This window comes from Rhizobium sp. WCS2018Hpa-16, from assembly GCF_031843705.1.
In the GTDB taxonomy this organism is placed as follows: Bacteria; Pseudomonadota; Alphaproteobacteria; order Rhizobiales; family Rhizobiaceae; genus Agrobacterium; species Agrobacterium tumefaciens_C.
In genome coordinates this window covers 915464-1029859 of record NZ_JAVTIX010000002.1, presented here as the reverse complement: position 1 = coordinate 1029859, position 114396 = coordinate 915464, and the positions used below count along the sequence as shown (strand labels likewise).

Annotated in this window: 110 protein-coding genes; 64 read left to right on the top strand and 46 right to left on the bottom strand. The window is 56.8% G+C overall.

The features are described from left to right. The first annotated feature begins 114 nt into the window (after nucleotides 1–114). A complete protein-coding gene (locus RQI55_RS11070) occupies nucleotides 115–1140 on the top strand; it encodes an adenylate/guanylate cyclase domain-containing protein (protein WP_192063796.1) in 1026 nt (341 codons plus the stop codon). 134 nt (nucleotides 1141–1274) lie between these two features. After that, complete coding sequence (locus RQI55_RS11065) at nucleotides 1275–2636, top strand: esterase-like activity of phytase family protein (RefSeq protein WP_311272550.1); 1362 nt, start codon at nucleotides 1275–1277, stop codon at nucleotides 2634–2636. A 54-nt stretch (nucleotides 2637–2690) separates the two neighbouring features. Here the strand turns inward: RQI55_RS11065 and ppx are convergent, their stop codons facing one another. The 4 genes from ppx to RQI55_RS11045 form a co-directional block, all read right to left on the bottom strand. After that, complete coding sequence (gene ppx, locus RQI55_RS11060; protein ID WP_311272549.1) at nucleotides 2691–4211, bottom strand: exopolyphosphatase; 1521 nt, start codon at nucleotides 4209–4211, stop codon at nucleotides 2691–2693. Continuing rightward, the gene (locus tag RQI55_RS11055) at nucleotides 4208–6409 is read right to left on the bottom strand and encodes an RNA degradosome polyphosphate kinase (RefSeq protein ID WP_192063793.1); all 2202 of its coding nucleotides are present in this window, start codon (nucleotides 6407–6409) and stop codon (nucleotides 4208–4210) included. The genes ppx and RQI55_RS11055 overlap by 4 nt, the downstream gene beginning before the upstream one ends. Before the next feature lie 152 nt (nucleotides 6410–6561). Next, nucleotides 6562–7275, bottom strand: coding sequence for a DnaA regulatory inactivator HdaA (gene hdaA, locus RQI55_RS11050; protein ID WP_243256283.1), 714 nt, complete (start codon nucleotides 7273–7275; stop codon nucleotides 6562–6564). 3 nt (nucleotides 7276–7278) lie between these two features. Beyond that, nucleotides 7279–8433, bottom strand: coding sequence for an AI-2E family transporter (locus RQI55_RS11045; protein WP_042618567.1), 1155 nt, complete (start codon nucleotides 8431–8433; stop codon nucleotides 7279–7281). Between the two features lie 239 nt (nucleotides 8434–8672). Between RQI55_RS11045 and purM the strand changes: the two genes are divergently transcribed. Continuing rightward, the gene (purM, locus tag RQI55_RS11040; protein ID WP_192063790.1) at nucleotides 8673–9746 is read left to right on the top strand and encodes a phosphoribosylformylglycinamidine cyclo-ligase; all 1074 of its coding nucleotides are present in this window, start codon (nucleotides 8673–8675) and stop codon (nucleotides 9744–9746) included. Between the two features lie 11 nt (nucleotides 9747–9757). Beyond that, complete coding sequence (gene purN, locus RQI55_RS11035) at nucleotides 9758–10417, top strand: phosphoribosylglycinamide formyltransferase (RefSeq protein WP_243256975.1); 660 nt, start codon at nucleotides 9758–9760, stop codon at nucleotides 10415–10417. A 38-nt stretch (nucleotides 10418–10455) separates the two neighbouring features. Here purN and RQI55_RS11030 read toward each other — a convergent pair whose 3' ends face one another. From RQI55_RS11030 to RQI55_RS11020, 3 genes are read right to left on the bottom strand one after another with little or no spacing between them, the layout of a single operon-like run. Next, nucleotides 10456–11061: an NUDIX domain-containing protein gene (locus RQI55_RS11030; protein ID WP_243256284.1), complete on the bottom strand. Its 606-nt coding sequence runs from the start codon at nucleotides 11059–11061 to the stop codon at nucleotides 10456–10458. Between the two features lie 17 nt (nucleotides 11062–11078). Continuing rightward, nucleotides 11079–11675, bottom strand: coding sequence for an NUDIX domain-containing protein (locus tag RQI55_RS11025; RefSeq protein ID WP_243256285.1), 597 nt, complete (start codon nucleotides 11673–11675; stop codon nucleotides 11079–11081). Between the two features lie 3 nt (nucleotides 11676–11678). Beyond that, nucleotides 11679–13886, bottom strand: a complete 2208-nt coding sequence (locus tag RQI55_RS11020) for a molybdopterin-dependent oxidoreductase (protein ID WP_243256286.1) — start codon at nucleotides 13884–13886, stop codon at nucleotides 11679–11681. 17 nt (nucleotides 13887–13903) lie between these two features. Between RQI55_RS11020 and RQI55_RS11015 the strand changes: the two genes are divergently transcribed. Further along, entirely contained in the window at nucleotides 13904–14749 is an 846-nt protein-coding gene (locus RQI55_RS11015) for a 23S rRNA (adenine(2030)-N(6))-methyltransferase RlmJ (RefSeq protein ID WP_243256287.1), read from the top strand. Here the strand turns inward: RQI55_RS11015 and RQI55_RS11010 are convergent, their stop codons facing one another. Then, the gene (locus RQI55_RS11010; protein ID WP_243256288.1) at nucleotides 14750–15706 is read right to left on the bottom strand and encodes a lysylphosphatidylglycerol synthase domain-containing protein; all 957 of its coding nucleotides are present in this window, start codon (nucleotides 15704–15706) and stop codon (nucleotides 14750–14752) included. It lies immediately after the preceding gene. A gap of 208 nt (nucleotides 15707–15914) precedes the next feature. On the opposite strand from RQI55_RS11010, the gene RQI55_RS11005 reads away from it, so the two are divergent. Beyond that, on the top strand, nucleotides 15915–16643 hold the full coding sequence (locus RQI55_RS11005) for a ribonuclease T2 family protein (protein ID WP_243256976.1): 729 nt from the start codon (nucleotides 15915–15917) through the stop codon (nucleotides 16641–16643). A 21-nt stretch (nucleotides 16644–16664) separates the two neighbouring features. Next, on the top strand, nucleotides 16665–17261 hold the full coding sequence (locus RQI55_RS11000; protein ID WP_243256289.1) for a glutathione S-transferase: 597 nt from the start codon (nucleotides 16665–16667) through the stop codon (nucleotides 17259–17261). Between the two features lie 60 nt (nucleotides 17262–17321). On the opposite strand, the gene RQI55_RS10995 is transcribed toward RQI55_RS11000, so the two are convergent. Then, nucleotides 17322–17981 (bottom strand): outer membrane protein, encoded by a 660-nt coding sequence (locus tag RQI55_RS10995; RefSeq protein WP_042618574.1) that lies wholly within the window; start codon nucleotides 17979–17981, stop codon nucleotides 17322–17324. 368 nt (nucleotides 17982–18349) lie between these two features. Between RQI55_RS10995 and RQI55_RS10990 the strand changes: the two genes are divergently transcribed. The 5 genes from RQI55_RS10990 (at nucleotide 18350) to RQI55_RS10970 (ending at nucleotide 22567) form a co-directional block, all read left to right on the top strand. After that, nucleotides 18350–19117 carry an SDR family oxidoreductase gene (locus RQI55_RS10990; RefSeq protein ID WP_279290402.1) on the top strand — a complete coding sequence of 256 codons (768 nt, stop codon included), beginning with the start codon at nucleotides 18350–18352 and terminating at the stop codon, nucleotides 19115–19117. Then, complete coding sequence (gene uvrC / locus RQI55_RS10985) at nucleotides 19114–21156, top strand: excinuclease ABC subunit UvrC (protein ID WP_243256290.1); 2043 nt, start codon at nucleotides 19114–19116, stop codon at nucleotides 21154–21156. Before RQI55_RS10990 ends, uvrC begins: the two co-directional genes overlap by 4 nt. Nucleotides 21157–21258: 102 nt before the next feature. Beyond that, nucleotides 21259–21846: a CDP-diacylglycerol--glycerol-3-phosphate 3-phosphatidyltransferase gene (gene pgsA / locus RQI55_RS10980; RefSeq protein WP_042618577.1), complete on the top strand. Its 588-nt coding sequence runs from the start codon at nucleotides 21259–21261 to the stop codon at nucleotides 21844–21846. Further along, on the top strand, nucleotides 21846–22100 hold the full coding sequence (gene moaD / locus RQI55_RS10975) for a molybdopterin converting factor subunit 1 (RefSeq protein WP_243256291.1): 255 nt from the start codon (nucleotides 21846–21848) through the stop codon (nucleotides 22098–22100). The genes pgsA and moaD overlap by 1 nt, the downstream gene beginning before the upstream one ends. Before the next feature lie 2 nt (nucleotides 22101–22102). Continuing rightward, complete coding sequence (locus tag RQI55_RS10970; protein WP_243256292.1) at nucleotides 22103–22567, top strand: molybdenum cofactor biosynthesis protein MoaE; 465 nt, start codon at nucleotides 22103–22105, stop codon at nucleotides 22565–22567. 18 nt (nucleotides 22568–22585) lie between these two features. On the opposite strand, the gene RQI55_RS10965 is transcribed toward RQI55_RS10970, so the two are convergent. The 3 genes from RQI55_RS10965 to RQI55_RS10955 form a co-directional block, all read right to left on the bottom strand. Further along, nucleotides 22586–23179: a class I SAM-dependent methyltransferase gene (locus RQI55_RS10965; protein ID WP_311272572.1), complete on the bottom strand. Its 594-nt coding sequence runs from the start codon at nucleotides 23177–23179 to the stop codon at nucleotides 22586–22588. A gap of 179 nt (nucleotides 23180–23358) precedes the next feature. Next, a complete protein-coding gene (ndk, locus tag RQI55_RS10960) occupies nucleotides 23359–23781 on the bottom strand; it encodes a nucleoside-diphosphate kinase (protein WP_042618581.1) in 423 nt (140 codons plus the stop codon). A 100-nt stretch (nucleotides 23782–23881) separates the two neighbouring features. Beyond that, a complete protein-coding gene (locus RQI55_RS10955; protein ID WP_243256294.1) occupies nucleotides 23882–24574 on the bottom strand; it encodes a glutathione S-transferase family protein in 693 nt (230 codons plus the stop codon). Between the two features lie 217 nt (nucleotides 24575–24791). On the opposite strand from RQI55_RS10955, the gene RQI55_RS10950 reads away from it, so the two are divergent. The 4 genes from RQI55_RS10950 (at nucleotide 24792) to RQI55_RS10935 (ending at nucleotide 29766) form a co-directional block, all read left to right on the top strand. Continuing rightward, nucleotides 24792–25832 carry a GGDEF domain-containing protein gene (locus RQI55_RS10950; RefSeq protein ID WP_243256295.1) on the top strand — a complete coding sequence of 347 codons (1041 nt, stop codon included), beginning with the start codon at nucleotides 24792–24794 and terminating at the stop codon, nucleotides 25830–25832. Between the two features lie 64 nt (nucleotides 25833–25896). Beyond that, nucleotides 25897–27780, top strand: coding sequence for an ABC-F family ATP-binding cassette domain-containing protein (locus RQI55_RS10945; RefSeq protein ID WP_042618584.1), 1884 nt, complete (start codon nucleotides 25897–25899; stop codon nucleotides 27778–27780). Between the two features lie 122 nt (nucleotides 27781–27902). Beyond that, a complete protein-coding gene (locus tag RQI55_RS10940; protein WP_243256296.1) occupies nucleotides 27903–28745 on the top strand; it encodes a polysaccharide deacetylase family protein in 843 nt (280 codons plus the stop codon). Nucleotides 28746–28839: 94 nt separating this feature from the next. Then, nucleotides 28840–29766 (top strand): Gfo/Idh/MocA family protein, encoded by a 927-nt coding sequence (locus RQI55_RS10935; RefSeq protein ID WP_192063775.1) that lies wholly within the window; start codon nucleotides 28840–28842, stop codon nucleotides 29764–29766. A 19-nt stretch (nucleotides 29767–29785) separates the two neighbouring features. Here the strand turns inward: RQI55_RS10935 and RQI55_RS10930 are convergent, their stop codons facing one another. From RQI55_RS10930 to RQI55_RS10920, 3 genes are read right to left on the bottom strand one after another with little or no spacing between them, the layout of a single operon-like run. Then, nucleotides 29786–30814, bottom strand: coding sequence for a diguanylate cyclase (locus tag RQI55_RS10930; RefSeq protein ID WP_243256297.1), 1029 nt, complete (start codon nucleotides 30812–30814; stop codon nucleotides 29786–29788). Between the two features lie 32 nt (nucleotides 30815–30846). After that, nucleotides 30847–31296 (bottom strand): DNA polymerase III subunit chi, encoded by a 450-nt coding sequence (locus tag RQI55_RS10925; RefSeq protein WP_243256298.1) that lies wholly within the window; start codon nucleotides 31294–31296, stop codon nucleotides 30847–30849. A gap of 32 nt (nucleotides 31297–31328) precedes the next feature. Then, nucleotides 31329–32819 carry a leucyl aminopeptidase gene (locus tag RQI55_RS10920; protein ID WP_311272548.1) on the bottom strand — a complete coding sequence of 497 codons (1491 nt, stop codon included), beginning with the start codon at nucleotides 32817–32819 and terminating at the stop codon, nucleotides 31329–31331. A 274-nt stretch (nucleotides 32820–33093) separates the two neighbouring features. Between RQI55_RS10920 and RQI55_RS10915 the strand changes: the two genes are divergently transcribed. From RQI55_RS10915 to rsmA, 6 genes are all read left to right on the top strand, one after another. Then, complete coding sequence (locus tag RQI55_RS10915; protein WP_311272547.1) at nucleotides 33094–34263, top strand: LptF/LptG family permease; 1170 nt, start codon at nucleotides 33094–33096, stop codon at nucleotides 34261–34263. After that, nucleotides 34260–35348, top strand: a complete 1089-nt coding sequence (lptG, locus tag RQI55_RS10910) for an LPS export ABC transporter permease LptG (RefSeq protein WP_192063770.1) — start codon at nucleotides 34260–34262, stop codon at nucleotides 35346–35348. Before RQI55_RS10915 ends, lptG begins: the two co-directional genes overlap by 4 nt. Further along, complete coding sequence (locus tag RQI55_RS10905) at nucleotides 35348–37723, top strand: LPS-assembly protein LptD (RefSeq protein WP_311272546.1); 2376 nt, start codon at nucleotides 35348–35350, stop codon at nucleotides 37721–37723. Before lptG ends, RQI55_RS10905 begins: the two co-directional genes overlap by 1 nt. Before the next feature lie 286 nt (nucleotides 37724–38009). Beyond that, nucleotides 38010–38954 carry a peptidylprolyl isomerase gene (locus tag RQI55_RS10900; RefSeq protein WP_311272545.1) on the top strand — a complete coding sequence of 315 codons (945 nt, stop codon included), beginning with the start codon at nucleotides 38010–38012 and terminating at the stop codon, nucleotides 38952–38954. Nucleotides 38955–38970: 16 nt separating this feature from the next. Beyond that, nucleotides 38971–39990 carry a 4-hydroxythreonine-4-phosphate dehydrogenase PdxA gene (gene pdxA / locus RQI55_RS10895; protein ID WP_311272544.1) on the top strand — a complete coding sequence of 340 codons (1020 nt, stop codon included), beginning with the start codon at nucleotides 38971–38973 and terminating at the stop codon, nucleotides 39988–39990. Further along, nucleotides 39990–40832 (top strand): 16S rRNA (adenine(1518)-N(6)/adenine(1519)-N(6))-dimethyltransferase RsmA, encoded by an 843-nt coding sequence (rsmA, locus tag RQI55_RS10890; protein ID WP_311272543.1) that lies wholly within the window; start codon nucleotides 39990–39992, stop codon nucleotides 40830–40832. Before pdxA ends, rsmA begins: the two co-directional genes overlap by 1 nt. A gap of 60 nt (nucleotides 40833–40892) precedes the next feature. Here the strand turns inward: rsmA and gmk are convergent, their stop codons facing one another. The 7 genes from gmk to fabD form a co-directional block, all read right to left on the bottom strand. Further along, the gene (gmk, locus tag RQI55_RS10885; protein ID WP_192063767.1) at nucleotides 40893–41564 is read right to left on the bottom strand and encodes a guanylate kinase; all 672 of its coding nucleotides are present in this window, start codon (nucleotides 41562–41564) and stop codon (nucleotides 40893–40895) included. A 5-nt stretch (nucleotides 41565–41569) separates the two neighbouring features. Beyond that, entirely contained in the window at nucleotides 41570–42457 is an 888-nt protein-coding gene (locus RQI55_RS10880; RefSeq protein ID WP_311272542.1) for a YicC/YloC family endoribonuclease, read from the bottom strand. Between the two features lie 55 nt (nucleotides 42458–42512). Next, on the bottom strand, nucleotides 42513–43736 hold the full coding sequence (mltG, locus tag RQI55_RS10875; RefSeq protein ID WP_243256304.1) for an endolytic transglycosylase MltG: 1224 nt from the start codon (nucleotides 43734–43736) through the stop codon (nucleotides 42513–42515). A gap of 248 nt (nucleotides 43737–43984) precedes the next feature. Continuing rightward, nucleotides 43985–45253: a beta-ketoacyl-ACP synthase II gene (fabF, locus tag RQI55_RS10870; protein WP_243256305.1), complete on the bottom strand. Its 1269-nt coding sequence runs from the start codon at nucleotides 45251–45253 to the stop codon at nucleotides 43985–43987. Between the two features lie 242 nt (nucleotides 45254–45495). Next, nucleotides 45496–45732 carry an acyl carrier protein gene (locus tag RQI55_RS10865; protein WP_006727438.1) on the bottom strand — a complete coding sequence of 79 codons (237 nt, stop codon included), beginning with the start codon at nucleotides 45730–45732 and terminating at the stop codon, nucleotides 45496–45498. Nucleotides 45733–46017: 285 nt separating this feature from the next. Next, nucleotides 46018–46755, bottom strand: a complete 738-nt coding sequence (gene fabG / locus RQI55_RS10860; protein WP_042618596.1) for a 3-oxoacyl-[acyl-carrier-protein] reductase — start codon at nucleotides 46753–46755, stop codon at nucleotides 46018–46020. A 28-nt stretch (nucleotides 46756–46783) separates the two neighbouring features. Continuing rightward, the gene (gene fabD / locus RQI55_RS10855) at nucleotides 46784–47728 is read right to left on the bottom strand and encodes an ACP S-malonyltransferase (RefSeq protein WP_243256306.1); all 945 of its coding nucleotides are present in this window, start codon (nucleotides 47726–47728) and stop codon (nucleotides 46784–46786) included. A gap of 221 nt (nucleotides 47729–47949) precedes the next feature. Here fabD and RQI55_RS10850 point away from each other — a divergent pair, with 221 nt between their 5' ends. From RQI55_RS10850 to rplI, 5 genes are all read left to right on the top strand, one after another. Beyond that, nucleotides 47950–48993 (top strand): aldo/keto reductase, encoded by a 1044-nt coding sequence (locus tag RQI55_RS10850; protein WP_243256307.1) that lies wholly within the window; start codon nucleotides 47950–47952, stop codon nucleotides 48991–48993. A gap of 336 nt (nucleotides 48994–49329) precedes the next feature. Continuing rightward, on the top strand, nucleotides 49330–49800 hold the full coding sequence (gene rpsF / locus RQI55_RS10845) for a 30S ribosomal protein S6 (RefSeq protein WP_042618599.1): 471 nt from the start codon (nucleotides 49330–49332) through the stop codon (nucleotides 49798–49800). Nucleotides 49801–49812: 12 nt separating this feature from the next. Then, nucleotides 49813–50061, top strand: coding sequence for a 30S ribosomal protein S18 (gene rpsR, locus RQI55_RS10840; RefSeq protein WP_042618600.1), 249 nt, complete (start codon nucleotides 49813–49815; stop codon nucleotides 50059–50061). A 156-nt stretch (nucleotides 50062–50217) separates the two neighbouring features. Further along, nucleotides 50218–51192, top strand: a complete 975-nt coding sequence (locus RQI55_RS10835) for a DUF2232 domain-containing protein (protein ID WP_192063885.1) — start codon at nucleotides 50218–50220, stop codon at nucleotides 51190–51192. Nucleotides 51193–51206: 14 nt separating this feature from the next. Continuing rightward, a complete protein-coding gene (rplI, locus tag RQI55_RS10830) occupies nucleotides 51207–51782 on the top strand; it encodes a 50S ribosomal protein L9 (protein WP_042618601.1) in 576 nt (191 codons plus the stop codon). Nucleotides 51783–51878: 96 nt separating this feature from the next. On the opposite strand, the gene RQI55_RS10825 is transcribed toward rplI, so the two are convergent. Continuing rightward, complete coding sequence (locus tag RQI55_RS10825) at nucleotides 51879–52778, bottom strand: DMT family transporter (protein WP_243256308.1); 900 nt, start codon at nucleotides 52776–52778, stop codon at nucleotides 51879–51881. Between the two features lie 122 nt (nucleotides 52779–52900). Between RQI55_RS10825 and RQI55_RS10820 the strand changes: the two genes are divergently transcribed. Beyond that, on the top strand, nucleotides 52901–53614 hold the full coding sequence (locus RQI55_RS10820; RefSeq protein WP_243256309.1) for a helix-turn-helix transcriptional regulator: 714 nt from the start codon (nucleotides 52901–52903) through the stop codon (nucleotides 53612–53614). A 12-nt stretch (nucleotides 53615–53626) separates the two neighbouring features. Here the strand turns inward: RQI55_RS10820 and RQI55_RS10815 are convergent, their stop codons facing one another. From RQI55_RS10815 to RQI55_RS10805, 3 genes are read right to left on the bottom strand one after another with little or no spacing between them, the layout of a single operon-like run. After that, nucleotides 53627–54694: an HlyD family secretion protein gene (locus RQI55_RS10815; RefSeq protein WP_243256310.1), complete on the bottom strand. Its 1068-nt coding sequence runs from the start codon at nucleotides 54692–54694 to the stop codon at nucleotides 53627–53629. Between the two features lie 17 nt (nucleotides 54695–54711). After that, nucleotides 54712–56382 carry an MFS transporter gene (locus tag RQI55_RS10810; RefSeq protein WP_409233712.1) on the bottom strand — a complete coding sequence of 557 codons (1671 nt, stop codon included), beginning with the start codon at nucleotides 56380–56382 and terminating at the stop codon, nucleotides 54712–54714. After that, a complete protein-coding gene (locus RQI55_RS10805; RefSeq protein ID WP_243256311.1) occupies nucleotides 56379–56834 on the bottom strand; it encodes a MarR family winged helix-turn-helix transcriptional regulator in 456 nt (151 codons plus the stop codon). Before RQI55_RS10805 ends, RQI55_RS10810 begins: the two co-directional genes overlap by 4 nt. 317 nt (nucleotides 56835–57151) lie before the next feature. Here RQI55_RS10805 and RQI55_RS10800 point away from each other — a divergent pair, with 317 nt between their 5' ends. The 11 genes from RQI55_RS10800 (at nucleotide 57152) to rarD (ending at nucleotide 69209) form a co-directional block, all read left to right on the top strand. Further along, nucleotides 57152–58648, top strand: a complete 1497-nt coding sequence (locus RQI55_RS10800) for a replicative DNA helicase (RefSeq protein WP_042618605.1) — start codon at nucleotides 57152–57154, stop codon at nucleotides 58646–58648. 65 nt (nucleotides 58649–58713) lie between these two features. Then, nucleotides 58714–59889: an alanine racemase gene (alr, locus tag RQI55_RS10795; protein ID WP_243256312.1), complete on the top strand. Its 1176-nt coding sequence runs from the start codon at nucleotides 58714–58716 to the stop codon at nucleotides 59887–59889. 107 nt (nucleotides 59890–59996) lie between these two features. Further along, a complete protein-coding gene (gene radA, locus RQI55_RS10790; RefSeq protein WP_042618606.1) occupies nucleotides 59997–61397 on the top strand; it encodes a DNA repair protein RadA in 1401 nt (466 codons plus the stop codon). A gap of 96 nt (nucleotides 61398–61493) precedes the next feature. After that, complete coding sequence (locus RQI55_RS10785; protein ID WP_243256313.1) at nucleotides 61494–62081, top strand: CvpA family protein; 588 nt, start codon at nucleotides 61494–61496, stop codon at nucleotides 62079–62081. A 138-nt stretch (nucleotides 62082–62219) separates the two neighbouring features. After that, nucleotides 62220–63713 carry an amidophosphoribosyltransferase gene (purF, locus tag RQI55_RS10780; protein WP_243256314.1) on the top strand — a complete coding sequence of 498 codons (1494 nt, stop codon included), beginning with the start codon at nucleotides 62220–62222 and terminating at the stop codon, nucleotides 63711–63713. 74 nt (nucleotides 63714–63787) lie between these two features. Continuing rightward, the gene (locus tag RQI55_RS10775; protein ID WP_243256315.1) at nucleotides 63788–64528 is read left to right on the top strand and encodes an SDR family NAD(P)-dependent oxidoreductase; all 741 of its coding nucleotides are present in this window, start codon (nucleotides 63788–63790) and stop codon (nucleotides 64526–64528) included. Between the two features lie 198 nt (nucleotides 64529–64726). Then, nucleotides 64727–66112, top strand: a complete 1386-nt coding sequence (gene cysS, locus RQI55_RS10770) for a cysteine--tRNA ligase (RefSeq protein WP_243256316.1) — start codon at nucleotides 64727–64729, stop codon at nucleotides 66110–66112. A gap of 109 nt (nucleotides 66113–66221) precedes the next feature. Next, nucleotides 66222–66701 carry a GFA family protein gene (locus RQI55_RS10765; protein WP_243256317.1) on the top strand — a complete coding sequence of 160 codons (480 nt, stop codon included), beginning with the start codon at nucleotides 66222–66224 and terminating at the stop codon, nucleotides 66699–66701. Then, nucleotides 66694–67158, top strand: a complete 465-nt coding sequence (locus RQI55_RS10760; RefSeq protein ID WP_192063750.1) for a GFA family protein — start codon at nucleotides 66694–66696, stop codon at nucleotides 67156–67158. Before RQI55_RS10765 ends, RQI55_RS10760 begins: the two co-directional genes overlap by 8 nt. 10 nt (nucleotides 67159–67168) lie before the next feature. Next, entirely contained in the window at nucleotides 67169–68125 is a 957-nt protein-coding gene (gene pip, locus RQI55_RS10755) for a prolyl aminopeptidase (RefSeq protein WP_243256318.1), read from the top strand. 169 nt (nucleotides 68126–68294) lie between these two features. Further along, nucleotides 68295–69209: an EamA family transporter RarD gene (gene rarD, locus RQI55_RS10750; RefSeq protein ID WP_243256319.1), complete on the top strand. Its 915-nt coding sequence runs from the start codon at nucleotides 68295–68297 to the stop codon at nucleotides 69207–69209. Between the two features lie 25 nt (nucleotides 69210–69234). Here the strand turns inward: rarD and RQI55_RS10745 are convergent, their stop codons facing one another. Then, nucleotides 69235–69855 (bottom strand): TIGR00730 family Rossman fold protein, encoded by a 621-nt coding sequence (locus RQI55_RS10745; RefSeq protein ID WP_243256320.1) that lies wholly within the window; start codon nucleotides 69853–69855, stop codon nucleotides 69235–69237. 154 nt (nucleotides 69856–70009) lie between these two features. Between RQI55_RS10745 and RQI55_RS10740 the strand changes: the two genes are divergently transcribed. The 8 genes from RQI55_RS10740 (at nucleotide 70010) to RQI55_RS10705 (ending at nucleotide 77775) form a co-directional block, all read left to right on the top strand. Continuing rightward, nucleotides 70010–72025: a LysM peptidoglycan-binding domain-containing protein gene (locus RQI55_RS10740; protein ID WP_243256321.1), complete on the top strand. Its 2016-nt coding sequence runs from the start codon at nucleotides 70010–70012 to the stop codon at nucleotides 72023–72025. 120 nt (nucleotides 72026–72145) lie between these two features. Continuing rightward, complete coding sequence (locus tag RQI55_RS10735) at nucleotides 72146–74032, top strand: ABC transporter ATP-binding protein/permease (protein ID WP_311272541.1); 1887 nt, start codon at nucleotides 72146–72148, stop codon at nucleotides 74030–74032. A 249-nt stretch (nucleotides 74033–74281) separates the two neighbouring features. Then, nucleotides 74282–74980, top strand: coding sequence for a phosphatidylserine decarboxylase (locus RQI55_RS10730; protein WP_243256323.1), 699 nt, complete (start codon nucleotides 74282–74284; stop codon nucleotides 74978–74980). 21 nt (nucleotides 74981–75001) lie between these two features. After that, nucleotides 75002–75859 carry a CDP-diacylglycerol--serine O-phosphatidyltransferase gene (gene pssA, locus RQI55_RS10725; RefSeq protein ID WP_243256324.1) on the top strand — a complete coding sequence of 286 codons (858 nt, stop codon included), beginning with the start codon at nucleotides 75002–75004 and terminating at the stop codon, nucleotides 75857–75859. Nucleotides 75860–76036: 177 nt separating this feature from the next. After that, the gene (locus tag RQI55_RS10720; RefSeq protein WP_279290405.1) at nucleotides 76037–76171 is read left to right on the top strand and encodes a hypothetical protein; all 135 of its coding nucleotides are present in this window, start codon (nucleotides 76037–76039) and stop codon (nucleotides 76169–76171) included. Nucleotides 76172–76481: 310 nt separating this feature from the next. Continuing rightward, a complete protein-coding gene (locus RQI55_RS10715) occupies nucleotides 76482–77123 on the top strand; it encodes a response regulator (RefSeq protein ID WP_311272540.1) in 642 nt (213 codons plus the stop codon). After that, entirely contained in the window at nucleotides 77012–77590 is a 579-nt protein-coding gene (locus RQI55_RS10710) for a diguanylate cyclase domain-containing protein (protein WP_279290406.1), read from the top strand. The genes RQI55_RS10715 and RQI55_RS10710 overlap by 112 nt, the downstream gene beginning before the upstream one ends. Then, a complete protein-coding gene (locus RQI55_RS10705) occupies nucleotides 77587–77775 on the top strand; it encodes a hypothetical protein (protein ID WP_279290407.1) in 189 nt (62 codons plus the stop codon). The genes RQI55_RS10710 and RQI55_RS10705 overlap by 4 nt, the downstream gene beginning before the upstream one ends. 7 nt (nucleotides 77776–77782) lie before the next feature. Here RQI55_RS10705 and RQI55_RS10700 read toward each other — a convergent pair whose 3' ends face one another. Continuing rightward, nucleotides 77783–78532 carry an SOS response-associated peptidase gene (locus RQI55_RS10700; protein WP_243256326.1) on the bottom strand — a complete coding sequence of 250 codons (750 nt, stop codon included), beginning with the start codon at nucleotides 78530–78532 and terminating at the stop codon, nucleotides 77783–77785. Nucleotides 78533–78764: 232 nt separating this feature from the next. Between RQI55_RS10700 and RQI55_RS10695 the strand changes: the two genes are divergently transcribed. From RQI55_RS10695 to RQI55_RS10660, 8 genes are all read left to right on the top strand, one after another. Continuing rightward, nucleotides 78765–79184 (top strand): NUDIX hydrolase, encoded by a 420-nt coding sequence (locus tag RQI55_RS10695; RefSeq protein ID WP_243256327.1) that lies wholly within the window; start codon nucleotides 78765–78767, stop codon nucleotides 79182–79184. A gap of 62 nt (nucleotides 79185–79246) precedes the next feature. Continuing rightward, nucleotides 79247–79669, top strand: a complete 423-nt coding sequence (locus RQI55_RS10690) for a TIGR02301 family protein (protein WP_243256328.1) — start codon at nucleotides 79247–79249, stop codon at nucleotides 79667–79669. 104 nt (nucleotides 79670–79773) lie between these two features. Next, complete coding sequence (locus RQI55_RS10685; RefSeq protein ID WP_042618408.1) at nucleotides 79774–80031, top strand: hypothetical protein; 258 nt, start codon at nucleotides 79774–79776, stop codon at nucleotides 80029–80031. A gap of 14 nt (nucleotides 80032–80045) precedes the next feature. Next, a complete protein-coding gene (locus RQI55_RS10680) occupies nucleotides 80046–80783 on the top strand; it encodes a hypothetical protein (protein WP_243256329.1) in 738 nt (245 codons plus the stop codon). 70 nt (nucleotides 80784–80853) lie between these two features. Further along, on the top strand, nucleotides 80854–81699 hold the full coding sequence (locus tag RQI55_RS10675) for a folate-binding protein YgfZ (protein WP_243256330.1): 846 nt from the start codon (nucleotides 80854–80856) through the stop codon (nucleotides 81697–81699). A 2-nt stretch (nucleotides 81700–81701) separates the two neighbouring features. Further along, nucleotides 81702–82313: an HD family hydrolase gene (locus tag RQI55_RS10670; RefSeq protein ID WP_243256331.1), complete on the top strand. Its 612-nt coding sequence runs from the start codon at nucleotides 81702–81704 to the stop codon at nucleotides 82311–82313. Next, nucleotides 82310–82828, top strand: coding sequence for a tyrosine phosphatase family protein (locus tag RQI55_RS10665; RefSeq protein WP_243256332.1), 519 nt, complete (start codon nucleotides 82310–82312; stop codon nucleotides 82826–82828). Before RQI55_RS10670 ends, RQI55_RS10665 begins: the two co-directional genes overlap by 4 nt. A 77-nt stretch (nucleotides 82829–82905) precedes the next feature. After that, complete coding sequence (locus RQI55_RS10660; RefSeq protein ID WP_243256333.1) at nucleotides 82906–83730, top strand: mechanosensitive ion channel family protein; 825 nt, start codon at nucleotides 82906–82908, stop codon at nucleotides 83728–83730. Nucleotides 83731–83779: 49 nt separating this feature from the next. Here RQI55_RS10660 and RQI55_RS10655 read toward each other — a convergent pair whose 3' ends face one another. The 3 genes from RQI55_RS10655 to RQI55_RS10645 form a co-directional block, all read right to left on the bottom strand. Further along, nucleotides 83780–84592, bottom strand: coding sequence for an ABC transporter permease (locus tag RQI55_RS10655; RefSeq protein ID WP_409233721.1), 813 nt, complete (start codon nucleotides 84590–84592; stop codon nucleotides 83780–83782). A gap of 2 nt (nucleotides 84593–84594) precedes the next feature. Then, entirely contained in the window at nucleotides 84595–85383 is a 789-nt protein-coding gene (locus RQI55_RS10650) for an ABC transporter ATP-binding protein (RefSeq protein ID WP_243256335.1), read from the bottom strand. A gap of 113 nt (nucleotides 85384–85496) precedes the next feature. Then, the gene (locus tag RQI55_RS10645; protein WP_409233720.1) at nucleotides 85497–86492 is read right to left on the bottom strand and encodes an ABC transporter substrate-binding protein; all 996 of its coding nucleotides are present in this window, start codon (nucleotides 86490–86492) and stop codon (nucleotides 85497–85499) included. Nucleotides 86493–86821: 329 nt separating this feature from the next. On the opposite strand from RQI55_RS10645, the gene RQI55_RS10640 reads away from it, so the two are divergent. The 5 genes from RQI55_RS10640 (at nucleotide 86822) to RQI55_RS10620 (ending at nucleotide 94056) form a co-directional block, all read left to right on the top strand. Then, nucleotides 86822–88396, top strand: coding sequence for a VOC family protein (locus RQI55_RS10640; RefSeq protein WP_243256337.1), 1575 nt, complete (start codon nucleotides 86822–86824; stop codon nucleotides 88394–88396). Nucleotides 88397–88441: 45 nt separating this feature from the next. Further along, nucleotides 88442–91153, top strand: a complete 2712-nt coding sequence (locus RQI55_RS10635) for a DUF2339 domain-containing protein (RefSeq protein ID WP_311272539.1) — start codon at nucleotides 88442–88444, stop codon at nucleotides 91151–91153. Nucleotides 91154–91207: 54 nt separating this feature from the next. Next, nucleotides 91208–91849 carry an HD domain-containing protein gene (locus RQI55_RS10630; protein WP_243256339.1) on the top strand — a complete coding sequence of 214 codons (642 nt, stop codon included), beginning with the start codon at nucleotides 91208–91210 and terminating at the stop codon, nucleotides 91847–91849. Between the two features lie 22 nt (nucleotides 91850–91871). Next, complete coding sequence (locus RQI55_RS10625) at nucleotides 91872–92717, top strand: MOSC domain-containing protein (RefSeq protein WP_243256340.1); 846 nt, start codon at nucleotides 91872–91874, stop codon at nucleotides 92715–92717. A 112-nt stretch (nucleotides 92718–92829) separates the two neighbouring features. Further along, nucleotides 92830–94056, top strand: coding sequence for an MFS transporter (locus RQI55_RS10620; RefSeq protein WP_243256341.1), 1227 nt, complete (start codon nucleotides 92830–92832; stop codon nucleotides 94054–94056). A 7-nt stretch (nucleotides 94057–94063) separates the two neighbouring features. Here RQI55_RS10620 and recO read toward each other — a convergent pair whose 3' ends face one another. From recO to rpoZ, 11 genes are all read right to left on the bottom strand, one after another. After that, complete coding sequence (recO, locus tag RQI55_RS10615; RefSeq protein ID WP_243256342.1) at nucleotides 94064–94801, bottom strand: DNA repair protein RecO; 738 nt, start codon at nucleotides 94799–94801, stop codon at nucleotides 94064–94066. Between the two features lie 70 nt (nucleotides 94802–94871). Continuing rightward, complete coding sequence (locus tag RQI55_RS10610) at nucleotides 94872–95228, bottom strand: response regulator (RefSeq protein ID WP_243256343.1); 357 nt, start codon at nucleotides 95226–95228, stop codon at nucleotides 94872–94874. A gap of 147 nt (nucleotides 95229–95375) precedes the next feature. Next, entirely contained in the window at nucleotides 95376–96128 is a 753-nt protein-coding gene (locus tag RQI55_RS10605) for a Crp/Fnr family transcriptional regulator (protein ID WP_042618395.1), read from the bottom strand. 77 nt (nucleotides 96129–96205) lie between these two features. Then, the gene (gene era, locus RQI55_RS10600) at nucleotides 96206–97162 is read right to left on the bottom strand and encodes a GTPase Era (RefSeq protein ID WP_042618394.1); all 957 of its coding nucleotides are present in this window, start codon (nucleotides 97160–97162) and stop codon (nucleotides 96206–96208) included. Between the two features lie 11 nt (nucleotides 97163–97173). Then, nucleotides 97174–97893, bottom strand: a complete 720-nt coding sequence (gene rnc / locus RQI55_RS10595) for a ribonuclease III (protein ID WP_243256344.1) — start codon at nucleotides 97891–97893, stop codon at nucleotides 97174–97176. Next, nucleotides 97890–98636 carry a signal peptidase I gene (lepB, locus tag RQI55_RS10590; RefSeq protein WP_042618392.1) on the bottom strand — a complete coding sequence of 249 codons (747 nt, stop codon included), beginning with the start codon at nucleotides 98634–98636 and terminating at the stop codon, nucleotides 97890–97892. Before lepB ends, rnc begins: the two co-directional genes overlap by 4 nt. Before the next feature lie 120 nt (nucleotides 98637–98756). Next, nucleotides 98757–99161 (bottom strand): holo-ACP synthase, encoded by a 405-nt coding sequence (acpS, locus tag RQI55_RS10585; protein WP_243256345.1) that lies wholly within the window; start codon nucleotides 99159–99161, stop codon nucleotides 98757–98759. Further along, nucleotides 99158–99727, bottom strand: a complete 570-nt coding sequence (locus RQI55_RS10580; RefSeq protein ID WP_243256346.1) for a DUF2062 domain-containing protein — start codon at nucleotides 99725–99727, stop codon at nucleotides 99158–99160. Before RQI55_RS10580 ends, acpS begins: the two co-directional genes overlap by 4 nt. A gap of 121 nt (nucleotides 99728–99848) precedes the next feature. After that, nucleotides 99849–99995, bottom strand: a complete 147-nt coding sequence (locus RQI55_RS10575) for a hypothetical protein (protein ID WP_042618389.1) — start codon at nucleotides 99993–99995, stop codon at nucleotides 99849–99851. A gap of 188 nt (nucleotides 99996–100183) precedes the next feature. Further along, the gene (locus RQI55_RS10570; protein ID WP_042618473.1) at nucleotides 100184–102418 is read right to left on the bottom strand and encodes a bifunctional (p)ppGpp synthetase/guanosine-3',5'-bis(diphosphate) 3'-pyrophosphohydrolase; all 2235 of its coding nucleotides are present in this window, start codon (nucleotides 102416–102418) and stop codon (nucleotides 100184–100186) included. A gap of 138 nt (nucleotides 102419–102556) precedes the next feature. After that, nucleotides 102557–102946 carry a DNA-directed RNA polymerase subunit omega gene (rpoZ, locus tag RQI55_RS10565; RefSeq protein WP_042618388.1) on the bottom strand — a complete coding sequence of 130 codons (390 nt, stop codon included), beginning with the start codon at nucleotides 102944–102946 and terminating at the stop codon, nucleotides 102557–102559. Between the two features lie 284 nt (nucleotides 102947–103230). Between rpoZ and RQI55_RS10560 the strand changes: the two genes are divergently transcribed. The 3 genes from RQI55_RS10560 (at nucleotide 103231) to RQI55_RS10550 (ending at nucleotide 107745) form a co-directional block, all read left to right on the top strand. After that, nucleotides 103231–103803 (top strand): NYN domain-containing protein, encoded by a 573-nt coding sequence (locus RQI55_RS10560; RefSeq protein ID WP_042618387.1) that lies wholly within the window; start codon nucleotides 103231–103233, stop codon nucleotides 103801–103803. A 175-nt stretch (nucleotides 103804–103978) separates the two neighbouring features. Beyond that, nucleotides 103979–105475 carry a globin-coupled sensor protein gene (locus tag RQI55_RS10555; RefSeq protein ID WP_192063725.1) on the top strand — a complete coding sequence of 499 codons (1497 nt, stop codon included), beginning with the start codon at nucleotides 103979–103981 and terminating at the stop codon, nucleotides 105473–105475. A gap of 233 nt (nucleotides 105476–105708) precedes the next feature. Continuing rightward, nucleotides 105709–107745: an HWE histidine kinase domain-containing protein gene (locus tag RQI55_RS10550; RefSeq protein WP_192063724.1), complete on the top strand. Its 2037-nt coding sequence runs from the start codon at nucleotides 105709–105711 to the stop codon at nucleotides 107743–107745. A gap of 33 nt (nucleotides 107746–107778) precedes the next feature. Here the strand turns inward: RQI55_RS10550 and smpB are convergent, their stop codons facing one another. Together smpB and dapA are read right to left on the bottom strand one after the other, a co-directional pair. After that, nucleotides 107779–108264 carry an SsrA-binding protein SmpB gene (smpB, locus tag RQI55_RS10545; protein WP_042618384.1) on the bottom strand — a complete coding sequence of 162 codons (486 nt, stop codon included), beginning with the start codon at nucleotides 108262–108264 and terminating at the stop codon, nucleotides 107779–107781. Between the two features lie 106 nt (nucleotides 108265–108370). Further along, nucleotides 108371–109255: a 4-hydroxy-tetrahydrodipicolinate synthase gene (gene dapA / locus RQI55_RS10540; RefSeq protein WP_311272538.1), complete on the bottom strand. Its 885-nt coding sequence runs from the start codon at nucleotides 109253–109255 to the stop codon at nucleotides 108371–108373. A 382-nt stretch (nucleotides 109256–109637) separates the two neighbouring features. Between dapA and RQI55_RS10535 the strand changes: the two genes are divergently transcribed. Then, a complete protein-coding gene (locus RQI55_RS10535; RefSeq protein WP_243256348.1) occupies nucleotides 109638–111713 on the top strand; it encodes a lytic transglycosylase domain-containing protein in 2076 nt (691 codons plus the stop codon). Nucleotides 111714–111845: 132 nt separating this feature from the next. Here the strand turns inward: RQI55_RS10535 and RQI55_RS10530 are convergent, their stop codons facing one another. Both RQI55_RS10530 and RQI55_RS10525 read right to left on the bottom strand, forming a co-directional pair. Beyond that, nucleotides 111846–112868, bottom strand: coding sequence for a porin (locus RQI55_RS10530; protein ID WP_243256349.1), 1023 nt, complete (start codon nucleotides 112866–112868; stop codon nucleotides 111846–111848). A 296-nt stretch (nucleotides 112869–113164) separates the two neighbouring features. Beyond that, nucleotides 113165–114223: a porin gene (locus RQI55_RS10525; RefSeq protein WP_243256350.1), complete on the bottom strand. Its 1059-nt coding sequence runs from the start codon at nucleotides 114221–114223 to the stop codon at nucleotides 113165–113167. Nucleotides 114224–114396: the final 173 nt, after the last annotated feature.

Sequence of the window (114396 nt, the reverse complement as noted above, 5' to 3'; positions counted from 1 at the left end):
TCACTTTTGGCCTGATCATTTCCGCAATATGCTTCACGCCTAACGGGAATCATACCGATGCCCCGCTATGGATGGTAGTTCCCACTGCGTCCCCTTGCCGAACAAAGAGGCTGGATGAGAAAATTTCTCGCAATGCTGGATTATGTCATGCTGTTTCTGGCTGTTGCCGGGAGCGGTGTGGCCTATGCATTTCTGGAATATGGCGGCGGCGCCCTTATCGGCGCGACCTATGCGCTGTTTGCCTGCGCGCCCATTCTCGCCTTCGAGCGCGGCTATATCATGCCCGGGCTTTCGCGGCGCATCAGCATGCTGCCGACCCCAGCCTATATCGCATTTGGCCTCGTCATTTATGCCATTCTGGTGTTTTGCGGGTTTGGCCTTGGGGGCACCATTCTTTGGGCCACGGGCATCTTGCCAACGAGTTGGCGCAGCGCCGTTCATGCAGAAATGCAGACGCTTCTGTTTACGCTGGGCGTATGCGCCATCATCGTCTTCATCATGCGCGTGCGGGAATTGCTGGGCCGCGATATCTTCATCGACCTCATCCTCGGTCGTTATCGCCGTCCGGTCAGTGAAGAGCGTGTCTTCCTGTTTGTGGACCTCGTCGGCTCCACCTCCTTTGCGGAAACCCACGGCGATCTTCGGGCGCAGGAATATCTGGGTGAACTGTTCTCTGTTTACGCGGGTCCGGTGCGGCGGCACGGCGGCGTTATCGATGATTATATCGGGGATGCAGCCATCATTACTTGGCCTTACCATATGGCGATCCGCCGCGCGGCTTGCATCAATTGTGTCTTCGATATCCTGAAAGCCATCGAGAACAATCGCGCCGAATGGCTATCGCGTTTTGGCACGGTGCCAAAGCTGCGATTCGCTGTTCATGGTGGCCCGGTCATCACGGCTGAAATCGGCGTCGATCACCACAAGATCACCTATTTCGGAGACACCGTTAACACCACGGCGAGACTGGAATCACTCAGCAAAATGCTGGGCCATCCCATCCTGATCTCGTCCGATCTTGCCCATCAATTGCTGCTGCCAAAAGGCGTAAAAAGCGAGTATCTGGGCGAACACGCCGTGAAAGGCCGCGGTCAGACACTGGGTGTCTGCGCCCTCAGTTCTGCTGAGATTATCGCCTGACGCTCGCATGGGCACAAGCGTCATCAAATCTTCAACCCGGGTTCAACCTGTTGTCATGAAGCGTGCCTAACGGTCCATGCATCGCAAATGCAGACACAAGGTTTGCATTGCAGATGCAAACCAAAGGTAATGTCATGAAAAAGACCCCCCTGGCCTCCGCAGCCATTCTTGTGCTCGCCACCACATCAACCTTCGCGGCGGAAAAGGAATTCCCTGCAAAGCTCGTGTCACAGGCGGTCTTGCCGGCAAACACGATCATCGCGGCCCCTGCCGATGCGCCTGAGCATCTGAAGACATCGGGCAAGTTCACGACAGCGGATCGCAAGCGTGCCGAAGGCTTGGGCACTGTTGCGGGTAAGGATGGCGTGCGCAAGACCGGTTTGTCCATGCCATTTGCAGGCCAGGCCATGCAGGGCTTTTCCGGCATCAAGACGATGAGCGACGGTACATTCTGGAGCCTCTCCGATAATGGCTTCGGCTCCAAGTCGAACTCCAGCGATTCGATGCTGATGCTGCATCACCTGAAAATCGACTGGGCCAATGGCAAGGTCGAACCGCAGGAAACCGTGTTCCTGTCCGACCCGGACAAGAAGGCACCCTTCCCCATCGTCATGGAAGGCTCCGAGAAGCGTTATCTGACCGGTGCTGATTTCGATGTGGAATCCATCCAGCCGACCGGCGACGGTTTCTGGGTTGGCGAAGAGTTCGGCCCCTATGTCCTGAAGTTCACCCGCGACGGCAAGCTGACCGATGTCGTCTCAACCAAGGCTGGCGAGATCGACGTGAAATCCCCTGACCATCCGACGCTCACGCTTCCTGCCAATCCAACCCTGAAGCTGCCCGCCTTTAACCTGAAGCGCTCCGGCGGCTTTGAAGGTCTTGCCATGTCCAAGGATGGCACCAAGGCTTACGGACTGCTCGAAGGTCCGCTCTATAATGCCGAGGGACAAGTCGAAAAGACGGAAGACGGCGCAACCGGTCTTCGTATCATCGAACTGGATGTTGCATCCAAGAGCTGGACCGGCCGCACATGGCTCTATCCACTGGCAGAAGGCGGTGAGGCCATTGGCGATTTCAACATGCTGGATGATACGACGGCGCTGGTGATCGAGCGCGACAATGGCGCTGGCACGGCGGACAAGGCCTGCGCCGATCCGAAGAAGCCTGAGGAGACTTGCTTTGCAGTTCCAGCCAAGCTGAAGCGCATCTATAAGATCGAAATGAGCGATGCGAATGTTGGCAAAGCCGCACGCAAGATCGGCTATATCGATCTCATGAAGATCGCCGATCCCGATGGCAAGGCACGTCAGGGCAGCGCAAACGGCATTTACACAATGCCATTCGTTACCATCGAGAACGTTGATCGCGTCGATGCCACGCACATCATCGTCGGCAATGACAATAACCTGCCCTTCTCGGCTGGCCGCGCCCTGGACAAGGCGGATGACAATGAGTTCGTTCTGCTTGAGGTCAAAGACCTGCTCGACGCGAAGTAATCAGTAAAAGCGCGGAGCCCCCAAGATGCAGTGGGGGCTCCGCTTAAAATTCGACTACTCGAACACGAATGCGAGCTTCTTGCCTGTCAGCTTGGAAAGCTGCTGCAACCGGCCCTCAAGCCGCTCGCCTGCGAAATCGCAATATTCATGCGGCACGACGAATTCAAGTTCGATACCGTCCTGCTCGGACCGGCGGAATTTCAGGTGATCCACCACACCCGGCATGGATGCCGAAAACAGATAGATGACCCGCAGTAGACCACCCAGCAGCTTGGCGAGTTCCTGCATTCTCTCACCCGCAATCGATGTCAGGTGTTCGGTCGTCCCATTATCGTTGAGGCCTTCGAAGCGATAATAATTCGCCAGCGCGATATAGGCGCGGCCCGGATGGGTGATGGCGATGAAAGACGAATGCGCGATGATGTTGAGCGCCTGCAATCCACGATAATCCGGATGGGCGCGCCAGCTGATATCAGCCAGAAGGCAGGCCGCCTGACGATACCGCGCCTCGTCCTCGGTTTCGTCTATGCCGAAGATCGGCACTGTCCGCCCGCTCCAGTCCGCAAGCTCGCGTGCGTGTTCTGGTGATCTGGCGCGAAGGATTGCCAGTTCATCTGCTACCACGAGCAGAGGATCAGACACCTGCTCGCTCTCGGGCAGCAGCGAATAGAGATAGCCCTCACGGACGCCCTGAGCGGAAAACGCGATCTTTGCCGGCTTCATTGCTTCCAGCACTTCGCGCATGGCGACAGCACCAAAGGGTAGCAGCGTGCGGCGGTTTTTTGATACCGCCTGCCAGGCAGGGTCCTTGCTGTCCTTGGAGGCAATGACCTCGTCCAAAAAGCTCAGCATATCCGCGAGCGGCATTTCATAGCCCTGCATCATGTGCAGAGGGTAGCCGGTAATTTCCATGTGCAGCTTGGCAATGTTGCGCCATGTGCCGCCCACCGCATAGAATGTGCGCCCCTCGCCCTTTGCAAGCAGCTTGGCCGTTTTGACCTGCTTCTTCGTGTAAGCCGCAGCCTTCTCGATGGAGCCGCCGGAATGTTCCGACAACCGCAGGCCGCCGAGCGGCAAGGTGATGCCATCGCCGCAGGTTTTGCCCCTGATATCGATCAATTCCAGCGAACCGCCACCCAAATCACCGGCAATGCCATCAGCATCGTGGAAACCGCTGATCACGCCATAGGCGGAATAGAGCGCTTCCTTTTCGCCTGAGAGAACCTCGATCTCGCAGCCAAGAATGGTTTCGGCATCGCGAATGAAGTCTGGACCGTTGGATGCTTCACGGGCGGCGGCTGTGGCCAGCACATAGAGCTGTTTCGCCTGGGCCTGTTCCGAAAGAGCACGGAAACGGCGCAACGCCGCAAGCGCACGCGTCACGCCTTCTTCATCCATGCGCCCGGTCAGTGCGAGGCCTTTACCCAGGCCGCACAGGACTTTTTCATTGAAAAGCACCGCTGGGGCGCGCGAGAGTCCCTCATATACGACGAGACGAACGGAGTTCGAACCAATGTCTATGACGGAAACGGGGGCGAGACCAGTAAGGCGCCCCTGTGCTTCTGATCGTGTCATTCAGCCTGTTTCTTGCGGGCAGAGACCAGCCCGGCAATCAGTTTGGGCGCACTGGATTTCAAGGCTTCACCACGTCCCGACAGGCTTGGATTGGTCATGAAATAGTGCTGCGCGTTGAACGGTTCCTCGCCTTTGCGCACCTCGATGCGCCTAGACGTACCGTCCGGCAGTATCTCGTAGCTCTGCTGGTTGTCAATGAGATTGCCCAGCATGATCTGCGAAAGAACCTGCTCGTGCACAGTAGGATTGACCAAGGGGACCATGGTTTCAACCCGGCGATCCAGGTTGCGCGGCATCATGTCGGCCGATCCGATGTAGACCAGCGCCTTGTCGGAAGGCAGGCCATGGCCGTTGCCGAAGCAGAAGATGCGGCTATGCTCAAGGAATCGTCCGACGATGGATTTCACGCGGATATTGTCGGACAGGCCCGGCACCTGCGGGCGCAGGCAGCAGATGCCGCGAATGACCAGATCGATCTCCACACCGGCTTCACTGGCGCGATAGAGCGAGTCGATGATTTCAGGATCCACAAGCGAGTTCATCTTCATCCAGATTGCCGCTGGAGCACCATTTCTGGCGTGTTCCGCTTCATCATTGATGTGCTTGAGAATGCGCGAGCGCATCGTATAGGGCGAAACCGCCAGCTTCATGCCCTCTTCAGGCTCACCGTAACCGGTGATGAAGTTGAAGATGTTCGCCATATCATGCGCAATCTTCGGATTGCAGGTGAAGAACGACAGGTCCGTATATACCTTGGCAGTGACCGGGTGGTAGTTGCCGGTGCCAAGGTGGCAATAGGTCCGCAGCTTGCCATCTTCACGGCGCACGACCATGGACATCTTGGAGTGGGTCTTGAGTTCGATGAAGCCGAACACGACCTGAACGCCAGCCCGTTCCAGATCTCGCGCCCAACGAATATTCGCCTCTTCGTCGAAACGAGCCTTCAATTCCACCAGCGCGGTCACCGACTTGCCAGCATCGGCAGCATCGATCAATGCACGAACGATCGGGCTATCATTGGAGGTGCGGTAAAGCGTCTGCTTGATGGCGAGAACATCTGGGTCGCGTGCCGCCTGCAAAAGGAACTGCACGACCACATCAAAGCTCTCATAGGGGTGGTGAACCACCATGTCTTTTTCGCGGATGGCGGCAAGGCAATCACCCGCATGCTCACGCACACGCTCTGGGAAGCGGGCATTGTAGGGTTCGAATTTCAGATCGTCGCGCGGTGCCTTGACGATTTCCGAGATTGTGTTCAGCGCCAAGAGGCCCGGCAGAACCGCGACGCGATTGTCCGGCACACCCAGTTCGTGAACAACGAACTGGCGCAGAGATGGAGGCATTTCGCTGTCGGTCTCGATGCGGATAACCGAGCCGCGACGGCGGCGCTTCAGCGCGCTTTCGAAGTAGCGGACGAGATCTTCCGCCTCTTCCTCAAGCTCGATATCGCTGTCTCTGATAATGCGGAACGTGCCGAAGCCACGCACCGTGTAGCCGGGATAGAGCCTGTGGATGAAGAGGCCAACCACGTCTTCCAGCGTGATATAGCGGATCGCGCCCTTTTCGTCCGGCAGACGGATGAAGCGGTCGAGTGCGGGCGGCAGACGCAGGAGAGCCGTCATCGGCTCCCGGCCATTGACGCTATCGAGCTGCAAGCCCATCGAAAATCCTAGATTGGGGATGAATGGGAAAGGATGCGCAGGATCGATCGACAGGGGCGTCAGAACCGGGAAAATCAATGCTTCGAATTCGTTTTCCAGCCAGACCAGATCCTGTTCGGAAAGTGCGGCCGGACGAACGATATAGATGTTTTCCTTGCCCAGATATTGCTGGAGAACCGCAAGCGAAGCCTGCTGTTCCATCTGGAGATTGTCGATCTCTTTCAGAATATTCTCAAGCTGCTCGGCGGGCGTCTTTCCATCCGGCGTCTTGACCGTCACGGACTGGCGAACCTGGCCTTCCAGGCCAGCGACGCGCACCATGAAGAATTCATCAAGGTTGGCAGCAGAAATCGAGAGAAAGCGAAGACGCTCCAGCAGGGGGTGAGCCGTGTTGAGCGTTTCTTCAAGGACGCGGCGGTTGAATTGCAGCCAGGAAAACTCCCGGTTTACAAAGCGCGTCGGGCTGTCCCACAGGTCCGCGACCTCTGCTGCTGCCTGCGTGCCATCGTTCGAACCGTCCTGCACTGCCGAATCCATAAAATATCCCCCGCCCTTTAAAACCGGTTTCCCGAGACAATGGCAGGACTAAGCCTGCGATGCTCAAGGTCTTGTTGAAGCATCGGGGCGATTGAGAACCGCTTTCCGATGCCTACAGCCCGTATAACAGTTTGACGACGGAACTGTGACAGTCAATCATCGTCCACATCGCTACCGAGTTCAGTCAGAACTTCTGCCGCCATTGCCCGGCTGATCCGCGCTCCCCGTGCCAGCCCCAAACGATCAAGCCTCTCGACAATCGTCTGGGCCGTATCCAGAGAACGCTCCATCCGCGCAACGATATAGCTGACAAGTTTGTCATCTATGTAAAGCTGGCGGTCCGCGAAGAGTTTCATCAAAATCTGGCCGAGCAGATCCTCATCCGGCTCACCGATTTCCACCACCGTTGCCGCCTTCAGTCGCGAGCGAAGATCGGGCAAGGTAACGGGCCAAAGCGAAGGCGATTCCCGGCTGGTGATCAGCAATGAGGTTGCGTTTTCCCGCACACTGTTGATGACGTGAAACAGCTGCGTATCGTCAAATCCATTGCGGTCTGCGTCCTCGAACAGGACGGGAGCCTTCTCTGCCACACGCGCGGCTTCTGCCCCTGCAACGGGTTGAATTTCGGCGGCACTACTGATGTTTTTCCAGATGCTGGCGAGATGCGATTTCCCCGAGCCCGGCGGACCGACCAGAACCACAACCGGCGACGGCCAGCGCGGCCAGTTGTCCACGATGCTGACAGCCGCATCCAGAGGAGCGGCCACAAGCAGATCGTCACGACCAGTCGCCGTCTGGTGGGAGAAAGCCAGCGGAAGTTGTTCGGCCTTTGTTTTGATGGCGCCGGGCTTGTTTCTATCGCTCATCGTCTAGCTCTGAGAATCGATCTTTGTTGGAGGGAGCGCTTTTACCTGTTGTCCTGTACCATCCCACGGCAGGTTGGCGGCGCGGCCATGGTACAGATCGCTGTCGAGATAGCGCGAGAGTGCGAAACGCACCAGCACGCCCATCGCGGCTGCGGCAGGAACCGCCACAAGCAGACCGACGAAGCCGAACAGCGCGCCAAACGCGAAGAGAGCAAACATCAGCCAGACGGGGTGCAGACCAACGCTGCTACCGACCAGTTTCGGCTGTAGAATATTGCCTTCGATGAACTGGCCGGAAAAGAAGACCGCTAGGACCAGAATGACATCAACATAGTCAGGCCAGAACTGAACCAGCGCCACGCCGACGGCCAGTACAAGCCCGATCATGGACCCGACATAGGGAATGAAGCTGATGGCACCTGCAAACAGGCCGATCAGAAGGCCGAAATTCAGCCCGACCAGTGACAGACCGACGCCGTAGTAAACGCCGAGAATGATGCAGAGAGAACCCTGGCCACGGATAAAGCCTGCAATCGTCTTATCCATGTCGCGTGCAATCTGGCGAACGGTCGATACGTGGTCACGGGGTATCCAGCCATCGACCTTTTCGATCATCCGGTCCCAGTCCAGCAGCAGGTAAAACGCGACAACCGGTGTCACCACCAGCAACGACATGACATCCACCAGCGACTTGCCGGAATTCCATATCTGCGTGAGCAGCGTGCCGATGAAGCCCGCCCCTTCCGCCAGCAACTTCGAGAAGTTTTCCTTGACCGTATCGATCTGCGTGCTGACCCAGCCCGGCAGAAGATTGCTATCGGCCCCGGCGATCAGTTGCTGAAGCGAGGAGATATATTGCGGAATGCGCGTAATGAATTCCGATGCCTGCGCCGCCACCAATGGAATGATGATGATGAGCGATAGTGCAAACACAAGCACAAAGGACACAAGGATCATGATGCTCGCCATCATGCGGCTCAAGCCCCGGCGCTCCAGCCAGTCTGCAATAGGATCAAGAAAGTAAGCGAGCGCCATTCCAGCCACGAAGGGCAGGAGAATGGAGCTGAATACCATCAGGAACAGCACGAAAACAGCGAGCGCACCGAGCCAGAAAAAAACCTGACGTCTCAGATTCATGCCTCTGATATGTGGTTGCATCGCCTGCTCCTTATTAAGCGCCCGTGGTCATAACGCCTTGATCAGGAGATAGGACGCGTGGGCTGGACTGGTCAAGTGTCGCATGTTCGTCAATTTCGCCAAGGCCGAGCTTTCCCATAACAATACGGCTAAAACAGCCAAAAGGCGTGAAAAACATGCCTTTTGCGATGCTCATACTTGCATCGTCATCCGTCTCATGCGAATGGCGACGCCAAACGGAACGAGTGGAGACAAGAGCCATGAGCGAGCAAGGCAAGAACGGTCTTACCTACAGCGATGCAGGCGTAGACATCGACGCCGGAAATCTGATGGTCGAGAAAATCAAGCCTGCCGTGCGCTCCACCCGTCGCCCCGGCGCCGATGGTGAGATTGGCGGCTTCGGCGGATTGTTCGATCTGAAGGCTGCGGGCTTCAAGGACCCGGTCCTCGTGGCTGCCAATGATGGCGTCGGAACCAAGCTGAAGATCGCTATCGATGCCGATTATCACGACACGGTCGGTATCGATCTCGTCGCGATGTGCGTCAACGATCTGGTCGTGCAGGGTGCCGAGCCACTCTTCTTCCTCGACTACTTTGCCACCGGCAAGCTCGATCCCGATCAGGGTGCCGCTATCGTCAACGGCATTGCCGCTGGCTGCCGGGAATCCGGTTGCGCGCTGATTGGTGGCGAAACCGCCGAAATGCCGGGCATGTATTCGCATGGCGACTATGACCTTGCGGGCTTTGCCGTGGGTGCTGCCGAACGCGGCCAGCTTTTGCCAGCGGGCGACATTGCCGAAGGCGATGTCATTCTGGGTCTCGCCTCGTCAGGCGTCCATTCCAACGGCTTCTCGCTGGTGCGCAAGATCGTCACTCTTTCCGGCCTTGGCTGGGATGCAGCCGCTCCCTTCGCTGAAGGTCAGAAGCTGGGCGAAGCCCTGCTCACACCGACACGCATCTACGTCAAGCCGCTGCTCAAAGCTATCCGCGAGACGGGTGCCCTGAAGGCGCTGGCCCATATTACCGGCGGTGGTTTCCCCGAGAATATTCCGCGTGTTCTGCCAAAGCACCTCGCGGCTGAGATCGATCTGACGGCAATCAAGGTTCCCTCCGTCTTCTCATGGCTCGCCAAGACGGGCGGCGTGGCGCAAAATGAAATGCTGCGCACCTTCAACTGCGGCGTTGGCATGATCGTGGTCGTTTCTGCTGAAAACGCACAGACGGTAACAGACGCGCTGACAGCGGAAGGCGAAACCGTATTTCCGCTGGGCCGCATGGTCGCGCGTGAAGATGCGGCGCATGGCACCATCTACAAGGGCACGCTCGGCCTATGAGCACTGGGCCTATGAGCAATGCCCCTGCCCGCAAGCGCGTCGTCGTTTTCATTTCCGGCAGCGGCTCCAACATGATGGCGCTGGCGCAAGCCTGCCAGGCGCCGGACTTCCCGGCAGAAATCGCATGCGTCATTTCCGACAAGGCGACGGCTGGCGGGCTGCCCAAGGCGCAAGCCCTTGGCATTCCCACGCTCGTCTTCGAGCGCAAGATTTACTCGACCAAGACCGAACATGAACAAGCCATACTGGCCGCGCTCGGTGAAATCGACCCTGATATCATCTGTCTTGCGGGCTACATGCGGCTGATCTCAGGCGACTTCATCGCGCCCTATGCTGGCCGCATCATCAACATCCATCCATCTATCCTGCCGCTTTTCCCCGGCCTTCACACCCATGAACGCGCTATCGAAAGCGGCATGAAGATCACCGGCTGCACGGTTCATTTCGTGACCGAAGGCATGGATGAAGGCCCGGTCATCGGCCAGGCCGCCGTGCCGGTGCTGGTGGATGACAACGCCGAGACGCTTGCCGCCCGCGTTCTGACCATCGAGCATCAGCTTTATCCCCTGAGCCTCAAGCTTCTGGCAGAGGGCAAGGTGCGGATGGAAGGTGGCAAGGCTGTGCGCAGTGCGAATGCCTGCGAGGCCACACAGCAGCTGCTCTCGGCCTGATCGCTCACCCGGCCGTCTGCCGCCGAGCTTTTTTTAGTTCATAATTGCTGCCGGTTCAGCATAGCCCATTGCAGCAGAATGATCGTCTTCGCGTCGGTGATGCCGCCTGCCGTGATCATCGCGAACGCATCGTCCAGAGGGATGGTGAGAACCTCGATGTCCTCCCCTTCCGTATCGAGACCGCCGCCAACCCCTGCTTTCTCATCGAGATCGATGCGCGCGTAAAATAGTGCGACTTTTTCCGTCAGCGTGCCGGGGCTGGCATAGGTCTCGAAGAGATATTGCACCTCTTTAACGGCATAGCCGGTTTCTTCCATCGCCTCACGGCGGATGGCCTCATCGGGTTGGTCGTCGTCGATGAGGCCTGCGGGAACTTCCAGCATAAAGCTGGGGTCACCATTCACGAAGGCCCCCGGGCGAAATTGCCGGACGAGGACGATGGCGTCTTTTTGCGGATCGAAAAGCAGTATAGCGGCGGCACTGCCGTGGTCGTGCACTTCGCGGTCAATGCGGATGACACGGCCATCCGGCATTTTCTGATCGAAGACTACTGTCTGGAGGTGGACGAAGCGCTTCCAGACCGTCTCTTTCGAGACGAGCTTTACCCTATCTTCATCACGCGTTGCAGTCGTTCTTTCGTCCACATCAAACTCCGTGAGATTTATGACGTCAGTGCTGCCCGGTTGAGAGCGGCCCATTGCAGCAGCATGATGGTCTTGCCATCGCAGATATCGCCGTTTTCGATCATCGTCATGGCATCATCCAGCGGAACCACGACGACTTCGATGTCCTCATCCTCATGGTCGGCACCGCCGCCCTCTTCGATGCGGTCGGATGCGTCAACGATCGCCGCGAAGAAATGCAGGATTTCGGTGACTGAGCCGGGCGACATGAAGGATTTGAACAGGAAACGCGTGTCGCGCAGCTTGTAGCCGGTTTCTTCCATCACTTCGCGCGCGATGGCGTCTGCCGGATTATCGCCATCCAGAAGGCCAGCAGGCGTTTCCAGCAGCCAGCCATGGTAGCCGTTGACATAGGTCGGCACCCTGAACTGACGAACCAGGATGACGCTGTCAATCTTCGGATCGTAGAGCAGAATAGTCGCGCCGTTGCCGCGGTCATAGGCCTCGCGCTTGAGCGTTTTCGTGACGCCCTTCGAGTTGGTGTAATTGTAGGTGATGTTGCGAAGGTGGTACCAGTTTTTCGAAAGTGTTTCGTCTTTGAGAATTTCAATCGTCACATTATCAAATTTCTGCATGTCTTATTCCTGCGAAAATGTCTTTAACCAAACCTTGTTGTCGTGGAAGGCCGCGCCACCGTAAGGTGCCGCCGCGTCTGCGCCTGTCAGCACATTGATGCCCTCGCCATCCAGATGCGCCTTGTTGGGCCACAGGCCCTCCGCAATCAGCACACCCGCCTTCGCGCCCTCGACGATCCGCGCATGAATGCGGACCTGTCCACGGCCATTGCCGATCTCTACGACATCACCATCCGCCACGCCGAACCTGATGGCATCGGTGGGACAGATCATCAGCTCGGGGCGACCCTCTTTCTGCACTGATGTTTTCGTCTCGGCAAAAGTCGAGTTCAGGAAGTTGCGGGCGGGTGACGTCGCCAGCCGGAACGGATGCTCGGCATCCACCACTTCAATGATATCCACCTGATCGGGAAACTTCGGTAGCTCAGCGACCGGACCCATGACCGGCACATTGTGTGGTGGCTTGTTAGGCGACGGGCCGCTGTGCCAGTCCGGGCTGAACCGGAATTTGCCATCGGCATATCCGAAGCCTTCCAGATAATGGGCAACCTCGAAGGCAGGCTGGGCATCGATCCATTTTTCGTCGGCAAGGCTATCGAAATCGCCCCAACCGCCCGGCTGCAAAATGCGGTCGATATGTTCGCGCTCGCTCATGCCGAAGCCGGGCATATCGCCGACGCCCAGCCGCTTGGCCAGTTCTTCGATGACGAACAGGTTGGTGCGAACCGTATCAGGCGGCTCCACGAGTTTCGGCCCGAGCAGAATGTGGTTCTGGCCGCCGGCGCGGTAGATATCGTCATGCTCGAGGAACATGGTCGCAGGCAGCACGATATCGGCCACCTCAGCCGTCTCGGTCACGAACTGCTCATGCACCGCTACGAACAGATCGTCCCGCAGGAAGCCCTGACGCACCAGCCGCTGCTCAGGACAGACATTCACAGGATTGGTGTTCTGGATCAGCAATGCCGTCACCGGCCCACCGTAGCGAAGCGCCTCAGCGTTGCCAGTCAGCACGCGGCCGATCTGTGACTGATCGAGTTGGCGCACATTGGGATCGGCATAGGCCGTGCCCATCAGCTCCGACTTATCCAGCCGGAAGATATCGCCATTGTTGTGAAACGCGCCGCCGCCCTCATATTGCCAGGAGCCGAGAACGGTGGAAATCGAGAGCGCCGCATGCATGGCGACCACGCCGTTGCGCTGCCGGGCAAAGCCGTATCCAAGGCGGAAGAAACTCTTCTTATTGGTTCCGACGAGGCTAGCGAAGGTTTCGATTTCTTCGACAGTGAGGCCGGTGATCTCCGCTGCCCATTGTGGCGTCTTCGAAACAAGATGCGCCTCGAGACCGGCAGGATCATCGGCAAACTTCGCCATATAGGCGCGGTCGGCATAGCCATCACGAAAGGCGATGTGCATGACGGCGCAGGCCAGCGCGGCGTCAGTGCCGGGCCGCACGATCAGCTTTAGGTCGGCCTGTTTCATGGTGGGGTTATCGTAGATATCGACGACGACAATCTTTGCGCCGCGTTCCTTGCGGGCCTTGATCGCATGGGTCATGACATTGACCTGCGTCGCCACCGCATTGGTGCCCCAGATAACCACGACATCGGCTTTGCCCATCTCACGCGGGTCCGGCCCGCGCAGCGCACCGGTGCCCATGACATATCCCGTCCAGGCCATGTTGGTGCAGATGGAGCCGAAGAAGCCGGAGTATTTCTTGGCGTGGCGCAGGCGCTCTATGCTGTCGCGCTGCACCTGCCCCATGGTGCCGGCATAGAAATAGGGCCAGATGGCCTCTGCCCCGTGCTTTGCTTCTGCCTTGACGAAAGCATCAGCAATTTCGTCCAACGCCGCATCCCAGCCGATCTCCTGCCAATCGCCCGCGCCTTTTGCACCCTTGCGGCGCTTAGGCGTCAACAACCGGCCCGGATGGTAGATCCGCTCCGAATACCGCGCCACCTTGGCGCAGATGACGCCAGCGGTGTATGTATTGGCATTGGCACCGCGCACGCGGCCAATCCGGCCATCGGCGTTGATATCCACCTCCAGCGCGCAGGCGCTTGGGCAGTCATGGGGACAGACGGTATGGCCGATGCTGACAGCACCAGTCACGGCTTTCGTGGAAATCGGGGTCGCATCATTCATGACTTTTGTATATTGCAAAGGCAATGCGGCCAAAAGGCCCAAGTGACGACCATCAAGATTATTCATAAAAGGCATCGGCGCGCATGAACTATCGGCACATATACCACGCAGGCAATTTCGCCGATGTTCTCAAACATGCGGTCATGGCGCGGCTCGTGCGCTACCTGCAGAACAAGGACAAGGCATTTCGTGTGCTGGATACCCATGCGGGCATCGGCCTTTACGACCTGTCTTCGGTTGAGGCGCAAAAGACCGGGGAATGGCAGACCGGCATCGGCAAATTGCTGGAAGCAGACCTGCCGCCAGCGGTGGCGGAGCTGTTGGAGCCATATCTCACAGCCGTGAGAGAGCTCAACCCTGAAGGCGGGCTTCAGTTCTATCCCGGCTCGCCAAAGCTTGCGCGCATGCTGTTTCGCCCGCAGGACCGCTTGTCTGCCATGGAACTGCATCCTGAAGATTTTCGCGCCTTGTCGCGGCTGTTCGAAGGCGATTACCAATCGCGTGTGACCGAGCTGGATGGCTGGCTGTCGCTGGGCGCGCATCTGCCACCGAAGGAAAAGCGCGGGCTTGTGCTGGTCGATCCTGCATTCGAAAAAGAGAATGAATATGAGCGGTTAGCGGAAGGCTTTCACAAGGCTTATCGCCGGTTTTCAACCGGCACGTATTGCCTGTGGTATCCGCTGAAAAAGAGCGCACCGATCAAGGATTTCCACGAACAGCTTCAGTCCTACGATATCCCGAAGATGCTTTGCGCCGAGCTTTCGGTGCGCAGCGACCGTGTGGAAGGGTTGAGTGGCTCCGGCCTTATCATCGTCAATCCTCCCTTCACTTTGAAGGAAGAGTTGCACACTATGCTGCCAGTGCTGAGGGCAACCATGGCGCAGGATCGTTATGCCTCGCACCGCGCGTTCTGGCTGCGCGGCGAATAGTTATTTAAGCTCTGTCTCTCGCTCTTCCCGCTCTGCCGCTGCCAGTTGTGACCTCTCGAAAAAGAGGATGATGAACAGGCCGATCACGAAGGGAATGATAAGGTAGAACAGGCGAAACACAAGCAGCGCCGCAATCACATCTGCCGGGTTCATATCCGGCAGACCGGTGACGAACACCAGTTCCAGAACGCCAAGACCGCCGGGCGCATGGGAAATCAGGGCTGCGGAAAACGATATCAGGAAAATACCCAGAACTACCATGAAGCCGGGATTTCCAGCCTCCGGCAGGGCGAAATAGATGATGCCTGCGGCGCCAAGAAGTTCGATGGGGCCAATGACGAGTTGCTGTATGACCAGATGCGGAGCCGGATAAAACAGCGTGAATGAGCCGATTTTCAGCGGCCGTAGCTTCAAGAGGCTGCCGAGCAGGTAAAGCCCCGCAATACCCAGCAGAAGGACGCCCGTTGTGGCCGATGCCTCGACCGGGAGAACACCGACAAAACGTTCTGTGATTTCAGGTTCATACACCAGAATAAAGCCCATCAGCATGATGGTGCCGATGGCAAAGGTGAAGGAACAGAGAGCGACGAGGACGCCGATTTCCGAAACGCTCAGCCCTTTTGACGTATAGGCCCGGTAGCGAACGACAGCACCTGAAAACACCGACGCGCCGACATTATGCGAAAGCGCATAGGTGGTGAACGATGTCAGCGTTATGAAAGTCCAGCCGACTTTGCGTTTGAGATGCTGAAGCGCAATCCGGTCATATCCCGCCAGTGCCGAATAGGCCACCAGCGTGCACAGGCCCGACATGAGCCAATGATGGGGATCGATAGCAGCCAGACTGCCCCAGACATCATCAAGCGAGAGATGGCGCAACTCCTTATAGAGAAGCCATACGGAGAATCCGATCGTCGCCACGCCCACCAGGGGCCAGATGTATTTTTTCAATTTCATACGGACATGCCTGGATTCACTCCCCACCCGACAGTTTGGCCTTTTGCCGGATTCGCTGAGCTTATTCTTTATGCAAGCCCCGTTTCAACCATCACTATCATGGATGGTTGATTTTTCGGTCGCCTGTTTGCCACAGGGTTGGGATGGTATAAAAGCCGATAGCGATCAAGTCTTCGTCATCATGGCTCTGGGGCATCAAGTGAACCCGATAAAACAATATGCTGGCATCATTGCCATGGGTGTCCTTGCTCTGGCAGCAGCGGGGTGGTCGATATTCTATCCGCACGGAACGGAAACTGCGCGCGAACCTACAACGACCGCAGCCACCGCAGCATCCCCGCGCCAGACTTTGCAGCCGCCCGTTGGTTCGGGATTTGACTTCTATGTCCTGTCCTTGTCGTGGTCTCCAGCATTCTGCGCCAGTGATGCGGGCAAGAACAGCAGGCAGCAATGCGGAAGCGATCGCAAATATGGCTTCGTGGTGCACGGTCTGTGGCCTCAGAACGAAACCGGCTATCCCGAATTTTGCGGCGAGGACAAGAAAGAGCGCGTGCCGCAAGAGCTAGGGCGCGGCATGTTCGACATCATGCCATCCATGGGCCTCATCGGCCATCAATGGCGCAAGCATGGATCATGCAGCGGTCTTTCGCAGAAAGATTATTTCGACACTATTCGCGCCGCGCACCAGCGCGTGACCGTGCCGCAAGACCTGTCATCGGGCAACAGCAGCAAGACACTCTCCGCAGATGCCGTGGAGACCGCCTTCACTGGGGCCAATCCCGGCATGGTGAAACAGGGTGTCGCCATAAGCTGCGAAGGGCCGATTCTCGAAGAAGTTCGCATCTGCATGAACAAGGATCTCAGCTTTCGCACCTGCCCGGAGGTAGACCGCAGGGGCTGCCGATCAAACACCACCGAAATCATCCCCATCCGCTAAAACCTTAAAGGTAGACCAAACATGGAACTCCTCTATTCGCCGGCATCCCCCTACTCTGCCAAAGTCCGAATGGCGTCACGCTATCTCGACATCGGCATCACCGACATCAAAGTCGACACTAGCGCAGAACCATCCACATTGCTGGACAACAATCCGCTGGGCAAAATACCGGTTCTGCTGCTGGATGATGGCGGATCGATCTATGACAGCGTTGCCATCATGCATTATCTGGACCGAGTGTCTGGCGGAAAACTCTATCCGAAGAAGCATGACAAGCGCACGGAAGCGGAAGTGCTGGAAGCTTTGTGCGACGGCATCATGGATTGCCTGATTGCGATCGTATACGAGCGGCGCTCACGCCCGGAAAACCTTGTACACCAGCCCTGGATCGACAAGCAGTGGTCGAAGGTCGTCAGAGGTCTTGATTACCTGAATGCAAACCTGCCCAAGACAGGAAAGAAGCTGCATGGCGGCCACTTCGCGCTGGCAGCAACGATTGGATATCTGGATCTGCGCTTTGCTGGCGAGTGGGCTGCTGGTCGCAAGACATTGGCCGACTGGCCCGAAAAGTTCGGCAAACGCTTCACTGCCTATGCCGAAATGAAAGCTCCGGCCTGAAGCCCATAAACGAAAAAAGCCGGGGCGAACCCCGGCTTTCAACACTCAATCCGGATGGGATTAGAACTTTACGCCGATACCAGCCTTAACGCTGTGATCGTCGAAGCCGCGAGATACGCTACCGGTATCCAGCGAGAAGTCCTTGTCCTGGTAGTCGCTGTAGCGGTATTCAACGCGAGCAGTGATGTTGTTGGTAACCATGGCTTCAACACCGGCACCGACTGTGTAACCGAGCGCTGTTGCGTTGTCGCTGGATGTGGAATTGCTGACCTTGTTGTCAGAAATTGCCAGACCACCTGTACCGTAGAGCAGGAACGGGTTCATGTCATAACCAACGCGTGCGCGCAGCGATCCGTTTACGCCCTGCTTGCCACGAAGTGCTTCGCCTGCACCGCCGGTGCCAGCAGAACCCTTCTCGTCGCCAAGGTTTACGTCTGCTTCAGCACCGTAAACAATCTGGCCGCTCTGCATGTTGTAACCGCCGTAGAGACCGCCACCGAAGCCGTCGGCATCACGATCACCGCCGTTACCTGTGAAACGACCCCAGTCGTAATTGCCGGTCGCACCGAGGTAAGCGCCGGACCAGTTGCTAATCGGAGCTGGCTGCTCGTAGGCAACAGGTGCCTGCGGCACTTCGTTCACCGCGTCGGCTGCCTTCGCTGCCGAAAACGCCGCAGCTGCCATAGTGGTGGCCAGTAGTGTTGCAACGATAGTACGCATGCTATTCTCCTTCTATACCCGCGGGGTGCTCAAACACATATTCCCAAAACGCGGTGTAAAACAGTTTGTTCCCTTGCCCGACTGATGATCAAAATGATGGGTGAATGAGGAGATCACACAGCCAAAATGTGAATTGATTGGGGCACCGGCGTGACGGAAATGGGACGTTGCTAAAATGACACAAAAATCTATTAAGGATAACGAGTGGTTAACTTAAAAAATCATCATTTTACATGTATTTAAATCAAATTACTTCGGACGTAACGTGAAGGCATAAATCTGTATAATCAGCGCATTCGCTGTTCAAAACTCGATGTTTCGACTTATATTCGCATGTAGAACACACAGCAGCAGGGCGTGAATCAGCTTTGAACGAGACTATACCAAAGACGGTCCTTATTACCGGTGCCGCACGCCGCATGGGGCGCGCAATAGCAGAGTATCTTGCTTCACAGGGGTTCGCGGTGGGCATCCATGCCCGTTCCTCACTGGATGAAGCCGAGGCCTTCGCTAACACAATAAGGCAAAATGGTGGTCGTGCTGCTGTTGTGCAGGCAGACCTTGAAAATTCCGCCTCGACGGAAACATTGATGGACTCAGCTCGATCAGCGCTCGGACCTATCGGAATTCTGGTCAACAACGCCTCGGTTTTTCAGCACGATTCCGCAGATGAATTCGACAGCGCCGCTTTCGATTCCCATTTCGCCGTCCACGTTCGGGCACCATCGATCCTCGGAGCCGCGCTTGTTCGGCAATTGCCTGACGACATGTCGGGCCTGATCGTCAACATCATAGACCAGCGGGTTCTGGCGCTCACACCGCGCTTCTACTCCTACACGCTCTCGAAATCCGCCATGTGGACCGCCACGAAAACCATGGCACAGAGCTTTGCCCCACGCGTGCGGGTCAATGCCATCGGGCCCGGCCCATCGTTTAAAAGTGAAAGACAGGAGCCTGAGGACTTTCAGGCTCAGATCGACGCCCTTATATTAAAGCGTGGGCCGCAGCCGGATGAGTTCGGTCGCACCATTCGCTTTCTATATGACTCCCCGTCGATCACCGGCCAGATGATCGCGCTCGACGGGGGCCAGCACCTAGGCTGGGAAACCCCTGACGTGGCGGAGATACCTGAATGAACGGAAAGAAGCTGCCCGATGGCGGCGTTCTCTTCGATGATAATGACGACGATGAAGATGACGTAGCCTCGGCCACCAGTGAAGTGGTGTCGGAATACGCGCCTGCATCCATGGACTGGAATGCGGGATGGAAAAACGAGTCCGGCCTCAAGGGCATGGATCTCATCGGCGAATTCGTCAAACACCTACCCAACAATCCCGGCGTCTACCGCATGTTCAACGATGCGGGCGATGTTCTCTATGTCGGCAAGGCGCGCTCCTTGAAAAAGCGCGTCAGCAATTACGCGCAGGGCCGCTTCCACTCTAACCGCATCGGCCAGATGGTGCGGCTGACCACGCATATGGAATTCGTGACGACGCGCACGGAAATCGAAGCGCTGTTGCTGGAAGCCAACCTGATCAAGCGATTACGTCCGCGCTACAATGTTCTGCTGCGCGACGACAAGTCCTTTCCCTATATTCTCATCACAGCCGATAACCGCGCACCGGCCATTTTCAAGCATCGTGGTGCCCGCGCCCGCAAGGGCGATTATTTCGGGCCTTTCGCATCGGCGGGCGCGGTCGGCAGAACCATCAATTCCCTGCAACGCGCCTTCCTCATCCGCACCTGTACGGACAGCGTTTTTGAAAGCCGCACACGCCCATGTCTTCTGCACCAGATCAAGCGCTGTTCCGCACCCTGCACGCATGAGATCAGTGACGAGGGCTATGCGGAACTGGTGAAGGAGGCGAAGGACTTCCTTTCCGGCAAGAGCCAGAGCGTGAAGGCAACCATCGCATCCCAGATGAACGAGGCCTCGGACGATCTCGATTTCGAGCGGGCCGCGGTCTACCGCGACCGGCTTGCGGCGCTGTCGCATGTGCAGAGCCATCAGGGCATCAATCCGGCGGGCATCGACGAGGCGGACGTTTTCGGCATTCACCATGAAGGTGGCGTGTCCTGCATTCAGGTGTTCTTTTTCCGCACCGGTCAGAACTGGGGCAACCGTGCCTATTTCCCCAAAGCCGACCCCTCCCTTCCCGGATCCGAAATCCTGAGCGCCTTTCTGGCGCAGTTTTACGATGACAAGCCGGTGCCGAGGCAAATCCTGCTGTCGGAGGCGGTCGAAGAGCAGGAGTTGCTCTCTGCCGCCCTTGCGGAAAAAGCGAACCACAAGGTCACCATCTCCGTGCCACAGCGCGGAGAGAAGAAGGATGTGGTCGATCACGTTTTAGGAAACGCCCGGGAGGCCCATGGGCGCAAGCTTGCCGAGACATCGTCACAGGCCCGATTGCTGAAAGGCTTCGCGGAAACCTTCGCCCTGCCCTATGTGCCTCGACGCATCGAAATTTACGATAACTCGCATATGATGGGCACCAATGCCGTGGGCGGCATGGTGGTTGCGGGGCCGGATGGCTTTACCAAAAGCCACTATCGAAAGTTCAACATCAAATCGACCGACATCACCCCCGGCGACGACTTCGGCATGATGCGCGAAGTGATGACGCGCCGCTTTTCGCGGCTGCTGAAGGAAGAGGGCAGACCGGACCGCACCCAGGTCACAGCGCCGGAAGACGCCGCTGACGCGCCCTTCCCCGCATGGCCGGATGTTATTCTCATCGATGGTGGACAGGGACAGATGACCGCTGTGCGCACCATTCTGGATGAACTCGGCATCCGCGATTGCGTGACCGCTATCGGCGTGGCGAAGGGCGTTGACCGTGATGCGGGCCGCGAACGGTTCTTTACCGATACGCGCAGTGATTTTTCACTGCCGCCGCGTGATCCAGTGCTGTATTTCGTTCAGCGCATGCGGGACGAAGCTCACCGTTTCGCCATCGGCTCGCACCGCGCCCGGCGCAAGAAAGAGCTGGTCAAGAACCCGCTGGATGAGATCGGCGGCATCGGCCCCGGTCGCAAACGCGCCCTTTTGCAGCATTTCGGCACTGCAAAGGCAGTATCGCGGGCGGCACTAAGCGATCTGATGGCGGTTGGGGGAATTTCTGAAACGGTAGCGCGACAGGTTTACAATCACTTCCACGAGAGTGGCCGAGACTAAGTGCATGGTTTTGAGCGGTACCCGCAAAAAAACATAATAGGGTGTTGACGCTTGCTGCTTAGGGCTGCATCAACGCTGTATCTCGAATGACAGGTTCCCCCCATGGCTTCGCGCGCATACAACATCCCCAATCTCCTGACCTATGGCCGCATTCTGGCGGTTCCGGTGATCGTTCTGTGTTTCTTCATAGAGGGGAAGCTTGAAAGTTCGGATTTTGCCCGATGGACGGCGTTGTGGCTTTTCATCATCGCCTCGCTCACCGACTTTCTGGATGGTTATCTGGCGCGCATCTGGAACCAGACATCGAATATCGGACGCATGCTGGACCCAATTGCGGATAAACTGCTGATTGCATCCGTACTGCTCTTGCTGGCGGCGGATGGAACAATTGCTGGCTGGTCGCTCTGGGCTGCTATCACGATATTGTGCCGCGAAATTCTGGTCTCTGGCCTGCGCGAATATCTGGCGGCGTTGAAGGTCTCCGTACCGGTCACGCAGATCGCAAAGTGGAAGACCACGATCCAGATGGTCTCAATCGCATTCCTCCTTGCGGGCCCGGCAGGCGACAAGGTTCTGCCTTACACGACTGAAATCGGCATTACCCTGCTTTGGGTCGCAGCCGCGCTGACCATCTACACCGGCTATGATTATTTCAGGGCTGGTATCAAGCACATCGTGGATGCAGATTAATGGTTCACATTGTCTATTTTGCCTGGGTACGCGAGAGAATCGGCAAATCCGAGGATGATCTCGATCTTCCTGCCAGCGTGAAGACAGCGGGCGACCTGATCCAACATCTGGTGACACTGGGCGAAGAATATGAAGCCGCCTTTGAATTTCCGGATGTAATCCGCATCGCGGTCAATCAGGAACATATCGAGCATGATGAGAGCATAGCAGGCGCGCGCGAAATCGGTATCTTCCCGCCGATGACAGGTGGCTAGCCATGACGGTCGAGCCGACCATTCGTGTGCAGCAACAGGATTTCGATGCGTCCGCTGAAGCTCGGCTGTTATCGCAGGGCGACAGAAACATCGGGGCCGTCGTGACCTTCACGGGACTTTGCCGCGATGATGGCGGCACGCTATCAGCCCTTGAGCTTGAGCATTATCCCGGCATGGCGGAAGCCGAAATGCTGCGCATTGCCAAGCTTGCCATCGAGCGCTTCGAACTTCTGGGCCTCACGGCCATCCATCGTTACGGCCGGATCGAGACCGGCGACAATATCGTTCTCGTCATCGCAGCCTCCCGCCACCGGCAGGCAGCCTTCGATGGCGCGAACTTCGTGATGGACTATTTGAAGACCGCCGCCCCCTTCTGGAAGAAGGAGCATGGCAAAGACGGCACCGCAGGCGACTGGGTATCAGCCAAGGATACCGATGACGCAGCAAAGGATAAATGGCGCCAGTAATCCAGCACCTCTAAGACGCTAATATCTGACAGCGGTAACATGCAGCCAGTCCGTCGGCATCTTATCATACCCGCTACCGGCTTCGGCTTTGATATCGATCTCACGCCACTCAAGGGCGCCATAGACATTGGTCAACCAGTCTTGCGATGGATAATTGTAGTACCGGTCAAGCTGGTCTCGGCCTTCGGATCGCCCAGTCTTGAAGCTGGCATAGAACACTCCGCCCGGTTTCATCGCCCTGTGTATCAAGCTCAATATGCTCGGTAATTCCGCCTTGGGCACATGCAAAAGAGACGCATTGGCCCATACACCATCATAGGCCGCCGTTTCATCCAGATCGCTGAACAACAGAGTATCGACTGGAATGTTCAGGCGCTGTGATGCCGCTTTTGCCATTTCTGGCGTGCCGTCTGTCGGTCGAACGTTAAATCCCTGGGCAATCATAAATTCGCTGTCTTGCCCCGCCCCGCACCCCAGTTCGATAATAGCGGACTTGGGTGGCAAACGTTTAAGGAAAGCCTCAAGATGCGCACTGTGTGGCTGCCCTCTTGAGGTATAGGCCTCGGATTCCTGCGCGTAAAAGCGAAGAGTTGTCTGGTCCAAAGTCAATATCGCTCCCCCTGTCTACTGACCAAAATCCAATTGCTTTCAACCCTACATGGTTTTGAACAAACAAAAAGCTCGCGCATCTCGATCCCTTTAAAGATCATAAATACGCGGGCTTTTTCGTTTCAGTTCAATCGCTTAAGGCAATCGCCTTAGAGACTGATTCCGATACCTGGCAGATTGATTCAGCCGACGATTTCGGTTTCTGCGAACCAGTAAGCGATTTCCTGAGCTGCTGTTTCAGGAGCGTCAGAACCGTGCACGGAGTTTTCACCGATGGACAGAGCGAACTGCTTACGGATCGTGCCTTCGTCAGCGTTTGCTGGGTTGGTCGCGCCCATGATTTCGCGGTTCTTGAGGATTGCGTTTTCGCCTTCCAGAACCTGAACGATGGTTGGGCCGGATGTCATGCCTTCAACCAGTTCACCGAAGAAAGGACGCTCTTTGTGAACAGCGTAGAAGCCTTCTGCTTCCCGCTTGCTCATCCATACGCGCTTGGACGCGATGATGCGCAGACCGTTGTCTTCGAATACCTTGGTGATGGCACCAGTCAGGTTACGCTTGGTTGCGTCCGGCTTGATCATCGAAAAAGTGCGTTCAATCGCCATATCTCTATTCCTTATTCTTGGAGAAAGTGGGCGGTGTTTACCCGCCTGATGGGCCGAAAACAAGGGGTATGGCGGGATTTGCCCACGTCTCCATCACATTTCACGCCGCTGTCACACTTCTTCCGCGCGCGCCGTGCAGATCAAGGCAACGTTCGAACCAGTCGCGGACTGCATCGTTCTTTCCGAACAGGTCCACGCCAGATGTGACACGCACCCATTGGAGCGCACCGAAAACAATATAATCGGCAAACAGCGCGGTATCTCCACCCAGGAATGGTTGTGATGCCAGCATCCGACGAATAGGCGCCAGCTTCTCCGGGAAGACTGCGATTTCGGCGTCGCGATCCGAGATCACCTCTTCCAAGGTTTTCCCCAAAGCTTTGGTGCGGGTTTCACGGAAATATGCGCGGTCCGCCTCATCCAGCATGTCGTGAATATCGAGAACGGCAATCTTGACGATGGCCGGGTGCAATTGCGTTTGCGACCAGCTTTCGACGAAACGTGACAGGGCCTTGCCGCCCTCACCGTTAAACAGCGATGGCGCGTTTGGGTATGCCTCATCCAGATAGACTGCGATCTCGAAACTATCTTTCACCAACTCATCGCCATCGCGAAGAATGGGCACCGTTTTGGAAAAGCCGTTTTCCACGCCCGGTATTGCAGTGAAGGCCAATGGCCTTTCCTCGAAATCCAGCCCCTTATGGGCCAGAGACATGACAGCTTTCCAACAATGTGGAGAAAACGGGCGGGCGTCGTCACTGCCGCAGAGCGAGTACAGGGTTCTGGAAGTCATCGCAGGTCCTTCTCATGAAGTTTCGTCGCCATCAAATCACTGAAGGGGATCATGATCAAATGACTAGATGTCATGGAACCCATCACGCGCGAAAATATGCATTCATCAGCAATGATGCCTGCCATTTATGGTATTTTAAAGCGTCGCGAACAATAGAATGCTTAGAGAGCAACGTGCCGCGCCAATCGGCAGTTCATATTCATGGAGATGCGGGGGCATGGCTTCACAAACCGTCAGCACGATCAGGGACACATCCAAAGGCAGCCTTGTTGTGACGAAGGTGACGCAGTTCATCTCGAAAATGAACCTTGCGCCCCTGCCGCGCAATTACGAACTATTCTTTGAGGTGCTGAGCGGGCACAATGCAGCCATGGGCCAGGATGTGCTGGCGCTGGGCAATGCGCCACAGCAGCATGACATCGACATGATAGGCCAGAAACACAATCTGCCCAGCTTTTCGCGCCTTGCGGCGTCGGAGGCGGCATCGGAAGCGGCGATCATGATCGCCCAGATCGCGGCGAGGCTCACGGCCGCTCTGGAACGCTCCGATGCCCTTTTAACAAATCTAACCGACCGACCGCGGGAGCATGTCACGCCGGAATATCTGGCCGAGCTGCTTCTCGACGTTCATCACGAACAGGCAAGTCTGCACAATTTCGTGCGACAGGGTCTGGAAAAAATCATCGATCAGGAAGAGCGCAGCACGCAGCTTAGGGCAGCGTCACTCAAAGACGCCCTGACAGCATTGCCCAACCGTCCAGCCTTTCTGGGCAAGCTCGCAGACCTTTTCCAGGCAGAAACCAACACATCCGTCTGCCTCGCACTCGTGAATATCGATCATTTCAGGGACATCAACGAGAAATACGGCACTGTTGCTGGCAACAAGGCCTTGCGGCGGCTGGCCGCTCTGTTTCGCAAATCGATCAAGAAAGACGATTTCGCAGCGCGGATCGAAGGCAATGAGTTTGCCTTCCTGTTTTCTGGCGTGTCACAAAACACGGCTCTCAGCATCGCCGAACGCCTGCGCCACACGGTGGAAAATCTTCGTTTCGCTACCAGGGAAGGCGATGGCGAACGCCTCACGGTGTCCATCGGGGTGGCCGCTTCGGAGGGCACGATCAGCGCGGCGGAACTGTACGGAAATGCCGAGCTGGCACTTCTGGCAGCTCGCAGCGGAGCTCGAAACTGCGTTGTTCCCTACAGCCGCGAAGTGGCTCAACGCTCCCGCAACAGTTACCTGCTACAGATCGGCGGATAAAAGCGGTTGATACTGTGGCTTTCGCGCTCTTGCGTTCGGAGTTGAGTTCGGCCAAAACGGCGGCATGATTACCATTTCAGACGTTTCCGCCCGTATTGCCGGGCGCTTGCTCCTCGACCACGCCAGCGTTTCGCTGCCCACTGGCACCAAGGCCGGCCTCGTTGGCCGCAATGGTGCGGGTAAATCCACGCTGTTCCGCGTCATTACCGGCGATCTGGGGGCAGAGACAGGCTCTGTCTTCATTCCCAAGAATGCGCGCCTCGGACAGGTGGCTCAGGAAGCCCCCGCAACGGAAGAAAGCCTGATCGACATCGTGCTGGCTGCCGACAAGGAGCGTGCTGCACTGATGCTGGAAGCGGAAACCGCAACAGATCCGGGCCGCATCGCAGATATCCAGATGCGCCTTGTCGATATCGATGCGCATTCTGCCGAAGCGCGTGCATCCAGCATTCTGGCCGGTCTGGGTTTTGATCAGGAAGCCCAGCTTCGCCCCGCCTCGTCCTTCTCAGGCGGTTGGCGCATGCGCGTGGCGCTGGCCTCGGTTCTGTTCGCCGAGCCTGACCTTCTGCTTCTCGATGAGCCCACCAACTATCTCGACCTTGAAGGCACGCTGTGGCTGGAAGATTACATCCGCCGCTATCCCTACACTGTCATCATCATCAGCCATGACCGCGACCTGTTGAACAATGCCGTCAACGCCATCGTGCATCTGGACCAGAAGAAGCTGACCTTCTATCGCGGCGGCTATGACCAGTTCGAGCGCCAGAAGGCTGAAGCTGACGAGTTGCAGACCAAAGCCAAGGTCAAGAACGATGCCGCCCGCAAGCATTTGCAGAGCTTCATCGATCGCTTCAAAGCCAAAGCCTCCAAGGCAAAACAGGCCCAGAGCCGCGTGAAGGCGCTGGAGCGTATGGGAACCGTCTCATCCGTCATCGAGGATCACGTCCAGCCGATCACCTTCCCCGAGCCGGAAAAGCAGCCCGCCTCACCTATTGTTGCCATCAATGGCGGCGCGGTGGGTTATGAGCCGGGAAAACCAATTCTCAAGGGCTTGAACCTGCGCATCGACAATGATGACCGTATCGCGTTGCTGGGTTCCAACGGTAACGGTAAGTCCACCTTCGCCAAGTTCATCTCTGGCCGTCTCGCGCCTGACAGCGGCGACTTGCGCCTCGCACCAGCCCTGAAGATCGGCTTTTTTGCTCAGCACCAGCTGGACGATCTCGTGCCGGAAGAAAACCCGGTCGAGCATGTGCGCAAGCTGATGCCGCAGGCACCGGAAGCCAAGGTTCGTGCACGCGTGGCGCAGATGGGGCTGGCAACGGAAAAAATGGCGACACCCGCCAAGGATCTGTCGGGTGGCGAAAAGGCACGCCTTCTGATGGGCCTTGCGGCATTTCACGCGCCGAACCTGCTCATTCTCGATGAGCCGACCAACCACCTTGATATCGACAGCCGCCGCGCACTGATCGAGGCGCTCAATGACTATAATGGTGCCGTCATCCTAATCTCGCACGATCGCCACCTGATCGAAGCCACCGTCGACCGCCTCTGGCTCGTCAACAATGGCACGGTCACTACGTTCGAAGGCGATATGGATGAGTATCGGGACCTGATCGTCTCTTCGGGTAAAAAAAAAGACGAAAAAATTGAAGTCGTCTTAGACGGCGCTTCAAAAGCCGAACAGCGCAAGGCGAACGCTGAAAAGCGCGCCTCACTGGCTCCGCTGAAGAAAAAGATCAACGATATCGAATCCTTGACGGCAAAGCTTGAGAAACTGATTCAAGCTCTTGATAAGGAACTTGGCGACCCGAGCCTTTACGAAAAGGCGCCTGCCAAGGCGGCGTTGAAAGTGAAGGAACGGGGCGAAGCTGCCAGCAAACTCGCGGACGCGGAAGAGCAGTGGTTGATGCTCTCAAGCGAATATGAAGAAGCAATGGCTGGATAATCGGCTCTTAGATGCTGTCGTTCATCGGCGTTATTCTAAGACTGCCCGTAAGTAACCAGTCATTAACCATAATCATGGAAACCATGCTGTAACACCTCAGTGATTCCAGCCTCGAGTTTTTCATGTCATTTCAAACCGTACTGGCCAATATTGCACTGGCCACATGCCTTGTTGCCTGCGCGGGAAAGCCGCCGGTTGATGGCTCCATGAAAACGTCCTTTGCGGCATCTGCGCCGGTGGGCTCATCACTCAAGGCAGATGATCCGGTTGCTCTGTCTCCCGTGGCGTGGATGCGTCCGCGAAACCCAGCCGGGCTTGCAGGACGTGATATTTACGTTTCCTCCGCTGACGATATCGCCCTTGCCAACAAGGAGGTTGTGCTGAGCTTCGATGATGGCCCGGTGCCCGGAAAAACCGAGAGCATTTTGGCAACTCTGGAGGAGTTCGGCGTCAAGGCCACCTTCCTCATGGTGGGAGAAATGGCGCAGGCTCACCCTGACATTGCCAAAAAGGTCATTGCTGACGGCCACAGCGTTGGTAGCCACACTTATAGCCACCCCAATTTGCGCGCCCTGTCTTTTGATCGCGCACTAGCGGAAGTCTCCCGTGGTGCCAGCGCGGTTTCAAAGGCGACGGATAACGGCGCGTCATTCTTCCGCTTCCCATATCTGGCGGACAATGGCCGTCTGCGCCATATGGTCTCGGACCGTGGCATGGTCATCATGGATGTGCAGATCGATTCGAAGGATTATTTCAAGGATGCGCCCGCCGTCGTCGCATCGCGCACCATGGCAGCGCTTCGCCATCGCGGCAGCGGCATCATATTGATGCACGATATTCACAGACGCACAGCCGCCATGTTGCCGGCGCTGCTGACCCAGTTAAGGGCAGAGGGCTACAAGGTCGTGCATCTTGTCTACAAGAAAAACAGCCATAAGCCGATGGTTGTCGCCTCTTTGAACTGATGGTCATCTCGGAGCCTTGCCGACTCCGATGTTTCTGATAGAACTGCATAAAGTACTATTTTTCGAGTGAAACATTCAAACGGGTTTTTCTTTCATGTCAGCCACCAAACTTGCCATCGTCGGCGTCGGCAAAATCGTTCGCGATCAACACCTTCCAGCCATTGCCGCCAATCCGGATTTTGATCTGGTCGCCACTGCCAGCCGTCATGGTACGGTTGAAGGTGTGCCGTCCTATGGCACTATCGAGGCTCTGCTGGAAGCAGTTCCAGATGTGCAGGCCGTGTCTCTGTGCATGCCGCCGCAATATCGTTACACCGCTGCCTATGCCGCGCTCAACGCTGGCAAGCATGTGTTTCTGGAAAAGCCACCGGGCGCTACCCTGTCTGAAGTGCAGGATCTTTCACGACTGGCTGATGCCAAGGGCGTTTCGCTGTTTGCAAGCTGGCACTCGCGCTATGCGCCTGCTGTAGAAGCCGCCAAAAGCTTCCTTTCCTCCACGAAAATCAACAGCGTGCACGTCATCTGGAAGGAAGACGTTCGCCACTGGCATCCTAATCAGGAATGGATCTGGCAGGCGGGTGGCCTCGGCGTTTTTGATCCTGGCATCAATGCCTTGTCGATCATCACCCACATTCTGCCGCGTGCACTCTTCATTACCAAAGCGACGCTCGAATTCCCGGAAAACCGTGACGCGCCAATCGCTGCGGACATACGCTTTTCCGACGTGACACAGATGCCGGTTCACGCCGAGTTTGACTGGCGTCAGACGGGCAAGCAGAGCTGGGATATCGTAGCGGAAACCGAAGCGGGCCAGATGGTTCTGTCCGAAGGTGGTGCGAAGCTCTCGATCAACGGCGAGCAGACAATGGCCGCGCCGGAGCGCGAGTATCCTGCCCTCTACGAACGCTTCGCGGAGATCATCAAGTCTGGCACATCGGATGTGGATCTTGCACCGCTCATGCACGTCGCCGATGCGTTCCTGCTCGGCCGCCACAAGTTCGTGGATTCGTTCTTCGACTAAGCGAAGACGTCGATTCACATTATGACTGGGCGCGGCTGATGAATCGGTTGCGCCCTTCTTTTTTGGCCTGATAAAGCGCCTCATCCACGCGCCGCAAGAGCGCTACCCTGTCATTGCCCGCCTGCGGGGCCATCGCACCACCGATGCTCAGATTGGCAACAACGCTTCTGCCGTTGATGACAAAAGGCTCGCGGAATGCATTCAGCAGCCGCTCAGCAATTTTCTCCAGTGTTTCCGGTGCCTGCGGGCGTGGCAGGAAGACGGCGAACTCATCGCCTCCCATGCGCACAACCGTGTCCTGTGAGCGCACGCAGCGCCTGATACGCGCAGCAGATTCCTGCAGCACAGCATCACCCGCATCGTGGCCATGCTCATCATTGATGGATTTGAAACCATCCATATCCAGATATAGCGCGCCAAATGTTCCGTTGTCCCGCAATACCTCGCTCATCTGTTCATCGACAACCAGCTCCAAGGCATTACGGTTAAAGAAGCCTGTCAGCGGATCTGTCATGGCTGCATTCCGCAACTCGCGTTGTGCAAGGCTCATGGTGAAATTAGCCCGCTGCAATCGAAGCAGCGCACCGGCAATCGTCGCAAACCGTTTCAGATTGGCCTGCTCATCCGCGCTGAACTGGCGCGGTTTCGGATCGGTAACGCAAAACGAACCGACCACCAGCCCCGACTCCAGCTCGATGGGCGCTCCGGCGTAGAAACGGATGTGCGGAGTTTCGACAACATAGGGCATGGACTGCCATTCCTGTTCTGCAGAAAGATCGGGAATGACGACCAATTCATTGGTCAAAACGACCACGTTGCAGGTGGTGATATCCCGCGCGCATTCACTGACCTCTTCGCCAGACTGGTGAACAATATGCAGCCAGTTATCATCGAGAATGTGAACCGCTGCACGCGAGGTGCCAAACATTTCCCTCGCCAGCCTTGAAAGCGATTTCAGCTCCTGCGCAGCACCGGACAGAGGCAATATTTCGCGCACGGCCATGAGCCGCGCGGCATCCTGGTCCGAAGGTGGTGTTGTTTTCGCCATGGAAGTATCCTCCTCGCGATGCCTGATCAGCTTCAAGCCTTCTTCTGCCAGCGACCTTCCGGTGATTGCTGCCAATAGGTCAATGTATGCCCTTCGCCTTTAAGTTTTTTCCACTGGGCGCGAGCACCTTCCAGTTGAGCCGCATCATAGCCATCGAACATAAACACGATGCGGTCATAGACATCCAGCGCCGGAGGGTCTGCACCATCGACGATGAAACGGACATTGGCCGCATTGGCATTATCAGACGTTGCCGTCAGCAAGATCGGCTGATCGGCGGCCTTGTCTGACGCGTCGGTGGCATGGGGCGTGAAACTGTCATCCCGAAATGTCCAAAGGTGCACGTCGAGCGCATCACGGCGCTCCACAGCAGCAGTCTGGACCGCGACCTTCCAGCCGCGCTCCAGAGACTTTTCAAGAAGGGGCGGCAGAGCATCTTCCAGCTTCGATTCCGTCAAATGGTAAAACAGTATCTCTGTCATCAAAACGCCCGTAGCCACTTCCTCATCAACATTCAATCCTCATAATGCGCGCGAACAAGCTCATTGAGGAGACGAACGCCGTAACCGGAGCCCCATGACTGGTTGATCTCAGTGAGTGGCGAGCCCATGGCTGTTCCTGCAATATCCAGATGTGCCCAGGGCGTCTCACCCACGAAACGCTTGAGGAACTGCGCGGCGGTAACCGATCCGGCCAGACGGCCAGAGCTGTTCTTCATATCCGCAAACTTCGAATCGATGATCTTGTCGTAATCCTTGCCCAGCGGCATGCGCCATAGCCGCTCCTGCGTGGTATCGCCAGCTTTGGTCAGCCGCTCTGCAAGCTCATCGTCATTTGAGAACAGGCCAGCCTGAAGATTGCCGAGTGCGACAGTGATAGCGCCGGTCAAGGTGGCCAGGTTGATCATGAACTTCGGCTTGAAGCGATCATTGGTGTACCAAAGCGCATCCGCCAGAACGAGGCGACCTTCCGCATCCGTGTTGATGATCTCGATGGTCTGGCCAGACATCGACGTAACGATATCACCCGGACGCTGCGCGTTGCCATCAGGCATGTTTTCCACAAGGCCGATAACGCCGATGACATTGGCCTTTGCCTTGCGAGCAGCCAGCGTGTGCATCAGGCCAGTAACAGCCGCCGCGCCGCCCATGTCGCCCTTCATGTCTTCCATTCCGGCGCCGGGTTTCAGGGAGATACCGCCGGTATCAAACACCACGCCCTTGCCGACAAAGGCAATCGGCTCATCTTTCTTGGAGCCACCTTTCCACTGCATGATGGCCAGGCGTGGCGGCCGCACGGACCCTTGAGCGACACCCAGAAGCGCGCCCATGCCAAGCTTCTTCATTTCCTTTTCGCCAAGGATTTCAACCTCAACGCCGAGTTTCTTCAACTCTTCTGCTTTTTCGGCAAACTCCACGGGTCCCAGAACATTCGGGGGAAGGTTTACGAGATCGCGCGCGAGGATGACGCCCTCAGCCTCCGCCTCAGCCGTTTCGAACGCGGCTTTCGCCTGCGCGTGGGCGGCTGTTACAATCGTCACCTCCACGCTTTTCGGCGTCTTTTCATCGTCGGACTTCTTTTTTGTCTTGTAGGTATCGAAGCTGTAGGCCCGCAGCATCAAACCGAGCGCAAAATCAGCCGCCGCCTTGCCATCGACCTCAACGCCGAACGCATCGAGAAAGATGACCACTTTTTCGGCTTTCTTGAAGTTGGCAGCCGCTGTTCCACCGGCACGCAACCAGTCATGCGCCGTGAGTTTCGCGGCTTTGCCGAGACCGATCACAACGATTCTGTCGGCTTCGGAACCCTGAGGCGCCAACACATCCAGAACGCTCATGGATTTGGCGGCAAAACCGGCAACTTTGACCGCTTTCTCAAGCACACCGGCAGGGTCTACTTGCACCTGGCCGGCTGGCGCGTTGTCACCGGATACCTGCAAAAGAAATGCACTGGCACCTTCGAGAGTGGCGGAATTGGCAAAGGATATATCAAATTTAGCGGACATGTTCTCGCTCATCATCGTATTTCAGGATGCGACCGATCATGGCCTTTTCCCAGCCCGGCGCAACCCTGCCATCGTATCTGTCAGTGTCAATTTTGTGAATCAGTGGAAGGACATGGCGAAAAACCCTCATCAAGAAAAAGACACAGAGGTCATAAAAATGATCTTACAAATGAGATTTGTGAGCCGGGCGGAATAGCCATCCGCAATTGTTGCGGCTAGATAGGAGCCGTTCCCGCGGGGGGAACAGGCATGAAGACACCTCATCAGGGACCGAATGACGCTTCTTGAACGATACATATTGCGACGTGCGACGCAGATGTTTCTGGTCGCGCTGCTGCCTGTTCTGGCGATTATCTGGACGATTCAGGTTCTTCAGCGAATCAATCTCGTCACGGATACCGGCCAGTCCATGGGTTCGTTCGCCACCCTGGCGACCATGCTGCTGCCGACGCTGATCCCCGTTGTTCTGCCATTTGCGCTCGTCATTGCCATCACGCAGACGCTGACCGCGATGAACACGGATTCGGAGCTGGCGATCATCGATGCAGCCGGTGCACCGCGCTCGATCATCGTTCGGCCCATCCTCATCCTAGGTGCGGTTCTGAGCCTTGTCTCATTCGGCATTACCAACTTCGCAGAGCCGCCTGCCCGCACCGCTGCGCGCCAAATGGTGGCCGCAGCCTATGCCGACCTTCTGTCCTCCGTCATCGAGGAAAAGACCTTCCGCACCATTCAGGACGGCCTCTATGTCCAGATCGGCGAACGGCAGGGCCGTATTCTGCGCGGGCTGTTCGTGGCGGACAGGCGCGATCCAAATTACGACCTGATCTATTATGCCAAGGAAGGTATGATCGATGAGGGCGGTACGTCGCTGACAATGCGCGATGGCGAAGTCCAGCAGAAGACGCCAGATGGCAAGGTATCCGTCGTCAAGTTCCTGTCCTACGCATTCGATCTCTCCACTATGTCTGAGAAGGCCGACGCCGAGCCTTCGATCTCATCGAGCGATGCGAGCCTCGCCTTTCTTTTGTCCCCGGATGAGACCGTAGACAGCTACAAGAAGTCGCCCGGTGGCTTCCGCTCAGAACTGCATCGTCGTTTGGCGGATTGGCTGTTTCCCTTTGTTTTCGCCTTGATTTCGCTGGTCGTCGCTGGTGATGCGCGCTCCCACCGCGAAGCACGGCTGCATCCGATGGTGGCTGCGCTCATCACAGCCTTCATGCTGCGCTGGCTTGGTTTCTACGTCACCAATCAGGTGAAGCAGAGCGCCGCGTTCATTCCGCTTGTATACGCTGTTCCTGTCGTCAGCGGCACAATCGCTGCCTTCCTCTTGCTGACCGGCAAGAAGCTCCATTTGCCAAAGGCATTTGGCAACGCGATCCAGAACATTCAGAAGCGGTTCTCGCCGTCCAGGGCAGCAGGCACCGGAGGTAACGGCGCATGATGTTTGGCACCCTCGCCCGCTATTTCCTCAAGCGCTATGCCATGACGACGTTCTGGTTCCTGCTTGGCGTATCCTCGATTATCTTTCTTGCCGATTTCAGCGAGACAGCCCGACGCATGTCCGGTCTGCCGGGATATTCCGTCCCAGCGGCCCTTGGTCTGACTGCGCTACGGCTTCCGCTTATTCTTCAGCAGACGGTGCCGTTCATTGCCCTGTTCGTTGGCATGACGACGCTGATCTCGCTCAACCGTCGATATGAGCTGGTTGTCACACGGGCTGCCGGAATTTCTGCATGGCAGTTCATTCTGCCGTTTGTCGGCGGCGCTGTGCTGCTTGGCATTCTATCAGTGACGGTTCTCAATCCCATCGCTGCATGGGGCGAAAGCAAGTCGCTGGCAGTTGAGTCGGGTTGGCGCAATGAAGGCGATGCAGGCCGTCAGCAGCAGACCCTTCCCTGGCTGCGCCAGAGCAGCGGTGGCCAAGACACGATCATTGGCGCCAAGAGCTTTGAAGATAACGGAACACTTCTGAAGGATGTGGTGCTCGTACACCTCGATCAAGACGGCAATATTCTTTTTCGGCAGGACGCAATGTCTGCGAAGTTGGAAGATGGTTACTGGCTTCTTAACGACGTGGCCGAGATCCGCCCCGGTCATGTGCCGACCCGGCAAGCGACCGCAAGAATCAGTACCAATCTGAGACAGGAATTCGTTCAGGAGCGCCTGACGCAGCCTGAAACTGTTGCTTTTTTTGATCTTTCTCACAAAATCGAGGTAGCGCAGTCTTTCGGGATTTCTTCGAAGGCGCTGGAGACACAGTACCACTTCCTGTTGTCCATGCCTTTTCTTCTCGTGGCGATGACGTTCATTGCCGCGACTGTTTCATTAAAGTTCAGCCGTTTTGCACAGTCTCGCTCAGTGATTCTGGGTGGAATCGTTTCCGGCTTCGTGCTTTATGTAGTAACCGTGCTCGTAAGGGCATTCGGGAGTAGCGGTGTCGTTCCTCCCTTCGTTGCGGTCTGGGTTCCAGTCGTCGTAGCGTTGGCATTGGGGGCGACAATTCTGCTTCATCAGGAGGACGGCTAGTGGCGGCATTTGACCGCGGGAATATCAGACGGCTTACAACAGCCCTTCTGACTGGTGCTGCTGTGTGCGCATACGTGGCGACTTCCTCAAGCTCATTTGCTGAGGACGGAGTCATTGTTGGCGATCCACAAGACCAATCAAAACTCCTGCTAACAGCAAACGAACTGACCTATAATAAAGATGCAGAACGCGTCATCGCGACCGGTGGCGTGCGCCTGCATTACACTGGCTACCGCATGGTGGCCCAGCGCGTCGAATACGATCAGGGAACTGGTCGCGTGCTGGCACGTGGCAATATCGAATTGATCGAGCCGGGCGGCAACCGCATCTATGCGGATGAGCTTGATGTAACCGACGATTTCGGCCAGGGCTTCGTCAACGCGCTGCGTGTGGAAACGACTGACAATACCCGCATCGCCGGTGAAAGCGCTGAGCGTCTTTCGCAAGACGTCATGGTCCTGAATAACGGCGTTTACACCGCATGCCTTCCCTGCTCTGAGCGGCCTGACAAGGCGCCTTTGTGGCAGGTCAAGGCTGAACGCGTCATTCAGGACGGCAAGACGCACACTGTGCGGCTGGAAAAAGCTCGTTTTGAGCTCTTCGGCAAATCCATTGCCTATCTTCCGTTCATCACGGTCCCGGACAACACCGTCAAGCGTAAGTCGGGCTTCCTGTTCCCGCGCATGAGCGTGACGGATAATCTCGGCTTCGGCATCGGCGTTCCTTATTATCAGGTCCTGTCCGATTCAGCTGACGTCACCGTCACCCCGACCTATTACACCTCGCAAGGTTTGTTGCTGGAAGGTGAATTGCGTCAGCGGTTCGAGATGGGAACGCACACGGTGCGTGCCGCTGGTATCAACCAGATGAATCCTCAGGATTTTGACGTCAACACCAGCGACTCGTTGAACGATACGCGTGCGATGATTGCGTCCAAGGGTGAGTTCACGATCAATCCACGCTGGACTTTCGGTTGGGATGCCATGGTGCAGACCGACAATAACTTCTCGCGAACCTACGGTTTGAAGGATTACAAGAACTCCGTTCAGACCAACAAGATCTACCTCTCCGGCCTTGGGGAGCGTAACAGCTTTGACGTGAACGCCTATTATTTCAACGTTCAGGACACCGATGATTCGGAGGCCAAGGAACGCCAGCAGGCTATCGTTCACCCGGCTCTCGACTACCGGTACTTCTTCCCGGATCCGGTCTATGGTGGCGAACTTTCGTTGACGACGAACTTCACCAGCATAACCCGCCAAAGCCAGGATGCGTATAATCTGGGGTCATCATCCCGCTTCAACGGGCTGGAAGGGTCTTACACCCGTTTCACCACCGAAGCTGAATGGAAGCGCACCTATACATTTGATAGCGGCCTTTTGCTGACCCCTCTGGTCGCAGCCCGTGGAGATGCGCTGTGGACCGATATGGCGACGAACAGCTTCGGCGTAGGCGTGCCATCCTATGATGGCACGATCAATGATGACGCATCGTTCCGCGGTATGGCGACATTCGGCCTCGAAGCCCGCTATCCCGTTCTCTTCACTGCTCTGCACAGCAACCACGTAATCGAGCCGATTGCGCAGATCTTCGTGCGGCCTAACGAATCCTACGCCGGTGAACTTCCAAACGAAGACAGCCAGGCCTTTGTATTCGATGCGACCAATCTTTTCGAGCGTGACAAGTTCTCGGGCTTTGACCGTATCGAAGGTGGCACACGCGCCAATCTTGGTGTCCGCTACAACGGCACCTTTGACAATGGCTATGGCATTCGCGGAATTGCTGGCCAGTCGTTCCATCTCGGCGGCACCAACTCGTTCGCATCCAATGACCTCGTGAATGCCGGCGCGGACTCTGGTCTCGAAACGGATCGTTCCGACTATGTCGCCATGGCCGCGATCGATGCTCCCATCGGCTTGTCGCTCTCGTCTAGCTTCCGCTTTGACAAGGACAACTTCGACGTCAATCGCTCCGAGACGGCTGTCGCCTATACGGATAATCGTATTTCGGGCAAAGTCAGCTACACTCAGGTCAAGGCACAGCCTGAATATGGTTATGACCGCAAGCGCGACATCATCCAGACATCTGGCAAGCTGCGTCTTGACGATAACTGGGCCTTGTTCGGCGCTATCAACTACGATTTGAATAACAAGTTCTCCAGCGAACGACGCATCGGTATTCTCTATCAGGATGAATGCACGATCTTCACCGTCAGCTATTCGGACGAAGGCAGTATCAATTCGGTTCGCGAATCCGCCAATGACTGGTCAGTCAATGCGCGTCTGGCCTTCAGAACGCTGGGTGATATCAGTGTTGGCTCTGCAGGCACGGATTGGGATGACGCCGACATCGGCTGGAAGCCAAACAATTTCTGATGACGGTTGCGGCGGAGTGAAAGCTCCGCCGTTGCTTATTTTGGCAGATGTGATTGACGACCGGGCCTCGCGCCACCGTTTTGCCGCAAGATAACTGCAGTGGTGGCAGGTCTGCGCGATTGCTGTTCGGCCCGCTACGGTGATATAGACAGTCGCGTTCACGGTTAAACTTAACAGCCGCCCAAGATATTGGTTGACGAACGGATGTATCCGTTTCATCCGATAAGCAGGATACTTGAAAGAGCCGTGACGCTGGTCAGTGGCTTATCGACAGGGAGAGAACAGGATGAAACTCGGAAAGACGGCGTTGCGCAGTGTAGCATTCGCCTTTGCGATTTTCGCAGTTCCCATGATCGTTACCTTGCCCGCTCAGGATGCTTTCGCAGCCAATACGGTCAAGGTCGTTGTCAACAAGACGCCAATCACCAGTGATGACATTGCCAGACGTGTTGCCTTTCTCAAATTGCAGCGCCAGTCTGGAAATCTCGCTGAAAAAGCGCGTGAGCAGCTGATCGATGAAGCGCTGAAGCGTGAAGAAATTGGACGCGTCAAAATGTCGGTCAGCACGGCTGATGTCGACGCGTCATTTGCCCGCTTCGCCTCCACCAACAAGATGACGACGGATCAGTTGACCAAGGTTCTGGCGCAGGCTGGTGTTGGCGCTGAACACTTCAAATCGTTCATCGCGGTTCAGATGAGCTGGCCTCGTCTGGTCAATGCGCGCTATGGCGGCAGAAACAAAATGTCGACGCAGGATTTCGTGACGCGCCTGAAAGAGCGTGGCGACAAGCCTGTGACCAACGAGTATTTTCTGCAGCAGATCATTTTTGTGATTCCGGAAGCCAAGCGCAATGCCATCACAGGTAAGCGTAAGTCCGAAGCTGAAGCCTCTCGCAAGCGGTATCCCGGCTGCGAACAGGGCAAGACATTTGCGGCAACGATGCTTGATGTCTCCATCAAGGACCTTGGGCGCATGCTCGAGCCGGAATTGCCGCCGGATTGGAAGCCGCTTGTGGAAAAGACACCGGAAGGTGGCACCACCGGAACCCGCGTCACCGAAAAGGGTGTCGAATATCTGGCAATCTGCAAGAAGCAGCAGGTATCTGACGACTACGCAGCCGAGGTCGTTTTCCGTGCGGAAGACCTGACAAAGGCTGAAAAAGGCGAAAACCCGAACGAGAAGAAATATCTCGACGAGCTCCGCAAGAAGGCCCAGATTACCAGCACCTGACGAGAAAGTGTCTTTCTTGACCCTGCAAAACATCACCCTTGCTGTTACCCAAGGCGACCCGGCCGGGATCGGTCCCGATATCACGATTGTGGCTTGGTCAAAGCGCAAAGAGCTTGGGCTGCCGCCATTCATATTGGTTGGCGATCCTGACGTCATAAGCAGCCGCGCCCATCTTCTTGGCATCGATTGCCCTGTCAAAATATGCGAGCCCGAGCAGGCGGCGGCGATTTTCCCCAATGCCTTGCCGGTGTTTGCAATTCCGGTCGGATTTGATGTTCTTGCCGGTCAACCGCATGTTGGTGCGGCACTTGCCACCATCAAGGCGATTGAGACTGCAGTGCAGTTTACCGTCGACAAGCGCGTCTCGGCTGTTGTCACCAATCCCATTGCGAAGTCTGTGCTTTACGAAGCTGGCTTTGGCTATCCCGGCCACACCGAGTTTCTGGCAGAGCTTGCCAAAAAACTGACAGGACAGGCCACCACGCCGGTTATGATGATTGCCGGACCGAAACTGCGTGTTGTCCCTGTGACGATCCACATCCCGATTGCCGAAGTTCCAGGCGCACTCACAGAAGAGTTGATCGTCATGACCTGCCGCATCATTGCTGCTGATCTCAAGGAAAAGTTTGGAATCCAGACCCCTCGCCTCGCCGTTGCTGGGTTGAACCCACATGCGGGCGAAGATGGCGCGATTGGCACTGAGGACGGTGACATCATTCACCCCGCGACAGTGCAGCTGCGCAAGGATGGCATCGACGCCTTTGGTCCGCTGCCAGCCGATACCATGTTCCATGATGCCGCACGCAGACGCTATGACGTTGCCGTGTGCATGTATCACGATCAGGCGCTCATCCCGGCAAAGGCGCTCGGCTTCGATGATTCTGTCAATGTCACGCTCGGCCTGCCCTTCATCCGCACATCACCGGATCACGGCACCGCATTTGGCATTGCTGGACAAGGTATCGCCAACGAATCGAGCCTCGTTGCCGCTTTGAAAATGGCGTCTGAAATTGCAGCCCGGCGGGCGAACGCATAATGGCAAGCATTGATGGCCTGTCTCCACTCCGCGACGTCATCGAGCGGCACGGACTGGATGCGAAGAAATCGCTTGGGCAGAACTTCCTGCTCGACTTGAACCTGACGCAGAAGATCGCCCGGACGGCGGGGCCGCTTGAGGGCGTGACCGTCTTCGAGGTTGGCCCTGGGCCAGGCGGTCTTACCCGCGCGATCCTTTCGCTTGGCGCGAAGAAAGTGATCGCAGTCGAGCGCGACAGTCGCTGCATTCCCGCACTTGCAGAAATCGCGGATCATTACCCCGGGCGTCTGGAGGTCATTGAGGGCGATGCGCTCAAAACGGATTTCGAGACCATGGTTGCGCATGGCGAACCGGTGCGCATCATCGCGAATCTGCCCTATAATGTCGGTACGCAGCTGCTCATCAACTGGCTTACGCCGCGGCAGTGGCCACCTTTCTGGCTGTCACTCACGCTGATGTTCCAGAAAGAGGTTGGGCAGCGGATCGTAGCGGAAGAAGGTGACAACCATTATGGACGTCTCGGCGTTCTCACCGGTTGGCGCACGGTTCCAGAAATGGCATTCGACGTGCCGCCACAGGCCTTCAGCCCGCCCCCGAAAGTAACGTCGACGGTGGTGCATCTTCTTCCCAGAGAAAAGCCTCTACCCTGCGAAGTCAGCAATCTGGAAAAGGTAACAGAAGCTGCCTTCGGCCAGCGCCGCAAGATGCTGCGCCAGAGCGTCAAATCCATCGGTGGTGAAACTCTGCTGGAAAAAGCCGGTATCGATCCGACACGCCGCGCTGAGACGCTGTCTGTCAACGAATTCGTGCGACTGGCGAATATGATGGGCGACGGACGCTAAAAAAATCTCGCGGCACGTAGACCGCGAGATGCGCCAATCTGATCGGACCCTTTGCCGACCTTAGCGGCTCGGCAGCGCCGGCACTTCTTCCAGCAATTCACGCACAAAATCGAACATGCCATGGCGCCGGTCGCGGCGAACGCGCTCGGCTTTAACGATGGCTTCAATAGCTTCGAAAGCGGCCTGCAGATCATCGTTCAGAATGACGTAATCGTAATCGCGCCAATGCTCGATCTCAGAGCGAGAATTGGCCAGGCGCGTCTGTATGACCTCTTCCGTATCCTCTGCCCGGCGATGCAGGCGAGATTGTAGCTCGGTCATGGTGGGGGGCAGAATGAAGATGGAAACGACATCCGCTTTCATCTTGTCCTGCAGCTGCTCAGCGCCCTGCCAATCGATATCGAACAGCATGTCCTTGCCTTCGGCCATGGCTGTTTCAACAGGCTCACGCGGTGTGCCGTAGAAATTGCCGTGCACTTCGGCCCATTCCAGCAGTTCTTCGCCATCCCGCATGCGCTCGAAATCGCGCTTGGAAATGAACTGGTAGTGAATGCCGTCGATTTCACTCTGGCGGCGCGGTCTCGTCGTTACACTGACGGACAGGCTGATATTCTTGTCTTTTTCCAGCAAATTGCGGGCGATGGTGGATTTGCCTGCGCCCGATGGCGAGGAGATGACCAGCATCAAGCCCCTGCGGGCGATATGGACGGGAGGATTGCTGGCGGACGCCATGGGGTCTACTCCAGATTTTGGACCTGTTCGCGGAATTGATCGATCACGACTTTCAATTCTATACCAGCAGCGGTTACAGCACTGGCATTGGATTTGGAACAGATAGTATTGGACTCGCGGTTAAATTCCTGTGCAAGAAAATCGAGCTTGCGTCCCACGGGCACACCGCCGCTCAAAAGGTCTCTTGCTGCCGCAACATGGCCGTTCAAACGGTCGATTTCTTCCCGCAAATCCGCCTTGGTGGCAAGAAGAACTGCCTCTGCATGCAGACGGTCGCTATCCAGCCCACTGGTGCCACCGGCGATCAACGCAATCTGCGCAGCAAGGCGCGCGCGGATCTGCTCCGGCTGACGCGATGGATCGGCCTCGATGGTTGCTGTGAGCTGCTCTATTCGGTCGATATGGCCGGACAATATCGTAAAGAGAGTTGCCCCTTCCCGCTCGCGCATAGTGGTCAAGGCCGAGATTGCGGCCACGAAACCTTCGATGATGTCGCGGTTGCGTGTCTCTTGCGCGTCGGCGCTTTCCTCCGGCTCCTTGAACTCCACAAGACCACGAATGGACAGCAAGGTGTCGAGGCTGAGTGGCGCATCACTGACGACGGTCCCGAGATCCCGTTTCAATGCGAGAACGGCATCCAGCGCATCACGGTTGATGACAGCCTCCTGCCTTGCCTCTGTCGTGGCAATGCTGAGCCCCGCCTGGATATTACCGCGCGAAAGACTTTTCGATGCAATGTCCCGCAAATCGGCTTCGAGCGCTTCCATGCCGGTTGGCAGCCTTAGACGCAGGTCAAGGCCCTTGCCGTTTACGGAGCGGAGTTCCCATGTCCAACGGTACCGGCCGCACGAGCCTTCGCTCCGCGCAAAGCCCGTCATGGATTGCAATGCCATCAAATATACCCCTCGAAAAACCGCCGCAGCCATGGGGCTGCAGCGGTGTATCATATCAATTGTTTGTCGCGGGACGCTCCGCCTGTGATCCGGCTGGTTGACCGTCCACCACGCCTTCTGGCGTGCCCCCGGCCGCTGCCTTCTCGGCCTCAATCTTGCGCCAGCGGCGAACATTGGCATTGTGCTCGTCCAATGTCTTGGCAAAGGCGTGGCCACCCGAGCCATCCGCCACGAAATAGAGATCGTCGGTGCGCCAAGGATTGGCAGTCGCCTCCAGCGCAGCACGACCCGGATTGGCAATCGGGTGCGGTGGCAGACCGCGGATAATGTAGGTGTTGAACGGCGTCTCTTTCTGGAGGTCCGACTGATAGATCGGGCGGTCAGAAGGCTTTCCTTCGCCACCGAACAATCCGTAGATAATCGTCGGGTCAGATTGAAGGCGCATGTTCTTTTTCATGCGGTTGTAGAACACCGATGCAACATGGCCGCGCTCATCATCCTTGCCGGTTTCCTTCTCCACGATTGATGCGAGTGTGACGAATTCCTCGATCGTCTTGAGCGGAAGATCAGGGTCGCGACGTTCCCAGATGGCCTGCACCAGACGCGATTGGGCAACGCGCATCTGATCAACCACTTCTTCGCGCCTCGTGCCGCGGGTGAAGGGGTAGGTATCGGGGCGCAAGGAACCTTCCGCTGGCAATTCGGCAGGCAGGTTGCCCTCCAGCACCGGTTCAGCCGCAAGGCGCGCGAACATCTGCTTGACAGTCAACCCTTCCGGCATTGCTACGGAATAAAGAATGGATTTTCCCGATTCCAGCAGAGCCAGAATATCTTTCATCGAGGTACGGGCTTTGATTTCGTATTCGCCAGGCTTCGGCGTCTGGCCGCCCGCGAGATACTTGTCAGCCATCAGGCGGAAAATGCGGGTGTTGGAAATCGCACCGCTGCGCTCTAGATTGCTGGCAATTTCCGCAAGTCCGGCGCCGTTGCGCACTGTAATCGTCGTATTCGTCTCCAGAGGACCTGCCTCGTGAAACGAATTCAGCATGTAATAAAAGCCAGCGATGGCAATGATGCAGACAGCGACAACCAGCGTCATCAGGAAATTGAGGAAGATAACCAACTGGCTATGAGCCTTGCGGGAACGCTTTGGCGGAGACGGAACCTTTTCCGGTCTTAGAGCTTCAGTCGGTGATTTCGGAATGATCGGGCCACCCTTGCTCTCAGTGAAGCCTTCGCGTCCTTGAGGGGCCTGATTGTTCTCTCTCGTATCGCTCACCGGCGGTCCTTTTCAGTTCAGCATTACAGCGGCTTAATGAGCAGTCAATGCGGCAAAAACAGGTTCGGCAGGCCATTCTGCACAGTTAGATCAACATCCGGAACATAGACGAAGCAACGAAAAATCCAGCCCTCGACCAATCAGGCAAGATCGCTTGTAACAGCGCAAGCTTGATCGATACTGACGTACACAATCGGCTGGACGTGAGACAAAGGTCGCATTCAAGATGCGACCCTCAAAAAGCATTGTCAGCCTTCGTAACGACGCAACACCAGCGAGGCGTTGGTGCCGCCGAAACCGAAGGAGTTTGACAAGGCGACATCGACCTGACGCTTCCGCGCTGTGTGGGGCACGAGATCGATGGCAGTCTCGACATCGGGATTATCGAGATTGAGCGTTGGCGGCACGATGTTATCGCGGATGGCCAGCACGGCGAAGATCGCCTCGATTGCACCAGCAGCACCCAACAGGTGGCCCGTTGCCGACTTGGTGGACGACATCGAAATCTTCGATGCAGCATCACCCACGAGACGCTCTACAGCGCCAAGCTCAATCGTGTCGGCCATGGTCGATGTACCATGGGCGTTGATATAGTCGATATCCGCAGGTGAAAGGCCCGCACGCTTCAGCGCCATGGCCATGCAACGGTACGCGCCCTCACCGTCTTCGGATGGTGCGGTGATATGGAACGCATCGCCGGACAGGCCGTAGCCTACGACTTCCGCATAGATCTTTGCGCCACGCGCCTTGGCGTGTTCCAACTCTTCCAGAACCACGATCCCGGAACCCTCGCCCATGACGAAACCATCGCGGTCCCGGTCATAAGGGCGCGAAGCCTTCTGCGGATCATCATTGTGCTGAGTGGAAAGAGCCTTGCAGGCGGCAAAACCGGCAAGCGAGATGCGGCAAACAGGCGATTCGGCGCCACCGGCCACCATCACGTCCGCGTCGCCCAGCATGATCAGCCGTGCAGCATCACCAATGGCGTGCGCGCCGGTCGAGCAGGCGGTTACGACGGAGTGGTTGGGGCCACGCAACTTGTGGCGAATGGAAACCTGGCCGGAAATGAGATTGATCAGACGGCCGGGAATGAAAAATGGAGAGATACGGCGTGGGCCCTTGTCGCGCAGCGTATAGCCAGCCTCGACAATACCTTCCAGACCGCCGATGCCGGAGCCAATCAGAACGCCTGTCATGATCTGGTCTTCGTCTGTGCCGGTGGATGGGTGCCAGTTGGCATCTTTCAACGCCATTTCAGCGGCAGCCATGCCGTAAACGATGAAGGGATCTACCTTGCGCTGCTCTTTGGGCTCCATCCAGTCGTCAGCGTTGAAGGTGCCTTCGGTGCCGTCACCAACAGGGATACGGCAAGCGATTTTTGCAGGAAGATCCTCGACTTCGAACTCTGTGACGAGACGAGCACCATTATGGCCCGCGAGAAGGCGCTGCCAGCTGATTTCTGTTCCACAGCCAAGAGGAGATACCATGCCGGTACCGGTGATAACGACACGTCTCATCGTCAATGCTCCGCCCCTAACCCTATCATCGCTAGCGCATCGGCCCGAAAACCGGAAGCGATTTTCGCGAGGGCAATGCGTATATTTCAAGTCTATAACACGCTGTAGACCCGACGGTTACGCGCGCGTAAGGCATTTAGGATGCCATTCTGATGACGCAAGTCATCAGAGAATAAAATATTGGCCCGGACTGGCCGGGCCATATCGGGAAGGCGCAGGCCTCCCCTTAGCATTTCAAACGATCAGGCCTGAGCCTTTTCGATGAACTTTACAGCGTCGCCGACTGTAAGGATCGAGTCCGCTGCGTCGTCTGGAATTTCAACGCCGAATTCTTCTTCGAAAGCCATGACCAGTTCAACGGTGTCGAGCGAGTCAGCGCCCAGATCGTCGATAAAGCTTGCGCCTTCGACGACTTTTTCGGCGTCAACGCCAAGATGATCAACTACAATTTTCTTTACGCGTTCTGCGATATCGCTCATGTCGGTTTCCTCGACCTTTACTTTGAAAGGAATGCCCTCTTTAGGCATCCTGCCCTGTTAAAACCCCCAGGCGCCTTTTCAGCAGACGCCTTGGGCAAACCCGTTCAACCCGTCTCAAGCTAAACATCGCGCTAAGAAATCGCAACGGTCGCTTTTGTTTCCGGGACGACTGTTCACAGTCTTCGCCCGCTTAACACGGTTTCCAGCGGGAAAAAAGCCTTAAAATAATGCTAAGCATCTTGCTCTACAGGCATTTTTCCCTCTGCGCCCCGTTTGGGGCAGATATTAAATCATCGCCATGCCGCCATTCACATGCAGGGTCTGACCCGTCATGTAGCTGGCTTCGTTGGATGCGAGATAGAGAACCGCAGACGCAATTTCCGTCGCCGTGCCCATCCGCTTCATGGGAATAGCGCCCATGATAGCATCTTTCTGCTTGTCATTGAGCTTTCCTGTCATGGCGCTTTCAATGAAGCCCGGAGCCACGCAGTTAACGGTGACGTTGCGGGTGGCAATTTCCTGCGCCAGCGACTTGGAAAAGCCGATCATACCGGCCTTGGAGGCGCAGTAGTTGGCCTGACCGGGATTGCCCGTCACGCCGACAATGGAGGTGATGTTGATGATGCGGCCAAAGCGGCGGCGCATCATGGGATGCGTCAGCTCACGCGTCAGGCGGAATGTGGAGGTCAGGTTGACCTCGATGACATTGTCCCAGTCTTCATCGCTCATGCGAACGAACAGCCCGTCCTTGGTGATGCCGGCATTGTTGACGAGAATATCGACGCCACCAAGCTCAGCCTCAGCCTTTTCGCCTAGCGCCTTCACCTCAGCGCGGTCTGAAAGATTTGCCGGGAAGACCATGACGCGATCGCCAAGTTCCGTGGCCAGGGCTTCCAGCTTTTCAACGCGGGTGCCGTGAAGACCCACAATCGCGCCCTGGGCGTGAAGCGTACGGGCGATCTCTTCGCCGATGCCGCCTGTAGCGCCTGTGATAAGAGCCTTGCGGCCCGTCAGATCAAACATCGTGTTCGTCCTTTCTGTGTCTCTTGGATCAGCCGAGAAGGGTCTGAAGTGCAGCGTCGATATCAGCTGGCGTGTTGAGCGAAATGCCGGTCACGGACTTGTCTATACGGCGGGCAAGCCCAGTCAGCACTTTGCCTGATCCGATTTCGTAAAGTGTGGTTACATCATTGGCAGCAAACCATTCCACTGTCTCGCGCCAACGCACCTGGCCGGTGACCTGCTCCACCAGAAGATCTGTGATCTCATTTGCGTCAGAAACCGGGGCTGCCCGAACATTGGCAACGACAGGCACGACTGGGTTATGCTTGCCGACACTGGAAAGCGCCTCGCGCATGGCCTGCGCCGCAGGTGCCATCAGTGCGGAATGGAAAGGCGCAGAAACAGGCAGCATGATGGCGCGCTTGGCACCTTTTTCCGTCGCAAGCGCTGCGGCTTTCTCAACGGGTGCCTTGGCACCGGAAATGACGAGTTGTCCGCCGCCATTATCATTGGCGATCTGGCAGACGCCATCGGCAGCAGCCTGCGCGCAGATTGCCTCGACATCGCTATGCTCGAGACCAATGATGGCAGCCATGGCGCCCTCACCGGCTGGAACAGCCGCCTGCATGGCATTGCCGCGAATGCGCAGCAAGCGAGCAGTATCGGAAAGCGAGAATGTTCCGGCAGCGCACAAGGCCGAATATTCGCCAAGCGAATGACCGGCAACGTAGGAAACCTTATTGGCCAGCGAAAGGCCCTTGGCTTCCAGCACGCGCATGACGGCGACCGAAACGGCCATGAGCGCAGGCTGGGCATTGGCGGTCAGCGTCAGCGTTTCCTCTGGACCGTTCCAGATAATGTCTGACAGCTTCTGCCCGAGGGCCTCATCGACCTCTTCGAAAACCGCACGCGCTTCTGCAAAGTTGTCGGCGAGCTCTTTGCCCATGCCAACAGCCTGACTGCCCTGACCTGGAAATGTGAATGCAATAGCCATGGGATATTGTCCTTCTTATCTGGCCAAAAGTCCGGCCTTGCCTGCAAATCGTGAATTTCCATTCACATTCCAGCTTCGGAAGTCAAGGCTTTCAACTTTTTAAGGGCATTTTGAGCGGATTTCCGCGATCTCATCCACAGGGACCGATCGGAATATTTTTTCTTGCGCCGCCGCATTTCGATACTACGTTCTAGCCACCTTCCAAGTGAGCGAGATGTTTCATGAAACAAAATATGTTGGGTCGCACGGGCATTTCCGTGTCTGAGATTTGCCTGGGCACAATGACCTGGGGTACTCAGAACACAGAAGCGGAAGCGCACGAGCAAATGGATTACGCTCTTGAGAAGGGCGTGAATTTCTTCGACACCGCCGAGCTTTACCCCACAACGCCGGTTTCGGCTGAAACGCAGGGTCGCACAGAAGACTATATCGGAACGTGGTTTGAAAAGACCGGCAGGCGCAAGGACGTTGTTCTGGCCACCAAGGTTGCAGGCTCCGGGCGCGATTATATCAGAGGCGGTCGCGAGATTGATGCGGCCTCTATCCGCGAGGCCGTCGAAACGAGCCTCAAACGCCTCAAGACCGATTACATCGACCTCTACCAGATCCATTGGCCAAACCGCGGCACCTACCATTTCCGTGGCGTTTGGAGCTTTGACGCCTCCACCCAGAACACCGAGAAGACGCTGTCTGAAATCACCGAAAAGCTGGAAACCTTGGGTGAACTGGTCAAGGCCGGCAAAATCCGGGCCATCGGCCTTTCCAATGAGAGCGCCTGGGGCACGCAGAAATATATCGACATTGCAAAGGCCCATGGCCTGCCACGCATTGCCTCCATCCAAAATGAGTACAATCTGCTCTATCGCCCCTTCGATCTGGATCTGGCCGAAGTCGCACATCATGAGAATGTCGGCCTTCTGGCCTACTCGCCGCTGGCTGGTGGCATTCTGACCGGCAAATACCAGAGCGGTGCACGCCCGGAAGGCTCTCGCGCTTCCATCAATCAGGATATTGGTGGCCGCTTGCAGCCTTTGCAGGAAGCGCCTGTGAAAGCCTATCTTGAGCTTGCATACGCACACGACCTCGATCCTGCACAGCTTGCCATCGCCTTCACGCTATCGCGTCCCTTCATGGCGTCATCCATCATTGGCGCGACCACGATGGAGCAATTGAAGACGAATATAGCAGCAGCCGACATCAAGCTGTCGGAAGAGGTATTGAAGGGCATCGCCGAGATCCATCGCCAATATCCAATGCCGATCTGATTCTCTGCCCTTTGCACATCCAAGACCCAACCCGCCATACCGCTTTTCCGGGCAGCATGGCGGGTCATATTTGTGAATAGCCTTGCATTCCGGTCAAAAATCCGTATAAGCGCGCTGTTCACAACACCCGGTCATATGGCTGGTGGCTGAACGGAGGGCTGGTTTCGAATTTCGAAACAGCAGGAACCATAAGGTTTTTCCGGCCTCCCGTGTCTCCGCTCTCGACCGTCTCGAACAACGCTTTTCTTGCACTTGGCTTTTGCCAATCAGGAGCAGTCGTTGAGGCTTAGCGCCGTTGCCGGGTGATGAATGAAACGCAAGAAAGGCAAAGCTTAAATGGCTCTTTACGAACACATCTTCCTTGCCCGGCAGGATATCACTGCCCAGCAGGTTGACGCACTTGTCGAGCAGTACAAGGGCGTTATCGAATCGTACGGCGGTAAGGTCGGACGCGTCGAAAACTGGGGCCTGAAGTCCCTGACATACCGCATCAAGAAGAACCGCAAGGCTCACTACGCTCTGATGGACATCGATGCTCCTGCACCGGCGATCCACGAAATCGAGCGTCAGATGCGCATCAACGAAGACGTTCTTCGTTACATGACCATCGCTGTTGAAGCGCACGAAGAAGGCCCATCTGCAATGATGCAGAAGCGCGATCGTGACGACCGTCCTCGCCGCGATGGCGACCGTCCAGACCGTGGCCCGCGTGAAGGCGGCTTCGATCGTGGTCCTCGTCCGCCTCGCGAAGGTGGCTTCGGTGACCGTGAAGACCGTCCGCGCCGTCCGCGCGAAGACCGTGCATAAGGAGAATTGACTATGGCTGACGCATCATCTTCCCAGGCACGCCGTCCTTTCCACCGCCGTCGCAAGACGTGCCCGTTCTCCGGCGCAAACGCTCCGAAGATCGACTACAAGGACGTACGTCTTCTGCAGCGCTACATTTCTGAGCGTGGCAAGATCGTTCCTTCCCGTATCACAGCTGTTTCCCAGAAGAAGCAACGCGAACTCGCTCAGGCGATCAAGCGCGCTCGTTTCCTCGGCCTGCTGCCTTACGTTCTGTCTTAATAATCTATCCGAGGCTGCGCTCCGGCGCGGCCTCGTTCCTTGAACGACATCCTTCCACGTTGGGCGTGGATCGACCTTGAAATGAAATCCCATGTTGGGGATCGGGTTCATATGAACCATCCTCTAACTGCTACGGAATTCCAGCAGGACAGCGAAGTGCCAAAACTGAACCAGACAGTGCTGATTCCCGGCATCCTAGCCGGCATATGCGCAGCGTTTCTCACGCTCGGCGCAACCGCACAGTCGTCCATGTCTTTCCTGCTCTACGCTGCATCCGCCATGCCCGTGCTTGTCGCTGGTTTCGGATGGGGCAATGCTTCGGCCATCGTTGCCGTGCTGACAGCCGCAGCCCTTGGCGCGCTTGCCGTTTCTCCCATTTTTGCCGTGACGATCTCGATTTTCACGCTCGTTCCAGCCGCATGGCTCTCCCACCTGGCCAATCTGGCGCGTCCCGCGTCGGAACTCGGTGGTCCTGAAGACCTGCTGGCATGGTATCCGCTTTCTGGCATCATTCTGCATCTGTGCGGCCTCATCACGCTTTCCGTCATCATTCTCGGCACGATGATCGGCTACGGCCCTGAACTCGTTTCGCAGCTTGTCGACGTGATGATGAGCTCGGTGCAGGCGCGTGAATCCGGTTTCACGCCTGACGCGACAGCCCTTGGGCAAACCAAGACACTGCTGGTTCTCATGCTGCCCATGATTCAGGGCGGCCTTTGGGTCATCATGCTGTTTGCCGCTTATTATTTCGCAAGCCGCATGGTGCGCTCCTTCGGCAAGGGACTTCGCCCACGCGAAGACATCTCAGCCGCGTTGCGCATGCATCGCAATGCGATCTTCATCTTCCTCGGCGGCATTGTCATGACCTTTGTCGGCGGCACCGTTGCCATGCTTGGCGCCGTTGTTTGCGGCACCTTCGGCGCGGGCTTCCTGATGGCAGGCTATGCTTCGCTGCATCACAGATCCAAGGGCAAGGACTGGCGCTGGCCGGTTCTGGTTCTCAGCTATATCTCAGCGGTTTTCGTCTTTCCGCTGCTCATCATTCTCGTCTTGGGTCTGAGCGACGTGCGCAGCACGATCTCTCTCACTCCACCACGGAAAACCGACAACAACAACGAAACCAAAAACTAGAAAGGATCAAGAAGATGGAAGTCATTCTTCTCGAACGTATCGCCAAGCTTGGCCAGATGGGCGAAACCGTAAAGGTTCGCGATGGCTACGCACGTAACTTCCTGCTGCCACAGGGCAAGGCACTTCGCGCCAACGCCAACAACAAGACCCGTTTCGAGTCTGAGCGCGCTACGCTTGAAGCCCGCAACCTCGAGCGCAAGACTGAAGCACAGACAGTTGCAGACGCGCTGGCTGGCAAGAGCTTCATCGTTGTTCGTTCCGCTGGCGAAACCGGCCAGCTGTACGGCTCTGTTGCTGCCCGTGACGTTGTCGAAATCCTCGGCGCTGAAGGCTTCAACATCGGCCGCAACCAGGTCGAGCTCAACACACCGATCAAGACCATTGGTCTGCACAATGTTACACTTCACCTGCATGCCGAAGTCGAGCTTCAGGTTGAACTGAACGTTGCCCGTTCTGCTGAAGAAGCCGAGCGTCAGTCCAAGGGCGAAAGCCTCACATCTGCTGACGCCATCTACGGCGTTGACGAAGACGCGCTTCGCCCAGAAGACTTCTTTGATCCAGACGCAGACCGCGACGGCGACGACGAGTAATCGTTCTTAGCTCTCGGGCTAAAGCAAAACCCCGGATGGCAACATCCGGGGTTTTGCTTGTCTGGGCCCTTGCTCCCACCCGTGGTGCGCATGTGTTCAGACATTGGAGACGCGGCGTGTTGGAATTGTCATCGCCACAACACCTGCCAGAATGCAGACAAGACCGATCATGGTCGCGACGTGAAGTTGCTCTCCAAGGAACACGACGCCGATGGCGACGCCAATTGGCACCCGCAGATAGGCCTGTGCCGTTGCTCCCAAGGAACCCAGCGTTCGCATCAGCCTGAAGTAGATCGTGAAGGCTGCCGCAGTCGAAAAGACGGACAGGCCGACCAAGGCAAGCAACGAAGCCATGGATGGTTCCAGCGCCCACGGGCGATCTACCATAATGCTGACCGGAGTGAGCATGACCGTGCCGCAGATCAGCGATCCAGCTGCCGGGATCATCGGATCGATATCCTTGAAGCTTTTCCCGAAAATGGCAGCACCCGCATAGAAGATGGTAGCAACAACAACGGCCAACTGCGCCAGCACCACACTTCCCAATCCGTTGAGCGCCTCCATGCCAATCATAACCACCGTCCCCGCCAGCCCCAGCACAACGCCGAACAATTTCCTCTTGCTTGTCGATTCGTGGCGCGTGATCAGGATAGTCAGAAGGAAGGTAAAAACCGGAGTCAACGAATTGAGAACAACAGCCAAGCCCGCGTCGATATGATGTTCCGCCCAGGCTATGAGGGTGAACGGCACGACACTGTTAAGAACGGCCTGGAGGGCAAATCCCTGCCACAATCGATAATCTTTCGGCAGCCGCAGCCCGCGCATGTAGAGTATCGCAACCAAAACAGCGCCTGCAGTCGCGGTGCGGGCAGCGATCAGGGTCACGGGTGGAATGGTCTCTATGCCGATCTTGATCAGCGTATAGGAACTGCCCCAAAGGCAACTCAAAAGCACAAGCAGCCCAAGTTCTCGTAACAGCGCAATTTTACCAGTCATTTCTTCATGATCCTTCAGGGAGATATCCCCGTCCCTATAGGAGCATATGGAGGCGGAATGCATCGGCCACGACCGAACCATCGCAGGCTGACGTTCCAGTGCGTTGGTGATACGGTTTGACCATGACAAGCATCGCTTCACCCAACACCATTGCCGCCATTGCCAGCCTTATCGGCGATACGACCCGCGCCAATATGCTGTGCGCGCTCATGGGCGGTCAGGCGCTGACGGCAGGAGAGCTGTCTCGGCAGGCGGGCGTCACTCAGCAGACCGGCAGCGGCCATCTTGCAAAGATGGTGGACGCGAAATTGCTCACTGCCGTCAAGCAGGGACGGCACCGATATTACCGGCTCGCCTCGCCCCAGGTGGCACACGGTATTGACGCGTTGATGACGATTGCCGCGGATGGTCCACCCCGGCACCATCCGACAGGCCCGAGGGAACGGGACATGCGTATCGCCCGTAGCTGTTACGACCATATTGCCGGTAAGCTTGGCGTCGCCTTGGCCGACAGCATGGCTGCAAGCGGCAGGGTCATCATGTCAGACGAAGGTGCGGTCGTGACCAGCGATGGCGAGGACTTCCTGCGCAGCTTCGGGATTGAACTCCAGAATGACAGCCGCTCGAAACGCCCCCTCTGCCGCACCTGCCTGGACTGGAGCGAGCGGCGTTATCACATTGGCGGGCGTGTGGGACAGGCGCTCATGGAACGGACGCTCGAACTTGGTTGGTTGGCGCGCAAGAATGAAAGCCGCGCCCTTCGAGTGACACCCGCCGGTGAGCAAGGCTTCCGTGAAATCTTCTGCCTACCCACCGGCTGGGATGACGTACGTTAGAAGCTGACAACCTCAGTTGCCAGCTTTCGCCACTCCCGTCGGCGCGCTGCTCTTATCCACCCGCACCACAACAGACATGCCCGGCGAAAGCTCTGAGGCCAGCGGCTGATCGGGGTCGATGGAGATCCGCACGCCCATGCGCTGGGCAATCTTCACGAAATTGCCAGTCGCATTGTCTGGCTTGATGACGGCAAATTCCGAACCGGCGGCGGGCGCGAAGCGCTCGACCTTGCCGGTCAGCTTGCGGCGATGTAGCGCATCCACAGAAATCGAAACGGCCTGCCCTACTTCCATGCCAGCAAGCTGGGTTTCCTTGTAATTGGCGACCACCCATATGTCGTTCGGCACCACCGCCATCAGTTGTGTGCCCGCCGCCACATATTGACCGACGCGAACACCGACCTCGCCCAGCTTGCCATCTCTTGGCGCATGGATTTCGGTATTTTGCAGATCGATCTTCGCAAGTTCGACGGCTGCTTCCGCATTTGCGACTGCTGCCTGCAGCGAGCCCCTGTTGATGATGATGGTCTGGAGATCCTGCCGGGTTACCTCAAGCGCCGCCTTGGACTGGGATAGACCGGCGCGGGCCTTTTCGAGGCTGGCTTGCGCTTCTTCCTGCACGCTTGATGTACCGACCCCGCTTCGAACGAGATTATCCTGACGGTCAGAGGCAAGCTGGGCCTGTTTCAGGGATGCTTCGGCGCTATCGACGGCGGCCTCGCCAGAGGCAATATTGGCCTTGGCAGCAATTTCCAGCTGGCGGGAATTATCAAACGCAGCCTTCTGGCTGTCCAGAGAAGCCTCGGCCTGGGCGAGCTTCTGCCGGAAAATCCGGTCATCCACCTTGGCCAAGAGGTCGCCCTGCTTGACTTGCTGGTAATCCTTGACCGGCACATCGACAACGTACCCGCTAACCTGCGGACTCATGGTCGTCACATAGCCGCGCACATAGGCGTTGTCAGTCATTTCGACCGAGGTGGAAAAAGGTGGCAGGCGCCACGCGTAAAGCACCAGCGCCACACCGGCGACGCCGCCCAGGAGAACAATGAGAGTAAGAGGAGTCAGTATTTTCTTCAGCATTTTATTTTCCCGGACAATCAGGATTGAGACGTGGCAACAGTGACTTGCCCGCTTTTCAGCAAAGGCTTGATCCGTAACCAGGCAAGGTGCAGCAGAAGCATGACAAGAGCAGCAGCCGCACACACAGAAATCAACAGAAACGTGTCGTTATAGGCCAGAATATAGGCCTCGCGTGTGACCTGCTGCCCAAGCAGCGATAGGCCTTCCGCTTTGAGAAGTGCAGGGTCGGTGATGACATGGGCATAGGCGCCGGACAGTTGAGTGATGCGTTGCACCACCTGCGGGTTCTGCAAGAGAATGCTTTCCACCAGAATATTAGAGTGGAATTTTTCCCGAAGCGTGACGAAAGATCCCAATATCCCTGTCGTCAGCATCGATCCCGTGATCTGCGTGAACAGAAAAATGGTGATGAAGTTGACGAGGTAAGGCGGGCCTTTCGCCAATGCGGCGCCAAATCCCTTGGCCATGACGGGCGGAAGGAACATGGCAGCGCCGAACGCAATCATGGCCTGGCTGAGATACATCTGCTCCGGCCTCACAACATTGGTCAGCCCACTGTCCATAAACGCACCCGCAGAAATCAGTGTCAGCGCGATGACGTGAGCGGTATCGACATATTTCGTCAACATCAGCAGCGCGCAGAAGGCTCCGCCCAGCACTGTTGCAAGGATAATCAAGGCATAGAGTTCGGTCGTCTGCTCGTTCAACAGGCCCAGTTGCTGGTACAGACTGACCGCGGTTGACGATTGCTCTGAAGATACGGCGCGATAGATCAGCAGAACCGCAATCAGATGAAGATTGGTGCGTGAGAATATCCATCGCAGATCCAGCATCGGATTTTTGCGCGGCAGCTCGATCATCACCATCAGCGCCAGCAGTCCGATTGAGGTTGCCAGCAACACGCCCAGCCACCAAGTTTCGAACCACCAGTAGAAACGGCCAAGCGTGAGAAACACGGCAAGACAGCCAAGCCCACCGGCAAAGAGCAGATAGCTCAATATATCCACGCGCTCGATGACCTTCACACGCGGTGGCGGAGTGAGTGGCAGCAGGTAGATGATGGGGAGCACGGCAAGAGCAAGCCCCACTTCCATGGTGTAAAGCGCCTGCCAGCCGCCAATATCCAGCAGATCTGGCGAAACGATACGGGCAAGCGGTGACGACAGGAGCGTGCCCGTGAGCGCAATGCTGAGACCCAGCGTCAGCTTACGTTGCGCGGGAAAGGCTTCGAGAATGTAGAGAAAGCCGAGCGAAGACAGCGGAGCCGCCGCCATGCCACTAACGAAGCGCACGACGATTGCCGAGTGGATATCCGTCACGAAGAGGTTGAGACAGGATGCCAGCACAAAACAGATGATGCTGATCTCGGCGAAGGGCCGCAATCCGTATTGCTGGCGGACCTTGAACAGCGCAATCGAGAAGGTCGCATAAGGGGCCATGTAGGCTGCCGAAAGCCAAGCGACCTCGGCAACTGTCGCTGAAAACTCACCCTGCAACTGATAGATATTGGCCATGACGATATTCATGCCCATGCCCTGGGTCACGAAAAAGGACAGGCCAGCGGCCACATAGAGCAGCTTCTGAAAAAAGGATTTTTCCGGCGGCTGAGACGGTGCAGCAGGCACTTCCGGCGCCTGCTTTGCCGCATCAGCGGTCACGTCATTGATGTTTGAAACGGCGTTGCTCACGACTGCCCCTTTTCACCGGAAAGGTTGTGCAGATTGGCAGACAGACGACGAACGACATGCAAAGCAGCGCTTATATCATCCGTCGAAATATCGGCAGCGATGTCAGCCCGCATGGATTTCGCCTGCATATGCACATCCTCGAATGTCGTGATACCCTCAGGCGTCATGTGAATGCGCTTGGCACGGCGGTCATTTTCATCAGAACGCCGCTCTATGAGGTTTTGTTTCTCCATGGCATCCAGCACACGCACAAGCGTCGGCGTTTCGATTTCCAACTCTTCGGCAAGCTCTTTCTGCGTCAGCGGACCACGGCGAGACAGTACAAAAAGCGCACGTGCTCTTGCAAGCGTCAGCCCCTGCTCTGCCACCCTTGCATCGAAGAATGATCTGAGCTTTCGGTTAAAGGCCGCCATCTCATCAAAAAGCTGTTCTTTTTCTGTCGCACGGGACAAGTCAATAGACCTTATAATTAGCATGCTACCCATTGCCATCCTATGTATTTTTGAGATTGAGGATTTGCAAGTCTCTTTGTTGAAATAGCTGCCATGCCGTAAACTCATGGCAGACTGGGAACGATTCGGCGCGGCTGTGGGCCAGCCTGTGGATTAGTGTTGAAAACATCTGGCATGCGGTCGCCTGTTACCAATCCGGCAAGCTCTCACTCACTGTTGCCGCATTGTCCTTGACTGCTGCGGCCGCTGCCTTCAAACCGGCAGGCTTGCAAGAAACGAAGGCTCCGAACCAGCCTCAAGGGAGATCACAGAAAACCATGAACGACCCTGTGAGAAAGATCACCCCCGCCCCGGCTGCCGAACCGCTCTACCGCGAGGCGCCCAACAACATTGAAGCGGAACAGGCGCTGCTGGGTGCCATCCTCGTCAACAACGACGCCTATTACCGCGTATCCGACTTTCTGAAGCCCGTGCATCTGTATGAGCCGCTTCACCGCAAGATTTTCGAAGTGGCGGGCGATATCATCCGCATGGGCAAGACCGCCAACCCGGTCACGATCAAGACGTTTCTGCCCGCTGACGGAAAGATTGGCGACCTCACGGTTGCGCAATATCTCGCGCGCCTGGCATCGGACGCCGTGTCGATCATCAACGCCGAAGACTATGGCCGCGCCATCTACGATCTGGCCCTTCGCCGCGCTTTGATCCAGATCGGTGAGGATGTCGTCAACATCGCCTATGACGCGCCGCTGGACATGCCGCCGCAGACGCAGATCGAAGACACCGAGCGACGTCTGTTCGAGCTTGCGGAAACGGGCCGTTACGACGGCGGCTTCCAGTCTTTCAATGACGCCGTTTCGCTTGCCATCGATATGGCCGGGGCGGCCTTCGAGCGTGACGGCAACCTGTCGGGCATTTCCACCGGTATCCACTCGCTGGATGCCCGCATGGGTGGCTTGCAGCGCTCTGACTTGATCGTGCTCGCCGGACGCCCGGGCATGGGCAAGACCTCGCTTGCTACCAACATCGCCTATAATATTGCCGCATCTTACGAGCAGGAAATTCAGCCGGATGGTACCTACAAGGCCAAGAATGGCGGCGTTGTAGGTTTCTACTCGCTCGAAATGTCGTCCGAGCAGCTGGCAACCCGTATCATCTCCGAGCAGACCGAAGTGTCATCCTCGAAAATCCGCCGTGGTGAAATCACCGAGGCCGACTTCGAAAAGCTTGTTGCCTGCAGCCAGATGATGCAGAAAGTGCCGCTCTATATCGACCAGACCGGTGGTATTTCCATCGCGCAGCTTTCCGCCCGCGCGCGTCGATTGAAGCGCCAGCGCGGCCTTGATTGCTTGGTGGTGGACTATATTCAGCTGATGACTGGTTCCGGCAAATCCGGTGAAAACCGCGTGCAGGAAATCACCCAGATCACCACGGGTTTGAAGGCGCTTGGCAAGGAACTCAATGTTCCAATCATCGCGCTCTCACAGCTCTCCCGTCAGGTGGAAAGCCGCGAAGACAAACGCCCACAACTGTCAGACCTTCGTGAATCGGGCTCCATCGAGCAGGACGCCGACGTGGTGCTGTTCGTGTTCCGTGAAGAATACTACGTCAAGAACATGGAGCCCCGCGATATTTCCGATCCGAAATATGGCGAGTGGGAAGCCCTGTTCGATAAGGTCAAAGGCACGGCAGACGTTATCATCGCCAAGCAGCGCCACGGACCGACCGGCACGGTGAAGCTGCAGTTCCAGTCGGAGTTCACCCGCTTCGCAGACCTTGCAGACCCTTCCTTCACGCAATACGAAGAGACCTAACGCCCCGGATTTCGCCCCGCCCTTACCAAAAGCGCGGGGCGCAGTTTTTTCACGGTATGGAAATCATGATAGACGAGTTCGACGAAAGCTTTTCCGACACTGAGAACGATGCCTTCGACATCGCGCCGTTGCGCGTTACCATCGATCTTTCAGCACTTGCGGATAATTGGCGAGATATGGCCAGACGTTCCGGCAAGGCGCGGGCCAGCGCGGTTGTCAAAGCCGACGCCTATGGAATGGGGATCGAGGATTGCGGGGCGACGCTCTATCACGCGGGCGCGCGTGATTTCTTCGTGGCCTCCGTTGCGGAAGGCGTGACCCTGCGCCCGCATGCGCCAGAGGCACGCATTTTCGTACTGTCCGGCCTGTGGCCAGGGCAGGAAGGCCATGTTTTCAACAATGACCTTGTGCCGGTCATCGCCTCGGAAGAACAGCTATCCTTCTGGATGGGGACACTGGCTGAGCGCGGCGACCATCCGTTTGCGCTGCATGTCGATACGGGTTTCAACCGGCTTGGTCTGCCGCTGGAGGATGCGCTGTTTCTGGCGGAAGATTCGACCCGCCCCGCAAGCTTCGATCCAGTCCTTGTCCTATCCCACCTTGCCTGCGCCGATACGCCATCTTCTCCGATGAATGCGTTACAGCTCGAATCATTCCGGCAGGTTAGCCAAGCTTTCAAAGGTATCGAATCAAGCCTTTCAGCTTCCGCTGGAATCTTCCTCGGCGCCGATTACCATTTCGATCTCACCCGCCCCGGCATCGCTCTTTATGGCGGCGAAGCGGTCAATGACATGACAAATCCCATGCGCCCGGTTGCCAAGGCCGAGGCCCGGATCATCCAGATCCGCGATGCTGGTGAAGGCCAGACGGTAAGCTACGGCGGAACTCACCGCCTGACGCGCGCCAGTCGGCTGGCGATTGCCTCGGTTGGTTATGCCGATGGCTACCATCGCTCGCTTTCCGGCTCAGGCATCCCGCTGCGCGATATGGGCAATGGCGGGGCTCATGGCTTCATCAATGGCCACAAGGTGCCAGTCGCTGGCCGCGTGACCATGGACCTCACGATTTTCGACGTGACGGACGTGCCGCCCAACGCCATACGCGCTGGCGACTACGTCGAGCTTTTCGGCCCGAACGTGGCGGTCGATGACGTGGCGCGCGCCGCAGGCACCATCGGTTACGAAATGCTGACGGGGCTTGGGCTGCGCTATGAGCGGCAATATCTTGTCGAAGACGAGTGAGGCATTGATTGCCTCTTGGAAAGCTTTGGCAAACTGTGCTAACGAGAACAAAAGGTGATCGAAAGCCTCTCCAGTTCAGATTCCTAACGCAAAGAAAATAGACATTCATGGCCAAAGCCAAGACACAATTCATCTGCCAGAACTGCGGCACGGTCCACACCCGTTGGGCAGGCAAATGCGAAGGCTGCGGCGAGTGGAACACGATTGTTGAAGAAGACCCGATGGGTGGCATCGGCTCTGGGCCCGGCAAAACGCCGAAAAAGGGCCGACCCGTCACCCTCACCTCGCTCTCTGGCGAGATCGAGGAAGCACCGCGCATTCCAACCGGCATGGGCGAGTTGGACCGCGCAACCGGTGGCGGCTTTGTGCGCGGCTCGGCAGTCCTGATCGGCGGCGATCCAGGCATCGGCAAATCCACCCTTCTCATGCAGGCAGCCGCCGCCCTTTCCCGTCGCGGCCATCGCATTGTCTACGTCTCGGGTGAAGAAGCGGTGGCGCAGGTCCGGCTACGCGCCCAGCGTCTTGGGGCGGCAGATACGGATGTGCTTCTGGCAGCGGAAACCAATGTCGAGGATATTCTGGCGACGATATCGGAAGGCAAGCGGCCGGATCTCATCATCATCGATTCGATCCAGACCCTGTGGAGCGATACCGCTGATTCCGCACCCGGCACGGTCACGCAGGTCCGCACGGGCGTTCAGGCGATGATCCGCTTTGCCAAGCAGACGGGTGCAACCATGGTGCTTGTCGGCCACGTCACGAAGGACGGGCAGATCGCCGGTCCGCGTGTTGTCGAGCATATGGTCGATGCGGTGCTGTATTTCGAAGGCGATCGCGGCCATCACTATCGCATTCTGCGCACCGTGAAGAACCGCTTTGGTCCGACAGACGAAATCGGCGTCTTTGAAATGTCGGACAAGGGCCTGCGGGAAGTATCCAACCCATCGGAGCTGTTTCTGGGCGAGCGCAACGAGAAGTCACCCGGCGCTGCCGTTTTCGCGGGCATGGAGGGAACGCGCCCCGTTCTTGTTGAGGTACAGGCGCTGGTGGCCCCGACATCGCTTGGAACGCCGCGCAGAGCCGTCGTGGGCTGGGATTCGTCGCGCCTCGCCATGATCCTTGCCGTACTGGAGGCCCATTGCGGCGTAAAGCTGGGCAGCCATGACGTCTACCTCAACATTGCCGGCGGCTATCGTATCTCCGAGCCCGCAGCAGATATGGCGATTGCCTCTGCACTGGTTTCATCCCTTGCCGGTCTTGCCCTGCCCGCCGATTGCGTCTATTTCGGCGAGGTCAGCCTGTCGGGCGCGGTCAGACCTGTTTCGCAAACAGGCCAACGGTTGAAAGAGGCTGAAAAACTTGGTTTCTCCTCCGCATTTCTGCCGTCAGCATCTGCTGAATTGCCAAAGGGCAGCAAGGGGCGCTGGACTGAAATCGAAAGCCTGCCGGATCTCGTCGCACGTATTGCGGGGTCGGGAAGCCGGTTCAGACAGGTTGAGGAAGACTAAGATTGATCCTTTCGCTGGCTAAACGGCTAGTGTATGAGGAACGAAAATTGGCACAGTGGCGCTCCCATTCAGTGTCGCGACCTCCGGAGTTGGTAAATGCCCATTACAATTTTCGACGGCATCGTTATCGCCGTTGTCCTGTTCTCCGCTGTTCTCGCCATGGTGCGGGGCTTTTCGCGTGAAATCCTGTCCATCGCCAGTTGGGGCGGCTCTGTTGCGGCCGCCTATTATCTCTATCCGGTACTGTTGCCCTATGCGCGCAATTATACCGATGACGACAAGATTGCGATTGCCGGTTCGGCTGGCGTCATCTTCCTTGTCGCGCTGATCGTCATTTCCTTCATCACGTCCCGCATCGCCGACTTTATCATCGATAGCCGCATCGGCGCGCTTGATCGCACCCTCGGCTTCCTCTTCGGGGCAGCACGCGGCATTCTTCTGCTGGTCGTTGCCGTCGCTTTCTGGAACTGGCTGGTGGATGTGCGCACGCAGCCAGAATGGGTCACGCAGGCCAAATCCAAGCCATTCCTAGATGGTCTTGTTGCCAAGCTCGAGGCAGCGCTTCCCGATAATATCGAACCGCAAATCCGGGCGCGCATTCTCGGCAAGCCGCCAGAAGGTGCAACCGAGCAGACACCTGTGGACGATGCACCAGCAACGACCACTCCGGCACCAGCGAATTGATGACCATGTGCGCCTTGCAATCCACGCAGGGCGCGCTATTTGTGCTAGATATTCAATATAGGCAGCAGACAGACCAAACTGGCACACCACCCTGCCAGAGCGGTTATTGTTTTTGGCACTTCAGCAAAGGCACGCCAGATGAATGAGCCGCTTTCGCATTCCACACTCAACGACATTCTCGATGGCGATACCCTGCATGAAGAATGCGGCGTCTTCGGCATTCTGGGCCACCCGGATGCGGCGGCACTGACAGCACTCGGCCTGCATGCCCTTCAGCATCGCGGCCAGGAAGCCGCAGGCATGGTGTCTTTCGATGGCAAGCGTTTCTATCAGGAACGCCATATGGGTCTTGTCGGCGACCACTACACAAACCCATCCACGCTGGCGCGTCTGCCCGGCTCGATCTGCATCGGCCACACACGCTACTCGACAACCGGCGAAGTAGCGATGCGCAACGTTCAGCCGCTGTTTGCCGAGCTTGAAGAAGGCGGCATCGCGGTTGCCCATAACGGCAATTTCACCAACGGCCTGACCCTTCGCCGTCAGATCATCGCAACCGGCGCCATCTGTCAGTCGACATCCGATACGGAAGTTGTTCTGCATCTCATCGCCCGTTCGCGCCACTCCTCCACCGCTGATCGCTTCATCGATGCCATCCGCCAGATGGAAGGCGGCTACTCGATGTTGGCGATGACGCGCACCAAGCTGATTGCCGCTCGCGACCCCACGGGCATTCGTCCACTGGTCATGGGTGATCTGGATGGAAAGCCGATTTTCTGCTCGGAAACCTGTGCACTGGATATTATCGGCGCGAAATTCGTGCGCGACGTGGAGAATGGCGAAGTCATCATCTGCGAGATTCAGCCGGATGGTTCCGTGACCATCGATGCGCGCAAGCCGGTGAAGCCGCAGCCGGAACGCCTCTGCCTGTTCGAATATGTCTATTTCGCCCGTCCCGACTCCGTCGTCGGCGGCCGCAACGTCTACACGACCCGCAAAAACATGGGCAGCATCCTTGCCAAGGAAGCGCCTCTTGAGGCCGATGTTGTCGTGCCTGTGCCAGATGGCGGCACGCCTGCCGCGCTTGGTTTTGCGCAGGAAAGCGGCATTCCTTTCGAATACGGCATTATCCGTAATCACTATGTTGGACGGACCTTCATCGAGCCAACCCAGTCCATTCGTGCATTGGGTGTGAAGCTCAAGCATTCCGCCAACCGGGCCATGATCGAAGGCAAGCGCGTGGTTCTGGTGGATGATTCCATCGTGCGCGGCACAACATCGGTCAAGATCGTCCAGATGATCCGCGAAGCTGGCGCCAAGGAAGTCCACATCCGCGTGGCGAGCCCGATGATTTTCCACCCGGATTTCTACGGTATCGACACGCCGGATGCCGATAAGCTGCTGGCCAACCAGTATGCAGATGTTCAGGACATGGCGAAATTCATCGGCGTGGACTCCCTGGCATTCCTTTCCATCAACGGGCTCTATCAGGCCGTTGGCGGAGTGGACCGCAACCCTGCCCGCCCGCAGTTCACCGATCATTATTTCACCGGTGAATACCCGACCCGCCTTCTGGACAAGAATGGCGAAGCGATGGGCAACAAGATTTCCATGCTGGCCAGCAACGGCTGATTTCAACATGCCCGCGCTCATCGCGCGGGCTTTCGGCTGTTTGCCGCATGAACCTATCGATCTCGGGGGAGACAATGACGACAGACCTTAAAGGGCGCATTGCGCTCGTGACCGGCGCCTCCCGTGGTATCGGATATTTCACCGCGCTCGAACTCGCCAAGGCTGGCGCGCACGTCATCGCTTGCGCCCGCACAGTCGGCGGCCTTGAAGATCTTGACGATGCGATCAAGGCGGCGGGCGGCACGGCAACACTTGTGCCATTCGATCTTGCAGACATGAATGCCATTGATGCGCTTGGCGCATCCATCCATGAACGTTGGGGCAAGCTGGATATTCTGGTCGCCAATGCCGGTGTTCTCGGCGTCATTTCTCCTGTCGGGCATATCGAAGCGAAAGTCTTCGAAAAGGTGATGACCATCAACGTCACGGCCACATGGCGGCTGATCCGGTCGGTTGAGCCTCTGCTGTTCAGATCGGATGCCGGTCGCGCACTCATTCTGTCGTCCGGTGCACCGCATTCCTGCCGTCCGTTCTGGGGTGCCTATTCAACATCCAAGGCGGCTGTCGAGGCTCTGGCCCGGACATGGGCTGCTGAAACAGAGACCACGGCGCTTCGCGTCAACAGCGTCAATCCAGGTGCAACGCGCACCGCAATGCGGGCCCAGGCCATGCCGGGCGAAGACCCCGACACGCTGCCGCACCCGTCCGAAATTGCCGCTGCTCTGCTGCCGCTTACATCTCCTGATCTGGTCGAGACAGGCAAGATCTACGTCGTGCGTGACCGCAAATTCGTGAGCTACCGCGCGCCTGAGTGATGTACTTTCGGTTGTGGGACAGGCCTTGACCAAATCCGCTTGCCGTTTCATAAGGCGAGATATGGAAACGATGATCTGCACCTGTTGCTGAGATATTTTTTGCTGGTCTAACGCCGGCCAGATCGTTTTCGTCTATCCCGTTTCAAAAGACAAACGCTCCGGCTGGGAACAACTGCTTGCTCCCAAGGGAAAACCCTCATGTCCTTGCGTTTGAAATTTCACAATACACTGACCCGCGAGAAGGCTGACTTCCAGCCAATCGATGCCAACACTGTGCGGATGTATGTTTGCGGACCGACGGTCTATGATTTTGCGCATATCGGCAATGCCCGCCCCGTGATCGTTTTCGACGTGCTTTTCCGCTTGCTGCGCCATGTCTATGGCGAGGCCCATGTGACCTATGCACGCAACATCACTGACGTGGATGACAAGATCAACGCACGGGCGCTGCGCGACTATCCGCACCTGCCCCTGAATGACGCCATCCATGCCGTCACCGAAAAGACGGCAAAGCAGTTTCATGATGACGTCGCGCTGCTGGGTTGCCTTGAGCCGACCATCGAGCCTCGCGCCACCGACAATATTGCGCAGATGATCGACATCATCGAAAAGCTGATTGCGCGTGGCCATGCCTACGTGGAAAGCGGCGAAGTTCTGTTCGACACAAAATCCATGGGCGATTACGGCCAGCTTTCCAAGCGCCCGCTGGATGAGCAGCAGGCGGGAGCGCGTGTTGCCGTGGAGGTGCACAAGAAGAACCCAGGTGACTTCGTGCTGTGGAAGCTTTCGAGTCACAACGAACCCGGCTGGGAAAGCCCTTGGGGACGCGGTCGTCCGGGTTGGCACATAGAATGCTCTGCCATGGCGGGCCGCTATCTGGGTGAAACATTCGACATTCACGGCGGCGGGCTGGACCTCATCTTCCCGCACCACGAAAACGAGATTGCCCAATCTCGCTGCGCCCATGGCACTGAGGTCATGGCCAATGTGTGGATGCATAACGGTTTCGTACAGGTTGAAGGCCGCAAGATGTCGAAATCCGACGGCAACTTCATCACCATCCACGAACTTCTGCACACAGAGACCTTCGGTGGCCGCAAATGGCCGGGCGAAGTGTTGCGCCTTGCCATGCTGATGACCCATTACCGGGAACCCATCGACTTCTCGGTGAAGCGGCTTGAGGAAGCCGAACGGCTGCTGGCAAAGTGGCCCGCAGGCGACGTGAGCGACGTGGCACCTGACCAGACCGTGCTGGATGCGCTGGCAGATGACCTCAACACCGTGGCGGCCGTGCAGGCCCTTCACGCGCTTGCACAAGCGGCCAATGCCGACCCGGAAAAACTTGCCGCTTTTGCAGCAAGCGCGGCACTGCTGGGCGTCTTGCCGAAAAAAGCCGAGATGGACGAAGCCATAGTCGCAGCCGTTGATACGCTGGTGGACATGCGGCTCGAGATGCTGAAAGCCAAGAACTTCGCAGAAGCCGACCGCATCCGCGATGAGCTCCTGACCAAGGGCATTCAGCTGAAGGACGGCAAGAACAAGGAGACTGGTGAGCGTGTGACGACGTGGGAGTTAAAGCGCTAGGGCGCAGATTAGGCTTGCCTACCCTGTCTTGCTTTCGCTGGTCCTTTACTTAAGCTGCAGCAGGGACTGTCTGACTCAGTATCCTTGGAACCATAGAAGGAGACCGGCCATGACAATCCACACAGGCGGATGCCAATGCGGCGCGATCCGTTTTCGCGTTGATGCGGATTTGAAAGACAGCTCGATCTGCCATTGCCGCATGTGTCAGAAAGCCTTCGGCGCCTATTACGCGCCGCTGGTCTCAGTGCGCGGCACCGACTTCATCTGGACGCGGGGCGAGCCGAAGCGGTTTCAGTCTTCCGATATCGTTAAGCGCGGCTTTTGTGCTGATTGCGGAATACCGCTGACCTATGAAGCGCCTGACGGTATGGCCGTGGCGGCTGGTGCGTTCGACGAACCCTCAGCTTTTCCGCCATCGATGCAATGGGGCGTGGAGCGGAAGATCGGCTTCGTGGACCAGCTTCACACCCTGCCCTCAGTGCCAACGGAAGATGACCTGACATCGGTTGACTATCTGAGCGGGCTGATATCCCATCAGCACCCGGACCACGACACGGAAGTATGGCCGCAGGAGGCAAGACATGACTGATACAGGACATTCTGGCGGCTGCCAGTGCGGCGCGGTCAGGTTTCATGCGGGCAAGCTCGGGCGTCCCTCAATCTGCCATTGCCGCATGTGCCAGAAGCAGTTCGGCAATTTCTTCGGCGCTCTTGTAACAGCCGATCAGGCGCATTTGACGTGGACCCGCGGGCAACCGACCCTCTTCCGCTCATCCGCCAAAATCCATCGTGGGTTCTGCAACAAATGCGGCACACCGCTGACCTATCACCATGCAGGCGGGGTGGAGATTGCCATTGGCGCTTTCGATGATCCGCAAAACATCGAGCCGCAAGTGCAGGTGAATGAACAGATGCAAATGCCATGGATCAAGACCCTGTTCGACAAGCCTGTCACGACACAGAGTGTGGATGCGGCCAGCATTGTCTCATACCAGCACCCGGACCATGATACGGCTGTATGGCCGCCCGAAGACAGCGTGAATTGAGGACACCAGAATGAGCGATGCCTTGCGCAGTTTCTATCCAGAAATCGAGCCCTTCGAGACCGGCATGCTGGATGTGGGCGATGGCCATGTGATCTATTGGGAGCGGGTTGGAACGAAGGGCGCAAAGCCCGCCGTGTTTCTGCACGGTGGCCCCGGCGGCGGCGTGACCCCAACCCATCGGCGGGTGTTCGATCCTGCTCTTTACGATATCATCCTTTTCGACCAGCGCGGCTGCGGGCGCTCCACGCCGCATGCATGCCTTGAGGCCAACACGACCTGGCATCTGGTCGCGGACATGGAGGCGTTGCGGGAGAAATTCGGCTTCGAGACATGGCAGGTCTTCGGCGGCTCCTGGGGTTCAACGCTCGCGCTTGCCTATGCGCAAACCCACCCGCATCGTGTCAGCGAACTCGTGCTGCGCGGCATCTACACACTGACCAAGGCTGAGCTGGATTGGTACTATCAGTTCGGCGTATCTGAGATGTATCCAGAGCGTTTTGAAACCTTTCTCGCGCCGATTCCTGAAGCTGAGCGCCATGAGATGATGGTGGCCTATAACCGCTATCTGACCGGCACGGATGAGCAGAAAAAGCTCGAATGCGCCAAAGCGTGGAGCCAGTGGGAAGGTGCGACGATCTCGCTGGTTATGGATCAGGCCCGCGTAGACGATTTTGGCGAAGCCCAATATGCCATCGCATTTGCGCGCATCGAAACGCATTATTTCGTCAACGCAGGATGGTTTGAAGAAGGCCAGTTGCTGCGGGATGCCAGCAAGCTCAAGGATATTCCGGGCGTCATCGTTCACGGACGCTACGATATGCCATGCCCGCTGAAATATGCATGGCAGCTTTCGAAAGCCTGGCCCAAAGCGGATCTGCATATCGTGGAAGCGGCAGGCCATGCCCTGAGCGAACCCGGTATTCTCGATCAGCTCATTCGCGCAACGGATCGGTTTTCTGGCAAATAAGCCAGGTATTCTAGTGGCATAGAAGCGTCGGCTCCTGTATCGAATGAGCCGATGCAGCCATTCTTTGGGCAAATGAAGCTTTTTTCACCACACGCTTCACGCAAATGAATTGGAATAAAACGGCAAATGAGAATAGGCCGGTGCTTTCAGATTAACATTGGTAGCATCCATGGCCGTGAATCAGACAATCGACACTTCTAACTCCGGCGGTGCCACGCGTGGATTTGTCTATGCATTAGCTGCCTATATCTTCTGGGGTTTTTTGCCGTTTTACATGAAGGCGGTTGCGCATGTGTCGCCTTTCGAGGTCATCGCGCACCGCGTCGTCTGGTCTGTTCCGATTGCCGCTGTCGTGCTCATCGCGCTTGGCAGAACCACTGAACTCAAGAAAGCGCTGACGACACCGCGCATGCTGGGCATGGCGTGCCTGACTGCAGCTCTGATCAGCATCAACTGGGGTGTCTATATCTGGGCCATAGCCGCGGGCCACGCGCTGGATGCGGCGCTCGGATATTTCATCAACCCGCTCTTCAGCATCTTTCTGGGTGCTGTCCTCTTGAAGGAAAAGCTCAGCCGAATACAGATGCTTGCCATCGCGCTCTCGGCCTCAGCTGTCGCGCTGCTGACATGGCACGCGGGCAATCTGCCATGGGTTTCGGTGGCCCTCATGGTAACATGGGGCTTTTACGCATTCTTCCGCAAAACGCTGCCCATCGGCCCCACACAAGGGTTTTTGCTGGAGGTTCTGCTTCTCACGCCGCCAGCCCTTGCCTACATCATTTATCTCATGAGCACAGGTCAGGCGCACTTCATGGCGGGTGTGCCGACAGATACGTTGCTACTGATCGCCAGCGGGCTCGTCACCGCAATACCGCTGATCTTGTTTGGGAATGGCGCAAAATTGCTGAAATTGTCCACCATCGGCATCATGCAATATATCGCGCCATCGATGATCTTCCTCATCGCGGTGTTCGTGTTCAAGGAACCCTTCGACACGGTCAGGCTGATTGCTTTCATCATGATCTGGTGCGCACTGGTCATCTATACCGTGCCTGGATTGATCCGCAGTAGGTCCGGCAAGTAGTGTCAGACTGTGACGCTAAGCGGCATCACAGTTGCGATATAACCGACGGATCACCCTCAGGGTTTTGCTGAGCGGTAGCGCGTTCTATGATCGCTGGCACGATGTTATCAACAGCATCGATGACGAGCGGGTTCAACAGATGCGCCCGGTGGATGAAGCCCTGATCGCGCATATGGCGGATCAGTTCCAGCATCGGGTCCCAGAAGCCGTTGATGTTGGCAAAAACCATCGGCTTTGCGTGGCGACCGAGTTGCGCCCACGTCATGATCTCAACGATCTCTTCCAGCGTGCCGATACCACCCGGCAGGGTCACGAAGGCATCGGAACGCTCGAACATCATGTGCTTGCGCTCATGCATGTCCTTGGTGATGATCAGTTCGTTCAGCTGGCCCAGCGAATGTCGCGTCGCCTCCATATCGACCAGAAAATCCGGAATGATGCCGGTGACCTCACCGCCATTTGAGAGGACACCGCTTGCAACAGCGCCCATGATGCCTTTTGTGCCGCCACCATAGACGAGACGGATACCATGATTGGCGATGGACTTTCCGAGCAGGCGGCCTGCCTCCATATAGGCAGGATCGCGCCCGGGCTGAGAACCGCAATAGACGCAGATGGATCGAATCGTTGTATTTTCTTCAGTCATGGGACGAAGGAACTATGGGGCAGCCGATCCGTCAAGAAAATTTGGGGACTGACCGGCACGAAACACCGGTTTTGCAGGGCCACCGCTTGTGCGAGCACGACTTAAACGCTAGCTATCGCAACGTGAAGACAAGAATGTTACCCGGAGACAGATAATGAACAACAAAAGGGCCGGACTGCTGGCACTTATCGTGCTCGGCGCTGCGACACTGCTCATGGTCTTCTTCGTTCTTCCCCGCATGTCGACGGATGACAAGCCGATTGGTGACGCCATCAATCAGGCTGGCAACGACGTTAAGAACAGCGTGGAGATGGGTAGCGAAAAGGCGGGCGACCTCTTGTCGGATGCAGCCAAGGACACCGCAACCATTGCCGACAAAGTTGGTCGATTGGCAGAATCCGCCAACCAGTCCATCAGAGACATGACGGGTCGATTTGCCGACAACAAGGTTCCCTCTAATGAAGAGTTTGCTGGTGCCCGCAAGGCTGTAGAAGATTCCCTCAAGGAACTCGGAAATGTCGAAATTCCCGAGGCCATTGACGAGACGACATCGCGCCTGATCACCACAGCACGCTCGGCGGCTGAAAGAACCATCGCCTTCCTGCGCAGCCTGCCAGCAGATGCCACTGTGGCTGCCGCGCAGGTGCGCCGCCTGCCGGGTATTTTTGCGGGAACCGACGATGGCGCTCCTGCGGCAGTGGCACCGGCTGCTCCTGCTGCACCTGCGCCAGCTTCCACACCAGCCCCAACAACGGGCGATGCGGCAAAGGCACCGACTTTCGATGTGCTGCGCGTTGAGCCAGATGGTTCCGCCGTCATTGCGGGCAAGGCTGCGCCGGGCTCGAAGCTTGAAATTATCAACAACGGTGAAGTGATTACTCAGACCACGGTTGAAGGCAGCGGCGATTTCGTTGCCGTTCTCGAAAACCCGCTGAAGCCCGGTGACCACCAGATCATTCTGCGTGCCACCGGCAAGGATGGCGTCGTCGTCCAATCGCAGGAAACTGCCACAGTCTCCGTTCCGGCACAGAAGAATGGCGAGCTGCTTGCCATGGTAACGACTCCTGGCAAGGCCAGCCGCCTGATGAGCGTTCCGGAAGCAGCACCGGCCACAACTCAGGCGCAGGTCCCTGCCCCCGCAGCGGGTCAGCCACAGACAGACACTGCAACCGCGCCTCAGAATGCCAATGGGGCAGCACCGGCTGCCGCACCATCCGAAACTGCAAGCATTCGTGTTCTTGCCGTGGAGTTTGAAGGTTCCAGAATTTTCGTCGCCGGATCCGCTCCTGAAGCAGCATCCGTGCGCGTGCTGGTGGATTACAAGCCGATTGGCACCAACAAAGCCGAAGCGTCTGGAAGTTTCGTTGTCGAAGGCGATGTCGAACTTTCCGTTGGTAACCATGTCATCACGGCGGAAGCCCTTGATGCGGCCGGCAATGTTACCGTTCGTGTGCGCGTGCCGTTCCTTCGCCCTGAAATGGATCAGGCAACCGTCGCCATGCAGCAGACGCCACCGACCTCGAATGCGACCAACCCGGCACCCGGTATTGTGAGTGATCGCACGGCATTTGATGCTCTGCGCATGGATGTGACAAAGGCCTTTGGCATTCTTTCCGGCCTTTATCAGGACGGCAAGGTGCCAGCGCTGGATCAGGTTGCGGCGGCAAAATCGGCAACCTCGATTGCGTTGCGCTCGCTTTCGGAGTTCCGCACTTCAGCAACGGCGGATGCAGCCTTCACCGCATTTGCAGCTGACATCTCGGCAAAGGCTCGCGCGCTTCTTTCCATCATCGATGGATTGCCCAATGATGTGGCCGCCATCGGACGGCAGATCGAAAGCCTTACGGGCCGGTTTGCGGAACTGAACGCCACGCTGCCCGCAGCCGTTGCAGCGCCCGCTTCCAATGCGCCATCCACGGCACCGCAGACTTTTGAGCAGGCGCCTCTTGCCCAGAGCAACACGGCTGTCATCATTCGTCGCGGTGATACGCTGTGGCAGATTTCGCGCCGGGTCTATGGTCAGGGCGTCCGCTACACGACGATTTACCTTGCCAATCAGGACCAGATCAAAAATCCTGACCTGATCGAGCCCGGCCAGATTTTTGGCGTGCCACAGAATGCCCTGCCTAATGCTGAGGAAATTCATCGCAAGCGGCTCCTGGGTAGATAACCCACTGCCTTAGCAGCATTGCAAATACAGTGCTGGGCGTTTAATCACTGTCACCACGGCGGCTCGGATCAACGGGCCGCCGTCTTGCTGTCTGCCATTGCGCAGATACCGGAGCAGAGCATGGCAGATCAGAAGAAAACGATTTCAGCGGATTCGAGCAATCCGTTCCAGACCCTCATCAACCTATGGCCCTATATGTGGCCGCAGGGCAGACCAGACCTGAAGTTGCGCGTCATCTGGGCCAGCATCTTTCTCGTCCTTGCGAAATTCGTGCTGATCTCCGTTCCCTATTTCTTCAAATGGGCAACGGATGCGCTGAACGGCAAGCTGGATATGGCCGGTCTCGTGCCGGTCTTTCTGCTGGGCGCCGTCGCGCTGGTCGTTGCCTACAATCTCACACGGCTGATCCAGGTTGGCCTAAACCAGTTGCGTGACTCTCTTTTTGCCAGTGTCGGTCAGCACGCGGTTCGTCAGCTTGCCTACAAGACATTCGTGCACATGCACCGCCTTTCCCTGCGCTTTCATCTGGAGCGGAAGACGGGCGGGCTTTCTCGCGTCATCGAGCGTGGCACCAAGGGCATCGAGACGATTGTCCGCTTCACCATTCTCAACACCGCGCCAACCTTCATCGAGTTCCTGCTGACCGCCATCATCTTCTGGCTGTCCTATGGCTTCTGGTATGTGGCCGTTACGGTCATTACCGTGTGGGCCTATATCTGGTTCACCGTTCGGGCCAGCAACTGGCGCATCGGCATTCGTCGCTCGATGAATGACAGCGACACAGCAGCCAACACCAAGGCCATCGATTCGCTGCTGAACTTCGAGACCGTCAAATACTTCGGCAACGAGCAGATGGAAGCCAATCGCTTCGACGCTTCCATGGCAAAATACGAGAAGTCCGCAACTGCCATCTGGACATCGCTTGGCTGGCTCAACTTTGGCCAGGGCGTCATTTTCGGACTTGGCTCGATGGTCATGATGATCATGTCGGCACTAGCGGTGCAGCGTGGCGAACAGAGTATTGGTGATTTCGTCTTTATCAACGCGCTGTTATTGCAGCTTTCCGTGCCGCTCAATTTCATCGGCTTCGTCTACCGCGAAATCCGACAGGGCCTGACAGACATCGAGGAGATGTTCGATCTCCTTGAGGTACAGGCCGAGGTTGTCGATGCGCCGGGAGCGAAAGATCTTAATATCGGCGCGGGTGCCCTCTGTTTTCGCGACGTGCATTTCGCCTATGATGCGGAGCGCCCGATTCTGAAGGGCATTTCATTTGATGTTCCGGCTGGAAAAACCATCGCCATCGTCGGGCCATCGGGTGCGGGCAAATCTACGCTGTCGCGCCTGCTCTACCGCTTCTACGATATTCAAAGCGGATCGATCACCATCGACGGGCAGGATATCCGCGAGGTCACCCAAAAGAGCCTGCGCGCCGTCATCGGAATGGTGCCGCAGGATACGGTGCTGTTCAATGACACGCTGGCCTACAACATTCGTTATGGCCGGCCAGATGCCGCCGAGGAGGATGTGACGGCGGCCGCAAACGCAGCCCAGATCAGCGGCTTCATCAGCAAATTGCCACAAGGCTTTTCCACCATGGTGGGGGAACGTGGCCTAAAACTCTCCGGCGGGGAGAAGCAGCGCGTGGCGATTGCCCGCACAATCTTGAAGGCACCGCCTATTCTCATCCTCGATGAGGCAACATCGGCACTGGATACGCACACCGAGCAGGAAATTCAAAGCGCTCTCGATCTGGTATCGCAAAACCGCACCACCCTCGTCATCGCGCACCGCCTCTCAACGGTGATCAGTGCCGATGAAATCATCGTGTTGAAGGATGGCACCATTGCAGAGCGCGGTACCCATCAGTCTCTCATCGAGGCGAACGGGCTCTATGCCTCCATGTGGAGCCGCCAGCGCGAGGCCATTCAGGCAGAGGAGCGCCTGCGTGAAGTTCGCGAAATGGATGATCTGGGCGTGGTCGATCGCGGCAACCCTGCGCATTGACCGGTATAAGATGGGGCAAACGCCGGAAGACATTGCCGTAAAGGCCAATTGCCTGTAGTCACCAATGCGTGTTTTGTCGCGTCCGGGTATAAAATCGGTCGCCAAATGACTATATGCAGCATGATACGCCCGAGACGGTTCCCCGTTTTGGCGCAAGGAACTGTAAAATGGCTGGGGCGCGACACGCTGATCACAGGATCGCGACGCCCTCAGACAGTCTGAAAAGATAAACTCGGAGACGAAAGAGCAATGAACCTGTTCGACACCATTCGCAACACCATCGTGCCGGTCCACAAGGAAGGCTATGTTTTCGTAGCAGCTTTCTTCGTGGCATCCTTGGTGCTTGGCTGGATAGCCGAACCTCTCTTCTGGGTCGGCATGGTTCTCACCGCCTGGTGCGCCTACTTCTTCCGTGATCCGGAGCGGGTCACGCCACAGGATGATGACCTTGTCATCAGCCCTGCCGACGGCAAGGTTTCCGCCATCCAGACAGTCGTTCCGCCGCTGGAACTGGAACTCGGCAAGGAGCCGATGGTCCGCATCTCGGTTTTCATGAACGTCTTCAACTGCCATATCAACCGCGCTCCCGTGCGCGGCCGCGTCATCAACGTCGCTTACCGCCCCGGCCTTTTCCTGAATGCCGAAGTGGACAAGGCATCCGAAGACAATGAGCGCAACGGTCTCGTCATCGAAACTGCCCATGGCAAGGTCGGCGTTGTGCAGATCGCTGGCATGGTTGCCCGCCGCATCGTGTGCTGGGTCAAGCCAAACGAGCCTGTCGATGCCGGTGAGCGTTTCGGCCTCATTCGCTTCGGCTCGCGTCTGGACATCTTCCTGCCCGAAGGCTTCCAGCCTCGCGTTTCCGTTGGCCAGACTGCTATTGCCGGTGAAACCGTTCTGGCGGAATTCGGCTCTGCCAAGGGTCCGGTTATCAGCCGTCGCGGTTGAGCCTGAACAGGAGAGCGGACCATGGACACGCCCAAGCCCGAGACAACGACGAGTGCAAAGCACGAGATGACGAATGACAGCGGAAGAGGTCCCCGCCTGCGGGAAATTCCGCTGCGGCTCGTCATCCCCAATCTTGTCACCGTTCTTGCAATTTGTGCGGGCTTGAGCGGCGTTCGGCTGGCCTTTGAAGGCCGGTTTGAACTGGCCGTTGCCATGGTTTTGCTCGCCGCCTTCCTGGATGGCGTTGATGGTCGCCTGGCACGCATGATGAAGGCGACATCGAAATTCGGTGCGCAGATGGATTCTCTCGCCGATATCGTCAATTTCGGCGTTGCCCCTGCCCTTGTGGTCTATGCCTATCTTCTGGATCAGGCGCGGTCTCTGGGTTGGATTGCCGCTCTTATTTACGTCATAGCTGCAGGCCTTCGTCTGGCGCGCTTCAACGTCATGGTGGAGCGTGAGGTCAAAGCCCCGTGGCAGAACGAGTTTTTCGTCGGTGTTCCCGCACCGATGGGAGCGATGCTCGTTCTTCTGCCTGTCTATATCGGCTTCATCGGCATCGAGTCTGGCAAGACATTCGCTTATGTTTCAGCAGCTTACACGGTCTTAATCGCCTATCTTCTCATCAGCCGCCTTCCGGTCTGGTCTGGCAAGTCTGAAAGCCGCATCCGCCGCGACCTGGTTTTGCCTGCGATTCTCATCGTCGTGCTCTATGTTGCATTGCTGATGAGCTTCACATGGGAAGTGCTGGTCGTAACGGTTCTCGCCTACCTGATATTCCTGCCATTCAGCGCCCGTATCTGGCAGAAGCGTTACGGCACGCTCACAATCGAAGACGTGCATGACGACCACGGCGGCGGGATGGATCGCGGCCTTTAAGGGCGAAGGACCACCCTCTTCATTGTGGCGGTGTGATGTCTGTGCACGAACACGAAATGTCGCAAGCGGCAAATTTTAATTGATTAAAATCGCCTCGAATTTGTCACGATTTCCTTCGAGAGAGGCTTCCAGGAATGCATCACATCGATGCGTCCAAGGGGAACTCCGGAGACAGACATGTGCGAGACGAAAAAGACCGAAGCGGCCACGAAGCCCGACCTGAAAAGCCATTACAGACCTCTCGGTCTGAAGGCAGTTGCGGCAGCGGCGATGATGCTGGCACGCAAGCCCGAAAAGCCGAAAGCCGCCTGATCTTAGCTACTGCGGTTCACGGTTTAACATCCGACCGTTTTATTTTCGCTCGTTACAGTATGGCACCCTCGCGGGTGCCATTTTTGTTAATAGAAGTTCTGACTTTATTAAGGTGTATCTTATTTAATATTCCCGTAAAACCTGTGCTTCTCACAGAATGGCGAAACGAGAGAAGCACCTCGTATATTTGAGTGAGCAATTCTTTTCGCTGATCATGTCCCTGCCCCCGTTTGCATTCGAAGCACTGCCCTCGTCGATATTGAAAAAGCAATTGTGCGACGATGGGTTTTTCAAAGGTTGAAACCGAACCATGCAGGACAAAATTCTTCTCATTGAAGATTCCATCGCTTTATCCATCCTGCTGAAAAACAAGCTGACAGACGATACGACGGCAGAGGTCTTTCATTGCGATAGCATGAGCCAGGCCATTGAGCTTCTCACCCAGCATCAGTTTACCCTGGCGCTCACAGGCCTCACGCTGCCGGATGCCCCTGATGGTGAGATTCTCAACGTGCTTGAAGAATACAAGGTGCCAACCATCGTCTTTACCGGCACAGTCGACGAGGAGGCGAGACAGCATTACGCTGAAAAGAAGATCATTGATTATATCATCAAGGATGGACGGCGCACGGTGGACACCGTGGTCAAGACAGTCGAGCGCATTCTGACCAACCGACAGTTCACCATTCTTGTCGTAGATGACGCCAAGGCTGCGCGCTCCAGTCTGGTAGAAATCTTGACGCGGCAGAATTTCAGCGTGCTGGAAGCTCATACCGGTGCTGAAGCCCTGGAAGCGCTGAGCAGCAATCCATCGGTTCAGCTCGTTATTACATGCCGGATATGGATGGTTACGAGCTGTCACGCCAAATCCGTGCGAGACGCTCATCCGAAAATCTTCGTATCGTCGGCGTCTCCTCCTCCACCGACCGGATGCTCTCTGCGCATTTTCTGAAGGCCGGCGCATCGGACTTCATCTACAGGCCGTTCGTGCCGGAAGAGTTGCAGTGCCGTATCGATAACAATATCGAGACGCTGAAGCAGTTGACGCGCCTGCGTGATCTTGCCGAGAAGGATCACCTGACGGGACTTGCCAACCGGCGTTCTTTCTTCGATCAGGTGAATGCTTTTGTCGACGATATGCAAACGGGTGAGGGAAAGGTCGAGCAGGGTTCAATCGCCATTCTCGATATCGATCATTTCAAGGCGATTAACGATACGCTTGGGCACAGTGCCGGAGACAAGGTGCTGGAGAAGCTGGCTCAGCTTTTATCCGACCTGTGCGCGCCCGGCCATCATGTCGCAGCGCGCATTGGCGGCGAGGAGTTCGCGCTCTTCCTGAACGGGCTCAATGGCGAAGACGCTCGCGCCTTCTGCGAAGCTATCGCCTGGAGGTGGAGCGCAGCAATGGTCACAGCTTGAGCAATACCGATCTTGCCCTAACGGTCTCCATCGGCGTTGTGGAGATCGACAGGACCGGTTCGCTAGACCAGCAACTGACGGCTGCCGACCAACTTCTTTACGTTGCCAAGGCGAATGGAAGAAACAGCGTCTACCCCATGGCTGCCATTGAAACCGAGAGGCAGAAACGCGACCGAGGACGATAATCGGCGCCTAGAAAAGAGAGAGCTGCGCGTTTGCACTCGGGACGGGAGCCAGAACTTCCGCCACAGGTTCCAGCAGCTCAGGCCCGGTATTTGAAACCTTGTTGACCTTATCCGAGACAGGGATCATTTCGAAAAAGTCTTCATCCGGCGCGTTCATCAAATCAAGCACGTGGCGCGGTTCCTGCGTCTTGCAATCCAGCCATCTGGTAAAATCTTCGGGCGCAATCACCACAGGCATGCGGTCGTGGATGCGCGACATGGAGCGGTTGGCGCCGGTGGTCAGAATAGCGCCGGTATCCACCTCGGACCCGTCAGCCGAGGCCCATGTTTCCATCAGCGCGGCGAAGGCAAAAACGCCGCCGGTTTTGGGTTTGATGTAGTAAGCCTGCGGCTTTGCTCCCTCATCTTTCGGCGGTCTGCGCCACTCATAAAAGCCGGTTGCGGGAATGAGCGCGCGCCGATGCCGCATGGCCGCGCGAAACGACGCCTTGCCGATAGCCGTTTCCGAGCGGGCATTGATCAATAAAGGAAATTCCTTGGGGTCCTTCACCCAGGCCGGTGTCAGGCCCCATCGCACCAGCATGGCCTGCCGGTTTGGCAGGTTGCTGCCCGGTTCAGGTCTTGAGCCCTCCAGAACAAGAAGGATCGGCTGCGTCGGAGCGATGTTGAACCGCGCCGGAAATTCCTCCAGATCTGCCAGAGCCAGATAATCCGCGACCGCATCCGGTGTCGCGTTCAGCACAAATCGCCCGCACATGGCTAAGCTCCCCTTGCAAAAAGCATGAGCGGTGCTGCGCTATAGATCAGATAGAGTTTCATTCTGGCTGTTCCGACGGCGTTTCCCGCCGCTTATACCGCATCGATCTGCGGGTGGTCCATCACTGAGGGTAAACAGGATTTTACCGCGTTTTTTCCGTAATTCGAGGTCACGCCACGTTTCCTGCAAGGTTGAGCGCATAATCACTGTTTCTCTCTATCAGGGATATAGCATGCCATCACCGCATCCTGCTTCTTCAGCCATCGTCAGAAACGGCGACCGCCTTCTTCTCATACGGCGCATCAACGCTCCCTCGAAGGATATGTTCGCTTTTCCGGGCGGGCGTGGTGAGCCGGAAGAAACGCCGGAACAAACGGCGCTGCGTGAACTTAAGGAAGAAACGGGCATTGTTGCGCGTCATCCACAGCTTTTCGCGACCTATGATTTGCCCAGCCATGATGATCAGGGCCGCCTGCTCAGCCACTTTTTCCTGTCTGTCTTCACGGTGGAGGTCGATAGCATAGGCGATGTGCAGGCGGCTGACGATGCGGCGGAGGCCGGATGGTACACGCTTGAAGAAATCCGCACATTACCCACGCCTGACAGCGTTCTCGAATGCGCCGAACGTTTGCTGGGGCAGTTGCAATGCTGAGCAGAATCGCGGCTATCTGCGGCCAAGTTGTTGAAACGACATGTTGGTTTATGCGTAAACGAATGAGAAGACGAATTTGCCTCTCTGTGCTGTTGGCTCTTGGCATTGCCACGCCTACGGCCCAGCTGGCGGCTGCGCAACCGTCTGTCATATCGCCTGCCGCGCCGCCGGAGGAAAAGCCTGCACCCTATGATAACCAGATGGCACGTCTGTCTGAGATACTGGGCTCCATTCAGTATCTACGCACGCTTTGCCCCGCTAGCGGGTCGGAGGAGTGGCGCAAATCCATGAATGATCTGCTGGCAGCGGATACGGCGAACGAACCGAAACGCAAACAACGCATGACGGCTGCATTCAACCGTGGATACCGCGCTTTTGCAGCGGTTCACACGTCATGCACACCGGCTGCCATCGCCGCCGAAGAGAAATACCGTATCGAAGGGGCAACACTGGCACAAGAAATTGCGTCCAGGTTCGGAAATTAGCGGTTTATTAACCTCTTTTAGCCGCAGGCCGTGCCGTTTTGATAAAAGACTGTTAGAGTTGTTAACAGGGTGGTAACGAGTTGCCTGCCTGTCGAGGATGAAAGATGCAAACAAGCCGTAACGAAATCCATGATATGATCGTGCATGAAAAAATGCAGGTCGCTCTGGAACATCAGAACGAAGCATGGGCCGATGGTATGGCCGATGGCATCGAGCCAGAGATCATTGCAGACGCCGCTATTGCTTTGGCCATGCGTGAAACAATCCGTATGCATGGCGAATCCGGTGCAGAAGCTATGCTCGAATCGCTGCGCCAGCGGATGCTCGAGGGCGAATTTTCCCCTCACCGCATTATTCAGTAAGCTGGAGTTCAGTCATGTCTTGCTCTCGCAACGGGCTGCGGTCCTCTGCCGCGCTTTCCCTGTTGATTTCTCTGACGCTTGCCACGGGCAGCTTTACCCATAACGCCTATGCGCTCTCGGAATTGAGACCAGCGCAGGCCCCGGCAAGTGAGACAGAAAAACCCGCGCAGGAACAGCAGGCAACCGAGCCTGACGCCATCGAGGGTGATTCCGAAGGCATTCCCCTGCCCGACCCGCTCGTGAATCGCGGATCCGGCCAGCAGGCAACGCCAGAGCAGCCGCAGATTTCAGCGCAGATCGAGCATGATATCAGCAAGGCACCCGAGCCTGTCCGCCGTCTGCGCCAGCTGATCATCGACGCTGCAGCCACAGGCGATATTGAAAAGCTTCGCCCGCTCGTCAACACCGGCCCTAACCAGGCCCGCATTGATGGCGACAGCGGGAATGACCCCATTGCCGCGTTGAAGAGCTTTTCTGGTGACCCCGACGGTCTGGAAGTGCTCGCCATCATCATCGACCTTCTGTCCACCGGCTATGCCCGGGTCGATGCCGGAACGCCTGATGAGACCTATGTCTTCCCCTATTTCGCTGGCAAGTCGCTCACCACGCTGACGCAACCGGAAAAAGTGGAACTGTTGCGCATCATCACCGCGGGTGATCTGGCCGACATGCAGGAATATGGCAATTACAGCTTTTACCGCATCGGCATCTCGCCCGATGGCCAGTGGAAGTTCTTCACAGCCGGTGACTAATATCGCCGCGCTTGCTGTTCGCGTTCAAAGACCCTAATTGTCAGGGTGAACAAACCCGAATGGAATGCCGATGTCTTCCGCCTTTCTGAACGACCGCGCCCTCATCCATGTCTCCGGCACCGGAGCCATGGATTTTCTGCAAAACCTCATCACGCCCGATCTCGAATCATTGCCCGCGGCCGAAGCACGCGCCGCTGCGCTGTTGACGCCGCAGGGCAAGATCATGTTCGAGTTCCTGATCTGGCGAGATGATGAAGGTTTTGTGCTGGAAACAGGCGTAGACCAGAAGGATGCGCTTCTGCGCCGCCTGACCATGTACAAGTTGCGGGCACCGGTTGATCTGAAGGCAGGCGAAAGCGAGGGCGTCAGCGTCTTCTGGGGTGAAAATGCGCCCGATGGCGCCATCAAGGACAGCCGCTTCGCCAAGGCTGGTATCGATCTCTACCGGCTGCCCGGCACGACGTCCGGTGACGCCTCAGCCTATGAGGCGCTGCGCATCGCCAATGGCATCGTCGTTGCAGGGGCCGATTATGCGTTGAACGATGCCTTTCCTCATGATGTGCTGATGGATGTGAATGACGGTGTGTCTTTCCGGAAAGGCTGCTTTGTCGGCCAGGAAGTCGTTTCGCGCATGAAGCATCGGGGCACGGCACGCCGCCGTGTCGTCATCGTATCAGGCGAGGCCGAACTGCCCGACAGCGGTACTGATATCCTGGCTGGCGGAAAGCCAATCGGCACGCTTGGCACCGTTGCCGGAACCGGCGGCCTTGCCATCATCCGCACCGATCGCGCTGCGGATGCCATGGCATCGGACGTTGGCATCACCGCATCCGGCGTGGCGGTGACTGTTGCGCTACCGGCATGGACCGGCCTCAGCTTTCCCGCTGTTGACCCCGCTGCAAACGCGGACGATTGATCGTGGCGCCTGCAAAAACACCTCGCGCCTGGCAGCGCATGTTGTCCGGCAGGCGGCTGGATCTGCTCGACCCCTCACCGCTTGATGTTGAGCTTGCCGATATTGCCCATGGCCTTGCCCGCGTGGCGCGCTGGAATGGGCAGACGCGGGGCGACCACGCCTTTTCCGTGGCCCAGCACAGCCTGATCGTTGAGACCATCTTCTGCCGCATGAACGCAAGCGCCTCGCCCAACGACATGCTGATGGCGCTTTTGCATGATGGCCCGGAATATGTGATTGGCGACATGATTTCCCCTTTCAAATCCGTGGTGGGTGGCGGTTACAAGCTGGTCGAAAAACGGCTGGAAGCGGCTGTGCATCTGCGCTTCGGCCTGCCGCCCCACGCCAGCAGGGGCTTGAAGGACCGTATCAAGAAGGCCGACACGGTCGCCGCATTTTTCGAGGCAACGGAACTTGCGGGTTTTTCCCTGGCGGAAGCCCAGAAGTTCTTCGGCCTGCCGCGTGGCATTACCAGAGACATGATAGACATCGATCCGCTTCCGGCGATTGATGCGCAACACCGCTTCGTCGAACGCTTCGAGGCCATAGAACTGCTTCGAAAGAGCCATGCATGAGCGAAATTGTTGTGTCTCCCCTGTCGCGCATTGCTGAAATGGCTGTGCGCCACAAGTCTCGTGAAATGGTGACGTTGATCGCCAAGGAACAGGCGTTTCACCGGCCGGCGGTTATTTCCGCAGACCGGCATCTGACTCTGCAAATGAACGACATTACGTTCAAGGGTAACGACAAGCTGATCGCGCCTGACGATGTGCATGTTCAAACATTGATCGACTTTGCGCGGGAATGGGACCAATCGGCCCCGCTTCTGGTGCATTGCTGGATGGGCGTCTCCCGCTCACCGGCGGCTGCGATCATCGTGGCACTGGCGGTCCAGCCGGATGAGGATGACGCAATCCTTGCCGCCCGGCTGCGCACCGTCTCCCCTTTCGCCACACCGAATGCGCGCATTATCGAGATCGGTGACAGGTTGCTTGGCCGCAATGGCGCGCTTGTCAGCGCAGTCAAGGCCATTGGCCGTGGCGCGGATACGGATGGAAACGTGCCCTTCGTTTTTCCGCTTTCCAGATAATCAGATCGGAACCCACTTGCCCGTTGTTCGTTTCGAAATTGAACACGTGTGGAATATCTTTGAACAAGGGAATTTGAATGGACCAGCAGGCTACCGGTATTCTTGTCGCATCGCAGGCGGCACTTCGTCAGGCAAGCGCCTTGATGGTCCAATATTCCTTCTCCATAGTCGGCGCCATCGTCCTCCTCATCATAGGCTGGCTTGCCGCCACCCTCCTGCAGCGCTGGTCCTATGAAGGCCTATCGCGCGTTCGCGGTTTTGATGAAACGCTGGCACGCTTTTTCTCTGGTGCCATTCGCTACATCGTCCTCATTCTCGTTCTCGTCATGGTGCTTGGCCAGTTTGGCGTGCAGACGGCGTCGGTTCTCGCGGCGCTTGGCGCGGCGGGTTTAGCCATCGGTCTTGCGCTGCAAGGCACATTGCAGAACATTGCAGCTGGCATCATGCTTCTGGTTCTGCGCCCGTTTCGCGTGGGCGAATATATTGAAACCAGCTCTGTTACTGGCACAATCGTAGAAATCGGCCTCTTCGCTACGGAATTGAAAACGAGCGAAGGGCTCTATCGACTTGCGCCCAACTCCACGCTCTGGAACGTACCGATCACCAACTACAGCCGCTTTCCGTCGCGTCGCCACGAGCTGAGCGTAACAGTACCGACTGGCGAAAGCACGGCAGAGACACATGAGATGCTGCTGGAACTGGCCCGTTCCGACAGCCGTGTTCTGCTGGATCCTGCACCGACCACCTTTGTCGATTCCGTCAGCGGCGACAGCGCAAAGGTGACTCTCAGATATTGGGCGAAAAGCGACAGCTGGTTTGCGACGACGCGTGACATGACAAAGTCGTTGCGGACAGTGTTTGATGCAAAAGCCGTAAAATCAAGCGAACAGGCTTCCGAATGACGCCATTGCTCAAGGCCGGTTAATCTGGCCTTGTTTGCGTTTGGCGGCCTTATTGCCCCATGGTTGAGCGGTGCGCCCAGCCGGTCATGCGCCGTTCAATCCACGCCATCACCGCATACATTGCAATGCCCTCTACGGCGAGCATGAGAAGACCGGCAAAAACCAGGGGCACGTTGAACTGGCTTTGTGCGGAGCTCATCATGTTGCCGAGGCCGTAGTTTGAGGCCACCGTTTCAGACACGACGGAGCCGACAAAGGCGAGCGTGATGGCGATTTTCAGCGATCCGAAGAAATAAGGCATCGAGCGCGGAATACCGACCTTCAGCATGATGTCCATCTTTTTGGCGCCCAGCGCCCGCAGTACGTCTTCCGTCTCCGGCTCGATGGTCGCAAGACCTGTGGCGACGTTGACGACGATGGGGAAGAAGGAAATCAGGAATGCCGTCAGCACCGCAGGCACGGTGCCAATGCCGAACCAGATGACGAGAATGGGAACCAGCGCGACCTTGGGGACGGCGTTGAAACCGATCATCAGCGGGTAAAGCCCGGCATAGATTGTTTTCGACCAGCCGATGAACAGGCCTATTCCCAAACCAGTCACCACCGCCAGCGCAAATCCGAGCGTAGTGGTATACAAAGTTTGCAGCGAGTTCTTCCAGATCGGCGACCAATATTGCAGAATCGCCTGCGCAACCCTTGTCGGCGATGGCAAAATGGTCTGCGGCATCTTCAACGCATAGACCAGCAGTTCCCAGGCCAGAAAAAGCACAATCGTATAAAGCCATGGGGCGGCCTTGACCCAGTTGATGCGGGCCACCAGTGGCAGGCGTAACGCTGTGGTCTCGGAGCTTTTGATAACCATGCTCATGCTGCCACCCGCGCCTTGGCGATTTCGCCGTGCAACTGCTGCACCATTTCGTTGAAATTCTTTTCATACATCAGATCAAGCTGGCGCGGGCGGGCAAAGGGTACCTTGTGCTCGGCCAATATCCGGCCCGGCCTTGCGCTCATCACGAAAACCTTGTCGGCCAGAAATGTCGCCTCGCGCAGATCATGCGTCACCAGAATGATGGTCACGCGCTTGGCGGCGTGAAGATCGCGGATGACGCACCACAATTCCTCGCGGGTAAAGGCATCCAGCGCACCGAAAGGCTCATCCAGCATCAGGAGTTCCGGCTCATGAATGAGCGCGCGGCAAAGATTGGCGCGTTGCTGCATGCCGCCGGAAAGCTGCCAGGGAAACTTGGAGCCGAAACCTTTCAGCCCGACGATTTCCAGCAGGCGCTCGGCCTTGGCCACATATTCCGCCTTGTTGGCCCGCAGCCGGTGGCGGTGCCTCTCCACGATTTCCAGCGGCAGCAGAATGTTTTCCAGCGTCGTGCGCCATGGCAGCATGGTTGGGTTCTGGAATGCCATACCGACAATCGAAACCGGCTCTGTAACCTGACTACCCGCCACGATGACATTGCCCTTTTGCGGAATGTGCAGGCCGGTGACGAGTTTCATCAATGTCGATTTGCCACAGCCAGATGGCCCAACCACAGCAGCAAACTGCCCCTTCTTGACCTTGAGATCGAGGCCGCTGACAGCAAGCGTGCCAGATGCCCCGCCATAGCGCATATCAACGCCATCAATTTCAACGAGTTGAGCCATTCCAGTTCCTGTGATTTTCGAGTATGCGTGGGGCGTTGCATTGAAAGCGTCATCCCCGGTCGAAGGCCGGGGATAGCTATCTCGCAACACCAAGTGCGCTGGCCTGTTCAGACTTATGGAAGCAGACGCTCCGCCTTGGGTGGCAGGTAGCTTGCGTCGAAGACCTGCTCAGCCTTGACGTTGCCCTTGAGACCGACTGACACTTTCAGTGTCTCGATGGAGGCCGCCAGCCGGGCCGCATCGACCCCGCCCATGCCATTTTCAACCACGTAGGGTGTCTTGATGTTCATGGCATTTGCCATGGTCAGACGCTGCAATTCGATATCGGGGTTCAGCGTTTCGTTGCGCTTCAGAACGGCGGCAACGCCCTCTTCCGGGTTCTTGACGGAATCGGCAAAGCCCTTGGCCAGCGCCTTCAGGAAACCCTTGACCGCATCAGGATTTTCCGCTGCAAAATCAGTGTTGACGAGGACTGCGTTGCCATAAAGATTCAAGCCATGTTCGGCCATCAGAATGGTCGCAATATCATCATCGGCAATGCCCTGCGCCTTCAGGTTCAGGATGACGGAAAAGGCAAAACCAAACACGGCATCCACGTCACCCTTGGCCAGCATCGGCTCGCGCACCGGAAAACCGATGGACTGGATATCGATCTTGCTATCATCGATCTTGGCAACCTGCTTGAAGGCCTTCCACTGGGCAAATGCACCATCCGGCGGCGGCGCACCCAGCTTTTTACCTTCCAGCGATTTCGGATCATTCGTCACGCCCAGCGACTTGCGGCCAACGACGGCAAAGGTCGGGCGCTCATAGACCATATAGACGGCCTTGACCTTTTGGGTCGGGTCTTCGTCCAAAAACTTCATCAGGGAATTGATATCACCGAAGCCCATTTGGTAGGCGCCCGTGGCCACACGCGGGATGGCTTCTACCGAGCCGTTGCCGCTATCGATGGTCACATCCAGCCCTTCGGCCTTGAAATATCCCTTGTCCAGCGCCAGCAGAAATCCGGCGGCGGGGCCTTCGAATTTCCAATCGAGTGTGAATTTGATGGGGGTTTGCGCGAAGGCTGTCATCGGCGCGGTGGATATACCAACAAACAAACCCATAGCGGCCAAAGCCGCTGTCTTTGAAAACAGCCTTCGCGTGAACATCTGAAATTTCCCTCTGAAGGTTTTTTATGTTGTTGGGACCATAGAAAACAATTTGGTTTGCGATAGCAAGCAGAAATAGCACATATTTTGCTCAAAATATTTTCCGCACAATATATAATCATTTCTAGAATATGGTTCGAGCAAAGCGCATAATTTGCGGGCAAAAGGAGCTGCTTTCACGCGAATGTTCACGAAACGAACACATCGTTCTCAATCCGTCGCATTGCTAAATTTTCGCCGCCGAAGAACATAGGGCTCACGAGGAAACGACGCAGGAGACAGGCATGACATCCGCACTTGGTATCCACCACATCACCATGATTACCCGCAAAGTGCAGGCCAATGTGGATTTCTATGTCGGCTTTCTGGGCCTGCGGCTGGTGAAGCGCACCGCGGGTTTTGAAGATGCCATGCAGCTTCATCTGTTCTATGGCGATCATTCGGCCTCTCCCGGCTCTCTTCTGACCTTCCTTGTGTGGGAAGACGGAGCGCAGGGTCGTGTGGGTTATGGCCAGACGCTGGAAGTCTCGCTGGCGATTGATCCGGCCAGCATCGGCTTTTGGCTGACGCGCGCATTGCAGGCAGGTGTGAGAACGGAAGGACCGATGGAGGAATTTGGCGAGCCGGTCATTCGCCTCAAAGACCCTGATGGCATTATCCTGAAACTGGTTGGCACCCATGCCTTTGGCGATACGAATGTGCATGAAGCGCCGGGCATTGCCCGCGAACACGCTATTCGCCGCATCCGTGGCGCAACCATGCTAAGCGAAGTGCCGGAGGAAACGGAGAGCTTCCTGAAAGAGCATTTCGGCTACACCCGTACAGGCCAGAGCGGCTCAATACGCCGCACGGTTTCCGCATCGGGAGACGTGATCGATGTTCGCGATGCGACCGGCTTCTGGTCCAGCGCGCCCGGCACCGGCACGGTGGATCATATTGCTTTTCGTGCCGCAGATATGGACGAACTGGACGAGACACTGAAGGGGCTGCAATCCCTCAACTCATCCGCCACCAATGCGCATGACCGCAAGTATTTCTCCTCGCTCTATGTGCGCGAACCCGGCGACGTGCTGATCGAAATGGCAACAGATGCGCCCGGCATGACGGTGGACGAGCCAGTTGAGACATTGGGAGAGCACCTGTTCACCCCCCAACTTTTCATGCGGGATGACGATGATGTCCGCGTGGCCTTGCCGCAATTCTCCATGCCGGGGGAAGAGCGCGTTATTTACCGCGATTTGCCCTTCGTTCACCGCTTCTACACGCCCTCTGAGCCGGATGGCTCCACCATCCTCCTGTTGCATGGCTCCGGCGGAAGCGAAACGAGCCTGATGGCGCTTGCCCACAACGCCAACCCGCGCGCAACCCTGCTGGGTGTGCGTGGGCGTAGCACAGAAGAGGATATTGCCCGCTGGTTCCGCCGATTTGGCGACCTCGGCTTCGATGAGAAGGATATTGTTTCTGAAGCAGAGGCCTTCGCCGCATTCGTGGAAGAGGCCATTGGTGTCTATGGCATCGACCGAGACAGGTTGAGTTTCATCGGCCACTCGAACGGGGCAAACTTCGCGGCGGCATTCTTCGCGCTTCATCCGCAATTGGCACGACATGCCCTACTGTTGCGGCCGATGCCTGTCTTAACCGAGTGGCCGCACGCGGATCTTTCCGGTACACGCTTCACGCTGGCAGCCGGTGAGACCGATCGCCACCGGGACAAGGCCGACATTCTGAAACAGCACCTGATCCAGAGCGGAGCGGATGCGCAGATGGCACTTGTGCCGCTCGGCCACGAGTTGGGCGTGGACGATGTGGTGCTTGCCAAACGATGGGCAGAGGAGTTGTCCACAAGCAAACTTGCTTAATTAGCGAGAAAGCGCCTAGAAAACAGGATCATATTTGAGGTTGTTATGACATCACTCCTGTTGCTGATCGCTATTGGCTACGTCTTTGCCTTCTTCTACACGCTGAATGCGAGTATAAAGAACTCCAGACGCCTGACAGCCGTCGAGGCAGAGTTGACGGCCTTGAAGGCCCGGATGGCCTCCGGCGAAGCCCCTCTCGCAGAACCCGTGCCGGAACAACCGCTGCCTCTCGAAGAGAACATTGTCGCGGCAACGGCTCTGGAAGATGTTCCGGCCGACAGTGCAGACGAGCAAGCTGAAACACTGCCGCTTGCGGCGTCGCGCCCCAAAGAAAGCTTTGAAAGCAAGCTTGGTGCACGCTGGGCCGTTTGGGCCGGTGGCCTGGCATTGGCGCTGGGCGGCATCTTCCTCGTCAAGTATTCCATTGAAAGCGGCCTGCTCAGCCCGGCTGTGCGCCTTTCCATGGCTGCGGCTTTCGGCCTGATGCTGATGGCCGCCGGTGAAGCGGTTCGTCGCAAAGCGATGCCGGGCATCGCCACCGCCTATTCCAACGCCATGATTCCCGGCATTCTCACCGCAGCGGGCGCCCTCACCCTGTTTGGCGTGACCTATGCGGCCTATGGCATTTACGACTATATCGGGCCTACGACAGCGTTCATCCTGCTGGCGCTGGTCGGCTTTGCGACGATTGGTCTTTCGCTTCTGCATGGGCAAGCGCTGGCCGGACTTGGCCTTCTCGGCTCGATGGTGACACCCGCGCTGATCTCGACCGAGACCCCCAATATATGGGCCCTGTTTGGCTTTCTCACCGCCTCCTGGCTTGCCACTGCGGCAGCATCGCGAAGCCAGCGCTGGCATTTCGTTCCGGCTTTGGCCAATGTCGGGCTTGGCCTCTGGGCCATCGGCTACATGGTCTATGCACCCCTGATCGAGGCCGAACCTGTGGTGGCAAGCCTTCTTACCATGATCGCCGGCTCCATCTGGATCTGGCCGGGTAAATATACCAGCCAGCCGGCCGGCATGGCTGTTTACGCACCGCGTTTGGACAGCCGTTTTCCTGTCATCCGGGAACTGCTGGGCCGCCCACCGGCCAGCCTCAACGTGACACTATCTCTGGCCATCGTGCTTCCGGCACTTGCATTTTCCGTCATCGAAACCGGCATAACCATGCACCCGGCCTTTGCCATGGCCGTTCTGGTGTTGGGTCTCGCTGCAATGGGTGCAGGACGCAACCACGCAGTCTGGTCCGCCATCTTCGCCTCGCTGGCAGCCCTTGGCTGCGCGAACCTGCTGGCAGGCTTTGGCGTCAACTACCTGCCGACCGTGGGTGATGGAACGGCAACCCTATCATCGGTTGGCATTGATGTCGCCGCGCAGGCTCCAGTTACGCGCATCATGGGCATTCTGTTCCTGCTGTTTTCCTGGCAGGCCATACGGCGCAAATCCGTGCTTGATCCGTCTTTCGGAGCCATGTGGGCGTTTATCGGCGTCGCCGTTCCGCTCGGTCTCGGCATCATCAGCTTTGTGGAATATGGCAATCTCACCCGGGACTGGTTGCACGCGGCTTACGGTCTGGCCGTCGCCCTTGTGCTGCTGGGTGGCGCTTATCGGCTCACTCTGAAACGTGAAGACGGTTTTACCACGCCCATCAACATTATGCTGATCGGCTCGTTCCTCGCCTTTGTCTTCATCGTTCACACGCTGACATCAGGGCTTGCCACCACCCTTCTCATTCCAGCCATCGGCTTTGTCTATGTGCTGGCAACCCGGCGCGTCTCATGGTCGGCACTGCCATGGGCCATGGTGCTCGCTTGCGTCTTCGTTCTGGGCCGCATTGCGTGGGAACCGACCATCGTCGGCCCGCAGAACCTCGGCACGACGCCCGTGTTCAACGCACTCCTGCCCGGTTACGGAATTCCTGCCTTGCTTGCCATCGCATCCGCATGGCTGCTGCGGGACTGGCCGGGTGCACGGGTCAAGAATATTCTGCAAGCCATAGCCAGCCTGCTCGGTCTGCTCACCATCGCCATCCTTGTACGCCATGCCATGAATGGCGGCGTTCTAAATTCGGCGACACCCACGCTTGGTGAACAGTCAATCTACACGCTACTCACCATTGGCATGTCAGGCGTTCTGATGACGCTGGACATGAAAAGCCCGAGCCCGGTTTTCCGCTACGGCTCCATGGTCGCGGGCGTTATCGCCATGGCCAATGTGCTGATTGCCCATTTTTACGGCCTCAACCCTTATCTCACCGGCGAGAGCACCGGCCCCTGGCCTTTCTTCAACCTGCTGCTGATCGGCTATCTGCTGCCAGCCATCGCCTATGCCGGGCTTGCCTGGTATGCGCGCGACAAACGCCCCGCAGCCTATGTTACGGCTCTGGCGCTGTCAGGCGCGGCGCTCGGTTTTGCCTGGGCAACACTCTCTGTTCGCCATTTCTGGCAGGGAGAAAATATCGCGGATTGGAAGGGCTTCCTTCAGGGTGAGACTTACAGCTATTCCGTGGTCTGGCTCGTCATCGGTGTGCTGTTGCTCGTGCTCGGCTCGCGCTTTGATGCAAAAAGCCTGCGGCTTGCCTCGGCGGCTTTGGTCTTCCTCGCCGTTGCCAAGGCCTTCCTGATCGATATGAGCAATCTGGAAGGTGTGTTGCGCGCCTTGTCCTTCATCGGGCTCGGCGTCGTGCTGATCGGAATTGGCCTCTTCTATCAGAAGATTTTGACATCCCAGCCGAAGGCGGAGGAGGCACAAGAGTGATTGTGCACCCGTGCCTCCCCCTTTAAACAACACACCATAAAACGGGGGAATCACATGCTGGCACAGGCTTTCGCACCTTTCGAGGCACTGGCAGAAGCGCTGATACCGCATGCAACCGAAGGCGATGACGGATCGCATGACATGGCGCATATTCACCGCGTCTTTCGCAATGCGATGCGCATTCACGCGCAAGAAGGTGGCGATGGCGCGGTGCTGGCCGCCAGCGTTCTCTTGCATGATTGCGTGGCAGTGGAGAAGAACTCTCCGCTGCGTGCACAAGCATCGCGGCTGGCAGCCGAAAAGGCATCTGGCATCTTGCAGGCTATGGGCTGGAGCGATGCCAACATCGAAGCCGTCGCCCACGCCATTCTGACCCACAGTTTTTCTGCCAATATCGCGCCGGAAACGCTGGAAGCAAAAATCCTTCAAGATGCCGACCGTTTGGACGCCATCGGCATGGTGGGCGCTGCCCGCTGCTTTTATATTGCAGGCCGCATGGGTTCTGCCCTTTATGATCCGCAAGATCCATTGGCAAAAAACCGCCCGCTGGATGACCGTCGCTTTGCCATCGACCATTTCGAAAACAAGCTTTTTAAACTGGCCGACGGCTTTCAGACTGAGGCCGGACGGCAGATTGCCGGGGAACGTCACGAACGGCTGAGACAGGTGCTCGACCTGTTTCTGGACGAGATTTAGGCCCTGAGCCATGGGAAACGGAATGCGTATCACCGAACTCAACATCTACCCGCTCAAAAGCGGTCGCGGCATCTCGCTGTCTGAAAGCCTCATCGCGCCCGAGGGTTTGCCGGGAGACCGGCGGCTGATGTTGGTTGATCCATCGGGGCAATTCATCACCCAGCGCGAACTGCCAGACATTGCCAGCATCATCACGAAGGCTGAACAGGGCGGCTATGTGCTTTCCATGGATGGTAAAGGACACGTCCTTGCTTCACCATCGACCAAGCGGATCGATGCCACGGTCTGGAGATCCACGGTCGATGCGGCCATCGCAAATGATGATGCCAATGCAGCCTTGTCGAACTGGCTCGGCCAGGACGTCAAGCTTGCATTCTTCGATGAGACCTCGCGCCGCAGCGCCAACATCGACTGGACAGGTGATGACACGCCCGTGACCTTTGCGGATGGCTACCAGATCCTGCTGACGACCACAGCTTCCCTTGCCGCTCTGAACCAGGATATGACCGCCAATGGCGAGGGTGAAGTTGGCATGGATCGTTTCCGCCCAAACATCGTGGTCGAGACTGATGAAGCATGGGCGGAAGACCGTTGGGCGACAGTCGAAATCAACGGCATCCGCTTTGATCTCGTCAAGCCCTGCACCCGCTGCATCATGACCTCACAGGATCAGCAAACCGGTTCCCGTGACGTGCCCTCCCCCATAAAAGCCATGGGCCGCATCCGCATGTCGGCTGATCGGCGCGTGCCCGGCGTCCTGTTTGGGTGGAACCTGACACCACGCGGCGAAGGGTCTATCGCTGTGGGGGATGTTTTGAAGGTCGTGGAACAGCGAAGCGAAGGATGGTCGATTAAGACGCGGGGCTGAGCCTTCCCTTAAGGCACAGCCCATCAACGACACTCATCGATTGGTCAAGAAAAGTTGCTGGTGAAGCGGGCTTGCAGGAGATAGTCTTTTTCTTCTGTCGGGGAAAATTTCAATGTCTAACGCTACGCGCTCGCCTCTCGCCAACCCTATGCCGTGGTTGATCATCGCCGCTGGCTCCTTGATCGCCGTTCTCACCTTCGGCCCACGTTCCGCCATGGGCTTTTTCCAATTGCCCATGCTGGCCGATACCGGCTGGGATCGCTCCACCTTCGGGCTGGCAATGGCGTTGCAAAACCTGTTCTGGGGCATCGGCCAGCCGATTTTTGGCGCCATGGCCGACAAGTTCGGAACGGGGCGCGTGCTGATCCTGTCTGGTGTCCTTTATGCGGCCGGGCTTGTCTGCATGTCCATCGGCAGTTCACCGCTCTGGCTGCATCTGGGTGGCGGCGTGCTGGTGGGCTTGGGCGTTGCGGCCGGATCGTTCAGCGTGATTCTCTCGGCCTTTGCGCGCCATGTTACGCCGGAGCAGCGCTCCATGGCGTTCGGCATCGGAACGGCTGCCGGGTCTGCGGGCATGTTCATTTTCGCACCCATCAGCCAGGGTCTGATCTCCACCTATGGATGGTCGGACAGCCTTGTCTGGCTGGCTGCGATGATGCTGCTCGTGCCACTTCTGGCGTGGCCGCTGCGCGGCAACTCATCATCCGGCACCCAATCTCAGGCACAGTTCAAGCAGACGGCTGGAGAGGCCCTGCGCGAAGCCCTCAGCCACCGAAGCTATCTGCTGCTGGCCACCGGCTTCCTCGTCTGCGGCTTTCAGGTCGCCTTCATCACCGCACATTTCCCGGCCTATCTCGGTGATATCGGCATTGAGCCGCGCTATGCCGTGATTGCCATGGCCCTGATCGGCTTTTTCAATATTGCCGGTTCGCTTGCTGCTGGCTTCATCGCCCAGCGTTATCCCAAGCCCTATCTGCTGGCCTACATCTATATTGGCCGCTCCATCGCCGTTACGGCCTTCCTGCTGCTGCCGCAGTCCCCCACATCGGTCATCATTTTCGCGGCAGTCATGGGCATTCTCTGGCTATCCACCGTGCCCCCCACAAATGGCCTCGTCGCCATCATGTTCGGCACACGTCATCTCGGCATGCTGGGAGGCGTCGTGTTCCTGTCGCACCAGATCGGGTCATTTCTCGGCGTCTGGCTGGGTGGTTTTCTCTACGACAAGCTCGGTTCTTACGATATCGTCTGGTGGCTGGGTGTTGCCATGGGCCTTTTTGCCGCCGTGGTGCACTGGCCAATCCAGGAGCGCGCCGTGACACGTCCAGTCCCGGCGTAAGCGTCTATCAGGAAGCCTTATCCAAAGCCTTTAATGCCGCCTGCACGAAACCGTCGCGGGTGGCATTTTCGTTGAGGCCTCGCGGTTCATAGACATGGCGGTGCAGGAAATAGCCTGTAAGCCTGAAGGCCGCTGCCAGACTTTCACTGTCGGCAGCTTTGGAGTTTTCCTTGTTCAGAAATTGGGGCAGCACCAGCATACGGTTGGCATAGGGCGCGCCGGCTGCACGCGATACCGCCCTGCCCGTCTTGGGCGACACATAGACAAGGTCGTCGCGCAGGCCGGTGGCCGCACATTCCTCAAGATCAAGCCCGAAGCCGAGGTCGTTGAGAACCGCCAGTTCGAAACGGACGAAAAGCTCGCCAGCATCGGCAGGGTCTGACAGATTGTCGAGGATCACATCCAGCGCCTCGAACAGATGCGGGTGCGGATCGCGCTCCGGCAAAAGTCTGAGCAACGCGGCCATCGCTTGGACGCCATAAACCGCCGTTGCCGTTTCCATCAGCTGTGCGGCGCGCAATTGCAGTGGTTCAATGCGATATTCGCCCAGATGGTCATCCAGACGCGCCCGCCATATTACATCAACACGGTTTCCCGGCTGAAGCACCGGTTGCATGCTGCGTGACCGACCTGATCGCACAAGCCCCAGATAACGCCCACGGGTGCGTGTCATCACCTCGGCAATGACACTCGTCTCACCGTGGCGTTTTACGCCCAGAATAATCGCATCGTCCTGCCATTGCATGGATGGGTTGCTCGATCTGCTACTACAAAGTTTAGATATAGCCGATCTGGCGCGTCAGCGCTTGGGGCTTTTACTGCGTCATGATGCGCGTGACGAAAGTCTTCAGCTCGATTTCACCAAAGGGCTTATCGAGAAGATGCGAATCGGCAAAGTCAGGCGGAAAGCCGCTCGTGTCGCCGTAACCACTCACAAAGCCAAAAGGAATCGCATGTTCCCTCAGGTGGCGCGCAAGCTCATAGCTCATGCCATCGGAAAGGCTGACATCGAGAAGAACGCAGTCAGGCTTTTCGCGGAGCAGTGACTCCTTGGCCTGGAATAAAGTCGTAGCAATATCGATCGCTTTAACGCCCATGGCTTGAAGCGATGTTTCCACATCCATGGCAACCAGATATTCATCCTCTACGATGAGGACCCGCTGAGGCAACATATTTTATCTTCTCCGGCCGCTTAAAATATCGCAGCACTCAAAAAATCCATGAACATTCACGGAACCAATTCCTATCACATCGCAGATCGGGTCAACATCGTCATTTAAAAAAGACATACCGAAACGAGCTGTTTTATATTAGAATTGTTAGATAAATGGCCTCAAATTGCGCAAATCCGGTTCCCAACTCGCAATCTGGGCCAAGCCCGTCGCATCAAGAACAATACAACCTTTATCTGTCCAGCGAATCAAGCCCTTGTCGGCAAGTTTGCGCAGGGTCTTGTTGGTGTGCACAATGGATAGGCCAAGCGTATCGGCGACGTGCTGCTGCGTCACCGGTATCGGGCCGTCCTTCTCCATAAGGCCGACGCGCACCGCCTTGTTGTGCAACAGCGCCAGCAAATATGCCGCACGCTCCAGCGCCGTTCTTCGCCCGACGCTGAGAAGATGGCTGTCGAGCATCCGCTCTTCGCTGGCCGCTATCCAGGTAATATCATAGGCGAGTGAGGGGTGATCGCCAAAGAGACTGTTGAGCCGTCCGCGCTCGAACACACACAGCGTAATCGGTGACAGCGCCTCAACGGAATGCTGCATCTCGCCCATGACGGTTCCCTGCAACCCGACGAGATCGCCGGGCATCAGGTAGTTGAGGATCTGACGGCGCCCATCCTCCAGCGTCTTGTAGCGAAAGCCCCAACCTTGCAGGATCGTGTAGAGATGCGCGCTGTGAGAGCCCTCCATCAACACGATGGCGCCCGGCTCCACAGAAAGCTCGCCGGTTTTGAAATGGGAAACGAAACCCAGTTCGGCCGGAGAAAAATCACGGAAATATTTGAGACCTCGCAAGGGACATTGCTCGCAAGGGGTGGTCGACATTCCGTTAGGCTTCTTGGGCGACATGGGTATCCATAAACAACGAAAACGATAAGGCTATCAGAGCATTCACCCGGAAACCACGTCGGTCCCGCCGTGGATCATCAGTTCCGAGGAAACTCCAGACCCATTTCGCGGAAGCGCTCCGGGTCATCACCCCAGTTTTCGCGGACCTTCACGAAAAGGAAGAGGTGGACGGTCTGCTCAAGAATTGCCGAGAGTTCCTTGCGCGAGGATGACGAGATAGCCTTGATGGCATCGCCATTCTTGCCCAGAGCAATCTTCTTCTGGCTGTCACGCTCGACATAGATGACCTGCTCAATGCGGACGGAGCCATCCTTGCGTTCTTCCCACTTTTCGGTTTCCACGTGAGATGCGTAAGGCAATTCCTGGTGCAGGCGCAAAAACAGCTTTTCGCGGGTAATTTCGGCAGCAAGCTGGCGCATGGGAAGATCCGAGATCTGGTCTTCCGGATAGTACCAAGGGCCCTGCGGCAACTCATCCGACAGGTAGTTCATCAGATCGTCGCAACCGGAACCGTTGGTCGCCGAGATCATGAAGGTACGGTCGAAGTTGACAATTTCATTGGCCGCAGATGCCAGCTTCAGCAAATCCTCGCGCTGCACCTGATCGATCTTGTTCAGGCAGAGAATTTTCGTCTGCTTCACATCTTTCAGGCCTTCCAGAATCGTCTGCGCGTCGCCCTTAAGACCACGCTCGCTGTCGATCAGAAGCAGAATGATATCTGCATCCTTTGCGCCACCCCAGGCGGATGTCACCATTGCGCGGTCCAGCCGGCGGCGAGGCTTGAAAATGCCGGGCGTGTCCATGAACACGATCTGTGCATTGTTGTGGATGGCGATGCCGCGCATCACGGCGCGTGTCGTCTGCACCTTGTGGCTGACGATGGACACCTTGGCGCCAACGAGATGGTTCACCAGCGTGGACTTGCCAGCATTGGTCGGGCCGATCAGCGCGACAAAGCCGGAATGGGTCGGTCTGTTCTCAACGGCTTCAACGGTGTCTTCAGACGGCGTGGCGTCCATTTCATGCTCGGTCATGGGATATCCAATCAGTTTGCGGCAGCGGTTTTCTGCCAAACGCCTTCGCGTTCCAATAATTTCGTCGCGGCCACCTGCTCTGCGGCGCGCTTGGAGCGATCAACACCCGTTTCGGGCGCTACGCCGGGCACCACGACCGTCACCGTGAAGCTTGGATCGTGGTCCGGTCCGGTGCGATCGTCAATCCTGTAAAGGGGTGTCGCCGCAAATTTTGCGTGTGCCCATTCCTGCAATTCGGTCTTGGCGTCGCGCCGCCCGGCATCCAGGCGTGTGGCGCGCTCGTTCCAGTATTTCAAAATGAACTGGCGTCCCGCCTCCAGTCCGCCATCGATATAGATGGCCGCAATCAGGCTTTCCACCACATCGGCACGTACATTGAGCATGGCCTTGCCGGTCAGTTTCTTGACATCGGCACCAGTGCGAATGAACACATGCAGCCCCATCTCATCGGCAATGGCCGCGCAGGATTCTGCGCTGACAAGCTGGTTCAGGCGAACAGACAATTCGCCTTCGGTTGCCGTGCGAAATGTCGTGAACAGCAGTTCGGCAACGCACAGGCCCAGCACACGGTCGCCCAGAAATTCGAGCCGCTCATAATTGCCGCTCTTTCCGGCATTGGCGCTTGCATGGGTCAAGGCCCGGTCAAGCCGGGCCTTTTCCTTGAACTGATACCCGATAAGGGCTTCCAGACGATTGATCTCCTCCGTCGAAAGCGGCTTTACCTTGCTCATTGAACAACCTTGAAAAGGCGGTCCCAACGCATGTTGGCGGGCCAATCCCAAACACGGCTGAATGGCGTGTCATTGCCAAGAGAGAAGAAGATGACGCTTGCGCGGCCAATCAGGTTTTCGGCGGGCACGAAGCCGACATCAAAACGGCTATCCAGCGAATTGTCGCGGTTGTCGCCCATCATGAAGTAATGGCCTTCCGGCACGATGAATTCGCGGGTGTTGTCGCCGCGTGAATCAGGCGATTGATCCAGCGTGTCGAAGTTCACACCATTATCCAGCGTTTCGCGGAAAACAGGAACATTAGCGCCGGGATCGGCACGGTAATCAGAGGTGAACACGCCATCCGGCTGCTTAGGAACAGCAGTGCCGTTGATGAAGAGCACGCCGTTCGTGACCTGAACACGGTCTCCAGGCAAACCAACAAGCCGCTTGATGTAATCCACCTGCGGGTTCGGCGGCAGGCGGAACACGACGACGTCGCCACGCTTAGGCTCGCTGAACTGCATGATACGGCCCGAGAACAGGTCGGGAGAAAACGGCAGGGAATATTTCGAATAGCCGTAGGAGAACTTGTTGACGAACAGGTAATCTCCAACCAGCAAGGTCGGCATCATCGAGCCCGACGGAATGGTGAAAGGCTGGAACAGCACCGTGCGGATGACCATCGCCAGCAGCAATGCCTGCACGATGACCTTGACGTTTTCCCAAAGGGCGCTCTGCTTCTTTTCAGCTTTTTCGGACACTTAGACCTGCCTGCTCGTTCTTGGATTTCGACGGACTTCTCTAGAACCTTTCCAAGGCAAAGGAAAGCGTTTCCATAGCCGACGGCGGTGTGAAACCAGCGGAAGCAGTGGAATCAGACGTTATTTCGTCACCGGTAACGCTTCTATGATGACAAAAGCCTGTGCATAGGGAAATTCATCCGTGATGGTGAGGTGAATGACGGCCTCATGTCCCGATGGTAAAAGCATGGCCAAACGCTCTGCCGCGCCATTGGTCAGCTTCATTGTCGGCTTGCCGCTAGGCAGGTTGACGACGCCCATGTCCTTCCAGAAAACACCTTGCGCCAAGCCGGTGCCGAGAGCCTTGGAGCACGCTTCCTTGGCAGCGAAACGCTTCGCATAGGACGCTGCACGGTTCTTGCGGCCATCGGATTTCGCCTGCTCGACGTCTGTGAAGCAGCGCTGGGTGAAGCGATCACCAAAGCGCTCAATCGATGTTTCGATGCGCCTGATATCGATGAGGTCGCTGCCCATGCCAATAATCATTTTACAGCACCCAGAGACGGTTTGGCCAAGGCAGCACGCTGCAAATCCTTCTTCGTTCTGACGCTGCGGATAATGGCGTAGACACTGATATAAGCGAGGATGGCTGTGAAAGCGCCAGGAATGAGCGCGCCAACCGTCATTGGCTCCAGCACGGGGCGCCAGAGCTGCATGAAGTTCATGTGGCTGAAAAGCGTGGCAAAATCCACATGCGCCGACGCCGTCTGGTCGCTACGCCCCAATATGACGTGACCGATCTCCCAGGTGGAAGCCCAGATCAACGGAAATGTCAGCGGGTTTGCAAAGGTGGTGCCCAAAGCTGCGGCAACAAGATTGGCTCTGAGAACAAAACCAATGACCATGGCGATGATGATATGAACGCCGAGGAAGGGTGTCCATGACACCCCGACACCAACCGCCACACCAGCGGCAATGGAGTATGGCGAGGCAGAAAGCCGCACCAGCTTTAGCTTGAGATAGCGAAGCAAACGAAGAAAGCCCATGCGCGGCCAGATGGCGGCGCGCACTCTTTCAGAAAGTCTTAACGGTCTACGGCGACGAAACGGCATATGGAGAACCTATTGCATCGTTTCGTTTGCGCCAAGAGCAAAACCGCGCTTGACCTCAAGAGCGCATCAATGACGCGCTCCGACATGCACCATACCGGCATGGCCGGTATGCATTTTTGTATTAGCGACGGAACATGCCGCGATCAACTTCGCGCTGGCGGAATTCCAGGTCGATGCGCGATACGGAATCGCTGAGGTAGTCGAATTCGCGTTCCTGTGTTGTCTTACCACGAACGGCACGAGCGATCTTGCGAAGGGGTCCAAACATCTTCTTTTCCTTTCAGAGACAAGCGGGCCAAAGCATCTTTTCGTGTTTGGCTGGCCGCCGTGTCTGTTTCAATTTCTGAAGTGAAGATAGTTCGAAAGGGCGCCTGTGACTACAGACAGGACAAGGGCGCTGCCATGCACTCAACGCATAACGGCGCCCTCAAGAGTTAATAATTAGGCAAATCTGCCTCAATCAAAGGCACGTTTGACCGTAGACACGCAATCCAGATCACTCAGCTGCGACAAGAGCTGGTTAAGCTGCCGCAGATCCCAGACCTCGATGTCGAGGGCGAGTTCGGAAAAATCGGTTCCGATCCGCACCATATTGAGGCCGCGAATATTCACGTCCAGCGTTGCGATGGATTGCGCGACGGATGCGAGCGTGCCTGGCTCATTCAGCGCGTTGATCATGACACGCGCCATGAAACGAGACTTGTTCGCCTCATCCAGATCCCAGCGCACATCGATCCAGCGTTCCGGTTCGTCATCGAAGCGCTGTAGCGCCGGTGACTGGATCGGGTAAATGGTGATGCCCTTGCCTTTTTCCATGATGCCGACGATGCGATCACCCGGAACAGCGCCTGCTGCACCGAAATGCACCTCGACATTATCAGACAGGCCACGGATCGGCAGCGGGTCAGGACCCTCAACCAGTTCGGTTGCGCCGTCATCTTCCAGCACCGAGCGCGACTTGCCGGGTATCTTGAAGACCATGCCGGAAGCGCTGCGCATATTGAACCAGCCATCGTCGCCGGTCATCTTCACGGTAACGCGCTCATCCTGATAATCGGGATAGACGGCGCGCAGCACATCGAGAGATGACACTTCGCCACGGCCAACAGCGGCAATTGCGTCCTCTACGTCCTTCTGCGCCAGCCGATGCAGCACAGGCTTCAGCCCTTCCCGCGAGAACGGCTTGCCGGCACGCTCAAAGGTGCGCTCAAGAATGCGGTAGCCGAGACCGGCATATTGCTTGCGAATGGCCATGCGGGTGGCGCGGCGAATAGCGGAGCGCGCCTTGCCGGTGACGACCACTTCTTCCCATGCGGCAGGCGGAACCTGCACACCGGACCTGATGATCTCGACCTCATCACCATTGTTCAACCGCGTGACAAGCGGCATGATCCGGCCATTGATCTTCGCGCCCACGGTCGTGTCACCAATATTGGTGTGAACGGCATAGGCAAAATCGATGGGCGTTGCACCGCGCGGCAGCGCAATCAGCTTGCCCTTAGGCGTGAAGCAGAAGACCTGATCCTGAAACAGTTCGAGCTTGGTGTGCTCCAGAAACTCTTCAGGGCTGTCGCCGTCCGCAAGGGCTTCAATCGTGTGGCGTAGCCACGAATAGGCGTTGGATTCCGGCGAGAGGACATCCCCGTCACGGATTTCACCATCCTTGTAGAGCGAATGCGCGGCAATGCCGTATTCGGCGATTTCATGCATGCGCTTGGTGCGGATCTGCAATTCAATACGCTGACGTGACGGCCCGACAATTGTGGTGTGGATGGAACGGTAGTCGTTCTGCTTCGGCGTCGAGATATAGTCCTTGAACCGGCCCGGCACGACGCGCCAGCGGGTGTGGACAATGCCGAGCGCCCGATAGCAGGACGGCAGATCCTGCACCAGAATGCGGAAGCCATAGACATCGGAAAGCTGCTCGAAAGACAGCGACTTCGATTGCATCTTGCGGAAAACGGAGTGCGGCTTCTTCTGCCGTCCCTTGACGTAAGCGCCCTGAATGCCATTGGCGAGCAGCAACTCACGCAATTCGTCTTCAATCTTTTTGACGAGACCCTGATTCTGCTCTTCGAGAGACTGCAGACGCTTGGTCACCGTCTCGAAGGCTTCCGGGTTGAGGTAGCGAAACGAAAGGTCTTCCAGCTCGTCGCGCATGTCCTGCATGCCCATGCGCCCGGCAAGCGGCGCATAGATTTCCATCGTCTCTTCGGAAATCCGGCTGCGCTTGTCCTCGGGCATATGCTCCATGGTGCGCATATTGTGGAGCCGGTCAGCCAGCTTCACCAGAAGAACGCGCACGTCATCGGAAATCGCCAGCAGAAGCTTGCGCAGATTCTCGGCCTGTTTGGCCTTCTTGGTCACGAGGTCAAGCTTCTTGAGCTTGGTCAGCCCTTCCACCAGCCGTCCAATGTCTTCACCGAAGAGATCATCGATCTCGGCGCGGGTGGCGCTCGTGTCTTCAATTGTATCATGCAGCAAAGCGACGGCGATGGTCGATTCGTCGAGATGCATCTCGGTCAGAATCGCCGCAACTTCCAGCGGATGCGAAATGTAGGGGTCGCCATTGGCGCGCTTTTGCTGGCCATGCTTCTGCATGGCATAGACATAGGCCTTGTTCAGCAAGGCTTCGTTTGCTTCAGGCTTGTATTTTTGAACCCGTTCAACGAGTTCGTACTGTCGCATCATGTATGGGATGCCCCGGAAAAAGAAAGCGCGCCAATCGTTAGACGGGCGCACAATGCTGCATAATCTGCGTTCAGATTATGACGACAAATCTTTAAAGAGCGTAACCGTTGGTATCGTGCCGGTTACGATTCCATAAAATCAATAGTCGTCGTTCTTTTCGGGTGGCACAAGGCCTTCGATACCAGCAAGAAGGTCTTCTTCCGACATCTGGTCAAAGTTGACGCTTTCAGGTGCATCATCATCGTCAGAATCGCCAGCAGAAGCTGCGATCGTGACTGGATCGGGCTCTGGCTCGTCCACTTCAACATGCTTCTGCAGCGAGTGGATCAGGTCTTCCTTCAGGTCGTCTGGAGACAGCGTTTCATCAGCAATTTCGCGCAATGCAACGACAGGATTCTTGTCGTTGTCACGATCAATCGTGATCTGCGACCCCTGCGAAATCTGGCGCGCACGATGGCTGGCCAGCAAAACCAGTTCGAAACGGTTGTCTACTTTATCAATGCAATCTTCTACGGTGACACGGGCCATTGCCTGTCCTTTGCGGTCTTAATGTCGCGGATTACCCGTTCCGATACAGGCATTGGCCAAAGATTTCAAGTTTTTCCTCAACTGCCTGTTTACCTGGCAGCCCGCACCTTATTTTAGGCTTGATAGATTAAACTTTACACATAATTCTGGCTTTAGGGCTGGACTGATGACTAATGACGCTTATATGAATGGTTGATAATGTACAAAACGACGTGCGCATATTTGCTCAAACATTACTGCGGACACTATTAGCGACTCGGTAGCCGAGGAAGGATTTGATTTTTATGTTCGACCCACGCGAGAAAATTGCGCTTTTTATTGACGGCGCCAATCTCTACGCCGCTTCGAAAAGCCTTGGTTTCGATATTGATTACCGCAAGCTTTTGAAAGCATTCCAGAAGCGCGGCTATTTGCTCCGCGCTTATTATTACACGGCCCTCATAGAGGATCAGGAATATTCCTCCATTCGACCGCTGATCGATTGGTTGGACTATAATGGTTACAAGGTTGTGACAAAGCCCGCCAAAGAATTTACCGACGCTATGGGCCGCCGCAAGATCAAGGGCAATATGGATATCGAACTTGCCGTCGATGCCATGGAGCAATCCGAGACTGTGGACCATCTGGTGCTGTTTTCCGGCGACGGCGATTTCACGACGCTTGTGGACGCCATCCAGCGCCGTGGCCGCAAGGTTTCGGTTGTTTCGACCATGTCGACGCAGCCGCCGATGATTGCGGATGATCTGCGCCGTCAGGCCGATCACTTCATTGACCTGCTATCTCTGAAAGCAGAGATTGGTCGCGATCCGAGTGAACGGACCCACCGCGTGGTGGAAACGGCTGAAACCGTCGAGTAAGCGTTCACACCCTAGCAGTATTAAAACGCGCGCCTTACCGAGGTGCGCGTTTTTTGTTCTGTCCTAGGACTTAACGCAAGCATTCTAAATTTAGCACTTCATTAAGCAAGAAACGCTACTTTACATCAAGGTTGGCACGATGGGGTTCGTGTATTTTTGATTAGGGGTTTAGCGAATGAATCGACAGCAAGACGGACTGCAGCTAGCGGAGCGGCTTGAGTTTCTGGGACTTGGCTCAGAAGAGAAACGAGACCTCGCCGCGCTGAAGCCCGCAATATCCGCCTCCCTTGATGCCTCGCTGAACACTTTTTACAAAAAAGCGAAAGCTGTGCCTGCGACGGCAAAATTCTTTGATAGCGACGCCCATATTCAGCACGCCAAAGCCATGCAGATCAAGCACTGGGAAACCATCGCTTCGGGAGTCTATGATAGTCAATACACCGAAGCCGTGACCGCCATTGGTCGCACCCATGCCCGTCTCGGCCTTGAGCCGCGTTGGTATATTGGCGGCTACGCCCTCATTCTGGAGGGGATCATCACATCCGTCGTCGAGTCCCAGTTTCAGAGCTTCATGGTCAAGAACAAGGGCAAGAAAGTCGCCAGAGACATTTCCATCGCCGTCAAGGCCGCGCTTCTGGATATCGACTACTCTGTTTCGGTCTACCTTGATGCACTTGCCGAAGAGCGGACCAAAATCGAATTTGAGCAGCAGCGCATGAAGCAGGAACAGGAGCAGGTTCTTTCGCTTCTGAATTCTGCTTTGAACCTCGTCGCTCAGGGCGATATGACCCCTCGCCTCGACAGCGTCTTGCCAGAAGAATTTGACGCGCTGAAAAACAACTTCAACTCTGCGCTCAGCAAGCTTTCTGGCGCATTTTCCGAAATTATCGAAGAATCGCACAAAATCTCGGAAAACACGCGGGAACTGACGGGATCCACGGATGATATGGCACGCCGCACGGAGCAGCAGGCAGCTTCGCTGGAACAGACCGCTGCCGCACTGGATCAGATCACCAATATTTCCAAGCAGTCAGCGCAGCGCACAGAGCTGGCAAAGGAAATCGTGACGAGTTCGGCTGAGGAAGCCGTGCGCTCGCGCCACATCGTAACCGAAGCCGTGGAAGCGATGAGCGCCATTGAGCAATCATCGCAAAAGATTGCGCAAATCGTCGGTGTCATCGACGAAATTGCGTTTCAGACCAACCTGCTCGCGCTGAATGCGGGCGTCGAGGCCGCGCGCGCTGGAGAAGCAGGCAAGGGCTTTGCCGTGGTGGCGCAGGAAGTCCGGGAGCTTGCCCTTCGCTCAGCCAATGCCGCCAAGGAAATCCGAACGCTGATCGATAGGTCTTCGCAGGACGTGTCGAATGGTGTTTCACTGGTGAACCGCACTGGCGAGGCGCTGAACTCCATCGGAGGCAAAGTCGATCACATCCAGGAACATATCGGCGCGATCACGCTCGCGGTTCAGGAACAGGCCGTTGGCATTCATCAAATCAACTCCGCTATCAGCAGCATGGACCAGTTAACGCAGCAGAACGCCGCTATGGTTGAGGAAACCAATGCGGCGACACACGGCTTGAACGATGTCAGCAACAATCTTGCAGCGCTGATCAGCCGGTTCAATGTGAAGGCCGCAGTGCGCCACCAGCAACCGACCTATCGCGCCGCCTGATTGGCACGCAATTTTCGGAGAGATATCACCAAGCGCCCATGCGGTATTCGTACACCGCATGGGCGTTTTTGCGTTTCAGGCACGCCTGCTGGCGGATCTTGTCAGAAACCAAGCACAAAACGTGAGCAAAACGTTTTTTTTCTTATGTTAATGAATGAATTAATGTAACAAATGAAGCGGAGAGCGGGCGCATCGAGCCGACGCAAAATTGCATTTTATTTTATTAAGGTCCCATGGAAGGTCTTGCTTCTAAAGAACAGCGCCGTTTGGCCGCATTGGATAGCTACAACGTCCTTGATACGCCGCGCGAGCAGGATTTCGATGACTTGGCGCTGCTGGCATCCACGATTTGCGACACGCCCATCTCTGTCATCAACTTGATTGGTGAAGACCGGCAGTTTTTCAAGGCGGAGGTTGGTCTGGGCGTGCGTGAGACGCCGCTGGATACCTCCTTCTGTGCGCGAGCCATTCTTGAAAATGACTTTCTGATCGTTCCCGACGCGACCAAAGACCCGCGTTTTGAGAACAACCCGCTTGTTACGGGAACGCCCCATATTCGGTTTTACGCCGGCGTGCTTTTGAAGTCGGATGATGGCCTTCCCATAGGCACGGTTTGCGTGCTTGGACATGAGCCAAAGCAGCTGACAAATGCGCAAAAAGCTGCGTTAGAGGGCCTTGCGCGGCAGGTCATGTCACATCTCGAATTGCGCCGCACGCTTCAGACAATGTCGTATGACCTCACGCTCGAGCGACGCCTTTCGGCGCGGCGGCAACTGCGTGTCAGCCGGGTGGGCGCGAAAAACGAGGAGCTCCGCGTCAAGGATGCCCGCTCGAAAGCGGCCCATGACGCCGGTCAGATCGGCATATTCGAAATCGATATTGCGACGGACGAGATGATTGTCTCGGACGAGTTCTGCCGCATTTTTGGCGTGCCTGAACAGCCCAACTATCACGCTTCCGTGTTTCAGAATCTGATTATCGATGCCGACCGAAAGACAGCATCCGACACGACCAACCGCAATACAGCCATGGCGCCGCTCAGCGTTGAGTATCGTGTCCGGCGCGGGAATGACCAGCGTGTGCGTTGGGTGGCGCGCCGTGCGCAGTTCATCATGGATGATCGCGGCGTGCCGGTGAAGATGATCGGCGTTGTGATCGACATTACCGATTCAAAACGCAAGGATGCCCGCATTGCCTCATTGCTGACCTTGGGTGACAGGTTGCGTGCGGGCAAGACCGTGGAAGATATCTCCCGCATCACATCCGAGATTCTGGCGGATGGCCTTGGCGTCAAGCGCGCAGGATATTTGACGGTCAACAGTGCGACGAACAGCCTGTTTGTCGAGTTCAACTGGCTTGCACCAGGCACAGAAACGATTGCAGGCCATCACACGTTAAGTGATTTTCAGGCGACGATCCGTCGGCTCGAGATCGGCGATACGCTGGCCGTGCCGAATATCAACGCCGCCAGCTGGCTGGACGAAGACACCGGCTCTTATGCCGCCATGGGTGTTCGTTCCTTTGTCAAAGTGCCGATTGTGGATCGCGGCGCACTGGTTGGCATTCTGTTTGCGCATGATTCAAAGCCGCGCTTCTGGAGCAAGCTGGAACTGGATTTCGCCTGGGGTGTGGCAGACCGTGCCTATGCCGCGATTGCACGGATCAATGCTGAGTCAGAGCAACGCATTCTCAATCAGGAACTCAGCCACCGCTTGAAGAATACGCTGTCGATTGTGCAGGCCATTGCTGCGCAGACGCTGCGAAACGTGACGGAAAAAGAAGCCGTTGCCGCCTTCAATGGCCGGCTCCAGGCGCTCAGTTCCGCCCATAATGTGCTGTTGCAGCAATCATGGTCCACAGCGCGGCTTCGGGAAGTCATCGGCCGCGTCATGCATCTTCATGCGGGCGATGGAAAGGTCATCATGTCTGGCCCGGAGGTTCCACTCGGGCCTAAGGCCGGTCTGTCTCTGTCGCTTCTGCTGCATGAACTTGGCACGAATGCCATCAAATATGGTGCGCTATCCACCGATGCTGGTCAGGTGGATATCAGCTGGCACGTCTCGGATGATTCTGAAAAACCGATTCTCACCCTCAAATGGGAAGAGAAAGGCGGACCGCCCGCGGCGGAGCCGGAGCGCAGGGGCTTTGGTTCCCGCCTCATTCGCATGGGCATTGCCGGAACAGGTGACGTGGAGAAGAATTTTACGCCGAGCGGACTGATCGCGACATTCCGCGCACCGCTATCGCTTGTCATGGAATTGGGCGAATAATCGCCCAACCTCATTCATGAAGACATTCTAAAATCAGTTCGCGCCGCTGCCCTTCAGAATACGTGATTTCTGGCGGTTCCAGTCACGTTCCTTCTCCGTCTCGCGCTTGTCGTGCAGCTTCTTGCCCTTGGCGATTGCAAGCTCAAGCTTCGCACGGCCCTTTTCGTTGAAATAGATTTTCAACGGCACGAGCGTCATGCCCTCGCGGTTAATGCCCACGCGCATGCGATTGATTTCGCGCTTGGACAAAAGCAGCTTGCGACGGCGGCGTGGCTCGTGGTTGAAGCGGTTCGCCTGCAAATATTCCGGCAAATGCGAGTTGATGAGCCAGATTTCGTTGCCCTCATCCGATGCGTAGGATTCGGCAATATTTGCCTTTCCCTCGCGCAGGGATTTGACCTCCGTGCCAGTCAAAACGATGCCAGCCTCGTAAGTATCGAGGATTTCATAATTGAACCGAGCCTTGCGGTTTTCCGCAACGATCTTGTTGACGACACGTTGACTGCCTTTGGGGGCCATTTCTCAATCCGTTTCATTCGCCCGCATTCATCTGCGGTCGGCCTTATGTAGTGATCAAACTGCTAAAAGTGAAGGTGCGCTTTCAGCAGCGCACCTCCGTATGCCTTCAGTTGATCAAGCCTGCATGTTTCAGCGCCGCATCGATGGCCGCTTCCGTTGCTGGCTCTAGTGTATCCATCAGCGGTGACCGGACCTTGCGATTTCCATCGCGGGTGCGCGACAGCGCGTATTTCGTGCCGCAAACACCAGGCTCCAGGAAGATTGCCCTGTGCAACGGCATCAGACGATCCTGATACTCCAGCGCAAGCGCATAGTTTCCGGCCATCATCGCCGCCTGGAACTCGGCACACAGGCGTGGTGCAACATTGGCCGTTACGGAAATACAGCCAACACCACCATGGGCATTGAAGCCAAGCGCCGTGCCATCTTCACCCGAGAGTTGTACGAAGTCCGTCCCGCAGGTAATGCGCTGTTCGGATACGCGATCAAGCTTACCTGTCGCATCCTTCACACCGATGATGTTTTTATGCGCCTTGACCAGTGCGCCCATAGTTTCCGGTGTCATATCGACAACGGAACGGGGCGGAATGTTGTAGATCACGATCGGTAGTGTCACAGCTTCGGCAATCGCAGAGAAGTGCGCGAAGAGGCCCTTCTGCGTTGGCTTGTTGTAGTAAGGCGTCACCACCAGCAGCGCATCGGCGCCCACTTCCTGCGCATGCAGACCAAGCTCTATGGCTTCGCGCGTGTTGTTGGAGCCTGCGCCAGCAATGACCGGAACCCGTTTACCCGCTATTTCAACACACAGTTCAACGACGCGCTTATGCTCGTCATGGGACAGGGTTGGAGATTCCCCCGTGGTTCCGACAGGCACGAGGCCGTTGCTGCCTTCAGCAATCTGCCACTCCACATGGGCGGCAAACGCGGCTTCGTCCACGGCACCTTGCGCAGTGAACGGCGTAATGAGGGCGGGAATGGATCCCTTGAACATGCAAAACTCCTTGCGGCGAGCCAGTCCATGCTTCAGCCGCATTCCAAGATTAAAACGATGTCACATTAGTGTGGGGTTAAGCGACCGACAAGCGCATAAAAGCGCCTTTTGGCTTTCAAATTGCAAATAGTTTCAAAGCCTCTGGCGATGATGCCCCCTCGTCATCATATGAGGTGGCAGAAGCGCGAAATACCTTCGCTGACCGAAATTTGATCGTACACGCAGGGTCGGATTAAGGTTCTGTTAATGCTGAAAGCACCTAATGGAAGGCATGAATTCGACAAGACGAAGAGCCGAAGAACCCAACAATCCTTTTGCCGTGATCGGCGAGAGAAAACCCGCCGTGGCGCAAGCCCACAGTTTCACGAAGACGAGTAGTGGAATGAAAAAAGCAGCTTTTGGCCTGATGGCCGCCGGTCTCGCGGCAACCGTTTGGAGCGCATGGGCGGGCCCTGCCCAAGAGGGTGCACCTCTTCCCCTTCCCTATGTCAAACCGAATGCGCCAGCGGTCGTACAATTTCCGCTTGCGTCACCTGAAGTCACCGGCTCCATTCCTCGTCCAAACGCACCTCTTGATGTTTCTGATCTGAAGTCGGGGCTCGATGCGCTATCACGCCGTGATGCCCTGCGCGCCATATCCATCCGCGACGCCCTGCCCACGACAAACATCGACCGCCATATTCTGACATGGGCGATTGCCGTGTCCGGCCAGAAAGACGTCTCCTCCAGCGAGATTGCAAAGGCGCAAACAGAGTTGAGCGGCTGGCCCGGCACCACCACATTCAGGGCCAATGCCGAACGCGCCATGCTGCGGGAAAATCCGCCCTCCACCGAGATCATCAGCTATTTCGGCGTGAGTGCGCCCGAGACACCCGAAGGCACGCTTGCACTGGCGCGCGCCTTGACCGCCACCGATAACAGCACCCGAGCAAAACAACTCATCCAGTCCCTGTGGGTCAACGAGGGTATGGATACCACCCTTGAAGATCGCATCATCGCGGAGTTTCCCACATTCCTGTCCGCCGCCGAACATAAGTCGCGGATGGATTTTCTGATGTATCGCAGCCGTGTCAGCCAAGCCAAACGCTTCGGTGATCTGGGCAAGGCGCAAGACCTATACGCGGCATGGGCTGCCGTTTTGCAGAGAGGCAAAAACGCAACCGCTGCGTTGAATGCCATCAAAGGAGCAGCCCGCAACGACCCGGCCTTCCTGTTTGCGCGTATCGAACAATTGCGTCATCAGCAGAAATATGAGGATGCAGCAAAGCTTCTGGCGCAGGCGCCCAAGGATCCGGCAAAACTCGTCAATCCGGGCGAATGGTGGAATGAGCGCCGGATTGTGGCGCGTGGGCTGGCAGATATGGGCCAGTTTGCGCAAGCCTACGACATCGTCTCTCATCACGCAGCCACATCACCCGTTGATATTGCCGATGCCGAGTTCCACGCGGGTTGGTATGCTTTGCGTGCCTTGCAGGATCCGATATCCGCGGCAAAGCATTTCACAGCCCTGCTGGACACATCGAACCGCCCGCTTTCCGCTTCCCGAGCCTATTATTGGCTGGGCCGCGCCACAGAGGCCGGAGGGCCAGGCAATGCGAGCGAATATTTCAGCAAGTCGGCTGCATTTCCGGGTACATTTTACGGGCAACTGGCCGCCGCTCGGATAGGTGCGACGACCATCAATGTCACCTATCCATCGCCAAACGATGACGACCGTCAGCACTTTGCGGCCCGCGAAGCTGTACGCGCCATCGAACGACTTGAGGCCGCAGGCTATAGTTGGCGGGCGGACAGCCTTTACCGCGCATTGGCGGAACAGATCGACAGCCCCGGCGAACTGGCAATTCTCGCCACACGCGCTGAGAAGAACAACAACCATCAGGTTTCACTGCAGATCGGGAAAACTGCCTTTGGCCGAGGGATTGATGCGGCAGCTCTCGCCTACCCGCTAGGCGTCATTCCCGGCACCGCCAATATTTCCGGCTCCGGCATGGCGCTCGCCTACGCCATTGCCAGACAGGAAAGCGCGTTCAACCCCGCAGCCGTATCACCGGCCAATGCTCGCGGCCTGCTTCAGCTCTTGCCGGGCACCGCGCAAGGTGTAGCCAGCCGCCACGGAATGGATTTCACACAAGCGAAACTGACAACAGATGCTGGCTACAACGCCACACTCGGGGCCCATTATCTGGGAGAGCAGATAGACAGCTTCGGCGGCTCCTACATTCTGACCTTCATTGCCTATAATGCTGGCCCAAAGCGCGTGCCGGAATGGATCAATCGCTACGGCGACCCGCGAGGAAAACCCATCGATGATGTGGTTGACTGGATAGAGCGGATCCCCTTCCCCGAGACCCGCAACTATGTTCAGCGGGTGATGGAGAACTACCAGGTTTACAAAACCCGCCTCGGACAGAAAGCAGACATCGTCACCGACCTGCGAAACGGTCGCTCTGAGTAATTGAAGAGCCATAAAGACTATAGCAAGCGCCGCTCCAACGGCGCTTTTTTTCGTTTACGAACCCGATAGCCCAAAACGAAAAAGCCCGGCTCTAAAGCCGGGCTCTCCTGAATGACCTAAGGTCAAATCAGATTAGAAATCGCGCTGAAGGCGAACGAAGCCGACAACACGGTCGTCTGCTGCATCTTCGTCAACGTAGTTAGCTGTAACCTTTGTCTTCAGGCCGTCTGTGATCTGGTAATCAACAGTAACACCAGCTGTCCATGCGTCGTTGCTGGAGAAGTCAGCGTTAGCAGCTGGATCAGTGCCGAGAGGAGCAGAAAGGTTGCCGATGTATTCAGCAGCTGGCGTGATCGTCAGCTTGTCTGTTGCCTTGATTGCATATTCTGCTGCAACAGCCCATTCGGAAACGCCGTAGTAAGCGTTAACGCCGGAAGCCCAAACGCCGGACAGGCCAAGTGTGCCAGGTCCAACATCAGCAAAAATGATACCGCGAACAGCACCATCTTCGAGGTCGGTGTCATAGCTGCCGACGACCGTAGCGGTGACTGCGCCGAACTTCGCGCCAACTACGCCAGTAATACCAACGTTGTTGTCTCTCGTGGAGAAGGTGTTTTCAAGTTCGTCAACAGACAAGGTCGCGTTGAAGGAGCCAGCGTCGTATGTGTAACGAACCGAATTGAACAGTGTGTTGGAGGACAGGATGTCTGTCTCGCCGTTCAGATCGTTGTCCCACTCGCTGTAAACCTTACCAACGGTCAAGCCACCAATCGAGATGAACGCCTGGTCAACGAATACGGAAGAGTCACCAGCAGAGCCGTCGTTGGCATTGCCACGGAAACCGATGAAGCCGCGCAGAGCGCCGAGTTCGGTGTCTGTGCGTGTGTCAACTTCGAACTGAGCGCGCGTGAACGAATCCCAGTCAGACGTGCCCTTTTCATCAGGACCGAAGTCTGTCTGGAAGCGAACGTAACCGCCGAACTTCAGGCAAGTTTCTGTGCCTGGAATGTAGAAGAAGCCTGTGCCGAAAGCGTCGCAAACGCGAACGTATTCGAGGGCTTCTGGCTCAGCTGCAACGATTGCGTCTGCAGCCTGTGCGCCGGATACTGCTGCGAGAGCGGCAGCGGAGCCGATCAAAAGGCTCTTAATGTTCATGGTGACCTCCAAGTCAAATCAGAAGGAAACAGCGGATGGGAATGTTGCTGTCCTTGGAGTGATTAAAGCCACAACGGCAGATTCGTGCAATCTGGAAAGATTTTTATTAGCAATCACTATGAGGCATTGTCGTGACGCTGTTGCAACTTCGTCACAACTTGGCCGCAGTGACGCCAAACATTTAACAGGGCATTAATGCGACCCTCCAGCCTAAAACGTACGCGCCGACCGAACTGAAAACAAAAAAGCCCGGCTCAAGAGCCGGGCTTTCCTTCACTAACCGAAGTCAGATCAGATTAGAATGTACGCTGAAGGCGAACGAAACCAGAAACCTGGTCGTCATTGGCCTGCGCGCCTACGAAGTCGGAAGTGTCTTCGTAGTTAACCGAAACCATGCCGTACAGACCCTTGGTGATGTCGTACTTTGCAGCAACGCCAGCCTTCCACTTGTCGCCGCCTGCGAAATCGCGATCAGAGATCGTGATTGCTTCAGCCTTGCCATAGTACTGGAAGCCAGGAGTGATAGTCAGCTTTTCAGTTGCCTTAACTGCGTACTCAACAGCAACAGCCCACTCGGATTCGTTATAGTAAGCGTTGTAACCCGAAGCCCAAACACCAGCCAGGCCGAGAGTGCCAGGACCGATTTCAGCAGTCGCGATCAGGCGAACAGCGCCTTCTTCGTTGTCTACATCGTAACCGCCGAGGAGAGCCGCCTTAACGCCGCCAACCTTGAAGCTAGCGTTCGCTGCTACACCAACGTTGTTGTCAGGCTCGAACAGAGTTGCAGCGTTTTCAAGCTCGTCAACCGACAGACCTACAGTGAACGCACCAGCGTCGTAGTTGTAACGGATGGAGTTGAACAGAGCATTGGAAGACAGCTCATCAGCTTCACCAGAGAGACCATCATCCCACCAGCTGTAGAACTTACCGACCTTCAGGCCGCCGAGCTCGATGAATGCCTGGTCTACGAATACAGCAGAACCGCCGTTAGATGAATTAGCAACTGCCGCAGCAGAAGCGTTGTCAGCATTGCCACGGAAGCCGATGAAGCCGCGCAGTGCGCCGAGCTCGGTGTCTGTGCGTGTGTCAACTTCGAACTGAGCGCGTGTGAACGAATCCCAGTCAGATCTGCCGGACTTGTCGCGACCGAAGTCGGTCTGAAAACGAACGTAACCGCCGAACTTCAGGCAGGTTTCGGTGCCAGGGATGTAGAAGAAGCCTGTGCCGAAAGCGTCGCAAACGCGAACGTATTCGAGTGCTTCTGGCTCAGCTGCGACGATTGCGTCTGCAGCCTGTGCGCCAGATACTGCTGCGAGAGCTGCAGCGGAGCCGATCAAAAGGCTCTTAATGTTCATGTTGACCTCCAGTCAAGTTTCAAAAGGGTCTGGGTTCTTTTGCTGCAAAACAGCATTCCCTGCCCCAGTCCCGTGTTCTTGAAAACGGACGATCCACCGCCGCGCTTCCGTTGTTGAAAATACGTAAGCCCGCTGCGCTTGCAATCTCCAATACTGGTTCTGACAGGTTTGCC

What these genes read in the sequence shown, in the direction of transcription:
- RQI55_RS11070 (WP_192063796.1), top strand. Translation starts at nt 115, where the DNA reads ATGAGAAAATTTCTCGCAATGCTGGATTATGTCATGCTGTTTCTGGCT.
- RQI55_RS11065 (WP_311272550.1), top strand. Translation starts at nt 1,275, where the DNA reads ATGAAAAAGACCCCCCTGGCCTCCGCAGCCATTCTTGTGCTCGCCACC.
- ppx (WP_311272549.1), bottom strand. Translation starts at nt 4,211, where the DNA reads ATGACACGATCAGAAGCACAGGGGCGCCTTACTGGTCTCGCCCCCGTT.
- RQI55_RS11055 (WP_192063793.1), bottom strand. Translation starts at nt 6,409, where the DNA reads ATGGATTCGGCAGTGCAGGACGGTTCGAACGATGGCACGCAGGCAGCA.
- hdaA (WP_243256283.1), bottom strand. Translation starts at nt 7,275, where the DNA reads ATGAGCGATAGAAACAAGCCCGGCGCCATCAAAACAAAGGCCGAACAA.
- RQI55_RS11045 (WP_042618567.1), bottom strand. Translation starts at nt 8,433, where the DNA reads ATGCAACCACATATCAGAGGCATGAATCTGAGACGTCAGGTTTTTTTC.
- purM (WP_192063790.1), top strand. Translation starts at nt 8,673, where the DNA reads ATGAGCGAGCAAGGCAAGAACGGTCTTACCTACAGCGATGCAGGCGTA.
- purN (WP_243256975.1), top strand. Translation starts at nt 9,758, where the DNA reads ATGAGCAATGCCCCTGCCCGCAAGCGCGTCGTCGTTTTCATTTCCGGC.
- RQI55_RS11025 (WP_243256285.1), bottom strand. Translation starts at nt 11,675, where the DNA reads ATGCAGAAATTTGATAATGTGACGATTGAAATTCTCAAAGACGAAACA.
- RQI55_RS11020 (WP_243256286.1), bottom strand. Translation starts at nt 13,886, where the DNA reads ATGAATAATCTTGATGGTCGTCACTTGGGCCTTTTGGCCGCATTGCCT.
- RQI55_RS11015 (WP_243256287.1), top strand. Translation starts at nt 13,904, where the DNA reads ATGAACTATCGGCACATATACCACGCAGGCAATTTCGCCGATGTTCTC.
- RQI55_RS11010 (WP_243256288.1), bottom strand. Translation starts at nt 15,706, where the DNA reads ATGAAATTGAAAAAATACATCTGGCCCCTGGTGGGCGTGGCGACGATC.
- RQI55_RS11000 (WP_243256289.1), top strand. Translation starts at nt 16,665, where the DNA reads ATGGAACTCCTCTATTCGCCGGCATCCCCCTACTCTGCCAAAGTCCGA.
- RQI55_RS10995 (WP_042618574.1), bottom strand. Translation starts at nt 17,981, where the DNA reads ATGCGTACTATCGTTGCAACACTACTGGCCACCACTATGGCAGCTGCG.
- uvrC (WP_243256290.1), top strand. Translation starts at nt 19,114, where the DNA reads ATGAACGGAAAGAAGCTGCCCGATGGCGGCGTTCTCTTCGATGATAAT.
- pgsA (WP_042618577.1), top strand. Translation starts at nt 21,259, where the DNA reads ATGGCTTCGCGCGCATACAACATCCCCAATCTCCTGACCTATGGCCGC.
- moaD (WP_243256291.1), top strand. Translation starts at nt 21,846, where the DNA reads ATGGTTCACATTGTCTATTTTGCCTGGGTACGCGAGAGAATCGGCAAA.
- RQI55_RS10970 (WP_243256292.1), top strand. Translation starts at nt 22,103, where the DNA reads ATGACGGTCGAGCCGACCATTCGTGTGCAGCAACAGGATTTCGATGCG.
- ndk (WP_042618581.1), bottom strand. Translation starts at nt 23,781, where the DNA reads ATGGCGATTGAACGCACTTTTTCGATGATCAAGCCGGACGCAACCAAG.
- RQI55_RS10955 (WP_243256294.1), bottom strand. Translation starts at nt 24,574, where the DNA reads ATGACTTCCAGAACCCTGTACTCGCTCTGCGGCAGTGACGACGCCCGC.
- RQI55_RS10950 (WP_243256295.1), top strand. Translation starts at nt 24,792, where the DNA reads ATGGCTTCACAAACCGTCAGCACGATCAGGGACACATCCAAAGGCAGC.
- RQI55_RS10945 (WP_042618584.1), top strand. Translation starts at nt 25,897, where the DNA reads ATGATTACCATTTCAGACGTTTCCGCCCGTATTGCCGGGCGCTTGCTC.
- RQI55_RS10940 (WP_243256296.1), top strand. Translation starts at nt 27,903, where the DNA reads ATGTCATTTCAAACCGTACTGGCCAATATTGCACTGGCCACATGCCTT.
- RQI55_RS10935 (WP_192063775.1), top strand. Translation starts at nt 28,840, where the DNA reads ATGTCAGCCACCAAACTTGCCATCGTCGGCGTCGGCAAAATCGTTCGC.
- RQI55_RS10930 (WP_243256297.1), bottom strand. Translation starts at nt 30,814, where the DNA reads ATGGCGAAAACAACACCACCTTCGGACCAGGATGCCGCGCGGCTCATG.
- RQI55_RS10925 (WP_243256298.1), bottom strand. Translation starts at nt 31,296, where the DNA reads ATGACAGAGATACTGTTTTACCATTTGACGGAATCGAAGCTGGAAGAT.
- RQI55_RS10920 (WP_311272548.1), bottom strand. Translation starts at nt 32,819, where the DNA reads ATGTCCGCTAAATTTGATATATCCTTTGCCAATTCCGCCACTCTCGAA.
- RQI55_RS10915 (WP_311272547.1), top strand. Translation starts at nt 33,094, where the DNA reads ATGACGCTTCTTGAACGATACATATTGCGACGTGCGACGCAGATGTTT.
- lptG (WP_192063770.1), top strand. Translation starts at nt 34,260, where the DNA reads ATGATGTTTGGCACCCTCGCCCGCTATTTCCTCAAGCGCTATGCCATG.
- RQI55_RS10900 (WP_311272545.1), top strand. Translation starts at nt 38,010, where the DNA reads ATGAAACTCGGAAAGACGGCGTTGCGCAGTGTAGCATTCGCCTTTGCG.
- rsmA (WP_311272543.1), top strand. Translation starts at nt 39,990, where the DNA reads ATGGCAAGCATTGATGGCCTGTCTCCACTCCGCGACGTCATCGAGCGG.
- gmk (WP_192063767.1), bottom strand. Translation starts at nt 41,564, where the DNA reads ATGGCGTCCGCCAGCAATCCTCCCGTCCATATCGCCCGCAGGGGCTTG.
- RQI55_RS10880 (WP_311272542.1), bottom strand. Translation starts at nt 42,457, where the DNA reads ATGGCATTGCAATCCATGACGGGCTTTGCGCGGAGCGAAGGCTCGTGC.
- fabF (WP_243256305.1), bottom strand. Translation starts at nt 45,253, where the DNA reads ATGAGACGTGTCGTTATCACCGGTACCGGCATGGTATCTCCTCTTGGC.
- RQI55_RS10865 (WP_006727438.1), bottom strand. Translation starts at nt 45,732, where the DNA reads ATGAGCGATATCGCAGAACGCGTAAAGAAAATTGTAGTTGATCATCTT.
- fabG (WP_042618596.1), bottom strand. Translation starts at nt 46,755, where the DNA reads ATGTTTGATCTGACGGGCCGCAAGGCTCTTATCACAGGCGCTACAGGC.
- fabD (WP_243256306.1), bottom strand. Translation starts at nt 47,728, where the DNA reads ATGGCTATTGCATTCACATTTCCAGGTCAGGGCAGTCAGGCTGTTGGC.
- RQI55_RS10850 (WP_243256307.1), top strand. Translation starts at nt 47,950, where the DNA reads ATGAAACAAAATATGTTGGGTCGCACGGGCATTTCCGTGTCTGAGATT.
- rpsF (WP_042618599.1), top strand. Translation starts at nt 49,330, where the DNA reads ATGGCTCTTTACGAACACATCTTCCTTGCCCGGCAGGATATCACTGCC.
- rpsR (WP_042618600.1), top strand. Translation starts at nt 49,813, where the DNA reads ATGGCTGACGCATCATCTTCCCAGGCACGCCGTCCTTTCCACCGCCGT.
- rplI (WP_042618601.1), top strand. Translation starts at nt 51,207, where the DNA reads ATGGAAGTCATTCTTCTCGAACGTATCGCCAAGCTTGGCCAGATGGGC.
- RQI55_RS10825 (WP_243256308.1), bottom strand. Translation starts at nt 52,778, where the DNA reads ATGACTGGTAAAATTGCGCTGTTACGAGAACTTGGGCTGCTTGTGCTT.
- RQI55_RS10820 (WP_243256309.1), top strand. Translation starts at nt 52,901, where the DNA reads ATGACAAGCATCGCTTCACCCAACACCATTGCCGCCATTGCCAGCCTT.
- RQI55_RS10815 (WP_243256310.1), bottom strand. Translation starts at nt 54,694, where the DNA reads ATGCTGAAGAAAATACTGACTCCTCTTACTCTCATTGTTCTCCTGGGC.
- RQI55_RS10800 (WP_042618605.1), top strand. Translation starts at nt 57,152, where the DNA reads ATGAACGACCCTGTGAGAAAGATCACCCCCGCCCCGGCTGCCGAACCG.
- alr (WP_243256312.1), top strand. Translation starts at nt 58,714, where the DNA reads ATGATAGACGAGTTCGACGAAAGCTTTTCCGACACTGAGAACGATGCC.
- radA (WP_042618606.1), top strand. Translation starts at nt 59,997, where the DNA reads ATGGCCAAAGCCAAGACACAATTCATCTGCCAGAACTGCGGCACGGTC.
- RQI55_RS10785 (WP_243256313.1), top strand. Translation starts at nt 61,494, where the DNA reads ATGCCCATTACAATTTTCGACGGCATCGTTATCGCCGTTGTCCTGTTC.
- purF (WP_243256314.1), top strand. Translation starts at nt 62,220, where the DNA reads ATGAATGAGCCGCTTTCGCATTCCACACTCAACGACATTCTCGATGGC.
- RQI55_RS10775 (WP_243256315.1), top strand. Translation starts at nt 63,788, where the DNA reads ATGACGACAGACCTTAAAGGGCGCATTGCGCTCGTGACCGGCGCCTCC.
- cysS (WP_243256316.1), top strand. Translation starts at nt 64,727, where the DNA reads ATGTCCTTGCGTTTGAAATTTCACAATACACTGACCCGCGAGAAGGCT.
- RQI55_RS10765 (WP_243256317.1), top strand. Translation starts at nt 66,222, where the DNA reads ATGACAATCCACACAGGCGGATGCCAATGCGGCGCGATCCGTTTTCGC.
- RQI55_RS10760 (WP_192063750.1), top strand. Translation starts at nt 66,694, where the DNA reads ATGACTGATACAGGACATTCTGGCGGCTGCCAGTGCGGCGCGGTCAGG.
- pip (WP_243256318.1), top strand. Translation starts at nt 67,169, where the DNA reads ATGAGCGATGCCTTGCGCAGTTTCTATCCAGAAATCGAGCCCTTCGAG.
- rarD (WP_243256319.1), top strand. Translation starts at nt 68,295, where the DNA reads ATGGCCGTGAATCAGACAATCGACACTTCTAACTCCGGCGGTGCCACG.
- RQI55_RS10745 (WP_243256320.1), bottom strand. Translation starts at nt 69,855, where the DNA reads ATGACTGAAGAAAATACAACGATTCGATCCATCTGCGTCTATTGCGGT.
- RQI55_RS10740 (WP_243256321.1), top strand. Translation starts at nt 70,010, where the DNA reads ATGAACAACAAAAGGGCCGGACTGCTGGCACTTATCGTGCTCGGCGCT.
- RQI55_RS10735 (WP_311272541.1), top strand. Translation starts at nt 72,146, where the DNA reads ATGGCAGATCAGAAGAAAACGATTTCAGCGGATTCGAGCAATCCGTTC.
- RQI55_RS10730 (WP_243256323.1), top strand. Translation starts at nt 74,282, where the DNA reads ATGAACCTGTTCGACACCATTCGCAACACCATCGTGCCGGTCCACAAG.
- pssA (WP_243256324.1), top strand. Translation starts at nt 75,002, where the DNA reads ATGGACACGCCCAAGCCCGAGACAACGACGAGTGCAAAGCACGAGATG.
- RQI55_RS10720 (WP_279290405.1), top strand. Translation starts at nt 76,037, where the DNA reads ATGTGCGAGACGAAAAAGACCGAAGCGGCCACGAAGCCCGACCTGAAA.
- RQI55_RS10715 (WP_311272540.1), top strand. Translation starts at nt 76,482, where the DNA reads ATGCAGGACAAAATTCTTCTCATTGAAGATTCCATCGCTTTATCCATC.
- RQI55_RS10710 (WP_279290406.1), top strand. Translation starts at nt 77,012, where the DNA reads ATGGATGGTTACGAGCTGTCACGCCAAATCCGTGCGAGACGCTCATCC.
- RQI55_RS10700 (WP_243256326.1), bottom strand. Translation starts at nt 78,532, where the DNA reads ATGTGCGGGCGATTTGTGCTGAACGCGACACCGGATGCGGTCGCGGAT.
- RQI55_RS10695 (WP_243256327.1), top strand. Translation starts at nt 78,765, where the DNA reads ATGCCATCACCGCATCCTGCTTCTTCAGCCATCGTCAGAAACGGCGAC.
- RQI55_RS10690 (WP_243256328.1), top strand. Translation starts at nt 79,247, where the DNA reads ATGAGAAGACGAATTTGCCTCTCTGTGCTGTTGGCTCTTGGCATTGCC.
- RQI55_RS10685 (WP_042618408.1), top strand. Translation starts at nt 79,774, where the DNA reads ATGCAAACAAGCCGTAACGAAATCCATGATATGATCGTGCATGAAAAA.
- RQI55_RS10680 (WP_243256329.1), top strand. Translation starts at nt 80,046, where the DNA reads ATGTCTTGCTCTCGCAACGGGCTGCGGTCCTCTGCCGCGCTTTCCCTG.
- RQI55_RS10675 (WP_243256330.1), top strand. Translation starts at nt 80,854, where the DNA reads ATGTCTTCCGCCTTTCTGAACGACCGCGCCCTCATCCATGTCTCCGGC.
- RQI55_RS10665 (WP_243256332.1), top strand. Translation starts at nt 82,310, where the DNA reads ATGAGCGAAATTGTTGTGTCTCCCCTGTCGCGCATTGCTGAAATGGCT.
- RQI55_RS10660 (WP_243256333.1), top strand. Translation starts at nt 82,906, where the DNA reads ATGGACCAGCAGGCTACCGGTATTCTTGTCGCATCGCAGGCGGCACTT.
- RQI55_RS10655 (WP_409233721.1), bottom strand. Translation starts at nt 84,592, where the DNA reads ATGGTTATCAAAAGCTCCGAGACCACAGCGTTACGCCTGCCACTGGTG.
- RQI55_RS10650 (WP_243256335.1), bottom strand. Translation starts at nt 85,383, where the DNA reads ATGGCTCAACTCGTTGAAATTGATGGCGTTGATATGCGCTATGGCGGG.
- RQI55_RS10645 (WP_409233720.1), bottom strand. Translation starts at nt 86,492, where the DNA reads ATGGGTTTGTTTGTTGGTATATCCACCGCGCCGATGACAGCCTTCGCG.
- RQI55_RS10640 (WP_243256337.1), top strand. Translation starts at nt 86,822, where the DNA reads ATGACATCCGCACTTGGTATCCACCACATCACCATGATTACCCGCAAA.
- RQI55_RS10635 (WP_311272539.1), top strand. Translation starts at nt 88,442, where the DNA reads ATGACATCACTCCTGTTGCTGATCGCTATTGGCTACGTCTTTGCCTTC.
- RQI55_RS10630 (WP_243256339.1), top strand. Translation starts at nt 91,208, where the DNA reads ATGCTGGCACAGGCTTTCGCACCTTTCGAGGCACTGGCAGAAGCGCTG.
- RQI55_RS10625 (WP_243256340.1), top strand. Translation starts at nt 91,872, where the DNA reads ATGCGTATCACCGAACTCAACATCTACCCGCTCAAAAGCGGTCGCGGC.
- RQI55_RS10620 (WP_243256341.1), top strand. Translation starts at nt 92,830, where the DNA reads ATGTCTAACGCTACGCGCTCGCCTCTCGCCAACCCTATGCCGTGGTTG.
- recO (WP_243256342.1), bottom strand. Translation starts at nt 94,801, where the DNA reads ATGCAATGGCAGGACGATGCGATTATTCTGGGCGTAAAACGCCACGGT.
- RQI55_RS10610 (WP_243256343.1), bottom strand. Translation starts at nt 95,228, where the DNA reads ATGTTGCCTCAGCGGGTCCTCATCGTAGAGGATGAATATCTGGTTGCC.
- RQI55_RS10605 (WP_042618395.1), bottom strand. Translation starts at nt 96,128, where the DNA reads ATGTCGCCCAAGAAGCCTAACGGAATGTCGACCACCCCTTGCGAGCAA.
- era (WP_042618394.1), bottom strand. Translation starts at nt 97,162, where the DNA reads ATGACCGAGCATGAAATGGACGCCACGCCGTCTGAAGACACCGTTGAA.
- rnc (WP_243256344.1), bottom strand. Translation starts at nt 97,893, where the DNA reads ATGAGCAAGGTAAAGCCGCTTTCGACGGAGGAGATCAATCGTCTGGAA.
- acpS (WP_243256345.1), bottom strand. Translation starts at nt 99,161, where the DNA reads ATGATTATTGGCATGGGCAGCGACCTCATCGATATCAGGCGCATCGAA.
- RQI55_RS10580 (WP_243256346.1), bottom strand. Translation starts at nt 99,727, where the DNA reads ATGCCGTTTCGTCGCCGTAGACCGTTAAGACTTTCTGAAAGAGTGCGC.
- RQI55_RS10575 (WP_042618389.1), bottom strand. Translation starts at nt 99,995, where the DNA reads ATGTTTGGACCCCTTCGCAAGATCGCTCGTGCCGTTCGTGGTAAGACA.
- RQI55_RS10570 (WP_042618473.1), bottom strand. Translation starts at nt 102,418, where the DNA reads ATGATGCGACAGTACGAACTCGTTGAACGGGTTCAAAAATACAAGCCT.
- rpoZ (WP_042618388.1), bottom strand. Translation starts at nt 102,946, where the DNA reads ATGGCCCGTGTCACCGTAGAAGATTGCATTGATAAAGTAGACAACCGT.
- RQI55_RS10560 (WP_042618387.1), top strand. Translation starts at nt 103,231, where the DNA reads ATGTTCGACCCACGCGAGAAAATTGCGCTTTTTATTGACGGCGCCAAT.
- RQI55_RS10555 (WP_192063725.1), top strand. Translation starts at nt 103,979, where the DNA reads ATGAATCGACAGCAAGACGGACTGCAGCTAGCGGAGCGGCTTGAGTTT.
- RQI55_RS10550 (WP_192063724.1), top strand. Translation starts at nt 105,709, where the DNA reads ATGGAAGGTCTTGCTTCTAAAGAACAGCGCCGTTTGGCCGCATTGGAT.
- smpB (WP_042618384.1), bottom strand. Translation starts at nt 108,264, where the DNA reads ATGGCCCCCAAAGGCAGTCAACGTGTCGTCAACAAGATCGTTGCGGAA.
- dapA (WP_311272538.1), bottom strand. Translation starts at nt 109,255, where the DNA reads ATGTTCAAGGGATCCATTCCCGCCCTCATTACGCCGTTCACTGCGCAA.
- RQI55_RS10535 (WP_243256348.1), top strand. Translation starts at nt 109,638, where the DNA reads ATGAAAAAAGCAGCTTTTGGCCTGATGGCCGCCGGTCTCGCGGCAACC.
- RQI55_RS10530 (WP_243256349.1), bottom strand. Translation starts at nt 112,868, where the DNA reads ATGAACATTAAGAGCCTTTTGATCGGCTCCGCTGCCGCTCTCGCAGCA.
- RQI55_RS10525 (WP_243256350.1), bottom strand. Translation starts at nt 114,223, where the DNA reads ATGAACATTAAGAGCCTTTTGATCGGCTCCGCTGCAGCTCTCGCAGCA.